This window comes from Pseudoalteromonas rubra, from assembly GCF_004212645.1.
Lineage (GTDB): Bacteria > Pseudomonadota > Gammaproteobacteria > Enterobacterales > Alteromonadaceae > Pseudoalteromonas > Pseudoalteromonas rubra_G.
On record NZ_PPUZ01000010.1, the window covers coordinates 1 to 115,343 of the forward strand.

Genomic DNA, 115,343 nt, shown 5'->3' on the forward strand with positions numbered 1-115,343 from the left:
CACCGCCAACAAAGAGTGCCCTCCGAGGGCAAAGAAATCGGCCTCAGTACTGAGCTGCGGCTCAGGTATATTCAGCATCTCACTCCAGATACCGACCAGCGCTTTCTCAAGCGACGTGACCGGTGCTACACAGACGCTTTCATCGAGCTGCACCTCAGGGGTGGGTAAAGCTCGCTTATCCAGTTTGCCATTGTGAGTCAGTGGCAGCGCTGGTAATAGCATGATCACAGAGGGGATCATGTAAGCGGGCAGGCTGTCGCGTAGCCGTTCACGGAGCTGTGCAATATAGTCATCGCTTTGTTCAGGCATCGCGACTGGCTGAACATAGGCCACCAGTTGCTTACCCTGGGCCAGCTCTTTAACCAGCACCACCGCCGACTCAACGGCGGGCAAACGCATCATTTGTTGTGCTATTTCCCCCAGCTCAATACGGAATCCACGTATTTTAACCTGTTCATCAACACGCCCTATAAATTCCAGCGCACCATCAGGTAAACGCCTGACCAGATCGCCAGTTTGATATAACCTGGCACTACTATGTGGTTGCTGCGCGTCGAAATAAGGGTTATCAATAAAGCGCTCAGCACTCAGCTCGGGCTGATTTAAATATCCACGAGCCAGCGTCGGGCCTCCAATATACAACTGAGCGATGACGCCAGTTGCGACAGGCTGTAAATCGTTATTGAGCACAAACACCTGAGTATCATTGATGGCACGGCCAATGGGCACGCGCCCAATGGGGTCAGAAAAGTGATGGGCACAGGCAAATACCGTTGTTTCAGTGGGCCCATAGGCGTTGGTAAAGCGAATATCCGGGTAACGCGTTAGTGCCTGTTGAACAGCTTCCGCCGATGCTTGCTCACCGCCCATCAGCACAGCCTTGATGGATGTCCCCCGAAATGTGTCATTGATCACCATCTGATTGAACAACGAAGTCGTAGCAAAAAATGCCTCAACCCTCAGTTCACACAACCGCTGGTTTAGTACTCTTTCATCGAGTATCTCGCTTTTATCGAGCAACACGAGCGTCTGTCCCCGCAAGAGCGGATAAAACATATCAAACACAAAGCCATCAAAGGCGTATGAAGAAAGGCTGGCCACACGTCGCGCAGAGGCCGATTCGATAAAAGAAGGTTGTGAGAGCAGCGCCATAACATTGCGATGTTCTACCATAACCCCTTTGGGCTGCCCGGTAGAACCTGAGGTATAGATCACATACGCCAAATGGTCTGGCGTTAACTCGTCGACAACCGGATTTGCCGGAGGATAGCTATCCGTATGCTCTGTTTGCTCATTCAGCAGCAGCGTCACTGTTGAGACGGCTAACTGAGTGAGGCTATCGAACATCTCAGCGCAGCTTAATACCAGCCGAGCCTGAGTATCTGCCACCATCAGTTCAATACGCTCTACGGGGAAATCGGGGGCGAGTGGCACGTAGCCGGCTCCAGCCTTCAACACCGCCAAAATCGCAACAATCAACTCTGGCGTTTTGGGGCTGCATATCCCAACCAAATCGCCGGCACGTACCTGATATTGCGTGATTAAAGTATGTGCCAGTCGGTTTGCTCTCGCATTTAATTGCGCATAACTCATGGCTCCGTCTGCCCAGCAGAGCGCTTCGTGCTCGGGGTTCAGATGTGCCTGCTGCTCGAACAGCTGATGTATCGTTGTCGCACTGCTGCGGCTGGGCTGGTATGCTGGTTTCGGGTGACAAAGCGCCTCAGCCGCCGACGGGCTGAGCATAGTATAAGTCGATAAACGCTGTTCAGGCTGTTGCCCCATCTGCGCCAGTAACACGCTCAACTGCTCCGCCAGCATGACAATTCTTTGCGTTGTGAACAGCCCGGTATTGTACTCAAACTTTAACTCAAATTGCTGATCCTGCTCTATCACATTGAGGATCAGATCGCAGACCACATTCGACTGTCCGTCATCACTTTGCGTAACGCTGAGTTCACTACCAGTCGCCTGCGATGATGTCGACTTGGTTGCATTCCCCTGCAACATATTCAACATGATCTGAAAGACCGGGTTATGGCTTTGACTACGCGGCGGATTGAGAACATCAACAACCTGGTCAAATGGAATATCCTGATGCTGTTGCGCCGCCAGATTGACGGCTTTCAGCGCTGCCACATACTCAGCCAGTGTAGCCGATTCATCGACCTCGGCACGCAACACCAACGTATTGACAAACAGTCCTATCAAACGCCCCAGCTGCGGGTGCGTGCGGCCCGCAACGGGCGTACCAATGACAATATCCTGCTCGTGACTATGACGCGCCAGGAGCAAGCTCCACGCCGCATGAAAAATAACAAAAGGCGTCGTATGAAAACGTTTTGCCAGGTCCGCAATGGCCGCTGCTACTTCGCGAGTAAGGGGTAAGCTGTAGTGGCTTCCCTGAGAAGTCAGCTTGGCAGGTCGCACAAAGTCCAGCGGCAGGCTGTGCACTGCCGGGATCCCTTTTAGCTGTTCAAGCCAGTAGTTTTGCTGCGCCTGCAGAGTCTGCTCATCCAGATAGCTTGCCTGCCAGATAGCATAGTCTGAATATTGCAGCTCAAGGGCTGGCAGGGCAGCTTGTGATGCCGAACTGAACTGCTGGTAATAGAAGTTAAATTCATCAAACAGCACCTCCATAGACCAGGCGTCTGCAGCAATATGGTGTAAATTCAGCAGCAAATAGCCCTGCTGAGTATCACTTTGCGACGCGCTACACTGGATCCAATAGACTCGCAGCAAAGGACTGCTGCTTAGCTCAAAAGGCCGCCTGGTCGTTTCTTGTATGACCGCTTCAACCTGTTGTTGCCTGTCCGACTCGGCCACAGAGCGCATATCAATGCTTTCGATTAAGCACTCTGGGACCGGGTTAAGACGCTGATAAACTTCGCCATTTTCTTCATGATAGCTGGTTCTCAACACCTCATGTCGAGCCATTATCTCAAGCAAAGCCCGTTCGGCATGTGCAACTGAGAAAGCACCTTTGATATTGAGCACCAATGGCATATTGTAACTGCTACTGAGTGGCTCCATTTGAGCAATAAACCACAGCCGTTGTTGCGCAACGGATAAAGGCCGACATGATTTTGGCTGATCACTGAGCGTAATTTCGGATTGTGTTGTCGTGGTTAACTGACCACCCAGATACGCTTTAATTTCCTCTTTGCGCCGAACTAACTCAGATTTTACCTCTGGGTTGATCTCTTTGGGCAGCGCGACCTTCAACGCCCCGTCATGAAATTTTATCTGTACGCCCTGGTTTCTTATTGTTGTTATAAACTCAGCGATACTCATAGTTCAAATACATCCATATCTGTTTCTTGTTGTAATTCTTTTGATGACCAATAGGCATTTTCCAGGTGCATAGCAAACTGTGCTAAATCAGCAGATTCAAACAAGGTACTCACCGCCAGATTCACGTCGTAGTGAGTGTGTACTTTGTCCAGGAACCTGACGACCAGTAAGGAGTGGCCGCCCAATGCGAAAAAGTTGTCATGGCGGCTGATTGACTCAACACCTATGCCAATCAGTTCAGCCCAGGTGTGAGCGACGAATTGCTCATACTCTCCCTCTGGCGGGGTCTCACTCTGCGCACCGCTCAACGTTTGTGGCACAGGTAATTGTGCCCTGTCGAGCTTGCCATTCAGAGTCTTTGGCAGCGCATCAAGCGCCACAAAGACACTTGGGATCATATACTCAGGCAAAGACTGTAGCAGTGCCTGACGCAGCAGCTGGGCCTGCTCAGAAGTCACCAAAGCATGTCCGGTCATGGCATCTTCAGGGACTACATAGGCCGACAACTGTTGTTCATTAAGGGTCACGACCGCCTGCTTGATCCCGTCGATAGCGCTAAGATGACGTTCAATTTCTTCCAGTTCAATGCGATAACCTCGCAGCTTGACTTGGTGGTCAACCCGGCCGCAATACTGCAACAGCCCAGCGTCGAGCTGCCGAACTTTATCGCCGGTACGATACACCCTTGTGGGTACACCATTGATATTTAGAGTGACAAATTTTTGTTTGGTTAACTTGTCCCGGCCATGATAACCAATCGCCAGTGCCGGACCACAGATCCCCAGTTCACCAATACTGCGAAGCGGCGCACACTGGAGCTGATTATCCAACACAATGTGGCCATAACCCGGTAAAGGTGAACCCAGGTGCTGTGCGGTATCGGCATCAGCCTGGCTCAGGGGCACCGTTCTGACCATTGACCACACCGTTGCTTCTGTTGGCCCGTAACAGTTGACTAACTTCGCCTGTTGCTGCCTGAACTGTTCAATCAATGCCGGAGGCAAAGCCTCTCCGCCACTGGCTGCAATCACCCCGGGATGCAATGCCAGACCCGCATCAAACAGCTGAGTCCAGCGCGAAGGTGTTGTTTGAATAAAACCATAACGGCGTGCGTTAAGCAGTTGTACCAGGGCACGAGGGTCTCGCAGTTGCTGATCATCCGCCAGGTAGCAGACTCCCCCACGGGTCAAACAGCCCAGCCATTCATACAAAGAAATATCAAAATTAATGCTGGTCAGCATCAGCCAGGGGAAGTCACAGGCACTGGACGGGATGGCCACATTCATCGCACTGACAAAGTGTCCGAGCGACTTATGTGATACCAGGATCCCTTTAGGCTTGCCAGTTGTGCCCGAGGTATACAACAGGTAAGCAGGTTGTTCCGGCTCAGGCCAGTCTAATGCTACAGGCGAGACAGACGTGTCTAATGTGCTGATATCAAGGCTGTGTGCCTGTATCCCCTCCGGCAAAGCCATCCCTTGGGTAAGGATCAAGCTAACCCCACTGTCCTGGACAACATGCGCCAGCCGCTGTGCCGGATAGCTGGTATCCAGAGGCAGCAGCACCGCGCCACTTTGCAGTACGGCATACATGCTCACCAGCATCTCTATGCTGCGCGGCATCATGATCCCAACCACCTGGCCGGGCATGACACCTTGCGCACGAATATGACCTGCCAGCTGCGCCGCTTGCTGTGCGAACTGCGCATAACTCAGGCTTTGCTCGTTACACACCACCGCGGTGCGCTCAGCAAAGCGCTGTTGTGCCAGTGCCATAGCCGGTAGCAGCGCCTCTCCTGTTTGAGCACATATCGGCTGCTCATTGACCAGTGTCGTCGCACTACACAACGGAAATTGCCAGATATTTCGCGCAGGCATCGCCACCACGGCTTTAACGGTTTCGGCAAATGCCTGTGATAATGCTATCAGCGTCTGTTCATCAAACAATGCCGTCGCATATGACCAGCAAAACGTCATTTGCTCCTCATTTGGCGTTGCGCTGACAGTCAATTCATACTGGGTCGTGCTGTTTTCCTGAGCCTGAGGCAGCACCTTCAGCTGCGGGGCAAACTGTTCAGTTTCTTGTTCAAAATCATCCACCCTGAATAACACTTGAAACACCGGACTGTGAGATGTTGAACGCTCAGGGTTCAACTTATCTACAATATACTCAAATGGCACATGTTGATGAGACAAGGCTCCGGTCATGGTGCTCTGATTGCGCTTCAGGACCGCATCAAAAGAATCGTCCTCAGCAAACTGGGTTCTCAGTGCCAGAGTGTTAATAAAGCACCCGACCTGGGTTTCGAGTTGCTGGTCGACGCGTCCTGATACAGGCGTCCCGATCACCACATCGGCACTCTGACTATAACGCGCCAATGTCAGTGCCAGGGCACTGTGCCAGAATACAAACTCGGTTACCTGGTATTGCTGACAGAGCGCTTTGGCTTGCTCACAGACCGTGCTCTCAAGGCTGCTAAAGTAATGGGCGCCTGCAAATGTTTGCACCTTAGGTCGGGCTCGATCGAGTGGCAAACTATGCACCTGAGGGGCACCTTGCAGTTCATCCAGCCAATAATCCAGCTCCTGTTCAAACTGTGCGGAGTCCAACCATTGCTGCTGCCACAAAGCATAATCGCCATAATCAATGGTATGTGTCGGCAATGAGGCGGGTGTTGAGAGCAGCGCACTTTGATATAACTGTGCCAGTTCGTTAAACAGGATAGACACCGACAGGCCATCGGCTGCAATGTGATGAACATTGAGTAGTACCGCGTGCACATTGGCAGACAGGCGGATCAATGTGACCCGAAGCATCAAGTCAGCACTCAGATCAAAACTTAAGCCGGCGTCCTGTGCTGCCAGCTTGTTCAGTGCCAGCTCTTTTTGCGCCGTCTCCAGATGTGACAGATCATGATAATTCGGGGTCAACTCGATGTCGTTCAATAGCTCAGCATATGGCTCTCCTGAGTGCTGGCGATACACAGTTCTTAAGGTCGTGTGACGCGCCAGCAACTGCGCCAGTGCCGCAATGAATGTCTCACGACACAAGGGCCCCTGAAGCCGAAAGGCACTGGGCATATTGTACTGTGCGCTACCCTGACCCAATTGATCAATAAACCAAATCCGACGCTGCGCAAAGGATAACGGCTGTCGAGACTGGGGACTTGTGGCCACCAGCGCAGGGAGTGCCCGCTTGGGTGCCAACTTCACTTGCTGTGCCAATGCAGCGATGGTTGGATTCTCAAAAATGCTCTTAACGCTCAGCTCGATATCGAATTGCTTGTTAAGTCGGGTCAAGAGTTGCATCGCCAGCAACGAATGCCCCCCTAGCCGGAAAAAATGAGCCTGCGGTCCGAGTTGTTCACATTGCAATAAGGTGCAAAACAATTGGGCAATCTGTCTTTGGGTCTCGTCGAGCGCAACCGCTGCGTCACTCAGTTGAGTAAGCTGCGCTTCATATACCTGCCGCAGCTGTTTCTCATCCACTTTACCATTGGCGTTGTAAGGCACCTGCTGCAGTTCACACAGTAAACCAGGCACCATGTAATAAGGAAGCTGAGCACGCATACGCTGTAAGATAGCCTGCTCATCTAAGCTACCATCAATACACACAAAGGCACACAGGGTCGCCTTATCTCCTTCTTTGAAGCAGCGCACAAAAGACAACTTCACCGCCTCTATATTACTGAGCACCCGCTCAATTTCACCAAGCTCAATTCGGTGGCCATTGATTTTTAGTTGTCTATCCCGTCGGCCCAGATATAGCAAGCGCTGCTGTGACAAGCGCTTAACCACATCTCCCGTTCTGAACATCTGCGCTCCGGGCACTGTCGTGAACGGATCGGGCAGGTAATTGGCTTGTGCTTGGGGGTTATTAACATAGCGCCCCTGGATAGCTGGCCCACCTATGTACAACTCTCCGTAAGCCTCTTCCATAACCGGGCGGCCAAATCTATCCAGTACATACAAATTAGTACCGGCAAACACATCCCCCATAGGTAATACGGACTGTTCAACCTCATCGCCTGCCTGCCAGCGATAGGTTGCATTGGTCACGGAGGTTTCTGACAATCCAAACACAGTCAGCACATCGACACCATAAGGTTGCCAGCGCTGTAACCAACGTTTATTAATGGTTTCGCAGCCCAGTAACACCGTTTGCAGAGAGTCTGGTAACTGAGTCTGCGACTGCTCCAGGTAAATGATAAGTTGTTTCCAAAGACTGACCGATAACTCCAGCGCACTAATTTGCTCGCGGGCAATCACCGCACAGATGGACTCTGGGTGCATGCGCTCCTGTTCATGACAAAAAACGACAGCAGCTCCGCTGCCCCACGCAGGCATACATTCTTCAATGATCACCGAAAAGCCCACTGAAGCCATTTGCAACATGCGCTTGCCTGGTGCCAGCGACAAAGCCGCTTGCATCCCCTCGCTCATGGTGTTAAGTCCGGCATGCGCCAACAACACAGCCTTAGGCTGACCCGTTGAGCCGGAAGTAAAGACCAGCAGTGCCCCATCATCCGCCCGACATGCTGCAACATCTTCATCTTGCGCAGCCCGATCATCCACTGACGTCATCATACTGAGCGGTGTGATTGCCAATTCGCTCTCGGGCAGGGTCTCGCCCAGCAAAAATCGACAATCGCACAGGCTAAGCATATCCAGTTTGCGCTGTATTGGTAAGGTAACATCAAGGGGCAAAGCGATTGCCCCTAACTTCATACAGGCTAACCAGGCAACCGAAAAATCACAGCCGCCGGGCACATGCAGTGCCACATACTCGCCCTTGCTCACTCCCTGCGCTGCGAAATGCGCACTCAAGGCACAGATCCGCTGCCACATTTGCCGGTAGCTAAGCTGCTCACCAGGGTCGATACAGGCAAGCGCATCAGGCGTTTTTTGCTGCTGAGCAACAAACCGCGTCAGCCAGTTGTGTGCCACAGGCAAAGTTGCGTTGTCAGCAAAACAATATGCTGGTGCACCCGGTAAAGCCAATGCCCGCCAACTTTGCTGTGGTGCACGCAAAATAGCATCCAATACCGCACGGTATGCGTTTGCTAATTGTTGCACCGATTGTGCGCTGAGCAGTCCCTGATCATACTCAATACTCAGCCCAGCCTGTGACTCATCCGTAGTCAGGGTAACAGATAGCTCAAACTGGCTATGTACCGACCCTGCTGCCCGGCTGGTAATGTTAAAGTCGGCATTCTCGCGTGTGCTGGCCTGTGTATTGTTATGGTAGGTGAAGACGATATTGAACAAAGGTGAGTGACTCAAATCACGCTCAGAGTCGACCAGCTGGGCTATCTGATCTAAGGTCATATCCTGGTTATCAAACAGGGTCAGTAATGCCTGATAATGTGCCTGCAACAGCTGTGCACTAGACTGCTCTCCATCCACTTGCAGACGCAGCGGCAGAACATTGGTGAAATAGCCTATCACCTGATCCAGTTGCTGAGTGGGCCGATTGACCAAAGGCGTGCCAATGGTCACGTCCAACTCATCGGTCAGGCAAGACAAGGTCAGGCCAAAAGCACACAAGTAAATACTGTAAGGGGTGATCTCTAGGGTATTGGCCAATTCAGCTACGGCCTTTGCAAGTGGCCATTGCGCCTGAATGTCTGCGGCAATACCCAATGCCGCAGGATTGTGATAAACATCTTTGTTCACTAAGCTGGTTTTGCTCGCACCAGCCAGGTATGACTGCCAGAATGTCGCTTGTTGCGCCTGTCGCTGTGTACTGAGTTGCTGGCATTGCCACTGAGCGAAGTCCAGGTACTGCACAGGTAACGGCGCCAGGGGGGCATCCTGCTGATAGGCGCTGATCAAATCATTCATCAAGATTTCAACAGACCACAGATCAATCACAATATGATGCATGCAGATTAACAGCACCGCCTGCTGCTGTGCCACCGAAAGCAAGGCCATCTGGCACAGTGGACCGCTCTGTAAATCAAAAGATTGTCCAATAAACTGGGCACAAAAGTTATCCAGCGCCTGCCGTGAACGCGAACTAAAATCCAGTTCAGTAAAGGTGCCTTCCTGAATATCAACCACCTGCTGATAGGGGGCCCCCTGGGCCATGCCGTAGCGACTGCGCAAGACCGTGTGCCGCTCAAGCACAGACAACCAGGCACGATGCAACCTCTGACCGTCAATCTCGCCGGAGATGTCAAACTCAAAGTGGCAATTGTAAGCACTGCTGTCAGGCTCTACCTGCATCAGAAACCAAATTCCTCGCTGATAACTCGACAAAGGCGCTGTATCACAACCTGAGGCGATGATCGGGGGTGTTTGCTGAGCCTGATGTTGCGACAACCAACTGACAATTTGTGTTTTATGAGCCTTAATTTCTGCAATCAATGTTGGCGTCAGACGCGCCTTTTCACCGCTGATTTTGAGCTGTCCGGAAGCAGTCAATGACAGTACAATTTGCAAAGAGCGTAACTCTGACAGTAGTGCCTGTAGCGCCTGATGGTTATTATTATTGGCTGGTATATTCATGTTCCTACTTCCTATTAAATCACGATATCAATCACGTCATCTCTTTCCATGGCCTCAGTCGGCGAACTCGACTGTTCTATCAGGTTGAGATAGGTTGCGAGCGCACTGAGTGTCGGGTTCTGGTAAATCACAGAGACAGAAACAGGCATGCCTAAGCGCTCTTCAATGGCATTACAAAATCGGATCGCGAGCAACGAATTGCCGCCCTGATTAAAGAAATTTTCCTCAACATCAAGGTTATCCACGCCCATGTCGGCCAAAATCCCCAGCAAGCTGGACAAAGTGTCGGTGCACTGTAGCGGCTCTGTCAGGGTCGACTGACTCTGGGCCAGTATTTTAGCGATGGCCTGACGGTCAAACTTACCGTTGGGGTTGAGCGGGAATTCTGGCAGCTGTAGGATCCGGCTCGGGATCATGTAATGGGGTAACTTCTCTCGCAAAGTTGCTTCGAGCTCAGTCATAATAAGTGTGTGCTCGCCAAGAACAGCAGCAGCCAACACTTTATTGGCACTGTCCGTGCCATTGACCACAACCACCGCGCTCTGCACCCCCTCTAGCTGGGTTAAGTTTGTCTCAATATCTAACAAGTCGACCCGATATCCATTCACTTTGATAAGGTTATCGGTGCGACCACAATAGTGCAGACAGCCAGCGCCATCCATGTAGACACGATCGCCTGTGGCGTAGAACCGACCAGCTAATCCCGCAACAGAGACAAACTTACTTTCGTTGAGCTGAGGATCATTGAGATATCCCAGCGCCAGGCCATATCCACCGACTAACAGCTCTCCGGTCTGGCCTTTTGTCAGTATCTGGCCCTGTTCGTCGACAACCACACAGCTTGAGCCCGTGACACACTGGCCAATCGCAATAGGTAAGCTCGGATCTATTTCTCGTTCAATTGCATAGGTAGTGGAAAATGTGGTGTTTTCTGTCGGCCCATAGCCATTGATGATCTGGATTTTCGGATCTTGCTGATAAACCGCCTGAACGGCGTTCGGGGCCACCACGTCGCCACCGACCAACAAATAGCGCAAGGCAGTCGGGCCGCTTAAGCGTTCACTCCAATATTTGAACAGGCCAGCGGTCATCCAACAGGTATTGATCTCATGTCGCGAAAGGAGCGCGTCAATCCCCTGCAAATAGTCCCCCAGCTCCTGATACAACACCAGGCTACCGCCATTGAGCAAGGGGCCAAAGACTTCAAAGGTCGCGGCATCAAATCCAAGCGAGGACATTTGCAACATACAGGTTTCTGTATTTAAGGGAACATAATCGCTGCCCACCACCAAACGCAGAATCGCGTTTTCCGGGATCAGTACACCTTTCGCCACCCCGGTTGTGCCGGAGGTGAACATGCAGGATACCGGGTGGTCATCAGCAGATTTACCTAAAGGCGTCACCGCATTGGCTGACGCACTGGGGCGCTGCGTCTGCACGCACCAGAATTGTCGCTCAACCAGAGTATCATTACGCACTTCCAGGTCTGGCTGAAACTGTGCTTTAACTTGCTGGAATCTGTGTTCAGGCCAGCTGGTATCAAGTGGCGCAAAAGTCACGCCCAGTGCAATACAGGCCAGCATCAGACAAATTCCCTGGTAACGATCGTCCACACTAAACAATAACCGCCCGCCTGCAACAAGCTGCTCGCCTGTCAGGTGGCCGGCCAATTGCATCACATCCTGGTGCAACTGAGCATAGCTTAGCGTTTGCCCTTTCTGAATAATGGCGGGACGCGTAGCATGGCGCTGTGCCATGTCACTGAAACGCTCAAACAAACCGCTAAAAGTCGGTCGAGCTGTGCGATCAACAATGGCTTTGGCATCAACTGACCATGGTTGCGTCAGTGCGCTCAGTGACTGCGATGCATTTGTTGACTGAGCAAAATACGCCAGAGCATCGAGCAAATGCGCATGCCATTGCTCAATCCGCTGAGCGTTGAAAATGTCCGTACTGAATTCCCATTTCAGCCAAAACGCCGCTGCTTCACCTTGCTGCTCAACCACTTCAAGGTTCAGGTCAAACTTTGCCGACTGCCAGGGCACTGCAACCCCCTCAATGCCCTGTTGAACAAAACCGTCGCTATCCGGGTTGACCACCTGATAAGAAAACAGCAGCTGAAATAGTGGGTGATAGCGCATCGAGCGCTCAATATGTAATTCGTCCAGTAACCAGTCAAACGGCACTTTTGTGCACTTAATGGCATCCAGAACCCGAGACTGTTGCTCCCTCAGCCATTGCTCAGCACTCACCTGCAACTCAGTATCGCAACACAGAGGCACTGAATTCACAAAGTAGCCCAGTGTATTTTGCAGCCCGGCGCGTTCACGATCGCTCGCCGGCATGCCAATCACCAAAGGCTGTGCACGATTCGCACTGCGCATCACCAGTGCGAACGCACTGTAAAATAGCTGCAACAGATTGCATTGATAGTGACTTGCAGTAATTTTAAGTTGTTTTGCCAGTGACGCCGGTAATGCTTTGAGCAATACCTGGCCACGGCCCGAAGGCTGCTCCGGCCGGGGTTTATCAAGTGGTAATGCATGGCAAGGGGCCAACTCACTGAGCCGAGTTTTCAATGTTGCCAGCGCGTCCAGCCAGCTTGCCTGATGCGCTTTATCGCGCTGCCAATAAGCATAATCATGATAGGCCAGATCTGCGTTTATCGGGTTCAGTGCACGTCCGTCACACACGTGCTGATAACCGTCAAACCACTGTTCACACATCGTCTGAATCGACCAGCCGTCACTGATGATATGATGCATATTTAGCAAAATCTGAGGTGCAGCTTGTGGAAGGTGATATACAGTAACCCTGAATAATGGCAGTGTATCTAGCGCAAATGGCGTGTTGATCTGCTGCGCCATGTGAGCCTCTAATTGTGCATCATTGTCTACCTGAAGGTGTTCAAAGTGTGCCGTATACTGCGCTGCTATCTTCTGTCTGGGGCCCTGCTCTTCCAGTTCAAAATACGTTCTTAACACTGGGTGCCTGTCAACCAGCCACTGGAAAGCTTGCGCTAATTTATCCAGATCCATCGTCTTTGGTATGCGAAACGCCACAGGCATGTTGTAAACACTACGTCGGATTAAGTGCTGATCCACAACCCATAAACGCTGCTGCGCATAGGAAAGCGGATAACTGTCAAGCTGAGGGGCCGGTTCAATGCGTTGCACATTACCTTGCTGGCGGTCTAACTGAGCTGCAATTGACCGGATAGTGCCGAGTTTCAGTAACACATCCAACCCCAGCAGCTGAGAAAACTGTTGCTCAATTTGGGCAGCCAGCCTGGTTGCCAGCAAGGAATGTCCGCCGACGGCAAAAAAGTTATCTTCACAGCCGACCTCCTCCAGCTCCAGCAATTGACACCAGATGGCATGTAGCTTCTGTTCACTGGGTGTTATCGGTGGGCACTGATCTTGGCGACGGGTACTGCTGCGCGGTAATGGCAATGCACGTTCATCCAACTTACCATTGTCTGTTAACGGCCATGCACCCAACGTTTGATAATAATGTGGCTGCATATAAGCGGGTAATGTCTTCGCCAGCGCCGCTTTGAGCTGCTCCGTCAACTGTTCATCACTTTGATCACCAGTACGTACCGGAATAATATACGCCACCAGCGCCTCATCCGCTTCCCGTTGCCAGAGCCTAACTTCTGCGTCTTGTACCCATTCATGGGCTCTGAGCTGAGTCGCAATTTCATCCAGCTCAATTCGAAATCCACGTAGTTGCACCTGGTTATCATTGCGCTGACAGTAGACCAGCCCCACCTCAGGGTCGTACATCATTAGGTCGCCACTGCGATAGAGGATCTTGGACTGGCAATATCCCGGCGCTGGCACAAACCGTTGCGCCGTTTTTTCTGGTTGGCCAAAATACCCCTGAGTTACGCCCCCACCGCCAATATAAGCTTCACCAACCGCATAGGGCGCAGCCGGCTGCCCTTGCACATCAAGCAACAGTATCTCAAGATCATTGAGTGCATAACCAATGGCGCTGGTTCCTTGTTCGATCAGCGCCTTGCTTACCTGCTGATAACTGACATGAACTGTGGTTTCTGTTATGCCGTACATATTATGAAATTGCACCTGACTGCCCGGGACTTTGTCGTACCACCCCTGCAACCACTGGGGATGCAGTTTTTCCCCCCCAAATATGACATGGCGCAGCGACAAAGCGCTTCCCTGTGTTGGCGTAAGCTGGTTGATCACTTGCCGGAATGCAGAGGGCGTCTGGTTGAGTACCGTCACCCCCCGTACCTGCAACAGAGCGATAAAGCGTGCACTGTCTTTCGCCACATCCGCGTCAACAATCTCCAGCCGGGCACCATAGCGCAAAGCACCGAAAATCTCCCAAACGGAGAAATCAAAGCCATAAGAATGAAACAAGCACCAAACATCTTGCTCAGAAAAATCATAATGCGCTTCACAAGCCGAGAACAGGCGAGCTACATTGCGGTGGCTGACCTGCACCCCTTTCGGCTGCCCGGTCGACCCGGAGGTATAGATGATATATGCCAGGTCATCTGGTGCCGGTGAGAACCTCGCCTGCAAAGGCATCTTCGCCTCTTGCTGGCGATGCTCTATCAAAATAGAGCGCACACCATTGAGGTCTTGTGGCTGAGTCTGTTCACTACAGATAATCGCCGCAGGTGATGTGTCCTCAAGTATATAATCTCGACGCTGTGCCGGGACGCTGGGATCAATAGGTACGTAGCAACAACCAATCCGCAACGTCGCCAGGATCGCCACTATCAAGTCACAACTGCGGGGCAGGCAAATGGCCACCCGCTGACCTGGCTGCACCTGACAATCAAGTAGCTGTTGCGCAAAGGCGTCAACCTGCTGCTGTAACTCAGCATAGGTCAATGTTTCATTGGCGTGCGAGTCAACCACAGCAAGACGTGCTGGAAACGTTTCGCAGGCCCGAGTAACAAAGCCAACAATTGTATCCGGTTGATGCTGATGCTGCGCCGCAAAATAGGTCTGCTGTGCATCATCCACCAAACTCAACTGCGTCAGGTCAGTATCCTGGGAAAGACATAGCGCGGATAAAATGCGCGTATAGCTGTCGCCCAGCTGAGCAATCTGTTGGGCGCTAAACAACTTATGGCTATATTCAATGACCAGAGACAGCGCCTCGCCTTTGGGATAAAAGGTAAACTGGATCGGAAAACGAAGCTGCTCAGCGGGATTAGGAAGCACCGTAAAATCACTGCCCTGAGCAGCGTAGTCGCGGTCATTGCCATTTTGATAGGCAATACAGACTTCAAATAAAGGGTTAGTCACTTGCCCGTTGGCAAGCCCACAACGATTAATAATTTCATCAAAGGGCGCGGCATGATGCTCAAATGCCTGAACAACCTGCGCCCGGACTGACTCAATCAGGCTATGACTATGGCTGTGCTGCGACATATCCAGACGCAACGGCAGCATGTTAACAAAAAAGCCCAGCGTCTGATCCAGTTGCCGTGAAGGTCGGTTGGCGTGGGCAGTACCAATCACTAAGTCCTGTTCACCAGAGTAACGGTGTAACAACACATACAGCGCAGCCAGGGTGATCATAAAAGGAGAAGCGTGGTGTTCAATGGCCTTGTCTTGCAAAGCTGCAAAGATCTCAGGGGCTATCTCAAGGCTATACTCACTGGCGTTTAACAACGCATCCGAGTCGCAAGGTGAAACCGAAAACCCAGCAGGTTTGGCGGCCACGCCCTGGAGTGTTTGCTGCCAAAAGTCCAGTTGATAGGTAAAAGTACCGGCTTCACGGTGATGGGCTTCCCAGCTGGCAAAGTCACTGTAAGGCAAAGTCTGGGGTAACTGAGGCATAGACTGATCTGCACGCAAACTAGTGTACAATTGTGCAAACTCACGCAGAAAAATATCAGCACTGACCCCATCAACCGCAATATGATGAAAGCTATATAATAACACCCGGCGACCGTGCTCATCCTGAACACACTGAACACGAAACGGTGGCTCTGCTTCTAATTTAAATGGGATCTGCCACTGCTGCGCAATGTGCTGCTGCAGTTCATCTGACGAAATTGCTTGCACCGTTATCTCAATTGCTGTCGCAGGCTGCACTCGCTGATAGCCTTGGCCATTGTGGTTGCACAATACGGTGCGTAACACCGGATGACGCGCCAGCAGCATAGAGATAGCCGTTTCAATATCACTCAGTGCTACACCCTCACCCAGTTGTACGGCATGACAGATATTATAACTGCAGCTAAGTGGATCACTTTGATAGGCAAACCATAAACGCTGCTGTGCCGCAGACAGTGGAATTTCTGCACCGCTATGGACTGTGCCCAACTGTTCGAGTGCGTCGTCGTATCGTGCTTTTTGCGTCAGGTAAGTGATGATCGCGGATTTATTACCACGGATGAATTCGGCGTCTTGTGCCGTGATTGCGCCTTGTCGCGCACTGGTTTTGAGTTTATCGTTATCCAGATATAAATGAATGCCACGCGCGTTCATCTGGTAGATACCCTGCATGATCCCCATCGTTTGCTTTCCTTATTATTATTGTCGCAACAAATGTGTTAGAAGTTGATTTGTTTACATATGCTGTTGAGCTGATCGGCACGGACACCAAAAGGCAACCGTCCTGTTATCGGAACACTCAGCTGCGTGTCTGGCTGAGTCGCAGTCATAACCTGTTTGATCCAAGGAACAAATGGCAAGACCCGAGTGTGGATATCCACCGCGCCATATTTTCCCGCAGGCTCAAACGGTTTCAGCGCTCTGGAGGCCAAACCCACTAATACTTGTTGGCCCTGCTGCTCAACCATCAGCGGTGTACCACTGTCACCGTCAGCCAGGCTGGCTTCCAGCGGCAATGCATGTGGCGTCGTTGGCTTGTCGAAGTCGGAATAGATAAGCAGCGGGTCAATGCGCGATATGCGGTTTTCGCCATAGCGTAAGCGACCCTGGTTTTCACCATTGTCGATAGTTTGTCCGGTCAGACCGTTGCCCGTACCGCCAATCCCCGCAAAGCGAATGATTTGACCTGCTTGGGCTGGATGATCGGGCAATGCCATATAGTCAGAAGAGGTTATGGGCGTAGCAAGTTCCAGTAGCGCAATGTCATGCGTCGCTTGTGGCTGGTAATCCGGGTGGTTGTGAATGCGTGCAACTGCCACCTTCTGACCGTCCACCTCAATGGCACGACCCGGGCGCAGGCAAAACGTCGCATGGGCGACAGTCACCACCCACTTAGGCGCGACCAGAACGCCATGTCCGCCATCACGGTAAATGGTCGCAAGCCCGGGAATGGGATTATCACGCTTACTGATAAGATGTTTGCTGTCCGCCACTGTATGCTGAATTACAATTGCAGAAGCTTTAAACGTCCAAGGGCATAGTAGAGCAATTACAAGTGCCAGAGGTTTAGATAAATTGAATATCCTTGTAGCTGTCATTATGAACCTGTTGCCAATTTTTATTCGCTGTCTCTGCTTTGAATTATTCTGTCAGGACAGGATTTTATTATAATAGTTGGATGGCCGGTTCATTCCATGACCGGCCTGCCTAAATTATACGCTGTACAAGATCAAATCAAGTCTACTTTTCAGAAACTCGGACCAGATTCAGCTCGTATTGTGTATCTGTCACTGCCAATGGCTGGTATTTACCCTGCAACCAGTTGTCATGACCATGGCGATAAAATGTCGACAAAAAGTGCCCTGACTGGCCGCCTGGCAGATTGAAGGTAGACTCTCCTTGCATGTCAAATACAACCCGTACCGCTGCCCCATAACCAAACACATGCGCGTCCAGCGTGAAAACATTGCCCGACTGAGGTGTTAGTGGTGCATCCAATAGATAAGAAAAGACCCCATTAATGAAGCCAAACGGGTGGAACATCTCGAGCCGGTTTCTGTCTCCCCAGGTGGCATTTTCATACGCACCAAAACTGCTCAGGTAATACGTATTCAGTTCAGTTGCCTTGGTGTGTAAAAAATCATTCCAGCTGGCATAGTCAGCGGGCAGTAAGTGCGCAGGTTGTTCTGTCAACACACGTCGCAGTACATTGTCCCAGCGATTGTTAACAGTCAAAAAATGGTAGTTCATATCGATTTGTGCATCAGGCGCCAGCCAGGCCTGTAAAAATGCCACACTCACTTCATAGCGAAAAGCAGCCAAAAATCGCATCGCGGCACTGTCGGCATCCGCCTTTTCATCCCACTCTCGTAACATCGTCTGAAGTGCCTGGTAGGCCGGATCACTGGCACTGCCCTGTTCGGCTAAGACCGTTAGCAACAGATCCCGCCAGAACAAGTGTAGTCTGTCAGTGCTGTCCATTTGCCATTGTTCAAAGTCAGTTCTGCTAAACTGATCCTGCCCCGACAGCTTATCTTTCAGAATCGCTCCGCGCACACCTTCAACAAACCCGCCGTCACCGATCTTTTCAATGAACTCATCTCCCAGTGGGCGGTTATTGGCATTCCACAGTTTACCTTCAGAATGCTGCACCCGGTGCGGCAGCTCGGTGAGTCGATGACGCCAGCTAATGTCAGCCTCCTGCCAGGGCCTGCCTCCCACACGGTTCGCACCTTCGCGATCAAATACAGGTCCGGTGACGGACCACCCGACGCTGCCCGCCTTATCAATCAAAAATAAATTGAGCGACGGTAAGCCAATCTGTCCTGCCAATGCCACGCCCTGCTCAACTGTGGTGGCCTGCTCGACGGATAATAATCCCATGCTCACCGCATCAGGTTGATAAGCGGTCCAGCGCAATACCAGCCCCTGCTCAGCGTCACGCTCAACCAAAGGGCCCCATTTGGTCATCTGAACGGTTAAGTGTTCATCCTCTCCGTTGGCATTGACAATGACCTGATAACTGGGCTCTAAAGCTTGCCAGCCCTGCTCTGTCAGGTAGTGCTGATCTTTCAATTCAACATGAATGTAATCAAACATTTTGCCGATGTTGTTTGAAAACCCCCAGGCAATATGTTGGTTTTTACCTATGCCCATGACCGGGATCCCGGGAATGGTAAATCCAGCCAGGGTTGCCGCTTTACCATTTTGGAAAAATTCGAACTGGGCCCGATACCAGACTCCCGGCATAAACAGATTCATATGAGGATCATTGGCTAGCAAAGCGCCTCCTGATGCGGATAAGTCACTGCTCACGCCCCAAATATTGGTGCCAGGCATCCCTTTACCCAGAGCTTCGTTACCCTGCAGTGCAAGGGCCGCTTTACCTACCACAGAGTGTGCCTCAGGAATAGGGCAATTCTCTCTTTGAGAACCATCCAGCGTACTGTCCCATTGAGTCTGTTCTGATAACAAAAAGCACACTGTCTGCTGTGGAACTAACTTGCGCAAGGAGACGAAAAAACGCTCTCTTTCAATCGAGCCTTCCTGCAAAGCCATGTACATACCGTAAATGACCATTAAGCTGTCTTCTGGCAACCATTTTTGTTGTTTGCCTGGTGCCAGCAGATACTCAGGTGCGTGCGCCTGTTGCTGAGAAATAGCCGCATTGACACCATTGGCATAAGCTATCAACAGCGCTTTCTGTTCATCCGGCAGATGGTTATAAGCTATCCGTGCCCTTGCTCTGAACAAGTGCTGGCGGGCCTTGCGATCATGTTCCAACATTGAGCTGCCCAGCAACTCTGCTAGTTCACCACCGCTTTGTCTGCGCGCCAGATCCATCTGAAAAAAACGATCCTGAGCATGAACGTATCCAGTACCAAAGGCGACATCCTCACGGTTCTGGGCTTTGATCAATACTGCTCCGTCATTATCTCGTTGCACTGACACATTCGCCGATATCCCTTTGACCATCATGTTGCCACTCAGGCTGGGCATCTGATCTATCAAATACCAGTAACCGAGACACAGCAAAAGTGCGAGTGTAAAAAGGCCAAAGAGAGAGAACTTAACCGTGGCCATCATGATTCGTTTACTCACTACACTAACTCCGCCAAAATCAAATAGTTTTCAGGAATGCTGGTGCTCACCGTTTCCCGGACTGCAAACCCTGCCTGCTCTAGCGTGGTCTGATAAGTACTGAGCGGGTAAAGCGATTGCCCCATCAAACGATGGACGAAAGTAAAGCCTTCAACCCAGTCCTGATTCGTGACGCGCACTTCAGGCGCACACATCTGATCCTGGATCACAAAATACGTCCCTTTGGGATAGTTTTGTCTGATAGAGGCCAGCATTTGCTCTGCACACCCCGGGATATTGAGCAAATCATGGAACATTGCAAAACACAAAATGAGATTTCGTCCATGCTCTGCCCGGGTTTCGGTGATGTTGTCTGACCAATCCTCAGCAGATGAGCAAACGATGTTAATTTGTTTTTCTATGCCGTGGCGGTGAATGTTCTCTCTTGCTAACTCACAACAGTCTTCACTGATGTCAATCCCGGACATAGTGACGTGCGGATAGTGCTGAGCCAGTTGCAGCAAACGCATGCCTGAACCACAGCCAATATCAATAGCATGATCAAATGACAGGCTGTCCAATAGTTTAAACATGAAACTATCGGTATTTTTCGCGGAAATTTGGGCCGTGGCAGAGGCCATTTTCTTGGCATTTCTGACAATGTCGACGCCATAACGCTGCTCACCAGTCAAAATAGGATGTGACTGCGCAACCACATTGCCATAGCCTTCCAGCAACCATGACAACATACCAAAGTTTTGTTCATATTCTTCCTTAAATGCCTCATCCAGCTGGTAGCCTTTCGGACCCCGCGTTAGGACCCGTTGAGAGGCAAGAAACCGCAACAAGTCACGCGCTCCGACCAAATCAAAGTCGTATTGCTCAATCAGATCAGCAGGCGTGATCACCTTGTTTGATTCAAATAATTGAAACAGTCCAACTTCGTTGACGGCGATAACGAGTTTGGCGGTCAGGTAGTGGTTAAACATTTGAGCTATCATAATTTGTCCTTATTATCTTTATACTTTTTATTATCTTTTTACTTGTTATTATTTTTCAGGTACGGGCGTTATCGCACGATAACCGTAAACTCGAGCTTGCAGTGATCTACGTTTTCCGCCTGCTCCAGTGGCGTCAGTCGCCACCCTTTGCGCAACCCATACTCTGTCATTTCTTTGATTTTATTGAGTTCAAAGGTAACGAAAGGGGCCTCCTGATAGTCGAGCTGGACACGCTTCCCCTGCAAAGTCCAGCGCCCTTCAAAACTGACCTCTTCGCTGGTGGTCTCTGAGTCAATGCCCATCTCCAGTGTGTACCGCTGCGGCTCCAGGGTTAAGTAAGCAAAACTGTAGCGGCCACACTGTACCCCGGTGTACTCCTGGTAGACTTCAAACTCCTGATCAACGGTCGCTGAGGGCTTGAGGCTGCCAAACACGTACAAGCCCAGATTGGTCTTGGTGAAGCGGTGTTTTCCAGATGCAAAGTACTGCACATCCAGATGCTTACCAGTACGAGACTGATACAGTGCCAGTAATCGCTCAGCTTCTCCTTTGTTACCCATATCAAGCGGAAACACCAACGTATCGCCCTCAATGTTGGCCGGGAAGTCATACCGATTCACTATCGCCTCATACCCGCCTTCAGTGATCCAGTCGACCGTTGCTGCTGCCTCTTGCTCGGTCATGTGCTTGGCAAAGACATGTACCTGAGGAACCGACGCACAGCCACTTAACAGGATCGCAAGTGGCCATATAAATTGAGTTAAAGGTTTTACCATTCCAGCTCCTCCACCGTTGCTTTTTGGTCTTCAAAATAGGTTGCCACGTCAGCCAAAGTACTCAGGGTTAGGAATTCAGCCATGCTCATATGCGTCGCAAAATGCGCATTCATGACACCGACGATTTTGGTCAGATGCAAAGAATTCCCTCCCAGATTGAAGAAGTTCGCTTCACTGTGGGCACTGTTCTCATCCAGCTCCAGCACGCCAGACCAGAGCTGCCAAACAGCCTGCTCTGTCGGTGTCAGTGTTCCAGAGCCAGAAACCTGCAGATGTTGTTCATCCTGTTGCAGTAATTTCTTTTTATCGAGCTTGCCATTCGGTGTGTATGGCAATTCTGTCACCAGCCAGATACGCCGTGGCTGCATATAGGCAGGCAGCTGCGTTTGTAACCATGCTGACAAGGCTTCGCTGGTTGTGGATTGGGCGTTATGCAGAACCACGAACGCGATGAGTTGCTTAGCCTCGTTTTGTGCTTCTTTAACCACGATATGGGCCGTCTGGACTGCATCATGGCGTGCCAGTACTGACTCCACCTCTTTTACTTCAATGCGTTGTCCATTGATTTTCAACTGCTCGTCATTGCGGCCGATAAACTGGATCTGGCCATTCCCCACCGCACGCGCCAGATCGCCACTGCAGAACATCTTTTGCGATCTATCATCCATGGTATTGCGCACAAAGCGCTGTGCACTGAGCTCTGGTTGATTGTGATAGCCCAAGGTCACGCCCATGCCCGTAATACAGATCTCTCCAATGGCTCCGTAAGGCAGCAACATGCGCGCATCATTCAATATGTAGAACGCCATGTTGCGCACTCTTCTGCCCAACCGAACCGCCTGTTGCGGTGCATCGTAACAGTCTATGGTGGTGCACAGGCTGCACTCAGAGGGCCCATACAAATTGAACACGGTGGTGTATTGCACTGCGTAATTCACCGTATCCAGCGGCAGCATTTCCCCGGCTGCCAGCAAAGACTTGATATGTGACAAGGTTTGCGGTGTTAACTGAGGGATAGCGGACGGGGTCATGGTCACTATGTTGATGTCATGAGCCTGGATCAGGGCATTCAGGTACTGCATATCTGCGCGCTGACCCAAAGTGAAGGTACAGCAACGGGCACCGCGGATCAGGGGCATATAGATATCGGCAATGGCACCTTCAAAATTGACCGAAGCATACTGTAGTACGCTGTCCCCTCGTTCAATATTGAACAGCTCACTTTGATAATCAACCGCATTGAGCAGCCCCAAATGGTGATTCAGGATCCCTTTGGGCCTGCCCGTCGAGCCTGAGGTGTAAATAATATAAGCCGGGGTCTGCGGCGAAACCTCATGCTCCAGGTTTTGGGTAGCCAGCGACCCACTGTGTGCCAGCAATTGTGCGCTTGAAACGGACTGACACGCAAACGGCCCACGGTGCTCTGCCTCATCACTCAGCAACAGTGCGGCCTGCGCATCTTCAATGACCATGCTCAGACGAGCGTCAGGCATCTCATGATCGGCCATAATCACCGTTGCACCGAGTTTGTGGAGCGCCAGCACACAACTGATAAAAGTCACCCCAGATGGTAAGTTGATCACCACCCGATCTTCTTGGGCAACGCCCAACCCGGTTAGTAACCTGGCAATCTGGTTTGCTTGCTGATTGAGCTGCTGATACGTCACACTGTGCGCGGATGTCCCCTCCTTGAGCGTCTGCGGGCTCAGCTCTGTGACCGCAATGGCTTCAGGCATAATGTCGGCACAGTGTTCAAACATGGCAACCAGACTATTAAACTCTGGGACGGCCGCGGTACTGTGGTTGTCTGTGATTACCAGCTGGCGATAGGTTTCATCGTCAACAACAGGCACATCACATAAGCGTTTGTCCGGCTGAGCGACCAGGCGTTCAGCCAGCAATACTAAAGTTTCAACCACACTGCGGATCAGGGTTTCACTGTACAGAGCACTGCGGTAATCAAAGTGCAGTGCCAGCGCATCTTGCTCTTCGACTAAGTTAACCGTCAGGTCAAATTTCGCTTTGTGCGTATCGGGTCGTTGATACTCAATCTCCAATCCGGCGACTGACAACTGCTGTACAACATTATCCGCTTGCTGATAATTAAACATAATTGGAATATCACGCAATTCACGCAGTACATGGTTGCCCGGCAGCATAGGTAACACCTCAGACAAAGGCAGACTATGCATCGCAAACTGGTCGCTCAGGTTGGCCTGTACCTGACGGGCCAGCTCAGTAAACGAGCTATGGTAATCCACCTCATGCTGGATCCATTGGGTCTGGATAAAGTATCCCTGTACAGACTGCCAGGCAGCATGATCACGCAAACTGGCCATATAGGCATAGTTGACCGTCCGCTCGCCCCAGAACAGGCTTAATGTGTAGCTAAATAGCGCCTGCATCAGTGCATTCATCGTCAGCTGATTGGCGCTGGCATAGGTGCGCAACCGAGCCAATGTCTCTGTACTTATCTGGCTACTGACTATTTTGCCCAGCTGAGGGTCCTGGCCGCTGTCGTGTTTATCCTGAGGCAGCTTACACAGCTGCTCAATGGCACTGAGTTTGTCACGCCAGCGCTGCATATCCGCCTGATAGTCAGGCGCCTGCTTGTCCCGTCGTGCTGCATTGACGATAAAGTCAAAATAGTTGTATTGCGCAGAGTCCTGCACGACGCCCTGACCTTCGCATAGTGACTGATAAGCAGACATCAGCTCTGCGTTGAGCAGATTCACCGACCATTCGTCAGTAATGATGTGATGAACATCAAAGATTAAGTAGTGCAATGTATCACTGACAGATAACGTATGCAGCTCAAGCATATTGCTGCTTTGCGCGCTGCGATGATAATTGTCAATCCATGCCCGAGCCTGCGCTGCGTCCGGGACTTGATGAACCTGCATCGCATGACTGTGCGGCTTTACCTGCTGGCATATTTTGCCGTCAATCTCGACCAGCTCACTGCGATAAATCGGGTTGTTTAGCACGACACTTTTATAAGCGGCGTCGAGGGCGATTAAATCTAATGGTCCATGCACTGCGAAATCCGCCACAATCCGATACAAGCGTTCATCCTGACTGGCCTGCTGCGCGAACCACAGAGTTTGCTGTGCCTCAGATAATGCAATAGGCTGGCTCAGATCTGCTCTGATCAAATCCTGCTGTTGTGTACACGTCTGGCTTTGCAACCATTGATACTGCGCTTCAAAGCTTTGTTTGTGAACCAATGTGGCTACCGGTACATCAGCAGCGAAAGTTTGCTGTAACAACATCGCCAGCTTGATCAACTCAATAGAGCTGCCACCGAGGGTAAAGAAACTGCTGTGGGGCTCAATTACGCACCCTTCTCCAAGGCACTGCTGCCAGGCTGCCAGTAACTTGCGCGCCACAGCGTCGTCCCCTATCAAAACCGTTTCTTGTGCTTCAGTGAGGTGCGCCTGCCAGTGTGCCTCCAGAGCTTTGCGGTCCACTTTACCATTGCGGTTAATGGGCATCTGCGGCAAGAAAAAATACTGCTGAGGCAACATGTACTGAGGTAATTGCTCAGCCAACCCCTGAGTCACCCGACTACGCTCGGCCTCATCCGCTACCATAAAGGCCACTAACTGAGGGCGCTTGTCACTGCGATGCAGCAACATCACCTGGGCTTCATCGACCTCTGCGAGCCCTCTGAGCACTTTTGCAATATGATTGGGTTCAATACTGAAGCCATTCAGTTTGACCTGAAACGCTTTACGGCCATAACAGTACAACTGTCCCTGCTCGTCATAGCTCACGACGTCGCCGGTACGAAAGGCGATGCTGCCATCGTTCTTGATGGGATCGGGCACAAAACGCTCGCTTTGCTGTTGTGGTGCATTCAGATAGCCCAGCCCAACGGCCGGACCCGCCATATATAATTCGCCGCGCTGTCCCGCCGGAACAGGCAACTGAGCATCATCCAGTACATACACCTCAGTGCTGCTAAAAGGCATACCTATGGGCGCAATTTCCAATCCTGGTTGGGCACTGAGCCGCGCCATAATATTGGATACAGCTGTTTCCGTAGATCCATAAATGTTATAAAGCGCACATTGCTGATGTGGCCAGCTCAGACACAACTCAGGGTCTACTGGCTCCCCCCCGACCAGCAAGGCATCCAGGCATTCGGGCACTCTGGCTCGACCTTCTTTTACCCCTGTGCTCCATTGATGCCAAAACGCGGTAGGCGTTTCCATGATATTGACTTGGTAGGTTTCAATGGCATCGCATAACTCATCAATGCCAATATTACTATGCTCAAATACCCAACAGCTCGCACCGCCAACCACCCAGCTCAGATACAGCTCTTCGAGTAACACGTCAAATCCGATCGAGCTGAACTGGAACACCTTCACATGCTCGCGCAGTGATAACGCATCGGCCATTTCAAGCATGGTTTTTATATAGGCCTGATGGTGGCACACAACGCCTTTTGGCACCCCGGTGGAGCCAGACGTGAAATAAATGGCCGCGGGAGTCTGAGGCTGCACCTCTACAGCCGAAAAAGGCTGTTCAGCCGGCGTTTGTAGATCCACACTCGATGCAAAGTCCACTGCCAGCGTTTCGTCTTCCAGCGGGGTATTGCCGGTGATCAACTTGACGTTTGCACAGCTCAGCATCTGTTTCTTATAGCTAAGTGGCATAGTGGTATCGATTGGTACAATCGCTGCTCCACACAGCCAGATCCCCCACATCGTAATCAATACATCCGGGCGGCGTTGACTGTGAATGGCCACGTTGTCACCCTGTTTGATCCCCCTCTGCTGCAAATGTGCTGCAACCCATTGAGCACATTGATAACTCTGCCGATAGGTAGCACTGCCGAAGCGCCCCTCATAAACGGGTAAATCGCCATAGCGCGCGATCAGCTCAGGCAGGTATTCAACAATGGAGTTTACATTGGGTAATGTCTGTTTGACGGGGTGGGGCTTAGGAAAGTGACAAGCTTGATGTTGCAACGGCAGCTGCGATAAGGGCGTTTGTTCGCCTGCATTGAGGCAAGTTGTAACAAATTCAGGCCACTGAGCCATCAGCTGCATGCGCAGATCATGAGAAAACAACACCGTATTGAATTCAAAATAACAGGTCAGTCCACTTGCGGTTTTCACCACATTCAGTGCCAACTCCATATCCGTTGCATCATGACTGACTTCCACCGGCACCATCGTTAGTCCGTCCAGTGATGGCATGGTAAAGTCTTCTTCCAGGAACGAGAACATAATCTGGATCAGCGGCGCATGACTGCTGTCGCGCACCAGGTGCAGATCGGACACCAATTCAGCTATCGGTACATGAACATGCTCCAATGCCGATTTAATAAGGGCCTGGCAATGTGACAACCAGCTGCCCATGGACTGACCCCCCGATAATCTAAAGCGCAGCGGCAACACATTGACAAAGTACCCAACCAATCCCTGCACATCAGGGTGCTGTCGCGTTGACAACGGAGTACCGATGATCACGTCCCGCTCCTGACTGCGCGTCAGCACAAACAGCGCAAACAAACTAAACATCAGCGCATACTGGCTCACACCAAGATGCTTAGCGCGCTCTGCCAGCTGCTCGCTCAACTCACCAGACAGGCACACCGGCGAGATGGCCCCGGCCTGCGTCAACACAGTTGGGCGTGGCTGGTCATGAATAACGCTGTGCAGCGTTGGCGCATCCTGCAACTGGTTGAGCCAGTATTGTCGTTGCTGTTCAATATCACCGCGCTGGCGGGCCCACTTTGCAAATTCTTTGTACTGACAAGGCAGGGCCGTCAGAGGCTTTGCCGGTTGACCGTAATACTGTGCAAACTCTTGCAGTATAATAGCCACAGAGCGTCCATCAGCGGCGACATGATGAATATTTACCGCCAAAATATGCTGGGTATCATGGCAACTCATCAATGCTACTCGGATCGGTAGTTCCTTTGACAACTCAAATGGCGTCGCAAACCAACGATTGGCCTGAGCAATTGCGGCGTTTTCATCGCTGACGTTAAACATGGCCATCTCGAACATTGCGGCACTTTCGATCCGGCAAACAAACTGGCCTGCCTGCAGCTCATATAAGGTGCGCAGAATTTCATGTCGGGCAATCACCTGCCTGAAAGCCTGAGCGACTTGCTGGGTGTCTAACGGACCACTTAGAGCGACCAGATGACGCAGGTTCTGACTGCTCTGTTGCGGGTTTTGCCAGTGCATTGTCAATGCCTGCTGCTGCGCATCTGAGAGCAATACGGGCTCATCGGGCGCCAATGTAGCAATCGCTGCCACGCGGCTTTGCTCAGCCTGCTTTTTTCTGAGCGCCTCAAACAGCTTACGCTTTTGAGGCGACAGCTTATCTAGCTGACTCTTTGCAATAAAATCCTTGTTTGTCATGTTGTTATTGCTCCATCATTGAATCGAGTAATGCTGACACTTGCTCTTCTGACATTGACTCAATGTCCTGAAGCATGTCTGTTAACTCTTTATTTTGTTGTTGTTTTTGATTGTCGATGTAGGTTGCAAGCGACTGAACATCCGGGTATTCCATGATCAGGTTGAGCGGCAATTTGAGCTCAAAATCAATCTCCAGTTGCTGTAATGCCCGAACGGCCAGTAATGAATTGCCACCCAGCGCAAAAAAGTTTGTTGTGCAGTCCAGCGTGCTCAGCCCGAGCACTTTCTGCCACTGCTGGCTAACCTGCTGTTCAGTCTGTGTTTGTGGTTCGACTGCCTGGTGCTGTTGTGTCAGCTGGGCTGGTGGCAGCTTACTTTCGTCAATTTTCCCGTGCTGATTGCAAGGCAATTGAGGTAGCTGAACAAATGCCGCCGGTATCATATAGGCTGGTAAGCATTGCATCAGTTCCGCTCTGACCTGTTCGCACAGCCCTGCCTGCTCCCCCGCCAGATAGGCCACCAACTGGTCTTCATTATTAAATTGTCTGATGCAAATGTGTGCCTGAGCCACGGCATCATGACGCATGCATGCACGCTCTATCTCACCAAGCTCAATGCGATAACCACGCACCTTGACCTGCCTATCCATGCGTCCGAGATAAAGCAGGCTGCCATTGTCGAGCATGACCACTTTGTCTTTACTGCGATAACTACGTGACAGTTCAGTATGGCTGGCGTGATCCGCAAATGCGCTGGCTCCTGAGGCGAGACCATGATATCCCTGCGCAACCAGCTCACCGCTGATCCACAGTTCACCAATGGCCCCCTTTGGTAACAATTGACCAAACTCATCCACCACAGCCAGTTCGGCGTTGACCACCGCATTACCGATATTGGTGTACGGTGCCTGAGTAACAACACTGTAACTGGCATTAATGGTGGTTTCAGTGGGTCCATAGGCATTCAGGCAGCGACTGGTCGTGCGCTCACAATACTCCTGTAATTGCTCCCAGAGCGCCTGATTCATCGCTTCTCCACCGAGGATCAGATGCAATGGCTGCTGCTGGTCGAGCTGCTGTTGCAAATGTTTGAATTGAGTGACGGTGCCATTATAGATAGGTATATGGAAACGCTTGATCAGGTCAGCCATGGACACCATATCCAGCGAGTCAACCTCCTGCGGGATCACCAATTCACAGCCCATTGCCAGGGTGATCATCCCCTTCAGGCTGGTATCAAAGCCAGGGGAGGCGTTCCAGAGCCAACGTGTTAAGCCGCCCCCGGTTAGCTCAGTCAGCTGCTCCATAAATGCCAGTTTGAAATTAAACAGCTGCTGATGTCCGACACACACTCCTTTTGGTTTACCGGTCGTCCCGGAGGTATAGAGTATATAGGCGCTGGCGCGCGCATCGCTTTGCGGCCTTGGCAAAAACATCTGCTTTTCGGGAACAACTGATTGCCAGTCCGTTACTGCCGCCACATTCGTTTCGCGGAACTGCTCGGCATCTTCACACAGCAATAACCGCGCCTGGGCATCTGCCACAATGTGCGCTACCCGTGTATTTGGATAGCGGCGATCTAACGGCACCACCGTTGCACCAAGCTGCCAGATAGCGAAATACAGGGCCGGCATCGTCAGGTGTTTATCCATATACAGAGCAATTTTGTCACCAGCCTTCACACCATGTGCCTGCAAGTAACTTTGGTAAGCGGATACCCAGTACCACAGCTGCGCAAAAGTGAGCTGCGCAGTTCGGGTCTGAATAGCCAGCTTATCGGGCGTATTGACGACGACATCATACAAACGGCTAGCCAAACCAAACTCTGCCGGCAATGGCTGAGTACAACCGCGGTCAATCGCCGCCTGAGCACTGAGACACATCGGCAATTTTGCTACCGGACGGTGCCAGTTGTCACCGCTGTGAACAATCAAATCCAGCAAACTGTCAGCCAGTTGGGCGACAAATGTCTCTTCGAACAACGCCGTTCTGAATTCCCAGTTGAGCTGCAACCCCTGGTGCTGTTCAATCGCATCCAATTTGAGTTCAAACTTGCAATCACTGACAGGAAAATCCAGTAACTGAGCACTGAGTTGTGGCAAACGTAACGTGTCACTCAAGAAGTTTTGCCACGACAGCAACACTTGTACGATCGGCATTGTATTGTTTAAGCGTGGCGGATTGTGCGCATCAACGATGGCATTAAAAGGATATTGCTGATGGCGCTCAAGCTGTTGTAAATTGTGTGTTTGTGCTGCGATAAAATCCGCCAGAGTCAGCTCAGCTTGTACCTTCGTTCGCACCGGAAGGGTATTGGTGAACATCCCCACCGTATCCTGAAAACGGCTGTCAACCCGGCCATTGTATAAAGTTCCAAATACGACATCTGATTCACCGCTGTAGCGGCTCAGTAGCAGCGCGAACAAACCATTCAAGAGGGTGTAAGGTGTAACCCCCTGGGATGCGGCACTTTGTTTGAATTGCTGATATTGCTCCGGTGTGAGCACACGACTCACACGTTGACCTGCCAGAGTAGGTGGCTGAATATGTGCGTCCGCTCTGAGGCACAAGCCATGGCGAAGTGGCGCTTCATGCAAATAATCCCGCCAAAACGCACGCGCGGCGCGGCCCGCTGAAGCATCCAGGTAGTCCTGTTGCCAGGCAATAAAGTGCCGATAACTCTGATCGCCTTTGACCCCGAACTCTTCCTCCTGAGCGTAGTACTGGGAGAATGATCGGATCAAACTGCTGGAAGAATAGCCATCTGAGGCAAGGTGGTGGACCACTATGCTCAGCACCCACTCTGTATCACTGAGCTGTACCAACGAAGCCCTGGCCAGAGGCCCGTGAGTAAAGTCAAACGCTTCGGTGGCATCCTGCGCTAAAGCCTGCTGCAGAGCATTGTGCTGCTCAGTGGCCGGAAGCTGGCGCAGATCCAACTGCCGTAACGGCCAGTGCTGATGTGTCTGAACCTGTAATTTGGCTGGCTGCTCTGTTTCCACCACTGCGCAGCGCAGCATAGTGTGCCTGAGTAACATGGTATCGAGCGTCTTTTGTAATCGCTCAACATCCAGCTGACCTTGCAGGCGCATCGCGAAGGGCATATTGTACAGCGCGGCAATACAGCGTGTTTTTATGTGCATCCAAATGCTATTTTGCTGCTCAGACATCGCAAACACATCCGTCTGCTCGACGTGTTCATCCATTGTGTTGGGCTGCTCACAAGCCGCCTCATCCACCAACATCAACAATGTATTCGCGTGCTCAGCCACTTGCTGACAACGCACTTCACAGTGGTTCTCATCCAATACCAGACACACAGTATTGCCATGCCTTTCACGCCAAATTCTTCCGCCAGCGATCACCACGGCCTGCCAGATTGCTAAGGCTTTGAGCACCTCATCATGACTCGGGTTAGCGCTGTGGCTGGACGGTGTTAAGCGAGTAACCGGACCCGTATGGGACTGCTGTCTGGACATCAAGTCGATGACCTGAGCCTGTAATTGCACACTTGGCAGTAAATAAAAATGACTGGCTGTCAGTGGCACCTGCCAGTGCTGCTGGATCTGATGCACCAGCTGGACAATTTTCATTGAATCTCCGCCTGCGACAAAGAAGTCGATGCTGATGTCCAGAAGCGGTTTATCCAGCCATTGATTCCACATCTCCAACAAGGCTATCTCAGTCTCACTGTGCGGTCTTTGTAGTGCCTTTGAGTCGGCACAGTCTTGCCCGGCCGCTCTGAGTGCCGCGGTATCCACCTTGCCGTTACTCCCCAGGGGTATGTGGGTCACAGTTAAACAGCGTCCCGGAATCATATAGTCGGGTAAGTAGTTATGACAAAACTGCTGGATTTCGTTGCTACTTAAGGCTGTGTGAGGCGCCGGAATATAATACAGCTCAAGTCCATTTTCCTCGCTCAGTAAAGCGACCGCAGCCTCAATGTTCGAGTGCTGGCGTACAATGCTTTCAATTTCTCCCAGCTCTATACGATAGCCTTTGTGATGCACCTGACGATCTATCCTTCCCAGGTAAATCAACTCCCCATTGTGGTTGCGATAAACCCTATCACCGGTCCGGTATGCCCGCACAGGTTGATTGGCTAACATCAAAGTGACAAAACGGTGTTGCTCAGGCGCTCCGTCCCGATAGCCTGCTGCCACAGAGTGGCCGAGGATCACGAGCTCCCCGGGCAAGCCATCCGCCAGTACCATCAAATCGGCGTTACAAACCAGCGCATGATTGCCCGACATGGCCTGACCAATCGCCGGGAAAACAGGCCAGCTGGCCGGCTCCGGGGGCAGATTTAACCCAGTCACGACATGCGTTTCAGTCGGGCCATAGTGGTTGACCAACCGACATTGGGGATGATCGCTGAAGAAGCGTCGTATCTCGGGTGTTATCTGCAGCGCTTCTGCGCTGCTGGTCACCACCTTCAGACTTGGCAAACGCCCTCCCTGGTGGCTGATGTGCGTAGCCAGCATTTGCAATAAAGAGTATGGCAGATTAAGCCATTGCAACTGGTGTGTTGTGATTGCATCAGCAAGCTTTTGCATATCTTTTCGACAGCCATCATCGAGCACCACGCAACAGCCGCCACTGGTCAGTGGCAACATAAAGTCTGTAAACGACATATCGAACCCTGTCGCTGCAATAAATGCCCCCTTCAGCGCGCCGCTCAATGCCGGTGTCATGGCTTTGACCGAGGCAATATGATTGGCCAATGCGCCATGCGTTTGTCGTACCCCTTTCGGCTTTCCTGTTGAACCGGAGGTATACAAAACATAGAGTTCAGTCGCCGCATCAGCCCAGGCGACAGGCACACTCTGAGCAGGATGACAGCGCAGGCTTGACGTTGTTATCTGAACACACTGCCCCAATGACGTATCCGGCTCGGCACAGATCATGACTTTGGGCTGGGCATCTTCCAGGATCATGGCATGCCTGGTCGCGGGCTGAGTCAGATCTAAAGGAACATACGCTGCGCCAAGACGCATACAGGCCAGCACAGCAACGACATAATCCACACTGCGTGGCAGGGCAATAGCGACTTTGTCTTTACTGCCCACGTGATGTGTATGCAAGCAGGCCACAGCGCGCTCAACCCGCTCAAACAAAGCCTGATAACTGAGTGTCTGAGTGCCATCTGTCAGAGCGGGGCTGTCTGCATGACGCTGCACCATATCGTGCCACAGAGGCATCAATGGTGCCGCAGGAGGCGGCAATACCGGCAATGAATCGATAGGCCGGGTCAACGAGAATGTGCTGAGTAAGCTGTCGGGTTGTGCACTGCACCACGCCTGTATCAGAGCTTCATAATTTGCCGCCATCTGAACTACGGTCTGCTTGTCATACAAATCCGTATTAAATTCCCAGCGTAAGCGCACAGCATCTTCAACGTGCACTTCCAGTTGTAAATCAAACAGGGCTGACTTGCGCCGCGTGTCTTCCAGCTCAACCGATAAATCATTTAGTGACAGCGCCACCTGACGGTTGTTCTGAAACACAAACAAAGACTGAAATAACGGATGCACACTCATGGAACGATCAGCGAGCTGTTCCACAATCCATTCAAATGGCGTTCGCTGATGCGCCATGTCCTGTGCATTTTGTAGCTGCAGCTGCTTAAGCCAGCTGCGTAAGCCTAGCTCAGGCTTAAGCTCGGTAAAAAAAGGTAACGTATTGACGAAGAAGCCCACAATCGGGTGCAACTGAGCACTTTCCCGGTTGGCCATAGGCACCCCGATGACTTGCTTCATCTCCCCTGAGTACAACCCTCGCAGCCATAAGAAAGCCCCCTGCCAGAACGCAAACTCGGATACGCCGCTGCGACGACAAAACTGTTGGACCTGCGCAGATAAAGGCACAGAAAGTGTTACAAAGACATTGTCGCCCGCATAACTGGCTTTCGCACCGCGAGCCCGATCTGTCGGTAATGCGGAGATCTGCGGTGCATCGTTCAGCCGCTGCTGCCAATAGGCCAGACTGGTCGCCAGGGCGTGCTTACTGTAATGTTGGTGCTGCCAGTAAGCAAAATCATGATACTCAAGCGCGTGCGGCTCGCACGCGTCATCCGGATTGTTATAAAAGTGATTGAGATCTGAGATTAACAGCGCAGTTGACCAGCCATCCGTCGCGATGTGATGAAACGTCAGCAGCAATTTATGGTGCTGTTCTGCCATTTTCACCAGCTCGGCACGCATTTTCAGTTCACTATCAAGTACAAAGGCACGATTGGCCTGAGCGATGGCAATCGCTTCAAAATCGGCCTGGGCGCTGGCACTTGTCGATAAATCCCTGAACTCCAGCTCGAATAATGCCGGATCTAAAGGCCGCTGAACAAAGTGCTCCCCTTGCAGTTCAATACCCATTGCCAGCTGGGTATGCTTACTCAGCAGAGCCTGTAACGCGCGTGTCAGACGCTCAATAGACAAAGTCCCGGTTAACCTGAGTACCGCTGGCACATTGTACTGATGTGAGCCTTGCTCTAGCTGATCGATCAACGCCAGTCGTTGCTGAGCAAAAGACAACGGATACGCCGGCAACACAGGAGCCTGGGCAATGTGTCGCAACACTGAGGGTTGGCGCTGCTGCTTCAGATAGTCTATCAAGGCTGCTTTGTTCTCTCGCAACTGCGCTCTGTCGGCCTGACTCAGCGTGCCTGCAGGCGCTTTGACCACCAGCTCATCACCATCCACTTTTAACAGAATGTTTTTACGCTGGAACTGCTTTAACAACGACTCCATAAGCGGCTAAATCCTTTCTTCTTCGTAGCTATCATCAGACGACTCAGAGTCGGCCTGATTGAGCCACTGATGGCGTTCGATCAGTTCCGCAAGCTTGGCAACCGTAGGGTGCTCTAACAGCTCAACTAAGGGGATCTCAACCCCAAACTCGTTAATCAAATCATTTGCCAGTGCAGCCGCAATCAAGGAGTGACCACCCAATTCAAAGAAATCATCATGAATACCTATCTCTCGGATCCCCAGCGCTTTTTGCCAGCTTTTCACCAGCGACAGATGCAACGGCTCTGTCGCCGGGACAAATGATGCATTGACGAACTGACGAGGATTGTCTCCCAGACTCGGCTGGGGCAGTTGGTCCGGCTCAGTGCTGACACAGGTTAGGCCAATCTCGGCATCGCTGTTGTTTTGATGTAGCGCACTGATCTGAGCCTGAGCTGTCTGCAATATATCCAGTATCGCGTCATTGTCGGCACCATCCTGGAGATCAATTTTCAGGGTCATGGCCGCCAGCGGGCCCGGCAGTGTCTGTCCGTTCAGAGCGCTTTGTGGGGGTACGATCACATCGGGTTGCGCCGCAGCCAACCCTCCTGGACGCTCGTCCACCCAGTAACTGTGACGCTCAAACGCATAGCCTGGTAATGTCACTCGCTGCGGCTGATTGGTATACAAGCATGACCACCTGGGTTCAACACCAGCCAGCCATAATCGGGCAATTGCCTGATTGAACTGAGCCCATCCATGCTCGGCCCGCCTGGCAACCGGATAACACGCGATGCAGCTGGTGCCCGGTGCCATATTCATACGTGCCATTTTGGCCAAAGCCTCGCCAGGTCCGACTTCAATCAGTAGCGGTCTGAATTCTTGCGCCACCGTATCCATGCCCGCAGCAAATTGAACGGGTTCGCGCAGGTGTCTGACCCAATAATGGGCATCAATTTCGCTGAGCAACTCACCACTGACGTTGCTGATCAAAGGGTAAATAGGTGGCTGGTATGTAATCGCTTCACAGCGAGCCTGAAACTGCGCCAGAAGCGGCTCCATCATGACACTGTGAAAGGCCTTTTCTGTCTGTAAGCGGGTCGATTGCACCTGCTCAGCCTGTAGCTGTGCCTCTAACAGCTCCACTTCTTCTTCAGGGCCGGAAACCACACACAGATTTGGGCCATTCACCGCAGCAATACTCAACGCTGGCGATAACCTGGCTTTGAGCGCTTGCTCACTCATTGCCACAGACAACATCGCACCGGGAGCGGCCTGATGCATAATGTCACCCCGGGCAATAACCAGCTGTAGTGCATCCTCAAGCGACATTACTTCGGCAATACAGGCTGCAACAAACTCACCCAGACTGTGGCCAATGAGCGCCGCGGGTTTACAGCCCAACGCCATAAGCTGCTTCGACATAGCGTATTCGTAAATAAATAGCAGTGGCTGGGCATAACGGGTTTCATTAGCCAGGACCGGATCAATACCGCTCTCACCGAATAACAAACCGCGTACTTGTTGCGGTAAACCAGGCACAGCCAGGCAGGCATCTACCGCCTCTGTATACGCTTGCATACGGCCATATAAGCCCTGCAGCGCGCCGCTATACTGACTGCCCTGACCTGAAAACATAAAGACATTGTCCAGGCTATTGTTTTTCGCCTGGGCAAAAAAGACCTCATCCAGTGCCTCACCGCTTAGTTTGGCAATGGCATCCTCCGTCGATTGCGCAACGACCACATGGCGATAATCAAAACTCGCACGTGCAGTCTGTAAGGTGTGTGCCACTGCCTGCAGATTGTGTGGCTGCACTTTGAGTTGTTGCGCCAGACGCTGGGCATTTTGCTCCAGTGACCAGGGGGATTTTGCCGAGACGGGCAAAATATAAGGCCCGGACTCCGCTTCAGGCGCTGGCGCCTGCTCCGCTCGCTGTGGTGCCTCTTCAATCACAAGGTGCACATTAGTCCCACCGATCCCAAATGAACTCAAACCGGCAATCCGCGGCTTTTGCTCCTCTACCAACCAAGGCTGAGTGCGCGAGGCAACCGTAAACGGAGAGTGGGCAAAGTCAATTTTAGGGTTCGGCTTGTCAAAGTTTAGGCTCTGCGGAATGGTTTTGTTTTGCATCGCCAGCACCGTTTTGATCAGGCTCGCAACCCCACCCGCCGTCACCAGGTGCCCGATGTTGGTTTTAACTGAGCCAATTGCACAGTATTGGTTTTTATCTGTAAAACGTCTGTATGCTTGTGTCAATCCGGCTATTTCAATGGGGTCGCCGAGCTGAGTCCCTGTACCGTGAGCTTCAACATAAGATACATCACCTGCATCTATATCTGCCATTTCCAGCGCTTCGGTGATCACCTCTGCCTGACCATCCACACTGGGAGCGGTGTAACTGCTTTTATCTGCACCGTCATTGTTGATGGCCCAGCCTCGGATCACGGCAAGAATATTGTCATCGTCTGCGAGCGCGTCTTCCAGACGCTTCAGGATCACCACGCCCAGTCCACTGCCACTGACCGTTCCGCTGGCCTTTTCATCAAATGCCCGACAATGTCCGTCAGCGGCACCGATATTCCCCTCCTGATAGAAGTAGGCCTCGTTACGCGTCAGCTGCAGTGATACGCCCCCCGCCAGCGCCACGTCATTTTGATAGTTCACCAGGCTGTCACATGCCATAGCGATGGCTGCGGCAGATGAAGAGCATAAAGTATTGACGTTTAAGCTCGCTCCCTTAAAACCGAATTTGTAAGAAACCCTGGTGGCCAGGAAGTCTTTGTCGTTGGCTAGCATGGTCTTGAAGGTCCCGACGCTTTCTATAAAGCCAGGATTCGACTTCAAATTTCTGAACATGTAGGCACTGAGTGCACTGCCCGCATAAACCCCAACCCGGCCAGGCACCTTGTTCGGCACATAGCCCGCATGCTCCAACGCATGCCAGCTGGACTCAAGAAACAATCTGTGTTGGGGATCTAACAGCTGTGCTTCGCGCGGGGAAAAGTCGAAAAATGGTGCGTCAAAGCGATCAACATCATCAAGGATCGCATCCGCTGCAACAAACCTCGGGTTGTCAATCAAATGCTCATCTATGCCCATTTCCAATAATTCTTCTTTGCTGAACCGACGCACGGACTCAACCCCATTGGCCAAGTTTTGCCAAAAAGCGTCCAGATCGTCACCGGCTCCAGGGAAACGACCGCTCATACCTATGATTGCAATACTATTTTCATCTTGATGCATAATTCTCTTGCTCTTATTCTTGTTGTAAGGAAATGCGCTCTGAGTCGCTGTTTAACTTAGACTGCACAATGGCCAGAAATCGGGCTCTGCTTTGATGGACAAAAAAGTGTTCGCCATCAATGGCATACGCCTGCACCTCGTGTTCGCAAATTTCTCGCCATGCCATCACATCCTGCAGCGCCACAGCCCTGTCGAACTTGCCTGCCAGTAAAGTGACCGGACACGAGATCTCCGGCCACTGCGCCAATGAGCAGCGTTGCAATAACTGAAAATCATGCTGCATCACTGGCAAATAGCTTTCGCTAAGCTGCTCGGATGAAAAAACAGCGTGTGCCGCCGAATCAAACTGGCTGAGATAGCTGAGCTGCGCATCTTGCTCAGAGGTGTCAAAGTCGAATTGGAATTGCTCCAGCCAAGGGGCCGGATAGGCTGCCAGGATCAGCTGGCGCACTGCTTTGTTCTGTTTGCGTAACTGCTGTTCAACCAGATAAGCACAAAGCGCGCCCATGCTATAACCCAGCAGTATCGTATTTGGGTGCCAGTAGCGCCCCAGCTGATCGCCTAAGTCCACCGCCAACTCAGTCATCGAGTCAGCTAACGCCGTGGCGCTGCGAACCCCATGACCTGGATATTCCACCAGCAGTACCTCGCAATGGGCCGTCAGCGGTAAACAGATCTGCTGCCATTGCTGAGCAAACCCACCGGCATGGGCAAATACGACCAGGCGCGACGGCGCCGAGTTTTCACCCCGATATGGCAACTGAAACAACGCAGAACAATCACGATATGCTTGCAATTTGCACCTCCAGAGGTGAGTCACTCCGTTCCACACTGTGCAACTGACCATCGCGCAACACCACCCGCTGATCGGCCAGGTTTTCATAGCGATCATCGTGACTTATCACAATCACGGTTTTCCCTTGCTGACGCAACATGGGCAGAATTTCGGTGTAAAAGTAATGTTTAAATTCAGGGTCCTGATCGGCTGCCCATTCATCAAACAGGTAAACCGGCTTATCCTGAAGCGTGCAGAGTAAGTAAGCGAGGCGTTTGCGTTGCCCGGTCGACAGATCCAGCTGCGACAAACGCCCGTTGTCATAACTCACTTTGTGATCCAGACGCATCTGTTCAAGCAGCGCTTGAACTTGTGGGTGTGACGCAAACTCGCCGCTGTGATCGATCACTTCTCTAAACAAATAAAAATCAGTAAAAATACAGCCAAATAAATCACGATACTCAGGTGTTTGGGTATCGACAGGGCCGTATGTATCAAATCGCACCTGGCCTTTTTGCACGCCGTATAATCCGGCTATTAATCTGAATAAGGTTGATTTACCACTACCATTGCCACCCACAATGAAAGTGACTTCGCCCCGGTTAAAGGTCAGTGACAGGGGACCTAAGGTAAAACTGTAGTCATCGTTGTCATACTGGTAACTTAGTTGCTCCAGATGCAGTGACTGCCAGTTACTCGGGGGCGGATTAGGGAGCGCCTTATTACTCGACACAGGCGCAGCCACATCCTCATTTACTTGCTGTAATCGCTGATAGCTAACATAGGCGCGGCTGAGCAAGGGCATACTGGAAAAGATGCTTAACAATGGTCCCATCAGGTATAGGATGATCAACACAAACAACACCAAATGCGTGGCGCTTGCGTACCCCGCATCCACCACCATGGCCATAATTCCGATGATGATAAAAGTCGCAGTTTGGCTGGCAACATTGTTAACAGACCACAAGTACTGTGACTTAAATTCGAAACGACGAACCTGCTCAAGCACCGGCAGGATGATTTTATGCTCGAAAAAATGACGGCGGGCATTGCTGGTGGCCAACTCCTTAGCACCAAATATCACGCCCCGGTAGCACTCATACATATCTTCCTCAGCATCTCTGAGCTGCTGATAGAACTGATTACCACGGGCAATGGCAGAGAGTTGAACCAGAATGAACACCCCACCCAAAAAGCCGATGAATGCATAAAACAGTGGCTCTGAAGTAAGCCACATAAAGGTCAAAAGAAAACTCACTATGATCAGGTTGTACAGTAAGTTAGGGATTACAGCGAGTGAGTCTGACAGCGCGTTGATATCTAAAGTCAGACGCGAATATAACTGCGAACTGCCAAGCTGTTCGAGTTTTTCAACGCGTGTTTTTAGCAGCTGTTTGAGCAGCTGCAAACGCAGTGAAGTCAGAAACTGGGTGGATAATCGCGCTACCAAATAATGGCTGGCGGCCAGGCTGATCCCACACAACACGGCGGCGAGGATAAACATCCATGCGCGCCCTTGTGCTTGCTGCGTCATCCCATCGCCCATCCAGATATTAACCCGATACAGTATGGTGGTCATGATCAGGCCGCTGATCACACTCAGTAACAGTGAGTAAGTGATCGTTCGCTTGTGCGCGCTTAGGATCTCCTTAACCATTTTCAGCTCCTTGCGTCGTACGTTTTTTATTGCGCCGTGCCTGACGTGCAGCACGTTGCTGCTGAGCCCGCTGTGCGACTTCATCCAGTGCGGTATCCGCCGCCTCCGTTTTCGGAGCCTTGATGAGGTTGACTATCTTGCTGACACTGGGGTGCTGAAAAAGGCTGGTCACATCGATGTCCAACTTCATTTCCTGCGACAAGAAACGATGGAACTGGGTTAATTGCAGAGAATTTCCCCCAAGCTCGAAGAAGTCATCCTCAAGACCGACTTGCTCAAACCCAAGTAGCGCTTCGAGGTAAGTAACTATCTGCTTTTCCATGCTTGTTTTCGCAGCCTTGTACGGAGTTAACAAGCTGGGGCGGGCAAATCTTTTACGCTGACTGTGTCCACTGAGCTTCGCCAGCGACAGGGCATCATCTTTAAGTGCAACCTGAATGTCCTTACGGCTCACAATCAAATCATGCAACTGCGGCTGTTGCAAAGCTGCCTCAATAAAGGGCCAGGCTTGCTCACTGTCAATCGCTTGCGCAAGTAATTGATCATGTTGCGCCTGTAACGATGATGTCTGAACCTTAGAAACCGAGACTTTACGCATCACGAAGCGCTCAGCACAAGCCAGACAGGCACCGTCCTGATCATACATAGTAACCTTGTAAATCAGTGAGTTATCATCTGATTGGGGCAACAACTCACAATGACTCCAGAACACCGACGGAAGTGCGCGATATACAGTCAGATTATGGTAAGCGACCGGTAAGAAAGCTTCCTTTGTATCCACTATGCGCATAAAAGCGGTTGCACAATCCAACAACGCCGGATGCATCACGGACGCCTCTAAGTCCTGAGTAAATGCCTCATCGAGTGCCAGGCGGGCAAGACCCTGGTTTTCCCACAGGTGTAATTCACTAAGCGTTTGCCAGCGCGGACCCAGTTCTATTGCGGTCGCAGCCTCACTGTCACCATGACCGAAATGCTCAGTAAGCATTTGGTACACTTCGTCTTTCTTGGGCGCCACAAACCGAGTTGTCGCTTGCGCCTTTAAGGTGCTCAGACACACAGGCGCGGGCACCGGCCCCGACACCTTGTGACTTAAGCGACCTTTACAATGCACCACCGCCTGCGCACCTTGTTGACTAGATTCAATGACGAATGACAGCGCTTGTGCATCTTGTGTTGAGGTTGGTTCGACTTTAAGCACCACATCAGCCTGGCTGCCATCTGGTACAGCCAGTGGTGCCAAAAAGTGCGCTTCATGAACGCAAGCGATGTCTTGCTGTGGCAAATTGGCTAAGTGTTGCAGCGCCAGCGACACATACGTCGCGCCCGGTAACGTGGCAACCCCATAGACCAAGTGCTCGGTCAATGCCCATATGGTGTTGGCCTGAAATGTACCCTGATATTCTTCAGCCGACGCTGAGGTACGCTGCAGCCATTGAGACTGCGCAATAGCTATATTGCGCGCCTTTGCCATCATGCCCACATCTCGCCAGGTATCCCAGTTTAGTGCCAGTACCGGAAATGCGTGACCACTTTGTGCTGCAACCTTATCCAGGTATTGATTTGCAATACAGTATTCATACTGTCCGGCACCACCGAGCCAGCTGGTGATAGAAGAAAAGAGCATCACAAAGTCGACAGGCTGTGTCTGACGTTTTGCCAGTGCCAGCACATTGTCTGTGCCTGCCACTTTTGCGGCAAATACCTTGTCGAGCTGTTCATCAGACTTATGGTGATGCAATCCACTGCCTGCGATCCCTGCCGCATGAAATAAACCATTCACTGTGGGCCATTGTTGTGCGACATAATCACCCAAAGCCGCTGCATCTTGCGGATCTGAGATGTTGCATGAACGTACTTCGACCGATGCCGCACTTTGCTGGATCTCACTAAATAATGGTTCTGACAGCAAAGACTGATAGTTATACTGAGTGCCCGCACTGCGACTGATCAGCAATAAATGGGCACGATATTGCGTTGCCAGGTAGTGAGCCAGTGCCAGACCAATACCGCCCACCCCACCGGTGATAATGTAGTAGCCACCCTCACGCAACGTACTGGTTGCGAACGCTGGTAGCTCAAAACGCGAAAATTCCGGCTGCCAAAGTTGCAAACCAGCTCGATACAAAATGTCTGCAGGCTGCAACCGGCTTAAGTCATTCAGCAGCAGTTGCGCGTCGATGTCTGCCGGGTCTTGCACATTTAACAATGAGCTCGACAGGCCCGCAACTTCCTGCCCCAGTACTTTGGCCGCACCGTACAAATAGGCCGTGTTAGGATCAACGTCACCGCCATGCAGTGAGTACATGTCTGTTCCAACCAATTGCCAGTGAACAGGCATAGCCAGGGTACTAAATAAGCCTTTGGCCATCGCCAGACAACGTTTTGCACCTGCTGCCAGTGCGGTTTTTTGCAACGGCCAGAGGTCGACTATACGCGTTACCGGATGCTGTGCCAGCTGTTCTGCCAGGCGCGCCCAGTCTGCCTGAGCCGTTGGGTTGACCGTATAAACACTGCCGCCATGATCCCGATACTCGTTGCCGCTGTGCACCAGGATCAGCTGGTTTGCATGTGCCTGTAAGCTTGCCTGCAAACGACTGCTAAGCGGATCAGCATTGGTCAGCACAACAATTGACTGCTCAGCGATAGTCTGTGGCACCTTCAGAAACGGGTTGACCTGCTGCCATTGCTGTAATGTGGCAGCGACCTCAGTTGATACAGTGGTGGTTCCCTGGGTATCACGCTTCACAACGCCAGGCTCAGGTCTAAACTCGTGTTCGTCAAACACATAAGCAGGTGTGCGTACAAAAGCCACATCGCGCCCCTGATATACCTGTTCCCAGTCTAGTTCAATACCCGCCACATACAGTCGCGCCAACAAATCTAACATGGCGTCAGGGTGTGCCAGGTTGTCCCGGTCCAGCAACGCAGCGGCATTAAAACGCAGTGGATCATAATCCGGGTGCTGGCGAATAAATTGCGTCAACGCTTTTGCTGGACCCACCTCTAAAAACAACGTTTTGTTCTTGCTGAAATGGCTAATCGCGGCCAAAAAGTTAACTGGCTGGCGTATTTGCTGTGCCCAGTAAGTGGCATCTGGCAGCGTTGTACCCGTAAATACAGCTTTGCTACAGCTGGATACCCAGGTGATAGTGGCCGGTGAAAACTGCACCTGAGCAACCCGTTTCTCAAAGTCGTTGAGCACGCCAGCCATGCTCTGAGTATGAAAAGCATGTCCGGTTTTCAATAGGGTATGGCTAACGTGCTGTTGCGCTAGTATGTCCATCAGTGTCTGGATGTCTGCCTCAGAGCCCCCCACCACCGTGCTGTGCTCAGCATTCAGGGCTGCGATTTCTACTCCATCAAATAAATAGGGCGCAAGGTCGTCTGACGACAAACTGACCGCCAACATTTTTCCGCCAGGCGCCGATTGCATAAGCTCTGCGCGCTGACAGACTAAATCGAGCGTTTGCTCCGGCGTCATCATGCCACTGAGGCATGCACAGCTATACTCGCCTAAACTATGGCCGACCATTGCATCGGGTTTAACTCCGGATGTCAGCAAAGTGGCCCCCAGTGCATACTCTACGCTGAAGATCAGCGGTTGAGCATGGATGGTTTCCAGCTCAACACTGTGCTGTTGAGGGTCCAGTAAGTAGGCGCGAAAATCAAAGTCACTGCGCGTTTCGAGATGGCGCAGACAGGTCTCAAGGTGCGCTCTAAAGTGTGCATTACTTTGAAACAGACCACAGGCCATACCCGGATAATGGCTACCCTGCCCGGGGAACACAAAGACCACTTTATCCTGAGCGATAGCACGCCCGGCATACATTAGATCGTTATTAGCGGTTTCCAGATGCTTTGTGGCACTCGGTGCATCAGCGGCTATCAATGCCCGGCGATAGCTAAAGTGCGGCTTGCGACAGGCAAGTGAATAAGCGCAATCAGCCAGGTTCTGATCACCCAAGAAACCGCTCAACCGCTCAGTGTAGGCGTTGACAGACAACTCGGAATTCCCAGACCAGACCAGTAATTCTGTTTGTGGTGCGCCGCTTTTGCGCTGTGTGTGTTGTGGCGCGTTTTCAATCACCGCATGGGCATTGGTGCCACCAATACCGAACGAGCTGATCGCTGCCCGGCGAGTTATCTCATGCCATGTTTGTAATTGCGTCTGTACCTTAAATGGCCCATCCGAAAAGGGGATCTCGGGATTAGGCGTATCATAATGCAGTGATGGCACAAGCATTTGGTGATGAATACTAAGCGCTGCTTTGATAAACCCGCTGATACCCGCAGCAGCATCCAGGTGCCCAATATTAGACTTAACCGAGCCTATGCTGATATGTTCCCGCGCCCCCTGGTATACCTGGTTGAGCGCCTGGACCTCAATCGGATCACCAAGGCGAGTGGCTGTGCCGTGGGCTTCGACCATGCCAATACTGGCCGGGTCTATTTCTGCAACATCCAGCACCTGGCGCAGCACTTTTGCCTGACCATTTACACTCGGAGCGGTAAAACCCGCTTTATCACTGCCATCGTTGTTGATCGAGGTCCCTTTTATCACCGCATAAATCAAATCATCATCCTGAAGGGCATCTTCCAGGCGCTTTAACGTCACCATCCCCATACCATCGCCGGGTACAGTGCCATCTCCTCGCGCATCAAAGGGTCTGCAATGACCGTCTGCGGACAGGATCATACCTGCCTGATACTGATATCCGCTGCGATCAGCGCTACTGGCATCACCGCCACTGTAAATCGCAACACCGCCGGCCAGTGCCAGGTCACACTCACCCGCCAGCAATGATTGCACCGCCTGATGCAGTGCCACTAACGACGTAGAACACGCAGTTTGTATTGTGACAGCCGGCCCGGTCAGACCTAACTTATAAGCACAGCGCGTGGCCAGAAACTCACGGCCATTCAGACTGCTGATCTCATAGTTCTGAGCAAAGTCAGTTGCCATACTGGCTAAATTGGGTGCCAGCCAGAACGGGTTGTTGCCAGCGCCTGCAAACAGGCCAACCTGAATATCACTGGTAGCCTGTGCATAGCCAGCATCATCCAGTGCCCAGTAGCTGAGCTGATGGATCTTGCGTAACTGAGGATCCATGATGTCCGCTTCTCTGGAAGAGTATCCAAAGAATTCATGATCGAAGTTATAACAGCCGTTAAACAGGCCCTTGCGTGCCACATAATGTTCCGATCCTCTGACACTTTTCGCTATCCCCGCGGCCTGCAACTGAGCATCGCTTAATGCTGTTATACCCTCTTTACCCTGTTGCAACATGGCCCAAAATTCATCAATGTTTGCCGCGCCGGGAAACTGTCCGGCCATACCGATTACTGCTATTTCAAGTCCCGTGTACTGTTCCATTTATTACATCCCCAGTTATTCTGCCGTTGCTCTGCTCTTACGTCGCGCACTCAGGCGTCGTCGGCCAGCTTGCAACGACTGCTTCTGACTTGCACTGTTACTAACCATGGTGCTCGCTGTTACATCACTGTGTGCCAGTTTGTGAGCCAGGCTTCTTACCGTTGGGTTAGCAAATACGTCTACAGTTAAAATGGCACGTTTTATTTGTGTGTTTATTTGTGCCGTAAAGTTAACTACATCTAACGATGACGCCCCCATATCAAAGAAGTTATCGTCTACAGAGAAGTCGTTTCTTCCCAGCATCTGCTGCCAGGTTTCCAGTAAAATTTGTTCTATTTGGTTATCTGAAACGACCGCTGGCCCAGTCGATTCCCAGCCAATGGCAGGGAACGCATTCACAGCCACTTTGCCGCTGTCATTTAGCGGGAAGGTGTCCAGGCACTCAAACCGTGTTGGGATCAGATAGGCAGGCAGTGATTGCTTAAGTTGCGCCACAGCCCGTGCTTCATTAAATATCGCTCGCGGCGTTTTAAGGTACGCAACCAGAACCTCATTGTGGGTATCCGCTCTGGTTACTAAAGTGACATACGCGTCCTCAACATTCTCAATGGCGCGCAGCTTAGACTCTATCTCCGCAAGCTCAACTCGCACGCCCCGAAACTTGATTTGCCTGTCGTTCCTGCCGACATAGATCAGTTGATTGTCGGCATTCAGATACGCCTGATCACCAGTGTGATAAACGCGCTGTGGATGGTGCCCGCCAAGTTCTAAGGTGGTAAACTTTTGCTTAGTCAGAGCTGGATTTTGCCAGTACCCCTGAGCCAGACAAGGGCCAGTAAGTACCAGCTCACCTGTAACCAGCGGTGGCATAAGCTGTCCCTGTGGATTAACCACATAGGCCTGACTATGTGTCAAAGGCCTGCCAATGCTCACTTCTGCGCCAGCTTGAAACTGCATGACCGTTGCCCAGATAGTGGCTTCTGTCGGGCCATAAAAGTTAAATAAACGATTACCCGATGTGCTCAGGGCAGCAGCCAGATCCGGGCCAAGCGCTTCGCCACCGCACAACAGGGTGAGATCCGCTCTGGGGGACCAGCCACTGTTCAGCAATACCCGCCAGGCTGTTGGAGTGGCCTGAATGGTGTTAATCCCGGTGTTACTGAGTAGCGCTTGCAAGTGCTCGGGACGCTGAAACAACCCCTCTTCACTCACGTACACGTCCTGACCATAGAGGATTGGATAAACCAGCTCCAGAATCGAGATATCAAACCCCACTGTGGTACTGGCCAGCCAGAATGCGCCTTGCGAGGTGCCGAGTGCGCCGTGCATCGCGCTCAAAAATGCCGCCAACGCGCGATGGCTGACCATCACGCCTTTAGGTGCGCCCGTTGTGCCTGAGGTATAGATAATGTACGCCAGGCTGTCAGGAGAGATAGACCAGCTCAGAGGCGCTGCATCGCTGAGCTGCACCTCATCTAATGCGGCACTGATGACCTGCACAGCGTGTTCACATTCGGCCTGTTGCTGATAGTCACTTACGATTACCTGCGGGTGACTATCATTAAGCACATATGACACTCTCTCATCAGGCCAGGCGCGTGATAACGGCACATACACCGCCTGCAATTGCCAGATTGCAAACAACCAGGCTGGCAGGTTTGCATCTCGTTTAAGGTTCAGAGCAACCCGATCACCCGCCTTAACGCCGTGTTGTTGCAACTTGATTGTCGCTTTGTGGACGGTATTTTTAAACTGCTCCCCACTTAAGCACATAGCATTGCAACGCACTTGCTGTGTAAAAGCGCTCTTCTGAGCCGTCAACTGAGCCAGGGAGTCGGGCACATACGTGTTATCAGGTTGCATATTGAAGCGCTCCCAGCCGCGCAGATCTGCTGCGCTTAATACTGGTGCAGCCATAATCGGTTGCTCAAAGTGCTCGACAAACCAGTCTATCAGGGTGATCAGGCGCAGTAAAAAAGCATCAGCTTGCTCAGCATCAGCAAACACATCGCTATGAAAATCCGCGTGCAGTTCCAGCCTCTGCTGCTCTCCGTAATCACATAAGGTAATGATAAGAGCAGACTTTTGATACTGAGAATGCCAAAAATGCGTTTCCCCATCGATGAGTTCGGCATCAATTTTGTACGATAACTTTTGGTAGTTGAGCTCAATATCATAAAGCAAAGAACGCTCGGCACGATCGTATGATGCCAATTGATTAAGCTCGGCAATAGGCAATTTCTGATGACGAAACTCTTTGCGCTTTTGTTCATGCAACCATTGAAACAGCTCGCTCACCTGCCAGTCTGGTTCAAGCTCGACTTTTGAAACGCCCATACTGAGAAAGTTACCATAACTGCGCTTTAACCCCGCAGTAGAGCGATTGTGCAGCGGCTGCCCCACCAGAAATTTGCTTTGCTGAGTGGTCTGAAAGAAATACACTGACAAAGCCGCCATCAGCATTGACTGTAAACTGACAGGGATAGTGTGACGATTTTCAGCACGCCAGTGCATCGCATGCTGCTGCGTAATATGGCGACTCACGCGATGGCTGCGATAATCTTGTGCCAGGTCACCACTGTGATGTTTGTTGCCAAACACCAAAGGAGGCAAAGTAGCCAGTTCATTTTGCCAGAACTGACGGGATTTGCTCAGGTCGCGACCCGCTTTTTGCGCCCCCAGCGCAGTTAGAAAATCGATCGACTCTATGGCGTCTAGCGCTTCAGCCCCACGCAACAAGTTACTGTAAATTCGACACACATCTTTGAGCCATAAAGTATAGCCCCACCCGTCCGTGATCAGGTGATGTGCCAGACAAACATACCAATATTCCTCGTTTGCCAGCTTAAACAAACAAGTTCGATAAAGTATGTCCTTATCCAGCTCGAAGCGTTTACTGTAGAGGCATTTCAAGCGTGCCAGCGCACTGGCGGTTGGATCTTCATCGGTGCTGAAATCAACAAACTCAATCTGTCCTCGAGTCTGTCTGATCTGTTGCGACAGCCCAGATTGCTGCTCACTAAAACTGAGTCCGAAAATATCAAACCGGTTTTCTAACACGGATTGCGCCTGACAAAAAACCTCAACATCGATCGCTTGTCTAAAAATCGCATAACCACCGATATTAAACATAGGCAAATCGTCAAAGATTTTCTGTTCGACAAAAATATCTTTCTGATTGGGAGCTAATCTATTCACCTGCACTCACCTTTTTTCAACATGCAAAAGCCGATTGGCTGCCCCCCACGGGCGCAGCCTCACTAAGCGCAATATCAACGCAGTGATCTTGCTATAAACAAATGCGTTTAAAGGATTGTATGAGAGCTTAAAGTGGCCCTTAACTCCGCAGAGCGACGAATATCTCGCGTCACGTTAATGCGTTTAAACCAGCGATCTGTGCCATCATATTTTGGCAAAAACTTACGTCTGCCATGCACCACCCGATAATTATCCATCAACAAGATCTCACCTGGGCGCAGCGCCAGCTCTTCTATTTTCTCGTCGATTAGAACGATTAGTTTTTTAAAAGCAGCTTGTGCGGCTGGGGTCTCTGGTTCGAGCATAAAATAGGGATCGATGCGGATGAATGGGTCTTTACGATTACCAAACAAAACACTAATTTTTGGCGGGTTTTCATCCCAACTTGTAATCCGTTTATAGGCGTGGCTTAACTGGATATCATTCTCGGCCAATCGCTGGCGTTGACGAAGTTGAGATTCATTTTTCTCTTTGTGGGACTCATCCGGCTTGATAGAGAACTGAGGCTTAAACAGCTCGTCAATTTCATCGTCGCTGAGTTGGGAAAAGTCAGGACTGCCGATAGTAGTGGGGATCATGTCATGGTTGCGTAAACAAAAGAAGGTGCAATAGTCACCGCGATACTCATGAAAAGCATCTTCAATGTGCCACTCTATCTCCTGTAAACTGCCAGTACCAAGCTGCTCATGCTCATCTTTTTTGATAGGCATTACATCATGAATGATTTTGCCGTCTTGCTGTGTAGACCAGGCAAATAGATCACCCAACACTGAGGAATACAAACAAGCTACAATACTTTGTTCGATACCACTTTGGGTGCTTTGATGTGTCCAGTCAGGTGGTGTTGGGCCTAACTGTTGATCGTCGATGTCCAGCCCTTCCACCACAAGGTATTTCACACCTTCAGGTTGGTACTTGAATTCATTTAGTTTCTTCAGCAGTGTGCGCGGAAGATCTTTGTTCCATTGATGCAACTTAATCAGAAAATTAATGTCCTGAAAACTTGTGAATTCCTTTTTAATCACACTCACAAGGGTTGCCAACTGGTCTTTTTCTGTAGAGCTTAATGTAATATGCAATGTCTTCTCCTTGAAGCATTCTTATAAATTATTATTATTCTTTCCAGTGCAGGCCCGATTGCTTATTTTTTTTATCTCGGGTCTATTTGCACAATTCATCTAACGCTTTGGACAGCGTGTCTAACCCCTTTTTGAGCGTCTGCTGTTCAGTACCAAAACCGATCCGAACGTGTCCTGGGCAGTCAAAACATTCGCCCGGCACCAACAGCAATGCATATTGCTCAAACAAAGTATCGCAAAGCGCCTGAGTAGACATTGCCCCTTTAAAACGCGGGAAACAGGTCACACCGCCCCCCAACTCATAAGACTGAAAATATGCCTGGTGGGCATCAAGCCATTGCTGCATTAACGCTCGGTTCTCGGCCGCTTCCTGATACCTGGGGCGATAAAATTTATCGATATTACGCAACACCACATTAGCGAACTTTTCAACAATCACTGACACATATAGGTTGGAGTAATCCTTGTAAATCTGAGCGTCTCTGAGTAGTTCATCTGGCATGATGCACCAGCCGTACCGCAACCCCGGAAAGCCGTAAGCTTTCGAAAAAGTACTGGTCAGAATGCACTTGTCATACAGGGCAATAGGTGTGGGTGTCTGATTGTCGAATTGCAAATCCTCAAACGCCCCATCCCACAATAAAAACGCATCCACACTGGCAACAATGTCGACCAATTCGCGCATTTGCGCCTCTGTGAGGTTTATGCCGGTCGGATTATGAGGAAAATTAACCACCACCATCTTAGTCTGCTGGTTAAGCAGCGCCTTTAGCTGAGTGAAGTCAGGCTGGAAATCGTGCTGCGCCTGAAGCGTCCAGTAAGATACCTTGCAGCCGATATGCTCCGCGATATTGGCATGGCAGTGATAAAAAGGCGACACAGATACGACTTCATCACCTGCCTGCAAAGTGGCATTCATAATCAAAGACAAAGCCTCATTCGAGCCATTACAGGTGATCACGCGCTCTGGGTCTCCAGTGCCCCAGCGCTGTGCGATGATGCGACGGTTTTCATAATCACCAAAAGTCGGGTTATCATGAAAAACGAGGTCATTCAGTTCCGTTGGCTCGAAGTCACTCAATGCCAATAGTTCACTAAAATTATAGTCATAAACACCACTACCACTGATGTCCGTCACATCTGCAAAATATCTGTCTCTATACCAATCTTCTAAATTCGCTGGCTTCATAATCTTACCTATATTTGGGTTAGTTTGATCTTCGGATCATTCATACATCATCCACAGATGCTGCTTATCTCCTCACTACAGAACCTTTATTTTTTGTCCATCCGCAAGGGTTTCAGCACCCTGTAGCACTACTTTGTCACCGGGTTTCAGTTCGGCTTTAATTTCTACCCGATTGCCCACACTCTTACCCAGCTCCACTTTAAACTCAGTGACCGAATTATCTTCATTCACCTTGAACAAGTAGTTGCCATTGGGGAAGATCAGCACGGAATCTTTATTGACCATTAAGGCAGGCTGAGCGTTGTGGCTCGGAATATTTAGCTCAACGCGACTCCCCACAAACAAGTGGCCGTTACACTGGGCACGAAACTCGCCCATACGCACGGTGTCATAACTCACAGGGATAACTTTATGGATAACACACTCATATTCGTTGTCACCATCGCGAACGAGTGTTTTCATTCCTTTGTTTATTTTCTCTAAATCACGAAATGCTATGCGCGTTGAGACTTCCGACAAGCTGGTATTCACAAACGCCATTACATCGGCTCCTTCCTCGGCATACTCCTGTTGCCAGAGAAATTTTTGCGCAACCGTGCCATCAAACGGTGCATAAACCCGCTTCTTCTCGTAGCGAACCTCAGCAATAGCAAGCTGAGATTCCAGTTCATTAATTCTGGCCACAGAGCGGGCTAGCTGATATTCAATTTCATCCAGTTCAGACTGAGAGATAGACTGCTCTTTTGCCAAGTCCAATAACCGATTGCGTTGCTTATTTAAAAACTCTGATTGCGCAATTTCCTGCTGCAACACAGCTTTAGCAACCGCAACCTGGTTTTGCTCAATGCGATCATCCAGTGCAATCAACAACTCACCTTTTTTAATAGCACTGCCCGGCTCTGCCACAAATAGCAGAGCGCCCGAGGATTCCGTCGCGATATGTGCAGCCTCAACAGGCATAACCGTGGCAATGGACCACTTTTGCTCTGATTGCTCAGACAGTTCAACGGTGTCCACAGTTACCGACTTGACCTCTTGTTGTTGTGACCATACAGCCGGACTGGAAAAACCGATCAGTAAAGATGCCACTATGGCGCTCAAATTGCTCAATTTGGTAATTGGGTTCATGCTTAGGACTCTTGTTTATTCAGTATTTTTATTGTTCTTGACTTGATTTGGCCAAACAATTGCAGTCGCAGTACAGCTGGAAGTAGCAATAAGGTAAAGGCACCCGAGAACAGCATTCCGCCGACGATGGCCGCCGCCAAACCACGATAAATTTCACTCCCTGTGCCGGGTAACAGGAGCAAAGGTAACATGCCAAAAACCGAGGTAATGGTGCTGAGGAGAATCGGTCTTAGCCTGGATTCGATAGATAACTCGACAGCCTGTGCTCTGCTTTTACCTTCGTTTTCATGCGCTCTGACACCATAGACCAGCAAGATCGCATTGTTTACCACCAGACCCAGCAGAATGATAAACCCTATCATGGTGATTATGTCTAACGGCTGATACACAAACACATTCAGCAGTTTCAACAGTCCAGCCCCGCCAACCGTTGCCAATGGCACGGTCAGCAATACAATCAGACTGGCTTTGATAGAACGGAATAATCCCGCCATGATTAAAAACAGTAAACAGACCGAAAAAACAAAGTAATCCAGCATCTGAGATTTAACCTTGCGAATGCTATCGGCACTGCCGCCATAATTGATTGCATAACCTTCCGGTAACGCGCGCTGAAGATTTGCAACCACATCACTTTGTAGCTTGGCTTGCAAATCCTCTAACGACATACCCGCAGGAGGCTCGACGGTTAGAATAAACGTTCTGTCTAAATTGACATGCTGGATAACAGCCGGTCCGAACGTTTGGGTAATCTCAACGAGTTCACCCAATGGCACCACCAGATCTTGTGAATTCATCACAGGATATGCTTTTAGTTGCTCGAAGTTTTCCCAGGGCTCGCCACGCAGTACAATGTTTCTTCTGCGGTTACCGTCAAAATATTCTTGAAGATATAAACCATTACCAAATGCCTGCGTTGCCTCTATGACTTCAGCACGGGTAAAACCCAGTTGTGACATACGTGCGGTGTTTGGAATTACAGATAATTCAATTTCTGTCGGCGAGAAGCTGGCCCCTGGATACACGGCTGCGGTTGGCATTTGCGCCTGAATAGCCTCCATAGCCTCTGCTGCACTTTTCGATAACAGTGCCATATCGCTGCCCTGAAAATAGAGCTCCAACGTATCCATTGCACGAAGGTTTTGAAATGCACTTGGCCGATTTACATAGGTCCAGAGATCCGGCATATCCGTGAATATTTCATCTCTTAATAGTTGCTCAAGCCGAACAGCATCTTCTGGGTTGAGCGGTTGGGCAGTAAAACTCATGGAGAATGAAGACTGCATCGAGACAGTATAATTTTTAATTGGCACGGTTGAGTCAGCCTTCAATAAATGACTGACACGCTTGTCGATGAGCGGAATGATGGTGTCGTTGACATACTTAGGATTGGTGCCAGATGGCAAATAAAACGACACGTTAACCTGGTTTTGCTTTAGTGCCGGCAAGTAGTCTGACGACGGCATGAGTACAGGCACCAATGCAACGCTCCCTCCAACCAGCACGGTCACGATAGTCCAGCATTTTAACTGGGTGTTAGTTAAGCGAGACAACATGGCAGCCCAACGCTGCCATAGCGCTTGCCAGGCATCGACTTTAAGTTCATGCACTAACTTAGTAGATAAGATTGGGATCAGCGTTATGGCAACCAGTAGTGAAATAACCACGGAAGCTGCGATAGTAAAGGCCAGATCGACAAAAATTTGTACTTCGCTCTCATTGATCAGTAATACTGGTGAAAATACCGAGACTGTCGTTATCGTTGACGCAATCAACGCCCACACCACTTTGTTTGTACCAACTTTGGCGGCTTTATCAGCATTATCCCCGGCATTGCGTCTGGCGATAATACTCTCAAGTACCACAATAGACGCGTCCAGCACCATGCCTGTCGCAAACGCCAGACCCGCTAGCGAAATCACGTTCAATGTACGCCCACCAACGGCCAGAATAATAAAGGTGATGATGATGGAGGCCGGTATCGCCACCGCGATGACCAGTGTGGTTCGTCCATTTCTAAAAAACAGCCAAACCGGCAAGATAGAAAGCAACAGACCAAAGCCAATATTCTGGATCACGAACTGAATTGCACTACCTATCATCTGTGAGGTGTCATAGGTATGACGTAGTTCCAGTCCCATACCACTGAGTGTCGTGTCATTGAGCTCATTTGCCGCCGCTTTCAGCGCGGCTATGGTATCTAAAGAGCTGGCACCTCTCTCTCGCTGGACATTAAGCGCCACCGCTCTTTTTCCATCAACATAAGTAATATCAGCTGCGTTTGGACGATCTATGCTGATCTGTGCAACGTCTCTCAAAAGTATCGGTGTATCTCGACGCCAGCCAACAATCAGCTCTGACATCTCGTCAACCGACACTTTTCCTACATAGCGCATGTTGTAGCGGCGACGGCTCAGATCAATAAACCCACCAGATATGTCAAACGAATTATCCAGAGCATCGGTCAGATCCCGCAGCTGTAGCTCGAAACGCGCCAAAGCAAAGGGGTCAAAAGTAACGTAGATTTCCTCTTCAGCACCCAGGCCACGTGCAGCATATACACGCGCCACACCGTCAAGAGATTCCAGTTTAGGTTGGACGACTTTCTCTACTACGCTTTGAATATCCAAATTTGGATCACTGCGCTCAGAGGTTTGCAGGTAAAAGGTCGTTAGCGTGGGCATTCCCCCGTATTCACCGCCAATCAGGATTTGAGGTGGCAGTGCTGTGCGAGGCATATTAGCAACGCGACCAATACGACCCACTACGTCTATCAAGGTTTCTTCCATGTTAACGCTGGAGTCAAATTCCAGGCTTAACCAACTGGTTCCTCGCGCCGCATAAGCATTGCTGCGCTTCAGACCTGCAATGCCATCCAGTACTTCTTCTTGAGGTTCTAAAATTTGAGACTCTACTTCCTGAGGGGTTGCAGACTGCCAGACAGTTAGCACATCTATGGAACGGTTGTTGACGTCAGGCATAAACTGCACAGGCAATCTAAATGCAGCGACAGCACCCAATAGTAAAAAAAACAGTAACCACAAAAAGTAAAGCTTACTATTTTGGATCAATATGCCCAGCATATTCATGTCAAACCCACCCTGCTTAATCTAAGCCATTTTTATAATTATTAGAGTTGGCTTACGGCGGGCACTGCACACCATACTGACCGTAAGTCAGATAAGTTTGTACGGAAGGGTGTTGGATACAATGAAGCCCATTGAGCAGCCAATTGCTGCCCTGAAGCGTCTTCTTTCCACAGTCCCAGTGAAAAACCGAAAAACTCACCTTGTCAACTGGATAAAAAATTACCACCCAAGAAAGCAAAAAGTCAACAAACCCAAATTATCGAAAGCAAAAAGATAATGAAAAAAACGAAACAGTTAACATTTTACATTCTGTTAACAAAAAGGCGGATTAGTGATAGCATATCAGCAACACCCCAAATGGCCTTGAAACTTGCTTGCCATTCGATAAAAACCGTTTTTATATCTAAATAAAATATACAGTTACCAACATTGCTAGCATCGACGAACAGGCTTCCACTAACCATATAAATATTTTCATATTAATTGATTCATCAGCGGTATACAGGGTATGGCCGCAACTCACCAATCGGTCAAAAATATTGCAATATTCAGAATAAAAAACAAACAACGCCAATTGAAGGACCTGTCATCTCGACTGCATCCACACTCTAGGTGTACAAATTAAGTTACAAAATCATACAGTTTCGTTAAGTCAGCTCCATTAGGGAGATAGTACACGTCATCCCGCGTGCAATTATGGACCCTCGTATAGCCCTTTGCAGTAGGTCGAGGTAAAATTGCCCCTTTAAACGCCACCCTAGGTTATTCATGTTAGTCAATTACACGCCCCCCACTGAGCCGTATCTTGATATTCTTTATCAGGATGAACAAATGCTGGTATTAAACAAACCCAGTGGCTTGCTGAGCGTACCGGGTAAAGACCCTAAACACTGGGACAGCGTGATCAGCCGGGTCAACCTCGTCTATCCGAATGCAAAAATTGTTCATCGTCTGGATATGGCCACATCTGGGGTACTGTGCCTGGCGATGCACAAAGCTGCACATCGCTTTCTCAGTATTCAGTTTCAGGATCGTCTGACCGCCAAACGCTATATTGCGCGGATCTATGGAAAGTTAGCGGAGTCATGTGGGTCGGTAGACCTGCCCCTGATCTGCGACTGGCCCAACCGCCCAAAACAGATGGTCTGCCACGAGACTGGCAAGCCCTCACTAACGCATTTTGAAGTGTTATCCTATGAGGCACACGCAACCCGGGTCAAGCTGACGCCCATCACTGGACGCTCACATCAGTTGCGTGTGCACATGCTATCTTTAGGTCACCCCATTTTGGGCGACCGACTTTATGCTCAGGACGAGGCACTGGCAGCGGCGTCCCGGCTGCAATTGCACGCCGAGATGTTGCAGATCCGCCACCCAATATCAGAGCAAATAATGACCTTTACAGCGCCGGTGCCGTTTTAAACAAGTCCAGCGCGCTGGCCGTCATCGCGCGCACCCCAGTTTTAATGGTCAGCGGATAATCTGGCGCAAACTTGCTCGAGTGCAGCGATGGCAAAGGCTCGCCCGAGAATTGAGCCTGTCGATATGCCTCAGGCTCAACGCCACCCAGCCAGAAGATGGTTGCCGGGATATTTTCCGGCGTGCGACCGTACAAGCCAAAATCTTCCCCCGCCATCACAGGCTCTGCTTTTACAACCTGCTCATCGCCCAGCTCGGCACGTATGCTTTTTTCTACCCGCACAGCCAGCTCAGGCGTATTGTAGGTTGACGGAATGCTCTCTTCTTCGTGTACATACACGATGGGAGCCAGTTCCGGCGGTAGCCCTGCGCTTTGTGCAATCCCCTTGGTCATGCGCTCCAGCGCCGCAATTTATTGTTCACGCACTGCGGGGTCGTAAGAGCGCAGTGTCAGCTGAAGTTTGACTTCGTTAGAAATGATGTTGTGCTTCGAGCCGCCGTAAATGGACCCCACTGTGATCACCGAAGGCTTAAGTGGTGAAATCTCCCGGCTGGTAATGGTTTGCGCCGCCAGTACAATGCGTGATGCCAGCACCACAGGGTCTACCGTGGTATGAGGATAGGCACCGTGACCGCCCTTGCCGCGAACTATGATGTCTACCGAGTCGACATTGGCCAGTGCATAGCCAGGTGCAATGGCCACCTGACCGGCTGGCAAAGAGGCACTGACATGCAGCCCAAGTACATGGTCGGGTTTGGCAAAGCGACTGAACAACCCCTCTTTGAGCATGGCTTTGGCGCCCGCGCCCACTTCTTCTGCCGGTTGCGCCACCATCATTAATGTGCCCTGCCACTGGTCACGGTTATTGGCCAGCTGCTGGGCGGTGCCGATAAAACTGGTCATGTGAATGTCATGGCCACAGCCATGCATTACCCCAACTTCATTATTGCTGGCATCTTTCACCCGCACTTTAGAGGCATAGGGTTTGCCGGTTTGCTCGACAATCGGCAGGCCATCGGTATCGGCGCGGATCATCACAGTTGGCCCCTCACCGTTGCGCAACAGTGCCACCACGCCATGACCACCAATCTGCTCGGTGACCTCAAAGCCCAGTTGTTTAAGCTCAGACGCCAGCCGCTTGGCCGTTTGCGCCTCCTGATAGGAAAGTTCGGGGTTCTGATGCAAGTGTAAATAGAGTGCTTCAAGCTCAGGTAAAGCCCGCGCAACTTCGGTATCCAGTTGATAAGCCAGCGCGCCATGGCTTGCCAGCACCAGTGATAATGCAGATAGTAGTGTTTTCATCATTGTTATTCTTACCGTTTTTTTGGAATAACCAGCTTGCGAAGAATTGGGGGGAATTGCAACCTCTTTGCGTTATCGCGGAGGTAATACAGCGGATAAAGATGGCGGATTATTCCTTTCTTTCTGCTTAAGCTTTGCTAAGCTTAAAGTCTGAACCACTATCTTGTAACGTCTGTGAAAACGATAACAATCAATGACTTAAAACCAGGCATGTTCGTTGTAGGCGTAACCCGACAAGCCGGTCATGTACGCGTCAAAAGTCAGGGCTGGGTACGTACGCAAGGCGCCATTGAGGCTTTGCAAAAAGCCGGCGTGCTGGAAGTCGAGATCGACCCGGACAAAGCCTTGCAGGCCAAGCAACAAACACAACCCGAACACAGCGAAGCTGCCCAGCAAGACAATGTCACAGTCCACGACCCCTGGCACAAAACCACCAGTGTTGATGCCGAGCTGGACCTGGCCACTGCCCTGTACGAAGAAGCCAAGGGCATTCAGGAAAAAGCCTTTGCGGATGTCAAAGCGGGTAAGGCCATCGCCGTCGAAGAATTTAAACAAACCGCATCCGGATTCATCGATTCGATATTTCGCAATCAGGACGCCCTGGCCTGTATTGCCCGGATCCGCGAAAAAGACAGCTACTTACTCGAACACTCTTTGAACGTCTCAATTTTAATGAGTATTTTTGCCAAACACCTTGGTCTGGAGCGCAATATCATAGAGCAGCTGGCCACAGGGGCGTTGCTACACGATATTGGCAAGATTCAAATCTCTAACGAGATCCTCAATAAACCCGGTAAGCTTAGTGACGATGAATATAATTTAATGAAGGATCACGCCAAATACAGCTATGACATTGTTGCCCAAAGCGGGCTCGGACAGATAGCCACCGAAATTGCCGGGTTTCACCATGAACGACTGGACGGCAGCGGTTACCCATTTGGCAAAAAAGCCGACGAGCTGTCTCAGTATGTTCGCATGGCGGCCATTGTCGATGTGTATGATGCGCTGACCGCCGAGCGGGTGTATAAGGTCGGCCTGACCCCAATCCGCGCCTTTCGCATTTTAAAAGAAGGCACGCCGGATCATTATGATGCAGATCTGCTGGCACACTTTATCAATTGCATTGGGGTCTACCCGGTGGGCACCCTGGTAAAACTCAAAAGTGAGCGCATTGGTATTGTCGCCTCAAGTAACCCAAGAGAGCCACTCAAGCCGGTGGTGAAAGTGTTTTATCACGCCAAAAACATGCTGTACACCGAAGTAAAAGACATCGACTTGGCCGACAAGCGTGTGACCGACGAGCTGGAAGCGGCGATAAAACCGGAAGAGTTCAGCATTGACCTGATCCGCTTTTTCCGCCACACCATGATGCCTTAAAAGGTGTTATTACTCACCTTCGGGCCAGTCCTGCATGGCCTGCAAGGTGAACTCGATACCATCAAAGTCAAACAGCGCCTGCTCGGGGGTGATCTCTACCAATTGCAGAGCGCCCATATTATCGCCCTCGTATAACTCTCGGTTGTTGAGTTTGATCCAGCGTTTCTCGGCGTCTGTGGCATAAATATGCGCCTGATAGCGCAACCTAGGCAAGCTCTCCTGAAGCTGTGGGGACAGTAACTCTACCGGTGTTGCCCGTGCAGATCCTTTGGTGCTGGAGAGCACCTCAGAGACAATGCGCTCCGACTTGGGCGCGGTTTTTTCCACTGCCTGTTCAAAGGCTTTTCTCAGCTCGTCTGGCACATCTGCCAGTGCCTCATCTTGTTGGCGCTGCGCTTCCTGTCGGGCGGCATTCGCGCGGGCTTGCTCAAGTGGCACGCCCAGCACCCGATAACCACTGAGGTCGTCAAGCGGTTGCTGAGCCACTTGTCCCTGATTGGCCGCAAAAACTGGGGCATTATTGGTCTGGTAGGCCGGTTGCGTAGCCGCATACTGAGCGCCTACAGGCTGCTGGATTATCTGGCCATTGGCAGACACTGGCACCAGCTGTTGCGAGTAAACGGGCTGCCCCTGGGAGTCAAACCCGACCTGAACCGACATCCACTGATAATGGATCTGACGCTGCGCACTGTGCATCACAGGATTGATTGCCGGATTAATGCCCTGATTTATAGGTTGATTTACAATTTGTCCGCCTTGTACCACTGCTGGATTGGTCGCCACGACCTGATTAACAGGCGCCGGGGCGGGTGTGTTTACCACCTGAGGCTGTGCGCTTTGCGGTGTCTCAGCCCGCTTATCACCAGCCACGGCAGTGACGTCAGAGCCTTTGTCTGCAACGCTTGCGATGACCTCTTCTTGTGGCTCCCCCTGAAAGGCTTCACCGACAAAGTAACCGGCTCCCAGCGCACACACGCTGATGAGTGCGCCTCCCAGAGTAAGGCTTAAACGGCGATAAAAGCGAACCTGTTGCTCATGACGTGATTGTTGGTAATCCTGCTCTGAGTCGATTTGTTGAGATTGTTTTAATGCATTGATTAGGTACGACATATCACACCACTAAAAAATATACGAAAGACCGAAGCCACACATAAACATGGCAGCTACCCAGCCTGAAACCAGCACCGGCATATTAACTTTTTTCTCGCCGGATTGCGGCACCAGATCCAGCGGCAGCGCTTCTTTGGCGGCCTGCATGGCAATGGTCTTAGTCACAACCTGTTGCTGTGCGGAATATGCCCCCAGTAAACACCGGTCGGCCAGCAAATTGATCAATCTGGGGATCCCGGCAGTCACCTGATGCATATAGGCAATGGCCTGAGGTTCAAACAAACTACTCTGGCAGCCTGCTTTATTAAGACGGTGCTTCACATAAGCAAAAACCTGCGACTCGGTCAGCGGCAGCAGATGATAACGCGCCGTAATGCGCTGTGCCAGCTGGCGCAGCTCATTGCGCTTGAGCAGCTGTTGCAACTCCGGCTGACCCACCAGCACTATCTGCAGCAGTTTTTTATGGTCGGTCTCCAGATTAGTAAGTAATCGCAACTGCTCCAGCACCTCTGCCGCCAAGTGTTGTGCTTCGTCGATGATCAACATAGTGTGACCACCGCGCTGATGATTATCCAGCAGCCGCGCCTTAATCACATCGGTCAGTGATTTCAGGGTTGCGTTTTGCGCATCATAGTCGATGTTCAGTTCATCGCAGATACTCGCAAGCAGCTCCATTTCCGACAACGCCGGATTGAGAATAAACGCCACCTGCGTGGACTCAGGTAGTTGCGCCAGCATGCTGCGGGTTACGGTGGTTTTACCCGTCCCCACTTCGCCGGTTAGCAGCACAAAGCCGCCGGCATCACCCAGGCCGTAAGTCAGATGAGCAAGCGCTTCCTTATGGCGTTCGCTTAAGAACAAAAACTCCGGGTTTGGTGCTATCGAAAACGGCTTTTCGGTCAGACCAAAATAACGTAAATACACGGCTCGTCTCTTTCTTGTTAGAATGGGGCCTATAATGGCAAAAAAACGGCACAAGTTAAAACCTTGTTTGCTTTTTCAATACGGAATTTACCATGAAAATTTACCTGGTCGGTGGCGCAGTACGTGATCAACTCCTTGGACGTCCTATTCTGGAGCGCGATTATGTGGTGGTCGGCGCAACCCCTGAGCAAATGCAACAGCTTGGTTATCAGCAGGTTGGCAAAGACTTCCCGGTCTTTTTACATCCCGAAAGTAAAGATGAACATGCACTGGCCCGCACCGAAAGAAAACAAGGACAGGGCTACACCGGGTTTATCTGTGATTTTGCCCCCAGCATTACTCTGGAAGAAGATTTAATGCGCCGCGACCTCACGGTTAATGCCATTGCCCAGGATGAGGACGGCACCCTCATCGACCCTTATCATGGCCAGCAAGACCTTAACGCCCGGGTGCTGCGCCATGTCAGCGACGCATTTGGTGAAGATCCCTTGCGGGTATTGCGGGTCGCCCGCTTTGCCGCTCGCTATCATCACCTTGGGTTTACCATCGCCCCCCAAACACAGGCCCTAATGCAACGCATGGTTGATAACGGTGAACTGGCAACGCTCACCAAAGAACGGGTATGGCAGGAAATTGAAAAATCCCTCAAAGATGGCGCTATCGAGGTTTTTTCCGAAGTACTGGCCAGTCTCAGCGCGCTTTCTTTAGTCATGCCATGGCAGGGTACCTGGACGAGCGACGACAGCCAGCGCCTTAAAACCTGCACCAGTAAGCTGGATAAGCAAGATGATGACTACCTGCTGACAAGCTTTACCCTATGGCAACATCGCGCGCAGCTCAATGGCTATCAACTGGAGCAGGACTTTAAAATCCCCAAGGCCTACTGCGAAGCACTACGCGACCTGCAAACGGCGTTACCTTTATTGCACAGTACTGACTGGCAGGCGCACACCGTGATGCAGCTTTTCAGCGCGCTGGATGCCTGGCGAAGACCACAACGCCTGACACAGATGTGCAAAGCCGCGAGGACCTTTAGCGATAAGCTGGCACAGCGCTGTGACCTGCTGGCACAAGCCCATCAGCTGGGTGCTAAAGTGAATGCCCGAGAGGTTATTGCGCTCGGTTTTAAGGGCCCGCAAATCAAAACCGAAATGGACAAGCTCAAAACGCAAGCCATCAGCGCCTTGTTTGAGGGTTAGGGCACTACTGCAATCAGCGAACTACCGCCTGCAACGATCCTGGCGTTATTGCGCTGATCATGACAGCTATTGCTATGCAAACTGACAGAGCAAAGCAATAGCTTTACCACCTTTCACTATGTCAGTATCCGCCAAAGACGCGTGCTCAGCCTGACGGAACACGCTCATACCGCCTGACCCCAGCCCCAAGCCGATTTGACATAAAATATAACCTTTTGAAAGTAATGCTTTTAATATCAAGATAAAAAATTCAGCCGAATATCAAGGAAACATCATGTGTTTTTCCGGCTGGCAATTACAGTGTCGTTATCCGCGGTGACAGGCTTGTTCACACCGTGACCTTCAACCACTGAGGAACGACCATGACACAAAGCATTATTATCTTGATTTTTGCACTGCTGTTGCCGATGAAGCTGCTGGCCGGCAACGAGTCTGTGCCCTATAAAATACCCCGCACCCAGGTTGTTCAGCTTACTCAGGCTGGCACCGAACGGACGTATGAGCTGGTTATTCAGCTGCCCGAGAGTTATTCGGCACAAAAGCAGCACCCTGTGCTGTATTACACCGATATGACCTGGCACATCGAAATGCTGGCCTCTGCCGCCTACTTTTTAATGGAAGAGGTGATCCTGGTCGGTATTTCCTGGCAAACCAATATGCCAGCACCTTTGCTCAAAGAAGAAGGCGTGCATGTCAGCCGCTACCGTGATTACTCCTTCGCCTCCTCAACCAAGCCCGAGAGTCAGGCAAAATATCAGTTTGGCGGGGCCAACGCCCATATCGACTTTATTCGCAATCAGGTCAAACCCTACATTGCACAGCACTATCGCGTTAAACCTGGCAGCGACAGTTACTTTGGCTACTCCCTGGGCGGGTTATTTGGCGCTTATACTTTACTGACCCAGCCCGATACCTTTAACAACTATCTGCTTGGCAGCCCGTCGGTGTGGCGGCTAACGCAGCTACTCGAAGTGACCAACCAGACAAACGCCAAAACAAAAACCCATGTCTATTTGTCGCACGGCAGCCTGGAAGACAAGCTGAGCCCGCATGTCAAAGGGCTGTTTAACTTTCTTAAATCAACAAACAATCCCCAACTAGATATTGAGCTGGCCGAGATAGACGGCACCCATCAAACCGCCGCCCCGCTGACGGGGGTGCATGCGATAAAATGGTTGTCAGAGCGCACAGCACAAGGAGCAGCACTATGAAGAAATCACTGGTACTTACGACCATTGCATTAAGCACCTTGCTCAGTGGCACGTTAGCGCAGGCAAAGGATGAGTTTGGCACCATCACCGGCCCACTGATGGGCCAAACCCCACCTGGCATGACCGCAGAGCCCTTTGCTCCAGGTATTGTTTCAAAGGCAGGCTGGGAACTGGAAGGCGTCTTTGCCCCCGGTATGCAGGAGTTTTACTTTACCCTTGACCGGGGTGTCTATGAAGGACCCAACAAAACCGGTTTTCGGCCAACTGTGATTGGCTTCAGACAGCAAAACAACACCTGGGTGAAGTTCACCGAGTTTTTACGCACCGGCGAAGTGAGCTTCTCGCCCGATGGTCAGCGCATGCATATGGCCGAAGGCTACCGGGACCGCCTGGGCAACGGCTGGACAGAGCGGCAAAGTCTGGGCCCCATGTTTGACCGCGAAGACTGGGGCATTATGCGCTTGTCTGCATCCAGCAAAGGCACTTATGTCTTTGATGATTATAAAAACGAAGTGGTGCGTATCTCCAAGCTCAAAGATGGCCAGCGACAAGCACCCAAGGTCATGAGTAAGGTGGTAAATTCAGGCGCCATGACCGCTCACCCCTTTATCGCCCCCGATGAAAGCTACCTGATCTGGGACAGCGAACGCGAAGACGGCTTTGGCGATTCCGATCTTTATATCAGTTTTAAACAGCAGGACGGCAGCTGGGGAAAAGCAATCAATATGGGCGCAGCCGTCAACTCAGATAAGTGGGATGCCTACGCCACAGTCACCCCCGATGGTAAATACCTGCTCTTTAACCGCGGTGTCAGTGACGACAACAAAAATGTTGATGTCTACTGGGTCGATGCCAGCATCATAGACATTCTGAGGGCTAAACAGTAAGTACTTGCCTACCGAATAAGCCCAAACGACACTCTGGACAAGGTGCTGCGGCATACGCTCAGCGTCAGGTAGGCACTCCAGTGCAATGGCTTGGCGCGTGCCACCGGATTGGCCAGTAGTCGCAACGCCTGGCCATATAAGCGATGCTTAATGTTGCGCTTGGCCAGGTCGCAGATGTGGGTCGCGACATATTTATAAGCCATCGCAGTGTGCGCCACCTCGCCGTTTTTAATGGCGCTGAGCAGGCGCTCGGCAAACGGACAGATCTGAGTGGGTGGTGCCTTATCACAGGCACTGCCCGGCGCGCCCAGAAAATAAAAGCTTTCAATGGCCGGAGAATACACGATGCGTGACTTCAGGGCAGCCTGCACATAGAAACTCTGATCTTCGCCCATCCATTCGCCCACAGGAAAACCGCCTAACTGCTTGAACGTGGTTTTGTCGACCACTAAACTCGACATGGTAAAGGGTAGATCACCATTCGCCGCCACCTCAAAGTAGTTGTCCATTTCATACCCTTCGGGTGCCCAGTTGGTCAGTGCGATTTTGGCGTCGATATATTCGCCATTATCCAGTACCTTTTGATAGCGCGACGCAAACAGGCCTGCCTGCGGAAAACGCTGGATCAATTCAGCCATACGTGCCAAAAAGAACGGGCTCCAGGTGTCATCGGCATCCAAAAATGCCACATAATCACTGCTTGCCGCTTTAACCCCTTTATTACGCGCAGCAGAGACACCCTGATTGGTCTGACGTACCAGACGTAAATTGGGCAAGCCCAGATCAATCACTTTTTGCGGGCTATCGTCGGTCGAGCCATCGTCAACGACTATGATTTCAGCGGCCTGATGGTGCTGTGCATGAACACTTTGCAGTGCCCGGACAATGCACTCGCTTTTATTGTACAGCGGAATAACGACTGTGAATTGGATGGTGTTCATAGTGTTCGCTCCAGTTAGAAAGGGATAAAGTAGTGGCTTGAGCTATGGCCAGACGCGGCGCGTCAAAGCCACGATCCAGACCCCGATACATCACCCGAAACAAGGTATCCGGGTTAAACTCATTGGCATCAAACGCGTACTGCTCGGGCAGACCAATTTGCTCACACCATTGCGTGCACTTGGCGTGATATTGCAGGCTGATAAAGGGCGTTTGCGTCATATAGGCATAAATTTGTGCATGTAATCGCATTCCAACGACCACCCTGAACATCGCCATACACTGCAAGATACTGGCTGGGTTCGGTACATAGCGGATCCGTTTAACCGTCACATAATCAGGCAGGCGCGCCTCAATTTCGTCGTGAATGGCCCGGTCGCTGCCCTGTGCCTGATCGTTCAGGTCAATCAGATAGATGTCTTCATTGGTAAAGCTCCACACCGTGGTGATCAGGTCCACCGCTTTGGCAATCCGGCGCAGCTCGTTGTGCTCATTAACCGCGCCAAATGCATCAATGGATTGCGGACAAAAGTTAAAGGCAATGCCCTGACGCGCCACCGGATTCAGTCTCCCTTTAAGGTGATGCAACAAAGAAGGTGCAAGGTCAAAGGTGTGCTTCAGATTGGCATGCGGAGCCAGCGCCTCTGCAATGTCGTAGCTTTGCTTATCACGCAGTGTGACCAGGCCACATTCGTAGAGAAACTTTTTGCATTGCAGTTCGTCATCCAGGGTTTTGAACGGCTCAATGCCCACGCCCAGCGCCATCGCCTGGTTGCGACCACTCAGTGCCATCATGTGACGCTTCAGTGCGATATCGCGGCTGCTGTGCAGCACAGAGCCACCACCAAAAATCACATGCTGTGCGCCATAGGCATGGCGATAGTGCCACAGTCGTTGATGACCCCGAAACAACAGGGGTTGTTGCCCACTGCAATTTAACTGGTTCACCAGAGGGTCGCCTGCTGGGGCACTGACCGTCACCTGCTCGCTGTTCAGAAAATGCCGGGCGCCCATCACCGATGCCAGCATGAGCGCATCATCACCGCTGTTACGCATGCCGTAGTAGCCAACAATATAAGCTTTGTTTTTTGCTGCCATTGTGCTGCCTCGTTAAGTTAAGATACTGAGTTATTGCAGCACTCATGCCAAAATTTACACCACTGTTTTTATTGAGTTTTTTGTGTTTTTCTCGTTTTTTGTCGGGACTAATTTGCAAAAGGCAACGCGTTATTTTTTCACAATTAGCAAAATAGAAATGACCCTGTTCAAAATAAAAAACCACCGGCTGAGCGGTGGTTTTATGGCAAAACACAAGTTAAGTGCAACATTATCACTCCCGTTGGGGTTAATAGGCTCCTTTGGCGCCCAGGACACAAGGAATGGTTTTAAGTAAAATCGATACATCGTTCAGCGCACTTTGCTCTACGATGTACTGTTTATCCAGCTGAACCTGCTGCGCAAACGTGGTATCGGCGCGACCTGTTACCTGCCACAGACCTGTCAAACCCTGCTCGCTGTTCAGACGTCCCAGCTCGTGAGGTTGATACGCATTGACTTCATTTTCCAGCGCCGGACGCGGACCGATTAACAGCATGTCGCCACGTGCCACGTTCATTAACTGAGGTAACTCATCAATGGAATATTTACGAATAAATGCGCCAATGCGGGTAATACGCGGATCGTTACGATACTTAGCACAGACCCCTTCGCGGTCGCTTTGCGCCGGATCCGGATTGCGAAATCGCGGATCGCTTGGCATATACATAGAGCGGAACTTATACATGGTAAAGCGACGGCCCAGCTTGCCTACCCGAACCTGCTTGTACACACACGGGCCCTGGCTCTCCAGCTTGATCAACACTATCACAAGCAGTAAAAACGGGCTGAGCAGTAATAATCCGCTGATCGCAGCCAGGCGTTGCAAGCAGGCCGGGATACCATGGTGACGACCGTCCAGTTTTGTCTGTTCAGAAACAGATGATGATACCGGGGTGAACTGAGTTGCTGTGGTTTTTTTGATGCTATACATGATTAAAGTCCTCGCAAAGCTTGTTGTAAAACGTAAACTCGAAAGAGAAAAACGGGGTTGCCGAGCACATAACGATGAAACTTGGCTCTAGGCTCCTGGATAAGACGCCACACCCATTCAAGGCCCAGCTCTCTCATCCACATTGGCGCACGCGCTATGTTGCCCGAGAAAAAGTCGAACAAGCCGCCAACCGCCAGCGCACACTGGGCGTGGAGCTTGTGTTTGTGACTGTCTATCCAGATCTCCTGGCGCGGCGAGCCCAGCGCGACCAGCACTATGTCGGCGCCACTTTGATTGATTTGATCAACAACGGCCTGGTCGTCATCGAAGTAGCCGTGCTGCACACCCGCAATGCGCAATCCCGGATAGGTATCGCATAGGTTATCAGCGGCCAGGCGTGCAACGCCTGGCTGTGCCCCCAACAGGAATAACGAACGTTGATGTGTTACGGCGGCGCGGCACAGTACAGGCAGCATATCGGTGCCATTGTTGTTATCAGCCAGGCTCATCCCCGCCTGACGCGCCGCGATCCGCATGCCCGAGCCGTCGATAAAGTTACGGTCGCTGGCTTGCAAAACCCGATACAACTGCGCGTTACCGGCTGACAGATTGACCGAGTTAACATTGATGTAATAGGCCGAGCGACATGTTTGCTGCTCGTTGTCCTGCACCACCCAGTCAACCGCGTTTTGCATCTGTGTGTTACTAAAGGGAATACCAAATAGGGTACTGTGCTGTGGCATGTTTGCAGACTTGCGATACAGGCACAGACACAACAGGGTTTTGCTGATCAGCAACACATCGGCAGCAGTACCCTGACGGCTTTGTTGCTGTAATAATGTCAGTGGTGTGTCGGTATTCAGCCCGGTCAGGCTGCGCAGCCACAAGCCATCAAATAACCCGGGCATGTGACAAGGTGAGCGCAGCCGCGTTACTTTAGGAATACTGACTCCGGCTCGTACTAAAGGATTGCCAACAAAGTGGATTGAGCCACTCAAGACATTGAACAGCGCCGCGCTGCATTTACACACGCCGACCTGCCAGCTGAGCAGACGCACGGGCCGCGCACTGATATCAATCCAGGTTTGGCGACGCAGCGGTGCTTTAAAACACAGCAGTGCCGCAGTCGTATTGACGATAAACAGCGGCAACAGGGCGATGATCAGTGACAGGGCTGCGCTAACACGCAGTGCTGTCTTAACGCTGGTATGGCCTGCCTGTGATGACTGAGTATTAAGATAGGGTGACATCGCATCCTCCGCTGTTTAGTGAATTACACTAAGGAGATAGCGAAGACCGTGCCAAACTTTAACCCATTGTTTTATAGAGACTATTTGAAGTTTATCGGGAACATGAAGCGCGTAAACTGCATTGCATTTTGAGAATTTTTTTATTTTGAAAAACCCTCAGCTCTTTTTTAAAAACCCTCCGCTCTTTTTAAAAACCCTCCGCTCTTTTTAAAAACCCTCAGCATTTCGCAAAGTAATGTGGATAAAGGGTTTGGATCTGTGCCAGAGCCCCTGGGACACGTGACTGGACCACAGCCAGTTTATCTGCCTGCTCTTCGGGCCGGGACAAACTATAGCCCAGCAGCAGGCGCGAGCATTTGAAGATGGCAGTATGAAAGCACTTATCCAGCAGCGAACACTTCAGGGGGCCATAGTTAAAGTGACGAATATAGTCATCCAGTTGTGCATCAAAGGTATTGTTCCAGTGCTTTTGCAGCTCGGCCACGCCTGCGCAGCCCGTGGCATAATGGATCACATGTCCGTTTTCGCCCCAGCCAATCCCCTGTGACTCGGCCACGGGCTCTGTCATAGAGGTGATGAGGGTATCCAGCCAGGCAATCGCCTGAGGACAGTTGCGCATTAACATGACACCTGAGTTAAACGCCCCGCTATACCCTCTGGCAAGATACAAAAACTTGTCTGGCTGATAGAGGGTATCCAGCGCCGGGCAGGCTGGCTGAATACAGGCATCGGCATCCACAAACAACACCTGCCGGTAACCGGCCTGTAACGCCGCTTTGAGCAAAAACAATTTAAGCCAGCAACACTCAGCGCCAAGCCGGTTCAGCCAGGGACGGGTCACCACCACATAATCGTATCCCATCCGCTTTGCGTATTCGCGCTGGCTGTTCAGATAACGACGGTAGCGCCACTGATAGCCATTCAGTGCCACAGAGAATATCAAAGTGTCTGATTGAGCAAAGTGCATACTTACCTCCTTTGTGCCTTATCCCTGTTAAGCAAGTATTGCACCGATCATTGAAAATATCCTGCGGCGCGCTACAGGCAGGCTGCTTTGGTTGTTTTACCGCCCTACCTGCGCGGTTTTTTGTTTGCAAAGCGCAATGCAGTGCAATTTGCGAAAAACCCGAGAACAACAAGAGAAAAAAACATAACCCATTGAAAATAAAAAGATTAAATTTTGGCACGCTTCATGAAATATCGAACTCAGATAGAAAAAACTGACTTTCAATCGGAGCGAATATGATGAATTTACCTAACACTCTTTATCCCTTGATGGCCACTGGCTTAATCGCCTCTGGGCTATTATCGTTTGCAGCTGGCGCCGTAGAGCAAATCGACGGTCAGTATGTCTGGCAATTCCAGTCTGGCCAGGCCTGGCCGTTTGGCTACAACCAGTCTACCGGCAAGCCAGATTCTATGGTGTATGCACGTGATGAATATAGCCGTGAATTTTTTCAGCGGATCCAAAACGCACTGCCCGAGGCTAAAATCAACGAGGCATTTATCACCGGTGATGCCGGCTCTACCATCCACCTGAGCGAAGATGCCGAGGTCTTCATTACCTTTATTCACGAAGGCGCGGGCTATAAAAACTCGTTTGGTTATTTTACCTTTGATCCGCAAAACCCACCGCAAACCCCTGAAGACGTGCAGGAAACCATCGTTTTCCCTAACCTCAGTTACCCTCACCTGACCAACGGGCACCGTGTCAGCATAGGTGAATTTGGGGCAGGCACCAGTATTGGCTTTTTTATCGCTGCCAATGGTTTTTGGTATGACACCGGGGTTAAGCCATTTAAAACACCCTACTACTACTCGCTGTCGAACCTGAACCCTGAAAGCAACGAGACGCTGCGTCAGCACTGTGTTTTGCTGCTGGATGAAGCCCAGCAGGAAGTGGTTATCGGCTTTGAAGACCTGCCACGCACCTGGGGCGACAACGATTTCAACGATGCCGTATTCAGCGTGAAAAGCTCACCGGCTTCTGCCATTTCTGCACTCAACCTGACCGTTATGCCCGAGCAAAACGACAGCGACGCCGATGGCATTGAGGATGAACTGGATGAATTCCCCAACGACTTTAACCGCGCTTACAGCCAGTATTTCCCCAGCGCACAAGGGGTAACCACTTTGGCCTTTGAAGATAACTGGCCTGCGCGGGGCGACCATGACCTCAACGACTTAGTGGTGAAGCAGCGTATTCGCATGACCTACAATGCCGATAACCAGATCAGCGGGTTTATCATCAATGGCTGGATCACTGCACGCGGCGCCGCCTATCAAAATGGCTTTGGTCTGCGATTGATGAACAGTGAGCCCGGGCTCATCAAACAAGCCAGCCTGACCATAGACGGGCAAAGCTTCGGCAAAACCGCTGAAAGCGGACAGAGCAACGCGGTTTTATCGCTGTGGAGTAACACCCATGTATTCACCACCACCGGGCAATCTGGCCAATGTCAGCACTTTAATACGGTGATGACCTGTGATTACTTTGAGCCGGTGCCTTACACCTTCGATGTGAGTTTCACACAAGGCCTGGATGCACTCAGCATCAGTGATTTTGATTTCTTCCTGTATCGTACCCAGGATCGCTCACTAGAGATCCACCTGGCGGACTACCCGCCAACAGACAAGTTTGATAGCAGTCGCTTTGGTACCGCCGATGACACCTCAAATGCGCAAGCCAACCGCTATTTCAGAACCGCCGAAAACCTGCCCTGGGCACTGATGATCAGTAACGACTGGCACTACCCCAGAGAGTATCTTGATGTTATCTGGGCCTACCCGGCCTATGAGACCTGGGTAGAAAGCAACGGCGAGCAGGCGCAGGACTGGTTTATGACCAACGAACGCACCACCCACACATTCAGCGCACACTAAGAGGACACAACCATGACAACATTTAACCAAGTTTCGACCCTGACCCTACTGTGTTTAACCTTGTGCGCCTGCGGTGGCGGTGGTGGTGAAGGCGGCTCATCCGGGCCTGCCAGCACCAGTCCGGCGAGTTCATCCAGTAGCACGGTTACAACACCGGCACCGACTGCGAACACGCAGCCACAGGCGCAAACGGATGACAGTAGCGCAACCCCGGCGCAACCCGCCGAGCCTGCGCCAAATTACGACCCGGATCCAGCGCGGCTGGACAGTGCGGCCGAAACGTCCAACGACTTGCACGTCAAAGCCGATTTTAACTTCAGCACCAGTAAATCCGTGACCCTGGACTTGGGCGGACAGGATGTTTTTGGCGACTCTCTGGCCAATAAAATGGTCAAAATCTACGCCCTGCATGAGGTGGTTGAAAGCTATGAAGATCAAGCGCTGGCCGATAAAGCGCTGCTGGCAACCACGCGCTTTAACAGTGCAGGCCAGCTCACGCTGACACTGGATGTACCGGTCAATTACCAGACCCTGTTGATTAGCGTTGATGGCATGCTGCAAAGCAATCATTTGCTGAGCGAACTGACGATGCAGGCAACCACAGTAGCACACCAGTTTAACTGAGCCGTTTAATCGCTTCCTCGCCAAACCGCTGGTCAGTGACTACTGAGCAGCGGTTTTCTCATTGTGCCGTTGCTTGTTTATTAATGCTTCAATTTGTCTAAGACTGTGTAATACTTCTATTAACACGCGTTAACTCAGGCAGGATTACATGGACCCGGTTACTAACATCACCTTGCTGTTCGTCGACGACGAGCCCCTTATTTTACGTTCACTTACGCGGGCGCTAAAACACGAGCCCTACACTGTGTATACCGCGCAAAGTGGCGAGGAAGGCCTGGCCTTGTTAGAACAACACCCCATCGATGTGGTGGTGTCGGATAAAATGATGCCCAATATGTCGGGGATAGAATTTCTCGCTCAGGTTGCCGAGCGCTTTCCGGATACCATTCGCATGATGCTCACCGCCTTTACCGAGGTTGAAGATCTCATTGATGCCATTAACCAGGGCAAGGTCTGGGGCTATATGCAAAAGCCCTTCGAGATGAGCAATATCAAACTCACGCTCGAGCAGGCCGTGCAAACCAAAATGCTGGTGGCCGAACGCAATATGTTACGTGCCAGCCTGCAGCGTTATCGCAGCTCGCTCAAATCGCAATTTTACCGCTTTGTGGGTGACTCCATCGCCATGCAAATGGTCTACAAGGCGATTGAAAAAGCCGGTCCCAGCCAGGCCAATGTGTTTATCACCGGGCCCAGTGGTACCGGTAAGGAATTGGCCGCCGACGCCATTCACCGCGCCAGCACCCGCAAAGATAAACCATTGGTGTGTATTAACTGCGCCGCCATCCCCAGCGAGCTGATGGAGTCTGAAATCTTCGGCCATATCAAGGGCGCCTTCTCGGGGGCGGTTACCAACCGCGACGGGGCTGCGACTCAGGCCGATGGCGGCACCCTGTTTCTCGATGAAATTGGCGAAATGGATATGAACCTGCAAGCCAAGATCTTACGCTTTGTGCAGTCTGGCACCTTTCAGAAGGTCGGCAGCGGTAAAGAGGAAAAGGTCGATGTACGATTTATCTGTGCCACCAACCGCGAGCCGCACCAGGCGATTGCGGATCAGCGTTTACGGGAAGACTTATTTTATCGCTTGAATGTGATTGCCATTGATTTGCCGGCGCTGCATGAGCGAGATCACGATGCGCTGCAAATTGCACAGCATTTTTTGAGTAAGTTCAGCGAAGTTGAAAACAAAGTGTTTGTGGGCTTCTCACCCGCCGCCGAGCAGCTGATCTTACGCTACGACTGGCCGGGCAACGTACGCCAGCTCGAAAACCTCATCCACAGCTGTGTGGTGATGTCCGACGGGCCACTGATCACCGAAGACACGTTGCAAATGCAGCTTAAACTTAAACCCAGCGATGCCCAGGCACTGCTCAATGGTCAATCAGGCGCGATGCGCAGCAGCCCACCGCAGCCATCACAGAGCGTGCAGCAAAGCGGTTATGCACCATCTCAACAGGCTGCCGAGATCCCATCTGAAAGTCAGATCTGCTCGCTTGCCGAAGTCGAACGTATCGCCATTGAAAAAGCCATTGCCGCGTGCGACGACAACGTGGTGAAAGCCGCCAGCTTGCTGGAAGTCAGCCCCTCAACCTTGTACCGCAAAATACAGCAATGGGGTGATAAAAATACGGGTGCCTGATTTTATCGGGCGCTCTCCCATTCGCAGATCGCAAATTGCAAAACCCCAGTCGCAAAATGCGATCTGCATACCTTAAGTTTTACCTAAACACCTTCTGCATACACCCCTCGCTATCAAATCAGGCAATCTAAATTACAAATAAAGTATATAAAAAACAGATAGCTAATCAGCTTTCTTGAATTCTTTTACAACCTCAGCTCGCCTTGGTACGGATTTTGGTTAGTAAAGGTATCTGATAACAAGAGAGCAATGCCATGACACACCCAACCAGCACCATGCGGACCCTGCTCAGCAATACCTCTTACCTGATCGGTGCCGAGGTGGTTGCCAAGGCCTCGCGGCTGATCAGCATCATGGCGATGGCAGCCTGTTTGTCTGCCACTGAGTATGGCACGGCCATGCTGGCGCTGACCGTGCACGAAGTGCTGAGGCTACTACTGCGCTCTGGTGCTGGCGCACAGGTGATCCGGGCCAGCGATGACGAATTACCCGCTTTTTTGAAAAACGGCCGGTTATTACAGTGGCTGCTGTGTGTTGCCTTATGTCTGGTGCAAATTCTGGTGGCACTGGCCAGCAGCTGGTTGTTTCCAGGTCAGGACATGACTGTGCTGATTGCCTTGATGGCGCTGACCTACCTGGTCTTTCCACTGGTCTGTAATCAGGTTTTCCTGATGCAACGGCGCAACCAAATGGGCCTGTTCGGCCTGATCAGCAGCGTCTGCATTATCACCGAAAACTTAGCCCTGGCTGCTGCGCTGTATCTCGACGCTGGATTACTGGCCGTGGTGATTGGCAAATGGGCCTTCACCTTGCTGTGGCTTGGCTGCTTTGCCTTTGTCCCCACTTCGGCCATGACAGGTCAGTTCAGCAAAGTCGTATTTACCCGATTACTTAAAGCATCCACCCAGCTCGCTGGCAGCGAAATTCTGCGCTCGCTGCGTGTCAATATGGACATGTTTGTCGCCGCACGCTTGCTGAGCCCAGAACTGTTCGGCCTGTACAGCTTTGCCAAAAGCGTGGGAGTTGGACTGGCGATATCGGTTGCTCAGGCTTACACCACTGCCCTCTACCCCTTTGTTTGCAAACTGAAAAACGCAGGCAATTTTGCTAGCAGACACAGCCAGCTGCTGCTCGCCATTACGGCGGCTGTGTCTGCCATTTTTATTGTTCAGGCGTTGCTGGTGCCCTGGTATGTGCCAGTGCTTTTCAGTGAACACTGGCAGGGCAGCTTTACCACCAGCGCACTGCTGTGCCTGATAGCCACCAGCACAGTGTGGACCGACAACTACGCCGTGATGCAACGTGCCAATGGCCGCTTTGCCCGAGAGTGCCAACTGAATGCTTATTGCTTACTGATTTCACTGGCCGGGCTGTTAATGCTACAGCCTGACCAACCCGTTTTACTTGCCGCAGTACTGGTGAGTTGCAGCGCACTGTGGCTGCTCTTCCCTTTGGCAGACTTTGCGCTGAGACGCTGTGATGTCGGCGCAGCAAAATCTTCCTCATGATCCGGAGCCCATTATGACTAACTATGTGATTAACTCGAAACCCGTTGTCAGTATCGTCATCCCTATGTACAACGTTGAAAAATATATTGATAAATGCATCTGCTCGGTGCTCAACCAGACCTATCACAACTTTGAAGTGATCTGCGTTGATGACGGCTGTAGCGATAACACACTCAACTACCTGAGAGACTATAAAGATCACCGGATCCATATTATTCGTCAGCAAAACCGCGGCCTGTCCGGAGCACGTAATACCGGGATCCGCAACGCCCGCGGGGTTTATATTGCTTTGCTGGACGCCGACGACTACTGGGCCGTCGATAAGCTCGAAAAACATATTGCCCACCTGAATCGCAACCCTCATGTTGACGTCAGCTACTGTCCATCCTTGTTTGTTGACGATGACAATAAACAACTGGGGATTGGTCAGTTTCCAAAATTAGACAATATAGACGCCAAAACCATTTTTTGCCGTAACCCGGTAGGCAATGGCTCCGCACCGGTCATACGTGCAGCCGCGCTGGAAAAGGTCGCCTTTCACGACGAAACCCGCAGCTGGCGACAGTATTTTGATGAAAACCTCAGACAGTCTGAAGACATTGAGATGTGGCTGCGCCTGGCGCTGAACAGCGGTGCCGTTTTTGCCGGGATCCCTGAGCCGCTGACCTTTTATCGCGTCAATGCCAGTGGCTTATCCGCCAATTTGCAAAAGCAATATCAGAGCTGGGAAAGTGCGGTTAAAAAACATAAACGCAGCCACGCAAAGTTTTTTGAACAATGTGGTTCGCTCGCGCGTGCTTATCAGCTCAGATATCTGAGCCGTCGTGCCGTGCAATCCCGCAATACCGCAGCGGCACTTAAACTTATCCATAAAGCGCTGTTTACCGACATTCGGATTTTACTGGAAGAACCCGGCCGCACCGCATTGACCTGGTGCTGTGCCCTGACCAGTCTGCTGCCAAAATCCTTGTACGACCGTGCAGAGAAGCTGGCCATGCGCACCCTTGGTCAGGCGAACAAGCACCCAACCAGCTAACCCTTCGCTCCCGGGCCTGCACCGTTATCAGGCAACTGATAACGCACCTCGCATCAATGGCCCTTAGCCAGCATTTGCTGGCTTTTTTCATTTTGAAATTGCTTTGCAAAATACAAAAAAACACCGTGCAAAACGCCTTCAAAAACCCACAAAACATTGTTTAATAAGGAATAATAAAATTGGCTTAGATTATGCTCCTGTCATGCTAAGAACACTGAGTAAGACTACTGCCAAGGAGCAAACCATGACACAAGCGACTTCAACAACCACCCTGATGACCCGCATCTCTGCGCTTGTACTGTGTATGCTTGGCACTGGCTGCACACTCAGCCCCGATTACGACGAGGACGATTTCTATGGCATGCCACACGCCACAGGCACTCAGTTCAACCAGTCACACTCGGTGTTTGCATCACGTTTAAGCTGCACCGATGCCGACAACTTTGCAGCGGCGGCTAACTTTCGGGTTGACCAGCCTATTCCACTGGCAGCGCCGGGCCTGAGCCCTAATGAATCAAGCTACCGAGGCGCGTTCGGTGCAGCACCGTTAAGCCCGGGCGACCTTATTCAGGTCAGAATGGAATACGGCGAAGGCTTTAACGGCGACTATGTGCTGGACAGCTCAGGCGCACTGACACTACCTGTGATTGAACCCATCTACGCCGCAGGTTTAACCACCAAGGCCCTGGCGCAAAAAGTGGAGCTGGCGCTTATTCGTGCCAAAATCTTCCGTGCTCAGACGCTGGATGTCACTGTTAAAGTGAAAACCTGGGCCGCCATAGAGGTGCCTGTCTCAGGCGCGGTCTTTTCGCCGGGCCGTGTCACCATCAATGCCAAGTTACCGGAACAGCTGCTAGATCAGCAGGTGGCGGCGTCGGGCGACCATTCAAAACAGCGCCTGCTGTCAGAGGCCATTCGGGCTGCGGCCGGTGTCCGCCCCGATGCCAAACTGGACCAGGTGATCCTGGTTCGCCAGGGCTGGCGCATCGAAGCGGATCTGACCGGTATTATGACCGGCCAGCCGGTCAAAGATCATGTCCTCATTGCCGGCGATCAGGTAATAGTACCCAGCACCGGCTGTTTTCAGCCCAACCTGGTGAAGCCGTCACAGATCACGCCAAAAGGCTTCCGGGTCTTTATGTCTAACCTGATTGACTCTTCAATGAGTAATGCCAATGCCGCCATCGGCCGCTTCTCTAGCAACCTGCCTTACGGCACCCGGCTGTTGCAGGCCGCTATTTCTGCCAACTGTGTGGGTGGTAAAGAATATACCAATGCACCGCGTCGCATTGTGCTGGTCAGCAACCACCCGCTGACCGGCAAAACCCAGGTGATAGAGCGCTCGGTAGAAGAGCTGATGCGTAAGTCTTATCGTGACCACATTAACCCTTATGTAATGCCGAACGATGCCATCGCCTGCTATGATTCAGATATCACCAATCTACGTGATATCGCCCGGACGCTGTTAGATATCGTTTCACCCTTCTCTTTGCTGAGTAAGGAGGACTCATGAACACGCAACTTCAGGTAACCACGCCCTATTCACGCTTCAGGGCCACGATTTACCGTACCCTGCGCAAGCCCTACCTGGTCACTTGCCTGGTCAGCTACGCGATTATTTTACTGCTGGTGTTTGCCTACCTGCAACAGCCAGCTAAATACCGTAGCGACCTGGATATGGTGTTGCCCGGCACCGGCGCCAACAGCAATGTCTCGCTTGATGAGGTGGGCCAGGTGGTGTCATCCACCAGTGCACCGTTTGGCAAAGGGTATAACCCCAGAGTCAATTACAAAGAAATGCTGATGAGTAAAAACCTCATCGACAATGCAGCAAGTTCAATGGGTCTGTCGGCTAAAGAATTTGGCCGCCCTAAAGTGCGCCTGACTGAGCAAACCTCAATTTTAAATATTGAGATCACCGGTGCCAGCCCGCGTATTGCCGAGAAAAAAGCCTGGGCGCTTTATAACGCATTGCAGGACCAGCTGGACCACCTGCGTGCCGACGAAGTACAGCGTCGCGATGCCAGCATCAAATCTGTGCTGGACCAGTACCGAGAACGCCTTAATCTGACCCGCAGTAACATCACAGACTTTCAGCAGCGCTCTTTGCTGATCAGCCGCGACCAGCTTGATCAGCAAATGCGCACCCTGTCTAACCTTAAAGAGCAGGTGGCCATCGTTAAAGCCGAAATTGGCCGCGCTGAGTATTTTGTTAGCCAGCTCAGTGTTGACTTAGGGGTATCGCCCTCCATGGCGGGCCAGGCCTTTGTGCTGCAATCGGACGGAGAATTCAGAGCTTACCTGTCTGAGCTGGACAAAAGCGCCGCCCAGCTGAGCGAATACCGGTCTCGCTGGGATGATGGTCATCCTATGGTAAAAGCCGAGCTGGCGCGCTTTGAGCAGTCGAAAATGGCGCTCAGAACCCGCTCAGAAGGCCTGGTTGGGATCAACGCCGCCCATGCGTTTCACACCACAGATCTTGCCTCTAACCCCAATCGCGCGCAATTGTTTGCCGATCTGATCAGCGCCTTTGCGGCTAAAAAAGGCTCAGAAGCAAAATTGGTTGAGCTGGAAAACGAAGTACAGCTGCTGAATGAAAAGCTGAAAGTCTACGCCAGAGAAGCGGCGGAGCTGGAACGTCTGGAGCGTGAGTTTGATTTGGCCAAAGCCGTATTCACCTCAGCCGTGGCACGCCTCGAGGCTGGTAAAGCGGATATTTTTGCCTCTTATCCGGTGATCCAGTTAATGTCGCCACCGTCTTTGCCCACCAACTCGTTCACTCCGAAAAAGTCCATTGCCGTTGCCGCAGCACTGGCCGCGATGATCTTCTTATCAATGGGCGTGTTAATGATCAACAAACGTCGGGTGATCATCTCGGTGGTGATGAAACAACCTGACTAGCGGAGGCCGGCATGCTATTCACCGCCTATCTACCCTTTAAGGACAAGCGCTTTATCAGCACGGAAGAAAAGCTGGTCTGGGCAGGTCTGGTGCTTACCTACCCCACTTTTATGCTGGGCATGTTGTATGTGATGGGTTCCATCATTGGCTGGCTGATTTTTATGGTGGTCTTGATGCGCTGCTACCTGGACTTAAATGCCAAGCCCCGGCCGCTGTCGCCGATGATCTGGATGTGGATAGTCGCCATGTTACTGATGCTGGTGGCTTTGCTGATCGCCCACAGCGACTGGTCTTTGGGCGTTGGGCAAACCATTAAGTCGACCATCGGCTGGATGAAAGGCTGGGCGCTGCTGGCAATTTTCCCTGTGATTGCCGCTTTGGCAAAAATTCGCAAAGAAGTCGTGATCCGCGGAGTCTGCATTATTGCCATTCACACGCTGATCTTCTCACTGATCTCCGTCGCGTTTTATGTGGTTAAGCTACCGGGTGATATCTTCCTGTCGCCGCTGAAAGTGATTGGGGGACCAGGGGAGAGCTTTTTTATGGTCAGTTTTTACGGCATCAATCCCGAAACAGGCGCCGGACGCTGGCGCTTCTTTACCCCCTGGGCACCGGCTGCCGGCTTTATGGCCTGCATCTACCTGGTGTTTTGTTTGCAAGAAAAAAACGCCCAGGTTCGCCGCTGGGCAATCGCGGGCTGCTGGGCCATGCTGATCTTGTCACAATCGCGCGCCGGTATCGCGATTTTCATTATGATGTTTCCGCTGGTACTGTTCAGCGATAAGTTTAAGGAGCCCTGGATGTTGCTGCTGCTCGGGATCACCATCCCGCTGATTTTACTGCTGGGCGAGCCCATTTATAATGCAGTGATGGACTCCTACGAGGCGGTAAAACAACAACGCCCGGGCTCTACCCGAGTGCGCAAAGCGCTGGCCAATATTGCCATTCAGCGCTGGCAAGCCGAAGCGCCCATCTGGGGGCACGGGATTGTTGAGCGTGGCCCTAAAATGGTGGAATTTATGCCCATCGGCTCGCACCACAGCTGGTACGGACTATTGTTTGTCAAAGGCCTTGTCGGGGCAGTAGCGCTGGCCATTCCTATGCTGGTATCGAGTGTTTATTTACTGTGGGCGTCGCAGGATTCTAAAACTGCACAGACCGCTTTGTGCCTGATGGCGGTGCTGATCTGCTACAGTTTCTTTGAGAATTTAGAGATTTTATCGTATCTCTACTGGCCGGCTTTATTGTGGTTTGGCTTTGCATTTAGCAATAAGCGCTCGTCAATGGCTATGTAACGGGTGGCCGCGCGCTTGAGCGAGTTGGCAGTCAGCTGGGGCACTCCGTACACCTCGACCTCACAGTTATGGCGGCTTTGAATACGCTCGGCCAGCAAGTCAAAGTCACCATCTCCAGTCAGTAACACCACCACATCGCAATGAGGTGCGCACTCCATGGCATCCAGGGTGATCCCCACATCCCAGTCACACTTGGCGGAGCCATCCGCTCTTTGAATATAGGGTTTTTGTTTGACCTCAAAGCCGATGGCTCTGAGAATATTCTGGAACTGTTGCTGCTTGGGCGCATTGGGCTCGCTGGAATACGCCAAAGCCCGGTACAAAGTGCGGTCTTTAAGCACTTGCTGCCAAAAGCCGTTGTAATCAAAGCTTCTGCCATAGGCCTGGCGGATGGTGTAGTAAATATTCTGGACATCGACCAGAATAGCGATTTTTTTCATGGTATTACGGACCTTTTAATTTGTTTGTGGAGAAGGCCGCGTACCACACAGAGTGTGAATGAACGCATGGATGCCCTGGTGGTAAAAGTGGCTGTCACTATATCACAGAACCCAGACGATGCGGGTCATAAATAAGACGTTAAAAATTCACACCGTTTACACTTTTAATACACCTGTTCCCCGGATAATCCCGCATTTCGTTCAAATACCAAGGAAACCAACATGACATTGAATCTGCGGGTACTGTCGCTCAGTGTGTTACTGGCGGCAGGTCAGGCGCACGCCCACACCGAAGGGCTGGCAGTCCACCCCTATTTGCAATCAGCCACCCCCACCAGCATCTGGATCAAATGGGAAACCAGCAGTGGTGATGAGTCCATTGTTGAATGGGGCACCACGGCACAGCTGGGCCAGCAAGCCAGCGGCTCCAGCGAAACGGGTTATCTGCTGAGCCGCATTCACGAAGTTCAGCTCACTAACCTGGCACCCGATACTGTGTATTTCTACCGGGTGAGAACGGGTGATACCTACAGCCATGTTCATAAATTCAGAACCCCGCCGCTGGCCTCTGCCGAGAAGCGCAGTCGCATTCTGGCAATCAGTGATATGCAACGCGACTCCAGCAATCCGGGTAAGTTCAGCGAAATCATTAATCAGGGCGTGTTACCTTATGTGCAACAGGCACTGGGGCTCGAATTACACGATGGTTTGAATATGACGCTGATCCCTGGCGACTTAGTCGACAATGGCCAGGATTACAACAGCTGGCGCACCAGCTTCTTTTCACCCATTGCGGCGCTGGCCAGCTCAGTGCCTCTGTACCCGGCTCCTGGCAACCATGAGCGCGATACGCCCACTTACTTTAAATACTTCCGGCTGCCGGAAAACGGCACGCCGGGCTATGAAGAACACTGGTGGTATCAGGATCATTCCAATATCCGAGTGCTGTCGCTCGACACCAATACCAATTACCGCATTGATGAACAGCTCGTCTGGCTGGACAAAGTACTAGCCGAAACCTGCCTGCGTGCGCAAACCGATTTTGTCTTTGCCCAGATGCACCACCCGCATAAATCAGAAATGTGGATAGCCGGTGAGACCGACTACAGCGGTAAAATTGTTGAACGCCTCGAGGCCTTTTCAACGCGCTGCAACAAACCGAGTATTCACTTTTTTGGTCACACACATGCCTATTCTCGCGGCACCAGCCGGGATCACAATCACACTATGGTGAATGTGGCCTCCGCCGGGGGCAACCTGGATTATTTTGGTGAATTTGCCCAGCGCGACTATACCGAGTTCTCGGTCAGTGAAGACGAATACGGCTTTGTGGTGGTCGATGTTACCGCAGGTGACGACCCGGCCTTTGAGCTCAAGCGCATTTCAATGGGGGATGAGCAGGTGCCACTGAACAGCCAAGTTAAGGACACTCTGACGGTAAGATTAAACAACACTGCACCGTTTACGCCTGAAATATTGGCCCCCACAGGACAAGTCCCGGCCAGTTGTGCCAACGCAGTCGCCACCTTATTTGCCGATCCCGACAAAGACCTGTTTGGCGCTGCTCACTGGCAACTCAGTAACCACTGTGACGATTTCAGCCAACCGCTGCTGGATACCTGGTATCAGCACGAAAATATCTGGGACGGCGTTGATACGCGAGCCGGGCTGGCGCCAAACCGCTTTGCACTCGGTCAGCTGGCACCCGGCGCTCAATACTGCGTGCGCATGCGTATGCGGGACCGCTCACTGGCCTGGAGTGACTGGTCACAGCCACACCCGTTTACCACTACAGACAGCACACACCTGACCGATAACCTGCTGCAAAACCCCGGTGCAGAGCTGGGCACCGACAGCTGGCAAGGTGAAGGACCGCTGGAAAGCCTGACAGATAAAGCCTGTGGCTCAGTGTCACCCCATCAGGGTGAACATTTCTTTGCCGTCGGGGGCGTATGTGACAATGAAAGCAACAGTGGCCGCGCATATCAGCGTGTTGATGTCAGCAACTGGGCGGCCAGCATAGACAATGGCACACTCAAGGCCCTGTACGCAGGCTGGCTGCGCAGCTGGGGTGGCAGCGATATTCCTGCTTTTGCGCTCGAATTTCGCGATGCGGATCTGGCGCTGCTGAGCACCACCACCGAGGTCAGAGGCGCTACGGCCAGCTGGCAACGCTATGCTAAGGAAACTGCGCTGCCTGCTAATACCCGTTATATTGATTTTGTGCTGACGGGCCTGCGCACCAGCGGCACCGACAACGACAGCTATTTTGACAATTTAGCACTTAGGCTTGCCGAGCAAAGCGACTGTGCCACAGTCTCAGACAGAGGGCCTGATGGCGTGGCGGACGACTTCATTACGCAGCAACCGGGCAATTCAGGCAATCTACTGCAAAACCCGGGCGCAGAAGCCGGTATTCAGGGCTGGAGCGGCCCCGGTCCGGTGGAGTCTTTAACAAATAAACAATGTGACTCAATTCCCCCGGCAACTGGTGAGCGGTTTTTCGCCGTTGGTGGTGTCTGCAATGGAGAATCGGCTCAGGGTCAGGTAAGCCAAACAATCTCGGTGCAGCACTACAGCCGTTTAATTGCAGCAGGCCGGGTTAGCGCCCGTTATGGTGGCCAATTACGTAACTACAGCGGCAAAGATATCCCCGCACTACAACTGCGCTACCAGGATAACCGTGGTCAGCTGCTGGGTGAAAGTGAAAAACTCAGCACCGTAGCGGCACAATGGACAGCGCTATCCGGGCAAACACAACTACCCAAAGACACGGCCTACATCGAGTTTGTTCTGCTGGGAACACGTAATCACGGCAGCGATAACGACAGCTATTTTGATGACTTGATATTGCAAATACTGGTGGATTAACCAGAGCGCCGCCGAGTCTATCGGCGGCTTCTTGCATTTTTCGCACTGGCATATCTCAGGTTCAAAGTCTTTTATCTTGCCATGTTTGATAACGCTGATCCGCAACACGAAGACGTAAAAGACGGTTGTTATGTGGTCCATATCAGGCAGCATTTTACCTTCGAATATCATCACATCTGTTGATGTGCGGATGAAATACCTGTACGTATATGCTGGGGATGTCTAAGTATTACAGTGTACTAACGAGCATTCGGTTTACAACACGCTGCCAAAGCCAATTAAAACGTATAAGAGCCATCCTTTACATTAAGCTACAAATCTTTGCAAAACAATTTATTTACTAACCTCCTCTAAAATGCAAACATGCATGGGCATTTAATGCACAAATAAAAATAAGGAAATAGTAATGAAACTTAAAATATCTAAAAAGAAACTTAAAAGTTTATCGAAAGACCTGACAACCATCCCGGCAACAAAAACTGCTGAAATCGGTGGTGGTGATAAGTGGTCACACTATGGTCACTGTGAGCCCACACGCGTTGTATACTGTGGTTCGTTCGACTGTCCGTCAGACCCGAATGACACCAACTGTGGCACGTATACCTGCCACTAAGTTTAAAGCAATGATGCGACTACGTCGCATCATTTTAGTTCTCTTTTCACCGCTTACCTGCCTACAAAAAACACCAGCCGGTATAGTGTTTTCATACTAAATCCACACCATTTACTATCGTGCCTGAGCCATATAATCCAGCGTAAACTCGGTCAGCGCTCGCGTGCCCAATTTAAACGCCGATTCATCAGCAATAAAATAGGGAGAATGGTTGCTAGCCGCCTCTCTTGGGTCGGTTCCTTTGGCTGTGCCACCTAAAAACACGAATAACCCGGGCACTTCCATGGCGTAAAACGAGAAATCTTCAGCCCCCGTCACCTTAGGCATTTCAATCATGCCCTGTGCGCCGAATACCTTCTCCAGGGTGGGCAACATTTGCGCGGTCAGAGCCGGGTCGTTCACCGTCACCGGATAACCCTCAATGATCTTTACATCAGCCTTGTTGCCGGAAGCCAGTGCAATATGCTCGGCGGTATGGGTGATCTTCTCAAAGATCTGCGCGCGGTTGTCCATATCAAAATTACGTATGGTGCCGACCATATTTACCTCTTCGGGAATGATATTGTTGCGCACCCCCCCGGCAATTTTGCCGAACGAAACTATCGCCGGCTCTTTGGTAATATTGATCTGACGACTAACAATGTGGTTTACCCCGGACACTATCTGCGCCGCAGCGGCAATTGGGTCGGCGCCGGCCCAGGGGGTAGAACCATGAGTTTGTTCTCCTTTCACACTGATCTCGAAGCGATCAGCACTGGCCATGGTCGGCCCACTGCGATATCCCAGCTGACCCACATTGAGCTTAGAGGTAATGTGCAAACCAAACGCTACATCGGGCTGGTACTTTTTAAAGATCCCTTCTTTGAGCATTAACTCTGCGCCGCCCTCTTCCCCTTCTGGTGCCCCCTCTTCGGCAGGTTGAAAGACAAACATTACATTGCCTGCGAGCTCATCACGCATGCCCGCCAGCACCTCAGCCGCGCCCATCAACATGGCCACATGGGTATCATGACCACAGGCATGCATAATGCCCACATCTACCCCCCGGTAATTGGTGGTTTTGGTGGATTTAAACGGCAGGTCATTCTTCTCGGTCACCGGTAGCGCATCCATATCGGCACGCAGCATCACGGTTGGCCCGGGCTTAGCCCCTTTGAGCATGCCCACCACACCGGTGTAAGCAATCCCGGTTTCTACTTCCATCCCCAGCGCTTTAAGGTGTTTAGCCACCTTAGCCGCGGTGCGCACCTCACGATTTCCCAGCTCAGGATTTTGGTGAATATCCCGGCGCCACTCAATCACTTTAGGCTCCACCTGCTTAAGCAAACTGGCATGATCCGCCGCCTGAGCCCCCATAGTCACGGCCCCCATAATCGACGCCAAACTCAGACTCAGTATAGATTTTTTCATACCCCTTCCTTTTATATTTGTTATTAGTCGGCAAATAAAATAACAGACAAAGTTATTAGATAAAGGGATTTGCGACAGGGCCGGGATGGCTGCGGTGAGCTAAACTGAACAGGCTGGATAGTAATCGCTCCTTGGCTCAATTAACGACATAGGAGCAGATACCATCAAGGCTATTCGGACTATTTTGACCACACCTTAGACTCCAAGATGACAAAAATTTTATAGCCGCAAACTTTGACAATAAATTCATTGTTAACAATCAGGATCTGGATGAGCCTGCGTAGTCATGGAGTTCAGGAGCCGAGGTTTAAACCAATATTAGTGACCTGCTCAGTCATACCCGCCTTGAGCCGGTATCTACTCTCGGACTAAAAGGAGGAGCGCTTGAGCCTTTGTAGCCAAATACAAGGCTCAAATATACGTTTTCAATAAGCAGTAGCCACTTACAACTTAAACAAAGGCTTGCCCTTGCCCCGATAAAGTCCGATGGGCGTCAGGCTGGTTTTGCCTTCAGTCACACTGAGCTGGTAATAATTCTGTGTGCATTCAAGCGAAAACGCGTTGTTAGCTCTGGCGATGAGTTTGCGTTTTTCGCTATTTCCTTTTTGCCCGTACAGAACGCCATCTTCATAGGTTACATGCAGGCGCGGCTGTCCGGCTGACTGGTACTCGCCGACTAAGGTTTTGGCATAGTCAGGGCTCAGTGACGGAATGTATTTTCCCAGCGGATCCTGTATTGACAGCTTTTTTCTGTCAGCCAGTTGCAAAATGGCCGCGGCCGTAAATTGCTTGGTGATAGAGCCAATCTGAAAAACCTGCTCGGTATTGAGTGGCAATTTGCGCTTGATATCAGCCAGACCCGCAGCCTTGCTGTAAATCAGCTTATTGCCCTGCTCCAGCCGCACGGCTATGCCAGGTTGCTGTGCTTGTGTATAGCACGCCAGCGTGGCGTCGAAATCTTGATTGCCTGCCTGTACACCTGTGCTCAATGCACATAAAACGATGCCTGCCTGAAGCGGTTTAACCGTCATAACAAATTCCTTGTGGTTGTTTTTATTTTTGGTCCAAACTAACACTAACAAAGTGACTGAATGGTGACAATGTGCACTGAGTTAATTACCAGCTCCTTATGTGTACGGTTTTTGCTTCGTATATCTAAGTAAAAGTGCAACCTAGCACTTAAGGAAATGAGAGATGAAAGTAGACGGTTTTAATACCACATACGCCCTGCCTGCAAAGCAAAGCGCTACTATGGAGGCGACAAACGGCAACACGTTGCCACAGAGCACAACACTCAGTGAAGCCAGATCCGTAGACATGAATCGTTTTGGTCTGAACGAGCTCAATGCACTGATCCAGTCAACAGGAGATGAGCGGCTGCTCTTCAGACTGCCCCATGATACGTTTAAATTGGTTGATGGTGAGCTTCAGGGTTCACAAAGCACAGGTTTGTTATCGCAAATTGCGCGAGAGATTGCCTTTGAGCGCAGTATAGGCAATGATACTCAGGAGTTAGAGAGTTTTTTGGATGTGTTAAAAGGCTATCAGGGCTGCCCTTTGCAACCCGGCATCGACACAAGTGCGTGATGCTTGGTATATATCCGTTACAAAAAACCCGGCCTATTTAAGCCGGGTTTTTCAGTTCAATAAGAAGTGTGAATTACTTCTTCTTTACTGCCTTTTTGTTCGGCAGATCAGTGATTGAACCTTCGAAGATCTCAGCCGCCAGGCCGATTGACTCGTTCAGCGTTGGGTGAGCGTGGATAGTCAGTGCCACGTCTTCTGCGTCTGCCCCCATCTCTACTGCCAGGCCGATCTCGCCCAGCATTTCACCAGCGTTGATACCAACCATAGCACCACCGATCACGCGACCAGTCTCTTTGTCGAAGATCATCTTAGTCTGACCTTCAGTACGTGCAGAAGCAATTGCACGGCCAGAAGCTGCCCACGGGAATACCGCAGTTTCAATGCTCAGACCTTGCTCTTTCGCTTCTTTCTCAGTCACACCCACCCATGCGATTTCTGGATCTGTGTACGCGATTGAAGGAATGCACTTAGGATCGAAGTAGTGTTTCTTACCAGAAATCACTTCTGCCGCAACGTGCGCTTCGTGAACCGCTTTGTGCGCAAGCATAGGCTGACCTACGATGTCACCAATCGCGTAGATGTGGTTTACGTTAGTCTTCATTTGCTTGTCAGTGTTGATGAAGCCACGCTCGTCAACCGCAACACCTGCTTTGTCTGCGTCAAGCAGTTTACCGTTAGGCGTACGACCAACCGCAACCAATACTTTGTCGTAACGTACCTGGCCTTCTGGTGCTTGCTTGCCTTCGAATGAAACGTAGATACCGTCTTCTTTCGCTTCAACCGCAACAACCTTAGTAGACAGCATCACGTTGAACTTGTCTTTCACGTACTTCTGGTAAATCTTGATAACGTCTTTGTCAGCCGCAGGAACCAGCTGGTCTGCAAACTCAACCACGTCGATTTGCGAGCCCAGTGCACGGTACACAGTACCCATCTCAAGGCCGATGATACCACCACCCAGAACAAGTAGTTTTTCTGGTACGTCTTTGAGCTCAAGTGCGCCAGTTGAATCAATGATACGCTCATCTTCTGGAATGAAAGGCAGGTTTACAGGCTGAGAGCCTGCTGCGATGATGGCGTTGTCGAAGTTGACAGTCGTTGTGCCGTCAGCACCTTCAACCGCGATAGAGTTAGAGCCGGTGAATTTACCGTAACCACTAACTACTTTCACTTTACGCATTTTCGCCATGCCAGACAGACCGCCTGTCAGCTGACCAATTACAGACTCTTTCCAGCTACGGATTTTGTCCAGGTCGATTTGAGGAGCACCGAAAGTTACACCGTGTGAAGCCATTTCAGCTGCGTCGTCGATTACCTTAGCCACGTGTAAAAGTGCTTTTGAAGGAATACAACCTACGTTCAAGCACACACCACCCAGGGTATCGCGAGATTCGATCAATGTAACTTCTAAACCTAGGTCTGCTGCACGGAATGCTGCAGAGTAACCACCAGGACCACCGCCTAGTACAACAACTTGAGTTTTGATTTCGTTGCTCATGTTATTACCTTAACTATTATTCGAACGGGACTCTACTCGAGTGAGTATCCGCACCCAATGTGCCTGATCATCGGCAAGCGCTGCCACCAACAACCAGAGAGAGTTTTTTGTTGCGCGAAAGTGTATCATTCGCACCCACAGATGTCCCGCCCAAATATCAGACAGGACAGTAAAAATATGACAAAACCGCACAACCTGGGGTCATGCGGTTTTGCTTTGGCTTACATTACCAGCTGACGAATGTCGCTCAGGTAATTGGCCAGGGTCACAGTAAAGCGGGCTGCCAGCGCACCGTCAATAACACGGTGGTCGTATGAGCAGCTCAGCGGCACCATCAGGCGCGGCTCAAACTCTTTACCATTCCACTTCGGCTTCATCTCAGACTTAGAGACACCTAAGATAGCCACTTCCGGTGCATTCACGATTGGCGTAAATGCCGTACCGCCGATGCCACCCAGGCTTGAGATAGTGAAACAACCGCCCTGCATGTCAGCCGCAGTCAGCTTGCCTTCACGAGCCTTCTTAGACACGTCCATCAGCTCGCGAGACAGCTCGATGATGCCTTTCTTGTTGACGTCTTTGAAGACAGGCACAACCAGGCCATTTGGCGTATCTACCGCCACACCTATGTTCACATACTTCTTCAGGATCAGGCTTTCACCGTCTTCTGAAAGTGATGAGTTAAAGGTTGGGAACTCTTCCAGTGCTTTGGCCGCTGCTTTCATCACGAATACCAATGGAGTGATCTTCACGCCCATTTTCTTCTTCTCAGCCAGCACATTCTGCTCTTTACGGAATGCTTCCAGCGTGGTGATGTCGGCTTCGTCAAACTGAGTCACGTGTGGGATCTGAACCCAGTTACGGTGCAGGTTAGCGCCAGAGATCTTCTGGATACGAGAGAGTTTCTTCTCTTCTACTTCACCGAACTTGCTGAAGTCGACTTTCGGCCAAGGGATCAGACCCAGCTCGCCGCCACCTGTGCTGCCGCCTTTGCTGATCTCGCCAGACTCAACCTTACGAACCAGTTCTTTCACATAGTTCTGGACGTCTTCTTTCAGTACACGGTTCTTACGACCCGTGCCTTTAACGCGTGCCAGGTTAACACCAAACTCGCGCGCCAGACGACGTACCACAGGCGAGGCATGGGCATAATCATCATTGGCCACAAACTCGTCTTTGGCTGCACTTGGTGCAGGCGCTGCTGCCGGAGCCGCTTTTGCCGCTGGAGCTGGAGCTGGAGCCGGTGCAGGAGCAGACGCAGCAGGTGCTGATGCAGCCTGGGCCGGCGCTGCCGCCGCAACGGTTTCGAATACAAAGATCAGTGAACCGGTTGATACTTTGTCGCCAGCCGCCACTTTGATTTCTTTGACGGTACCGGCAAATGGCGCTGGTACTTCCATTGACGCTTTGTCGCCTTCAACGGTGATCAAAGACTGCTCTTCTTCAACGCTGTCGCCGACTGCTACCATGATTTCAGTGACTTCAACTTCGTCACCACCGATATCCGGTACCTGTACTTCCTGCAGTGAAGGCGTTGCTTCAACCGGGGCTGCCGCTGGCGCAGTTTCTGCTGCAGCCGGTGCTGCTGCACCCGCTGTTTCAAAGACAAAAACTAAGCTGCCGGTGGCCACTTTGCCGCCAATCTCAACTTTGATTTCTTTCACTGTACCGGCAAATGGTGCTGGTACTTCCATTGATGCCTTGTCGCCTTCAACCGTGATCAAAGACTGCTCGGCTTCAACGCTGTCGCCAACCGCAACTAGGATTTCAGTGACTTCAACTTCGTCGCCGCCAATGTCTGGTACGTGGACTTCTTTCACTTCCGCAGTTGCCGGGGCAGGCGCCGCTGCAGCCGGAGCTGGTGCTGCCTCAGCAGCAGGCGCATCGCCCGCCGCTTCGAAGACCATGATCAGTGAGCCGGTCGACACTTTGTCGCCTTCACTGATTTTGATTTCTTTAACCGTACCCGCTTGAGAAGCAGGCACTTCCATTGACGCTTTGTCGCCTTCAACGGTGATCAGCGACTGCTCTTCTTCTACCGTGTCGCCAACGCTGACCAAAATCTCGGTTACTTCAACCTCATCGGCGCCAATATCTGGTACATGAATTTCGATTGCCATCACTTAGCCTCTTATGCGTAAAGTGGGTTGGTTTTGGTTGTGTCGATATCAAATTTCTTGATAGCGTCTGTTACTACTGATTTTTCAACTTTGCCTTGCTTAACCAGCTCGCTCAGTGCAGCAACAACCACGTAGCCTGCATTTACTTCAAAGTGACGACGCAGGTTTTCACGGCTGTCTGAACGACCGTAACCGTCGGTGCCTAGCACTTTGTAAGAAACGCTTGGCATGAAGGCACGTACCTGATCGGCATAGCTCTTCATGTAGTCAGTGGCCGCAATTGCCGGGGCTTCGCCCAGTACCGTGCTGATATAAGATACTTTTTGTTCTGCATCCGGGTTCAGCATGTTGAAACGCTCAGCGTCCTGACCGTCACGTGCCAGTTCATTGAATGACGTGACAGAGAATACGTCTGACGCAATGCCGTAATCGTCGCTCAGGATCTGCGCCGCTTTACGTACTTCGTTCAGAATAGTACCTGAACCCATCAGCTGTACCTGAGCCTTATCACCGGTGTAGCTTTCCAGCTTGTAGATACCCTTACGGATACCCTCTTCGGCGCCTTCTGGCATAGCAGGCATGTGATAGTTTTCGTTCATCAGCGTCAGGTAGTAGAACACGTTTTCCTGATCAGGACCGTACATACGACGGATACCGTCTTGCAGAATAACCGCGACTTCAAACGCGAACGTTGGGTCGTAAGAAATACAGTTAGGGATCGTGCCCGCCTGAATGTGCGAGTGACCATCTTCGTGCTGCAGACCTTCACCGTTCAGTGTTGTACGACCTGCAGTTGCACCGAGCAAGAAGCCACGCGCCTGCTGGTCGCCCGCCATCCACGCCATGTCGCCAACACGTTGGAAACCGAACATAGAGTAGTAGATGTAGAACGGGATCATTGGCAGGTCATTGGTGCTGTAAGACGTTGCCGCCGCCACCCATGAAGACATTGCACCCAGCTCGTTGATACCTTCTTGCAGTACCTGACCAGACGTCGCTTCTTTATAGTAAGAAACAATGTCGCGGTCCTGAGGTGTGTAGTTCTGACCGTGTGGGTTGTAAATACCAATCTGACGGAACAGGCCTTCCATACCGAACGTACGCGCTTCATCGGCAATGATAGGCACGATGTTTTTACCTACGCCTTTGTCCTTCAGTAGGATGTTCAACGCACGAACATAGGCCATAGTCGTTGAAATATCACGCTTTTGCTCTTCCAGCAGCGGCTTGAATGCATCCAGTTCAGGCAGCGTCAGCGCTTCTGTGAAGTTAGGCAAACGCTGCGGCGTGTAACCGTGCAGTGCTTTACGACGGGCGTGCAGGTATTCGTACTCTGCTGAGCCTTCTTCCAGCGTCAGGTAAGGCAGGTCTTTGATTTGCTCGTCAGATACCAGGTCTTCCAGGCCCAGACGTGAACGCAAGTGCTCAACGTGCGTCATGTCCATTTTCTTCACCTGGTGAGCGATGTTTTTACCTTCTGCCGCTTCACCCATGCCGTAACCTTTTACAGTCTTAGCCAGGATCACAGTAGGGCGACCTTTAGTCTCTTGTGCCGCTTTAAACGCTGCGAACAGTTTAGACGGCTCATGACCACCACGTTTCAGTGCGAAGATCTCTTCGTCAGTCATGTCCGCAACCAGTGCCGCTGTCTCCGGGTAACGACCGAAGAAGTGCTCACGTACATACGCGCCATCTTTGGCTTTATACGTCTGGTAGTCTCCGTCGATGGTTTCATTCATCAGCTGTAGCAGCTTACCTGTGGTGTCTTTCGCCAGTAGCTTGTCCCAGCCTGAACCCCAGACAACTTTAATAACGTTCCAGCCAGCACCTTTAAACAGACCTTCCAGTTCCTGGATGATCTTACCATTACCCATTACAGGGCCATCCAGACGCTGCAGGTTACAGTTGATCAGGTAACACAGGTTATCCAGCTTTTCACGGGCCGCGAAAGAAATCGCACCGCGAGATTCTGGCTCATCCATTTCACCGTCGCCCAGGAAAGCGTATACACGCTGCTCGGCAGTGTCTTTCAGACCACGACCGTCAAGGTATTTGAGGAAACGTGCCTGATAGATAGACGCGATTGGACCCAGACCCATAGATACAGTCGGGAACTGCCAGAATTCAGGCATCAGTTTAGGGTGCGGGTAAGAAGACAAACCTTTACCGTCTACTTCCTGACGGAAGTTGTCCAGCTGCTCAGCAGTTAAACGACCTTCAACGAATGCACGAGCATAGATGCCCGGTGAAATGTGGCCCTGATAATAAACCAGGTCGCCGCCGTCTTTTTCATTTGGTGCGCGGAAGAAATGGTTAAAACACATTTCATAAAACGCTGCAGACGACTGGTACGACGCCATATGTCCGCCCAGCTCCAGATCTTTCTTGGAAGCGCGCAGTACGATCATGATCGCATTCCAGCGGATGATAGAGCGAATACGACGCTCCAGATTCACATCCCCCGGATAGGCAGGTTCCTGATCTGCCGGGATAGTGTTGACATAGTTGGTCGTAATACCGGTTGGCATATCAACGCCATCCAGACGCGCCTGCTCAAGTACCTGCTCAAGCAGGAATTGCGCGCGCTCTACGCCTTCTTCTTTTACAACCGACTCAAGCGCCTGCAACCACTCTTGGGTTTCTAGCGCGTCTACGTCAAATTTATTGACTTCAGACATATGGAGTGTTCCTTATGTTTAAAATACGAATTTATTCTATAGCGTTAGCTTATGGCTCTGTTTGTGTACTACTGTGCTTTGGTGCGACGCAAGCTGCGCTCAATGCGCGACCGCTCTCGCCCGGCTTCCAGCAACGCCTCTTCGATAAAGGCTAAGTGCGCGTTACTGGCCAGTCTTGCCTGCTCAGGTTTACCTTCGATCACGGCGTTTTTTAACACCTCGCGATGATGGGCAAGCTGTGCGCTGGCATCTGGCTTTTGCACTAACACCGTTAAGTTCTGCAATACATTTTGTTCCAGTAAAGACTGCATGCCCCGCATCAGATGCAGCAACACCACATTGTGTGAGGCTTCTGCTACGGTAAAATGGAAGGTATTGATGGCTCTGGCCTTTTGCACCAAATCATCGCCAACTCTGGCGATGTCATCAAAGCTTTGTTCCACTTTATCGAGATCCGTTTGCGTGCCACGCATGGCGGCGTAGTACGCTGCAATGCCCTCCAGGGCATGACGAAACTCCAGCAAATCAAACTGCGACTCGGGGTGTTTACTGATCAACTCGAATAAGGGATCAGTCAGACCCTCTTCAAGCTGATTTTTCACATAGGTACCGCCACCCTGACGTCGGGTAACCAGCCCTTTGGCTTCAAGCTTTTGAATCGCTTCGCGCAGCGATGGCCGCGACACTTCAAATTGCTTGGCCAGTTCACGCTCCGGCGGCAGCTTTTCCCCTGGCATCAACGACCCTTCTAGGATCATATTTTCCAGTTGTTCCAGAATGACATCTGATAGTTTCGCTGCTTTTATCTTTAAAGACATTGATTAAACGCCGAGTTTATAGGTGAAACCCCAAGTCAGCTGTCTCAAACACCAGCGGTAAACACACCGGCAAGATGCTGATCCAGCTCACTCTTTACTTAAACAGATCCGGTAAGGCCAACCCTAAAGGTAAATTGGTCATACCAAATTTGTGCATTACGTTATCAAAATCAAGCGCAACTGTCAAAAATCGGCGCTTTGCGGCTAAAAGTAATACAAAAAAAGCCATCACAAAGTGTCTAAACTTTATACAAGTTAAATGATTTAAAAAAGGAAAATAAAATGGTCAGACCAGATGGAAAAGCCAAGCACTGATTTACGTCATACTCACTTTGCTAACACATCTGTGAACTGCTGCAGATAAGTAGTTAAGAGACTCGCGATGGGAAGTAAAGCCAGAGTGCTACATGCATTTTGCTAACGAGCGGGTAAAGTATTGCGTCAATGGTTGCCTGATAAATGTCGACGTCCCCTTATGCTGAGAACGTCGACACATCAACTGGCTTATAAATAAGCTTAAGGAAAAGTTACTTTCAGCGGTGCCAGTTTAAACGCGCCCTGTTTTGCCTCATCCAGGCCTGTCAGGGCGATAAAGCTGGCCTGGGCGTGACGCTGATATGCTTCCTCAGTAAACCCAAGCTGCTTTGCCTGCTCAGGGCTTCCAAGCGGGTTATGTTCAAACGCAAAGCTCATCAGCCAGTAAGTTTCATAATCGCGGGCATAGGTATTGCGATTAAGAAAAGCCCCATACTGCGAAGGAATATCCCAGGCAATTTTGGTCTGGATCTGCTCTGAGCCGGGCACGCTTTGATAGCTTAAGGTAAAAAACGGTGTCAAAAAGGCTTTGGCATTGCCACGCAGCGCCCCCAATTCGTAAACCGGGTTATTCCAATTCCAGACGCCAAAATCGGTTGCTGCGACGCTCAGTTCGCCTTGTTCCACGTCTTCTTTAAACAGCAAGCGGGAGATATATCCATCCAGTACTATCTCCCCCTTGATGGGCAAGATCAGATGAACAGGTTCATGGTAGCCTGGGTGGCTGTAGTCGCATTCCCCAAACCGTGAGTTGAGACAATACACAATGTCATTGTCGGCCGAGGCTTGATTAAGGTCGCTGGGATGCTGCATTCTCAGAGCATAAGGCAGGCGTGTTGCATCATGATGTTGTAATAACTTCAATAGTGCAGTTCGGCTATAAGATAACTCGGTTGAAAAATTTTGCGATTTACCGTCAACCTCGCGCTCGCTACTTATCCATATGCCCAGCATATTACTGTCCTGTAGCCGTGCCAGTGCCTCACGCACAGGCAGATCTGCTGCCCAGGCCTGTCTGTTACCTTGCTGACGCTCGGGTGCAAAGAACCCACAATGCAAGTAGCTATGCTCTGTATAGACATCAAAATAGGCAAACCCCAACTGGCTTGCAGCAAAGCGCGCTCGCAGATGTGGTTCGCCCTGTTTGTCTATAATATCGAAACCAAGAAATCGTACCGAAGGGTCGGCTTTTAAATCGGCTTGACTGACGAAGTGTGCACTTTGTAAGACGTGCTGTTCACCCAACGCGTTACTGCAGGCGTTATCCACCAGTTGCGTGCTTGCCAGGCTTATCTGGCTATATGAGAGTGCCGTAAAAAAGAAAAAACGTGATAAAAATGTCATGATCTAGTCTTTGAATTGATCTAATGTTTTTGAGCAGCCACAGACTGCACCTGTTATTGCAGCACTGTGTTACTACCCGGCTGAGATTAAACAGCACCACACACAACAACAAATTAACATTCAACCATACAGTTTAACAATGAATATTATCAACATTTTATACGTCATTGACATTTGTACAGCTGTGAATTCAACGGTGCTGAGTTCATAACTTATCAGCAGATTAGTGCGCATGAACAAACCAAGAGCTGCATAAGTGAAACTCTGACAAGTTAGCGCCTAAGCCAGCAGGGTTAAATTTCGATACAGATACACCAATTTAAAATTGGCCAAAGAAGCACACAAACAAAGAAAAAAGCGCTGCATGTGGGGGCACACAGCCCCCTGAGTGTTTTTGATTAGATTAAAAGTCCAGATACTTTAAGCGATTCAACTCATCGGCGCGGAACTTAAGCGGATCCTGAATACGGCACGCTTCACTTTGCCTGACATACGCCTTAATCTTGTCTGTATCTTCGGGTTTAGCCGGACATAAAGAGGGCACCATTTGCGCTTTGATGAATGCCGGAGAAAAAGCCCAGTTCTCATCCTGCTGTTGTTGCACACTTTGTAAATACACGGCATAAGAGGTTGCCACGGGCGCAGCCCAGGATGAATGCAGCTCCCATTCGTGAGCATAACGCATACCAAACACGTCAGATTGCATTTTGGGTGTACTATTAGTCACATCCGGATTAAGCCACCCTTCGATACCAAAATTAATAAACAGATCAATAAAATCATGTCCTTCAAACTGCTCAGCATAATCATTAAACACACTGCGCCAGTTAGCCTGTCCTGTTAAATCAAGTGGCGTATCCTGCTCTACACTGGTATAGGAATATACGGTAGCACGATGAGGATAGGAAAGCGCATCTAATGCATTCGAGTGCTCATTTGCCCCTTGTATTTTACGGATGCCTGACTGCACGCCTAGTGTATTCGGTGCCGCAAACATGGCATCATAAATTGGCTTTACGGCCAACAGCAATGCTTTGCCCTCTTGTTCTGTGAGCTGTCCTTCACAATGCTTATTGAAAATATTACGCACATGCCCTTGCGTATACCCACCTGAAAAGTTGATAAACTCGACGCCGTGCTGCTGGATCACGTCACTTGTCAATGAATCCGCGGCAGTTTGCATCTTGGCCAGCAAAGCATTCGCGGCTTTGTCGCACACCAAATCTTTATGCAATGCAAAGGGTAAAAATTGTGCCGTATCCAGTAATACAAATTCTGCTTCTGGGTTGTGCTCTGCCAGGTATCCCAACACCATAGTACCGTGCGAAACATGAGGTATCTGAGATTCATAGTCCACCGCATCACCAGGTACTTTACTGGTATAGACCTTAGCCAAATCAGCAAGCCAGGCTGCGGGAATAAAGCCCGGACGCGGCTCAGTTTGCTCTGGTGCTGTAAACATAAACTGATCTAATTCGCTCAGCAGCTTTTTTCCAATCCCTGAGATTGTAATACTCGGATCACCCTCAACGAACCGCTGAGCTTGCGCGTCGTAACGATATGTAGCCCGGATCCTGCTGCGGTAGCGCAATACACTTTGCAGCTCCATCCCTGAGTCCAGCACCAGAATCGTTTGTCTGGAGTCAACCCGAGGTGCTGAAAAGTGTCCGTCTGAGAACTTAACCTGCACAGGTTCGCACAGCGCATGCCTTTGTTCATTCTCGACAGTACAATCAAGTTGTTGATCTGTAAACCATTGGGTGGTGTTGTCAATATAGTGCTCAACTTGTTGGTGCAGCGCTGTCATTTCTGATACTGGTTTCACCGCAGGAGGGGGCTCAACAACAACGGGAGGTGGCTCAACAACCACAGGAGGATCAACCACATCGGGTTTGTCTGAAACAGGAGGAGCAACTGACTCTGAACTGGAACCACAGCCCGACAATGAAATAACGATCAGGGCACACACCCCATAAACAGATGAACACTTTTGATAGTCCATTTAAACACCATCCTTTGATTTAAAAAATCATGATATAGTCATTTTTATCAGACTATATCATGACATGGCGAACAACTTTTGACCACAAACAATGATGTTTTTAGTTGCCCAGATAGCCTTGTGAATTTAGCTGGTCGGCCCGGTATTTCAGAGGATCTTGGATCCGGCAGGTGTTGTCTCCTGCACGCATAAAATCATAGATCCCACTGACCCACCAGTATCCAGCTACCCTGTCACATGACTTTGGCAACAAATGTGATTTCAGCAAACCTGGGTCAAACGCAACCTGACGCGTCTCATTATATAGCTTGGTTTGTGTATCAATAGCCAATGACGTCGCAACCGGGGCTGCCCAGGAAGACGCTAATAAAGCCCAGTCTGCCGCATATTGCATGCCAAACACATCCGAAGTCATTTTCGGTGTACTATTTTGGTTAAAATAGTTTACCCGGCCATAGCCAAAGTTAACGTACATATCGATATGGGTATGCCCGGCAAACTCGGCTTTAAAATCCGCATAAACAGCTTGCCAGCCAGTTTCTCCCGTACGCGCAATATCAGTGTTGACTGCCTCTGTTGTATACGGCTGTACACGAATGCGGTTAGCATAGCCTTTTACATCTAAGGCATCTTCACCATTCGTGGCGTTTCGTTTGCCCGACTGGATCCCTAACACATTAGGGGAGTCAAACAGCTGTTGATAAACAGGATCTAACGTGTTGAGTAAAGATTTTGCCTGCGCATTAGAAAGCGAACCTTCACACTCATTGTTGCTCCAGGCTTGGTGGACATGGGAACGCGTAAACCCACCTGAATAATTGACATACTCAACCTCATAGCGATCAATCACGTCTTGCTTGAGTGAGCCTGCCGCAACCTTCATGTACTCATTGAGTGTTGCGCTATCCTGAGCACAGATGGCTTCTTTATGCTGTAAAAATGGCAAAAAGCTAGCTGTGTCAATTAAGACAAACTCAGCATCCGGGTTGTGCTGTGTCAGGTAACCCAATACTTTAGAGCCATGACTAAAATGACTGACCTGAGTATGATGATCCTGCATATCTCCCGGGGCGGCGCTACCATAAGCTAGCGCTAGATCCCTAAGCCAGGCCGAGGGCAAAAACGCTGGCTGCTGAGTATTCGGATCGACAAAGGTATCCAATTCGCTCAAAAGCTTTTGCCCTAGTCTGGAAATCGCCACTTCTGGGTCACTTTCAACAAATGTGTTTGATTGCGGGTCATATACCAGATGTGCCTTTATACGGCTACGATAACGCAATACACTATGCAGATTCATGCCTGAATCCAACACCAGCACTGTTTGCCTCGGATCCGTACGTTCCCGCTCGAAAGCTCCGTCACTAAACTTGACAGTCACAGTGTCACACAACGGGTGGAATGCGTCTGCGCCGCACCGAACCCCTTCATTTTCAATCCAGCTCACCGTTTCTGATACATACTGATCACTGGCAAACTTAAGCGGATGTTGCTCTGCGTTCACTGACAGACTGGCTATCCCGCTCAGCATAGCGATCACGATAAGTGTTTTATCCATTGCTGGCTCCTTGTTTGTTAAACAGCGCCTGGACGCGTGCTATTGACTCATCAATGGTTGCGTGACGCATAAACACTGAGCCAAACATGTTTGCGTAGATCTTGCGTACTTTCTCATGCTGGTCGTCAAAGTATCCAAGCTCACTCATCACTGTATGAGGTTGGTCAATGATTTGCTGCTCATCAAACGTGCCAAGAGAAGCATGGACCAGCTCTTCTAAATCCAAATCTTGCCTTTTCTTAAATTCAATATTTTGGTTTGCTTGTTCGTTTAATGTTTGTGCCAGTCTGGCGGTGGTGTCATGCAAAGGGCCTGCATCACCCAATGTAGCCAATTCATTTAACAACTTGATGGAGTACACACGGGCCAGGGCCTGCTCGTCTCCAAACTCTGCTATGGCACCGTCAAGGTCAAGCAAAGTTGCCTGAGCCACCTCAACGGTTTGCGGATTATGAAGCAGCTCTCTTAGCTCAGCTTTAACAAAGCTCGAAGAATTAAATTTACCGACCGTTGACTGCATCCGCTGAAATGAAATAAGCATACGTTCTTTGGTCGTCACTTCGCCATCACGGGGCAGTGGCTGTTGCTGATTGATCTGCGCCGTCAATTCATCACTGAGTTTTTTTAATTCGTTGATCTGCCCATTCTCATTATCAACAAGCTGCTGCACAACGACTTTCTGGGGTTGCTCCTGCTCACTGCTATACAAGTAGGCACCACCAACCAGTGCAGCAACTAGGACTACACCGACTAAACTGGAGGTTTTCTTATTGATCATATTTATGCTCCTCTTACGGTTTTCAATCGGGATAAAGGGAAGCTGTGCTTCCCTTAACCTAGAGGATTATTGGCGTACAACCACTTTACCCAGATCAGCATGCAGCTGATTCTGCCAGCTTAGGTCACCGACAAAAATGCCGTTGGCAACGATAATGTGATTAGTTACAGAATCACCGTCTGTTTCAAAGTTATATACGTTTGCATCTGTAAACTCACGCGTGATTGAAGTCACAGCCAGCTCAGTACCTTGTGCGTTGTACATAGTGCTACCAGATTTCACGTCTTTTGCCGACACCATGCTACCGTCTCCCAACAGCATACCGTGGTGTTGAGTCACTTTTAGCTCAGTGCCATCTTCAAAAGTGAAAACGTAAAGCGCAGGAGTCTCAGGGCCCTTAGTACGGAACTTCATTTCAAACGACTCAGTTGCCATATTGTTCAACGTCGCTTCGCCATTCAGTGCAACCAGGCTATCTTGTTTACCTAAGTCTTTAGCACGGATGTCCTGAATTTTGCCGTCTCTTACAGCGCGGATCAGCGTGTCTTGCTCAAAACAACCACATTTACACACAGCAGCAATGTTCTGGCTGAACATATCGATGATAGGGTAGAAGCCATTTGCTTTACCCCAATCACCAGCACGGCGAGTAATTTTGCCGTTATTTACAGCCCAATCGATACGCATGTGACATTCACTTTGGCCAATCGGTTGGTAAACACAGCGACCAGCAACACCTGCATCCACTTCTGCACGATTAGAGTAAGTTGCCAGATCCATTGTTGCAGATGCCTGGAACGTCAATAAAGCAGTTAAAATACTGAGCAAAAAAGTTAGTGCTTTCATTACATTATTTCCTTTATATTAATGAGTTGAATTCAATGTTTATCAGTGGTTTGCGCGTAGTGTTACATTGCTGAATGCAGAGTAGCCATACGCCGACAGATACCAGGTGCCCGCAGCCGGATTGGTGATAGTACAAGTTTCAGTCGATGTGCCAGGGTTTTCAGAAGCGCAGTCGCTGTCCATCGGCCATGGCTCAGCACCATGCTTGATGTACAGATCCGCATCTCCCGTTCCGCCAGATAGGGTCACAGTCAGACGAGATGCACCGGCAGGTACGTTATAAGTAAAGACTTTGGTCTCGTTCTTCGCGCCGCTAACGACTTTTTCAAATCCGCCACCATTGCCCGCTTTCGCATAAACCAGCTTGTTTGGTGAGCCTTTCACATCGCTCAACTCATTGCTGGTCGCGCTGCTAGTTAAAGCACCTACAACTTGCGCTGGAGAATGCGTTGGGTTGTCCTTAAGGTATAATGCAGCTACCCCTGCAACATGTGGCGATGCCATAGAAGTACCACTGATGGTTCTGGTGGCTGAGTTAGAGCCAATCCAGGCAGACTTAATAGAGGAACCCGGGCCGAAGACGTCGATACACTTACCCCAGTTTGAGAACCCAGAGCGGCCATCTGATGAAGTTGATGACGCAACGGTAATTGCCGCAGGTGTGCTCGCCGGAGAACGCGTACAGGCATCTGAGTTCTCGTTGCCCGCAGCAACTACAAAAGAAATGCCTTTATTGACCGCGTTGGTTACGGCGTTATTGACAGCCTGAGACTTACCACCACCTAAACTCATGTTGGCAACTGACGGGCCAGATGCATTATCTGCAACCCAATCAATACCCGCAATAACGCCCGCATAAGTGCCCGAGCCCTGACAATTCAGTACTCTCACACCAACGATATCGACCCCCTTTGCCACACCATAAGTGTTACCACCGATAGTACCGGCAACGTGAGTACCGTGACCGTTACAGTCAGACGCATCGTTGTCGTTATCAACAAAGTCATACCCGCTCGTTGCACGTCCACCAAACTCGTTGTGGCTGTTTTGTACACCGGTATCAATAACATACGCAGTTACGCCTGAGCCAGAATTGGGCGCTTGATATTGATTGTCCAACGGTAGTTTTCTTTGGTCAATACGGTCCAAACCCCATACCGGGTTGTTTTGCAATATCGAAAAGTCCGCTTTCACGGGCTGGACAGATACCACAGCATTTTGCTCAACAAAATCAACATCAGGGTGTGACAGTAATTTCAACAGTTGCTGTGCATTAGCATTGACCGCAACCCCAGACAAACTGCTTGAATATTGACGGGTTACTTCAACCCCGACTTCTGTCGCCAGCTTGTTAGTGATCTGCGTGGTATAGAGCATTTTCGCTTGATTGTCAGCAGAGGCAACATCATGCGGTACGTTGTATACAACGATATAGCTATCTTCAACCGCTTTAGTTCCCGCAGCATTGCTGTAAAACTCAGCTGCCTGTGATGAGACAGAGGTGCCAATAAGCAAACTCATTGCTATTGGACTGAGTTTCCATTTATTCATAAGTTATCCTTAAAATGTGTTTGTAAATATTGTTTTTGAGACATCTCATAAAAAGAGTCCGTTTTGCTCTACAACAAACATCAGATACGCATCCAGACTCCCTCAATGGATGCACCCAAAATACTCACACACAAAAAACACAAAATAAACAAATGTAAACATGAATTAATTTCATGTTTACATAAACAAAATTGAAAGGAACAAAAAACAAAACCACAAAACACTGTTAAATAAAGATAAATAGTAAGTTGCGCTCAATAAAAACTCTAATTCAATAAAGCACCAACAAATGATACAAAACAAAAAATTCACAAAGGTTAATAAAGTTACTTTTAAAGCATTCCTTGTTTAGTCAGCAGATGTGCGCGCATTCGCACATAACGGGCAGAACACACAACGGCCAAAAAAGACAATAAAACAAAGAGTTAAAAATGCATGGAAAGATAGCTAGAAATTGGCAGCAAAATTCGTAGAAAGTTTGGCACAACTGTTCAGCATGACGCCCATCAGTGCGAAAACGAAAATCGACCCCAGGCAGCGCAGTGCCCTTGATGTTCAAATCAGGCTTTTGCTTGCAAAAACTTGATGGCAGTAAGCCCTGACACCATTTTTTGGCGGGATTATCACCTCTATGTCGTAGCAAAATGGCTTTTACTCCTCCAACCTCTCCCCCTTCTCCATTATGTTTTCATAATTATGTATTACGGTTCAGTGTAATTATCATACTCGGGCATTGACTCTTGACTCACACACTCTCAGGCGGCACCAGCCCAAACCAGTTTCCAGCCATTTCAGCGCAACAGCTGGGCGCCGCATCGTTTCGGCGCGACTATGGCGTTAAGTATGCTTATGCCAGCGGCGGCATGTACCGGGGCATTGCCTCGGCAAAGCTGGTTATCGCCATGGCACAGGCCGGCTTACTGAGCTTTTTTGGCTCAGGCGGCTTGTCTGTCGATGTCGTTGACCAGGCTCTGAATGAAATACAAAACACGCTCACAGAGAAGCAAAACTTTGGCCTGAATCTGGTCTGCAATCTGACCCAACCTGAGCAGGAAATGGCGCTGATTGAGCTGTGCCTGAAACGCCAGGTTCGTTGCCTTGAGGCCGCGGCTTTTATTCGTATTACCCCGGCGCTGGTGCTGTATCGCCTGCGCGGCCTGGTGCGAGATGAGCTGGGCCAGGTAGTGTCGACCAATAAGCTGATGGCCAAAGTGTCACGCCCGGAAGTAGCCAGTGCGTTTTTAAGCCCGGCACCGGACAATATCGTTGCCCAATTGCTGGCTGACAAACAAATCTCTTTAGAGCAGGCCGAACTGAGTAAGCAGATTGCCATGTGTGACGACCTGTGTGTGGAGGCTGACTCCGGCGGTCATACCGATCAGGGTATGCCGGCCGTACTGCTGCCTGCCATGCAACTGCTGCGCGACACCCTCAGTGCGCAGTATCAATTCAAACATGCGCCCCGCGTCGGCCTGGCCGGGGGCATTGGCACGCCTGCCTCGGCGGCGGCCGCGTTTATGATGGGCGCAGACTTTATCCTGACCGGTTCAATTAACCAATGCACGGTCGAAGCCGACACCTCAGCAGCAGTGAAAACCCTGTTGCAGGACATCAATGTGCAGGACACCGACTACGCTCCAGCCGGAGACATGTTTGAACTGGGTGCCAAAGTACAGGTGCTGAAAAAAGGCGTGTTTTTTCCTGCCCGGGCGCAAAAGCTCTACCAGCTTTATCAGCACTATCCGTCACTGGATGCCATCCCCGCGGCGCAACGTGCGCAACTGGAAGACAAAGTATTTAAAAAGACCTTTGCTGAGATCTGGCAGGAGACCTCTCAGTACTTACATCAGCAAGGGCGCAGCGAGGACGTCATGCGTGCAGAGCAGGACCCTAAGTACAAGATGGCCCGCGTGTTTCGCTGGTACTTTGCCCACTCGATGAAACTGGCGTTTGCCGGAGCAACTCAGGAGCGGGTCAATTTTCAGGTGCATACCGGACCTGCACTGGGGGCGTTTAATCAATGGGTGAAAGGCACGGAACTGGAACCGTGGCAACAGCGCCATGTGGCCAATATTGCTCAGCTGCTGATGACAGAGACCGCCACCGTGCTGACAACCCGAACCCGGCACTGGCTGGCGCCAGCACACGTCGATTAACCACAGGCGAGGCTACAATGAAAAGCTATTTATTTCCCGGACAGGGTGCGCAATACGTTGGCATGGGCAAGGCCTGGTTTGAGTTGTTTCCCGAGCAAACTCAAACAGCCAGCGACATGCTGGGTTACTGCATTAAAACCTTGTGTCTAGACAACCCACATAACCAGCTGAACCAGACCGAGTACACCCAGCCTGCCCTGTATGTGGTCAGTGCGCTGGCATTTTTGGCACACCAGCAGCGCGACCCGGTGCCGGCAGATTTTATGGCCGGGCACAGCCTGGGAGAATACACCGCGCTGTTTGCCACCGGTGCGCTGTCTTTTGAAGATGGCCTGCGACTGGTGCAACAGCGTGGCGCTCTGATGAGCCAGGTCCGTGGCGGTGCGATGGCCGCAGTCTTGGCGTTAGACGAAGCTGCGATAAGAACGACTCTGGCAGAGCACCAGCTGGATACGCTAGACATTGCCAATCTGAACAGCCCACAGCAAAGCGTGATCTCAGGCCTGAGTGACGACATCGGGCGCGCTCAGCAAGCTATAGAGCAGGCCGGTGGGCGGTTTATCCGGCTTAACACCAGCGGCGCATTCCATTCCCGCTATATGGCCGATGTGCAGGCAGACTTTGCACGCTGCGTGGCAGAGGTTGAATTCAAAGCCCCCGCAGTCCCTGTGATTGCCAACGTCAGCGCGCTGCCCCACCAGAGTAATACTATCCAGTCACAGCTGGTCGCACAGCTGACCCACTCAGTACGCTGGACCGAAACAATTACCTACCTGCTGGCGCAGGGTGACATGACATTTGTCGAGCTGGGCCCGAAGAAGGTTCTCACTAAATTAGTGGCGGAGATCAAACAACACGCAGCTGAGCACGCACACAGCGATACCCAAACGCTGGCACAGCAGGTTGAACAGTGGAATCAAACGCATGGCGTCGGCACAACAATCAAAGTCGCCCATATTAGCGAGCCAATGCGCACCCGTACCCCAGCCATGCTGCTGTTTGGCCACCGACCCGCGGTGTATGTGGAAGGCGCGCAAGGCTATATCGCATTAGACGAAGCCACAGCGCTGTAACAGAGAAAGAGTTTGCCCCGGCCCAGGCCGGACACAGAATAATGACCCAACTTTTGGACTGAAACGATGAAATATTATATTGGCCTTGCCACTTCCTTTCATGATCCTGCCATTGCGATTGTCAATCAGCAGGGTGACGTGATTTTTGCCGAAGACGCCGAGCGTTTTCTGGGCTACAAACGGGGCCTGTACTGCCTGCCGGATAACCCCTATTACATCGAGGAAGTCCTCAAGACCTATTGCAGCGACTGCACTGAACTGGTGATAGCCAAAACCTGGAGTAAAGGCCGGGAAAAGAGCACCAACATCCTCGAAAACGTGGTGCTGAGCATTCTCGAAACCTTCTCGTTTAATATCGACGTGAACACCCGCGACATCAAAGATCAGTTCTACTTTGCCAGAGCCTCACAGGCCGCTGCAGGGCGCACCCTGTCGCGCTTTTTTGAAGCCTCATGCCGCAACTTTATCGTGGGTAACTACCGCAATAAAAAGCCCACTGAAGTACGCTATTTTGACCACCACCTTACGCATGCCGCCAATGCCTGTTTTAACAGCCCATTCAGCGAAGCGTCCTGTCTGGTGGTAGACGGTATGGGTGAGAAAAGCAGTATCGACTACTTCACTTATAAAGACGGTAAGATCACCCCGGCACCTATCAAAGTAAAGCGCTCATTTAAAAGTCTGGGCCTGTTTTACACCATTATTTGTGAAAACCTGGGCTTTGATCCGCTCAAGGGCGAAGAATGGAAAGTCATGGGCCTGGCACCTTATGGTAAAAAAGACCAGAAAATCTACGACCTGCTGCGCGCCTCTTTGCAGGTGAAAAACGGCAACTTCGTGGTACCGAAAAACCTCAATGCCATCATGAAAGAGATCAAAGCCATGGCGCGCGAGCCGGGCGAATCCATCGAAGCCTACAAAGATTTTGCCTACACCGGACAACTGGTATTCAGTGAAATCTTTATGGATCTGATCGATGCCATCTACGAGCATGCCCCCTCTAAAAACCTCGCCATTTCCGGCGGCTGTGCACTGAATTCTTCCTTTATGGGCACCGCGCTGGCGAAATCCAAATTTGACAACATCTTTGTACCCTCAGCCCCGGCAGATGATGGCAATGCCATTGGTGCCGCCTTGTTGTGCTACCAGCAGGATAATCCAAGCTGGCAGCCTTCTACGCAAATTCAAAGCCCCTATACCGGCTCTGAGGTGAAGCAAAAATCACTGGATAAACTGCACCGCTACAGCCACCTTAAAGCTACCGATTATGGCGAAGACGTCTATAAGAAAACCGCAGAGTTTCTGGCTGAAGGTAAAATCATCGGCTGGGCACAGGGCCGTGCTGAGTTTGGTCCGCGCTCGTTGGGCAACCGCTCAATCCTCGCCAACCCGTGTCTGGTCGACATCAAAGACACAGTGAACGCCCGGGTTAAGTTCCGCGAAGAATTCCGTCCGTTTGCGCCGTCTATCCTGCATGAATATGGTGACGAGTATTTTGAGGACTATCAGGAATCCCCCTACATGGAGCGTACTTTGGTGTTTAAAGAAGCGGTGCGCGACAAGGTCCCGGGCGTGGTGCATGTCGACAACACCGGGCGTCTGCAAAGCGTGAAGAAAGAGTGGAACGCGCCCTACTATAAGCTGATCGACAGCTTCCGTGAAATCACCGGTGTGCCGGTGCTGCTGAACACCAGCTTTAACATTATGGGTAAGCCCATTGTCCACTCGGTTGAGGACATGCTGGCGGTGTTTTTGATGTCTGGCATTGATGTGCTGGTGATCAACAACACCATTTACGAGAAGTAACCCTGTGGCAGTCACTGTATTGATGTGGCTGCCCGATTGAGAAAGACCCGCGCGACGCATAGACAACAGCGTCCGCGCAGCCCGACTAGACGTTTATCGAGACAGATCATGACAAGCAAACACAACCCGCAGACTCCCTCTTTGCCAGACAAGACACCGGATATTGCCATCGTCGGCCTGTCTCTGCGTTTTCCGGGCGCCGATAACAAACATCAGTTTTGGCACAACCTCAGTCAAAAAATCAGCAGCATCAGCGAAGTGCCCGTTGAGCGCTGGGACTGGAAAAAACACTACGACCCAAAGCCCGATAAACAGGCGCAAAAGTCCATCAGCAAATGGGGTGGCTTTATTGGCGATATCGCCGGGTTTGATGCCGGCTTTTTTGCCATCTCCCCCAAAGAGGCGCAGAGCATGGATCCCCAGCAGCGCCTGAGCATGGAGCTGGCCTGGGCCTGCTTTGAAGATGCGGGGCTCGCACCATCGCAGTTTAAAAATACCGCCACCGGCGTCTATCTGGGGTGCAGTAATACCGACTATCAGGAGTTTTCGACCGGTAATATCGACCCGCACTTTCTGACCGGCATGTCGACTGGGGTGTTTGCTAACCGCATCTCGCACTATTTTAATTTTCAGGGGCCCAGTGAAACCGTCGATACCGCCTGCTCTTCGTCTCTGGTGGCTATTCACAAGGCCATGAATGACTTTCGCTCAGGCGAGATCAGCGCCGCGCTGGTTGGTGGCGTTAACCTGCTGATCACCAAAAACCGCTATGTCAGCTTTAGTAAGCTGGGCGTACTCTCGCCGCAGGGGCGCTGTAAAACCCTGGATGCCGAAGCCGATGGCTATGTCCGTGGCGAAGGCGTTGGCATGGTGTTGTTGCTGCCGGTAGAGACCGCCAAAGCGCTGAATGCCACCATTTATGGCATCATCAAGGGCAGCGCTGTGGGGCACTCAGGTAAAACCAATACCCTGACCTCACCGAGCCCGTTTTCGCAGTCGCGGGTGATCCAGCAAGCCATCGACAATGCGCAGGTAGGCTCTGATCAGATTGGCTTTGTCGAATTACATGGCACCGGCACCGTGCTTGGCGACCCACTGGAGATCCAGGGCCTGAAACGCGCGTTTCGTGCCAGTAAACAGCAAACGCCCGATGCGCCTTGCTATCTCAGTACCGTGAAAACCAATATCGGCCATTTAGAGTCGGCCGCCGGTATTGCCGGGGTGATCAAAACCTTGCTGGCCTTTGAGCATGAGCAGGTGCCGCCGCTGCAAAACTTCGAGACGCTGAATCCGAAAATTTCTCTGGTGAAATCGCCGTTTAAATTAGCCACCGAATGTGTGCCCTGGGCGGGCGAGCAGCGTCTTGCCGGGATATCCTCCTTCGGCTTTGCCGGGGTAAACGCCCATGTGATCTTAGAATCACCACAACACCTCAACCCAGAGCGCCCAGCGTTAGACACCGCCCTGCCTATACTGCTGTCGGCGAGAACCCGGACCGCGCTCACGCAGCGTGCCGCAGATTTGCTTGCTTACCTTGAGTCGGATAACCCGATTGAGCTACGGGATTTAAGTTATACGCTCACGGTGGGCCGGGAGTCGATGAAACACCGGATGGGGTTTGCGGCAAACTCGCTGGCCTCTGTCAAAGCACAACTGAGCAAGTTTGTCTCTGGTGAGGCTGGCGACTGGCACTATAGTAAAGTTGCCGCCACTGCAGAGCAGAGCGAGACCACTCACGAAACACTCGCTGCGCGCATAACCGGCTGGGTACAGGGCGATATCATCGACTGGCAAACCTGCTATGGCGAGCTCTGCCCACAACGTATTAGCTTGCCTGCCTATCCGTTTGAACATAAACCTTACTGGCTCGATATAGATGACGAAGCGCAGCCCTCATACCTGCACCCGCTGCTGCATCGCAGTATACCGGCTCTGGATGAGCTGATCTTTGCCAGTGACTTTACAGGCAATGAGTACTTTTTACGTGACCATCAGGTACAGGGCCTGGCTATGCTGCCCGGCGTCTGTACACTTGAAATGGTCCATGCCGCCATGACCTTGTCGGGCCAGCTAGAGGATAGTCAGTCACTGCGCCTGAGTCAGGTGAACTGGCGCAGACCGGTGGCCGTCGACGCGCAGAGCGGCCCGGTTTATTTGTCGCTAAAACAAACCGGTGATCGGGTAACATTTGAGTTATACCGTGAAGCACACGATACGCGCCAGGTGTATGCCAGCGGTCAGGCCGAGGTCACAGAGCACAGCGTCACAACGCGCGCCATCGAAGCACTGTCTGACGCCCGCACAGTCGTAGCCACTGAGTTATATCAGCAATTTAGCGCCGCAGGTGTTGACTACGGCCCGGCTTTTCAGCGCATCACTACATTATCTGTGGCAGACCAACAGGCACAGGGCGAACTCAACCCGGTTATTGCCCCCGACTTTGCCTTTGCCCCCGAACTACTCGACAGCGCCCTGCATACCCTGCTGGGTTTTACACAAGATGCCCGCCCGGGATTGCCCTTTGCACTGGAACAGGCTGAATTACTCACGCCGCTGCCATCGGGTAAAACACTGATAGCCTGTGCGACCCAAACCACCCATGCTGATGCCAGCAGCCAGAAATTTGATGTCGATATCTGCGATGAACAGGGTGTAGTGTATGTGCGTCTGCGTGGATTTTCGACCCGCTCAATGGCGCACGATACCGATGAGACTCAGCTGTTTACGGTACTACCTGGCTGGCAGCACCTGACAACACTGCCACCTGCTGAAACGACTCAATACCGCTTTGATTATCAGGGGCCCGCGTCGCTCAAACCAGCCTGGTGTGCAGACTCGGCAGAGCCTGCTGATCACCTGTTGTGGGTCGCCAAAGACGAGTACGCAGATCCACTTAGGCTATTTACTCACCTAAAAACCTTACTAGAACAAGGTAAAGGCACAAAGCCGCTGGCCATCACTTTGCTCACCTTCCAGACCCAGCAAGTGCATGACGAAGCGGTTGAGGCACACGGCGCCGGGCTGATTGGATTGCTGCAAAGCGTGGCTCAGGAAACCCCGCGCTGGCACGTGCGCATTGTCGACTTGAGTGCTGAATGCAAAGAAGAGACAAGCCACTGGCAACAGGCGACTCGCTTGCCAGCGGGCTTTTATGCTCATCGCAGCGACATTTGGCATACCTTCAGCGCCTGCGAGCACACCTTCCTGGACTCAGGAGAGTCAGCCTATCGCCAGGATGGCGTCTACCTGGTGCTGGGCGGCGCAGGCGGCCTAGGTCAGGTCTGGAGTGAATGGATGATCCGCCAGTATCAGGCACAAGTTGTCTGGGTTGGCCGCCGTGCGCTGAATGAAGACATTGAGCAGGCCATCAGCCGATTGAGCGAATTGGGCCCTGCACCGCAGTATATTCAGGCCGATGCCTGCGATGAGGCAGCCATGCGTGCCGTAATGCACACCATTGAGCAAGACTATGGGCAGCTCCATGGCGTGGTACATTCTGTGTTACATCTGGAAGATCAGAGCCTGGCCAACATGGACGATGCTCAGTTTCTGAGAGCTTACCAAGCTAAGCAGGTCAGCGGCGAAACCTTACTGAGTGTGTGTAAAGACCAGTCGCTCGACTTCGTCCTGCTGTTCTCTTCAATGCAGTCTTTCTCGCCTGCCCCAGGCCAGAGTAACTATGCTGCGGGCTGTCAGTATCTGGACAGTCTGGCCCGCTCCGCCAGTACTGAACTGCCTATCAAAGTGGTTAACTGGGGTTACTGGGGCGACGTTGGCCGGGTCAGTGACCCGTATTATCAGCGTAAAATGCGCCAGGCCGGGATTGGCTCTGTCGACGCGCAATCAGGCATGGCGGCGCTGGCAAAGTTCATGTCCTCTTCGCTGACTCAGGTGGGCGTGGTGAAAATGACACCAGAGCGGGCACAGGTGGCGCTGGTGCGCAGCAGCTATTCATCAGAGTGCAGCTATAACGTATTTCAGTCTGAGCAAGCTGCTCCTGCGCTGGCACTCGATAGCCAACCTGCTGACACCGAGATCTTTTATGCGTTGTGCCATGCACTTATCAGTGCAGGCTGGCAGCATCCGGCTGAGCGCACCGAGGCGCTATCAGCCTTGCCAGATTACTTTGAATTATGGTGGCAGGAAACCGCCCGCTACCTGAGCGAGGCGGGATTACTGCAAGACGACGAGCTGACTCTGCCCGAGCCACCAGCCAATCTGACCGTACTGGAACAGGACGACTATGCGCTGCTCAACGCGGCGCTGGCGGCACTGCCCGAAATTTTATCCGGCCAGCGTAAAGCCACTGATGTGCTGTTTCCCGGCGGCTCACTGGCGCTGGTTGAATCTGTATATCGGGATAACCCGGTGGCCATGCACGCCAATCAGGCGCTGGTTACTCAGCTTACCGACTATCTGGCAAGTTTAGATGCGCAGCCCATTAAGATCCTGGAAGTTGGCGCAGGCACAGGTGGCACCACGCGTACTGTACTGCCCGAATTGCGCGATTTTAATGTCACTGAATACGCTTACACCGACTTGTCGCAGGCCTTTTTCAGCCATGCCAAAGCACAGTTTCAGCCAGACTACCCCTTTGTGCAGACTGCCTATTTTGACGTCAGCAAGCCACTTGCGGAGCAGCATATTGACTTAGCCAGCTATGACGTGGTGATTGCCACCAATGTGCTGCACGCCACCGCAGACATGCTGAGCACACTGAACAACGCCAAGGCCTGCCTGAAGCGCGGTGGTCTGTTATTAATCAACGAAGTGACTCAGCCGTCGCTGTTTACTCAGCTGACCTTCGGCCTGCTCGAAGGCTGGTGGCTGAGCAAAGACACCACGCTGCGCCTGCCAGGCTCACCTTTATTGTCGCAGCAGCGCTGGCAACAGTTACTGAGCAGCAATGGCTTCGCGCTGACAACGTCTGCCACAGACGCTCAATCACCACAGCAAGTGCTGTGCGCGCAAAGCAATGGCCGTTTGGTGCAACAACGCGCAAAACCGACTCAAAAAACAACACCAATTTCAAACCACAATACAGCCATGCAACAACCCGAACGGACACAGACCGACTCGCAGCTTGCAACAGACAGTGCAACCCTGAGCAATTTCGTCGCCCAAACCCTCGCGGGGATCGCCAGCCAGGCGCTGAGCATGACGGCGGATGAATTAGACCCGGATGACTCGTTTGCCGATTACGGCGTGGATTCGATCCTGGCCATTCAGATCCTCGATGAGATCAACGCTCGCTTTACCCTGAGCCTGCCGCCCACTTTGTTATTCGATTTTCCGTCCATCGCGACGCTGAGCGCGCACATAGTGGCTGAGCACCGCGATAAGGCAATGGCTCTCATGCACAAAGCGCAGCCAGCGATGGCGACTACACAACAGGCTGCGCCAAAGTCGATTCAACCCGCTACAGATGAAGTAAAACCGGCTCACAAAGCCAGCCATAACAACGCAGACAAAATTGCCATTGTGGGCATGAGTGGTCAGTTTGGTGATGCCAGCAATGTCGACGAGTTCTGGGAGATGCTGAGCAACAAGCGTACCTCGGTGCGTGCGCAGCAACGCTGGGATTTAAGCGACTTATCATCCGAGGCACAAAACTGGTGTCGCTACGCCAGCTTGCTGGATGACATTGCCAGCTTTGACGCGCCGTTTTTCTCCATCACACCACAAGAAGCGGAGGTGATGGATCCGCAGCAGCGACTGTTTTTGCAAGAAGCCTACCGGGCGCTTGAAGACGCTAACATGATCACCCGCGCTGCCGGCAGCAATACCGGCGTTTATCTGGGCTGCGCGCAGGGCGATTATGCCTCGCTGGCCCCCCAGGATGCTCCGGCGCAGTTGTTCTGGGGCAATGCTGGCTCGGTGATCCCGGCACGGGTTTCTTATTACCTGAACCTCAAGGGGCCGGCGCTGGCCATAGACACTGCCTGCTCGTCGTCATTGGTGGCCATGCACAGTGCCTGTCAGGCGCTGAAAAATGGCGAAATAGACGCAGCACTGGCCGGGGGCGTTGCCACCTTATGCACGCCGCAGTTCTCGCAACATGCCGGTAAGGCAGGCATGCTCAGTGCCGATGGCACCTGCTATACCTTTGACGACAGAGCCAATGGTTTTGTGCCCGGCGAAGGTGTCGGTGTGGTGGTGTTAAAACGCCTGAGTGATGCCGAGCGTGATGGCGATCATATTCTCGGGGTTATTTTAGCCTCAGCCACCAATCAGGACGGCACCACCAGCGGGATCACGGCGCCCAGTTCAGTCTCTCAGCAACAGTTACATAGCCGCATTTATGAGCAGTTTGATATTGCCCCGGACTCACTGAGTCTGATTGAAGCCCATGGCACCGGGACCAAGCTCGGAGACCCCATTGAATTTCAGGCCCTGACCCGGGCATTTCGTGCGGAAACCCAGCGCAGCCAGTTCTGTGCTCTGGGATCGGTCAAAACCAATATCGGCCACTGCCTGACCGCCGCAGGCGTCGCCGGTGTGATCAAAACCGTGCTGGCCATGCAGCACAAAATCATTCCGGCTTCGCTGCATTATCAGCAGGGCAACAGCCATATCGACTGGCAGGATACGCCGTTTTATGTCGCCCAGGAAACGCAACCCTGGAGCGTGCCGGATGGCCAGCCACGGCGCGCCGGTGTCAGTTCGTTTGGTTTCAGTGGCACCAATGCACACCTGATCCTCGAAGAATATCAGCCGACAAAAACCACAGCGCAAGCAGGCAGCGCTAAGCCGGTGATCATCGCTCTGTCAGCCAAATCCCCGGAGGTGCTGCGCGACAAAGCCCGTAAACTAGCGGACTGGCTCGCTCAAGCTCAACTGGATGACAGCGCACTGGAAGCGCTGGCGTATACGCTGCAAAGCGCGCGCGAAGCCATGGACTGTCGGATGGCCTTTGTTGCCGACAACCTGGCCCAGGTGCACACCCAGCTGA

General features: G+C 51.2%; 58 protein-coding genes and 1 pseudogene (1 of these 59 running past the window's edge). 20 read left to right on the forward strand and 39 right to left on the reverse strand.

What is annotated here, in order from left to right; all coding sequences use genetic code 11:
• The 18 genes from C3B51_RS03985 to C3B51_RS04070 form a co-directional block, all read right to left on the reverse strand.
• The coding region (locus C3B51_RS03985) for a non-ribosomal peptide synthetase (RefSeq protein ID WP_130244246.1) at window positions 1–3,291 on the reverse strand (3,291 nt) is incomplete at its 3' end.
• Complete coding sequence (locus C3B51_RS03990; protein ID WP_130244247.1) at window positions 3,288–9,800, reverse strand: non-ribosomal peptide synthetase; 6,513 nt, start codon at window positions 9,798–9,800, stop codon at window positions 3,288–3,290. The genes C3B51_RS03990 and C3B51_RS03985, both read right to left, overlap by 4 nt.
• Before the next feature lie 14 nt (window positions 9,801–9,814).
• The gene (locus tag C3B51_RS03995; RefSeq protein ID WP_130244248.1) at window positions 9,815–16,309 is read right to left on the reverse strand and encodes a non-ribosomal peptide synthetase; all 6,495 of its coding nucleotides are present in this window, start codon (window positions 16,307–16,309) and stop codon (window positions 9,815–9,817) included.
• Window positions 16,310–16,347: 38 nt separating this feature from the next.
• A complete protein-coding gene (locus C3B51_RS04000; protein ID WP_164519284.1) occupies window positions 16,348–17,121 on the reverse strand; it encodes a S1 family peptidase in 774 nt (257 codons plus the stop codon).
• 247 nt (window positions 17,122–17,368) lie between these two features.
• Window positions 17,369–19,729 (reverse strand): penicillin acylase family protein, encoded by a 2,361-nt coding sequence (locus C3B51_RS04005; protein WP_125720577.1) that lies wholly within the window; start codon window positions 19,727–19,729, stop codon window positions 17,369–17,371.
• Complete coding sequence (locus C3B51_RS04010; protein WP_125720579.1) at window positions 19,729–20,709, reverse strand: class I SAM-dependent methyltransferase; 981 nt, start codon at window positions 20,707–20,709, stop codon at window positions 19,729–19,731. Before C3B51_RS04010 ends, C3B51_RS04005 begins: the two co-directional genes overlap by 1 nt.
• 68 nt (window positions 20,710–20,777) lie before the next feature.
• Window positions 20,778–21,485 (reverse strand): hypothetical protein, encoded by a 708-nt coding sequence (locus C3B51_RS04015; protein ID WP_130244249.1) that lies wholly within the window; start codon window positions 21,483–21,485, stop codon window positions 20,778–20,780.
• Entirely contained in the window at window positions 21,479–27,871 is a 6,393-nt protein-coding gene (locus tag C3B51_RS04020; protein WP_130244250.1) for a non-ribosomal peptide synthetase, read from the reverse strand. Before C3B51_RS04020 ends, C3B51_RS04015 begins: the two co-directional genes overlap by 7 nt.
• Window positions 27,872–27,875: 4 nt before the next feature.
• Window positions 27,876–34,616 (reverse strand): non-ribosomal peptide synthetase, encoded by a 6,741-nt coding sequence (locus C3B51_RS04025; RefSeq protein ID WP_130244251.1) that lies wholly within the window; start codon window positions 34,614–34,616, stop codon window positions 27,876–27,878.
• 6 nt (window positions 34,617–34,622) lie between these two features.
• Window positions 34,623–37,841, reverse strand: a complete 3,219-nt coding sequence (locus tag C3B51_RS04030; protein ID WP_130244252.1) for a type I polyketide synthase — start codon at window positions 37,839–37,841, stop codon at window positions 34,623–34,625.
• Window positions 37,842–37,854: 13 nt separating this feature from the next.
• A complete protein-coding gene (locus C3B51_RS04035; protein WP_165389110.1) occupies window positions 37,855–38,637 on the reverse strand; it encodes a thioesterase II family protein in 783 nt (260 codons plus the stop codon).
• Window positions 38,621–40,273 carry a cyclic peptide export ABC transporter gene (locus C3B51_RS04040; protein ID WP_165389111.1) on the reverse strand — a complete coding sequence of 551 codons (1,653 nt, stop codon included), beginning with the start codon at window positions 40,271–40,273 and terminating at the stop codon, window positions 38,621–38,623. The genes C3B51_RS04035 and C3B51_RS04040 overlap by 17 nt, the downstream gene beginning before the upstream one ends.
• Window positions 40,266–45,650, reverse strand: coding sequence for a type I polyketide synthase (locus tag C3B51_RS04045; protein ID WP_130244255.1), 5,385 nt, complete (start codon window positions 45,648–45,650; stop codon window positions 40,266–40,268). Before C3B51_RS04045 ends, C3B51_RS04040 begins: the two co-directional genes overlap by 8 nt.
• Window positions 45,651–45,665: 15 nt before the next feature.
• Window positions 45,666–48,848 carry a non-ribosomal peptide synthetase gene (locus C3B51_RS04050; protein WP_165389112.1) on the reverse strand — a complete coding sequence of 1,061 codons (3,183 nt, stop codon included), beginning with the start codon at window positions 48,846–48,848 and terminating at the stop codon, window positions 45,666–45,668.
• Between the two features lie 107 nt (window positions 48,849–48,955).
• Window positions 48,956–49,987 (reverse strand): guanitoxin biosynthesis L-enduracididine beta-hydroxylase GntD, encoded by a 1,032-nt coding sequence (gntD, locus tag C3B51_RS04055; protein ID WP_130244257.1) that lies wholly within the window; start codon window positions 49,985–49,987, stop codon window positions 48,956–48,958.
• Window positions 49,988–50,069: 82 nt separating this feature from the next.
• Window positions 50,070–51,176 (reverse strand): capreomycidine synthase, encoded by a 1,107-nt coding sequence (gene vioD, locus C3B51_RS04060; protein WP_130244258.1) that lies wholly within the window; start codon window positions 51,174–51,176, stop codon window positions 50,070–50,072.
• A gap of 75 nt (window positions 51,177–51,251) precedes the next feature.
• Window positions 51,252–52,304 (reverse strand): efflux RND transporter periplasmic adaptor subunit, encoded by a 1,053-nt coding sequence (locus C3B51_RS04065; protein ID WP_125720601.1) that lies wholly within the window; start codon window positions 52,302–52,304, stop codon window positions 51,252–51,254.
• A gap of 2 nt (window positions 52,305–52,306) precedes the next feature.
• Window positions 52,307–55,393 (reverse strand): efflux RND transporter permease subunit, encoded by a 3,087-nt coding sequence (locus C3B51_RS04070; RefSeq protein ID WP_125720603.1) that lies wholly within the window; start codon window positions 55,391–55,393, stop codon window positions 52,307–52,309.
• A 768-nt stretch (window positions 55,394–56,161) separates the two neighbouring features.
• On the opposite strand from C3B51_RS04070, the gene rluA reads away from it, so the two are divergent.
• On the forward strand, window positions 56,162–56,815 hold the full coding sequence (rluA, locus tag C3B51_RS04075; RefSeq protein ID WP_130244259.1) for a bifunctional tRNA pseudouridine(32) synthase/23S rRNA pseudouridine(746) synthase RluA: 654 nt from the start codon (window positions 56,162–56,164) through the stop codon (window positions 56,813–56,815).
• Here the strand turns inward: rluA and C3B51_RS04080 are convergent.
• Window positions 56,793–58,118, reverse strand: a pseudogene (locus C3B51_RS04080) (M20 metallopeptidase family protein). The gene rluA and the pseudogene C3B51_RS04080 sit on opposite strands and share 23 nt — an antisense overlap.
• Window positions 58,119–58,289: 171 nt before the next feature.
• On the opposite strand from C3B51_RS04080, the gene C3B51_RS04085 reads away from it, so the two are divergent.
• Complete coding sequence (locus tag C3B51_RS04085; protein WP_125720607.1) at window positions 58,290–59,492, forward strand: HD-GYP domain-containing protein; 1,203 nt, start codon at window positions 58,290–58,292, stop codon at window positions 59,490–59,492.
• A gap of 9 nt (window positions 59,493–59,501) precedes the next feature.
• Here C3B51_RS04085 and C3B51_RS04090 read toward each other — a convergent pair whose 3' ends face one another.
• Window positions 59,502–60,602, reverse strand: coding sequence for a general secretion pathway protein GspB (locus tag C3B51_RS04090; RefSeq protein WP_130244260.1), 1,101 nt, complete (start codon window positions 60,600–60,602; stop codon window positions 59,502–59,504).
• Window positions 60,603–60,611: 9 nt separating this feature from the next.
• A complete protein-coding gene (locus C3B51_RS04095) occupies window positions 60,612–61,526 on the reverse strand; it encodes an ExeA family protein (protein ID WP_046003605.1) in 915 nt (304 codons plus the stop codon).
• A gap of 92 nt (window positions 61,527–61,618) precedes the next feature.
• Between C3B51_RS04095 and C3B51_RS04100 the strand changes: the two genes are divergently transcribed.
• The 3 genes from C3B51_RS04100 to C3B51_RS04110 all read left to right on the forward strand — a co-directional run bounded on the left by C3B51_RS04100 (window position 61,619) and on the right by C3B51_RS04110 (window position 64,823).
• Window positions 61,619–62,725, forward strand: coding sequence for a tRNA nucleotidyltransferase (locus C3B51_RS04100; protein WP_130244261.1), 1,107 nt, complete (start codon window positions 61,619–61,621; stop codon window positions 62,723–62,725).
• Between the two features lie 362 nt (window positions 62,726–63,087).
• Window positions 63,088–63,936, forward strand: a complete 849-nt coding sequence (locus C3B51_RS04105) for an alpha/beta hydrolase (RefSeq protein ID WP_130244262.1) — start codon at window positions 63,088–63,090, stop codon at window positions 63,934–63,936.
• Complete coding sequence (locus tag C3B51_RS04110; RefSeq protein ID WP_130244263.1) at window positions 63,933–64,823, forward strand: TolB family protein; 891 nt, start codon at window positions 63,933–63,935, stop codon at window positions 64,821–64,823. Before C3B51_RS04105 ends, C3B51_RS04110 begins: the two co-directional genes overlap by 4 nt.
• An 8-nt stretch (window positions 64,824–64,831) precedes the next feature.
• Here the strand turns inward: C3B51_RS04110 and C3B51_RS04115 are convergent, their stop codons facing one another.
• The 5 genes from C3B51_RS04115 to C3B51_RS04135 form a co-directional block, all read right to left on the reverse strand.
• The gene (locus tag C3B51_RS04115; protein ID WP_130244264.1) at window positions 64,832–65,764 is read right to left on the reverse strand and encodes a glycosyltransferase family 2 protein; all 933 of its coding nucleotides are present in this window, start codon (window positions 65,762–65,764) and stop codon (window positions 64,832–64,834) included.
• On the reverse strand, window positions 65,721–66,860 hold the full coding sequence (locus C3B51_RS04120; RefSeq protein WP_130244265.1) for a polysaccharide pyruvyl transferase family protein: 1,140 nt from the start codon (window positions 66,858–66,860) through the stop codon (window positions 65,721–65,723). Before C3B51_RS04120 ends, C3B51_RS04115 begins: the two co-directional genes overlap by 44 nt.
• A 247-nt stretch (window positions 66,861–67,107) precedes the next feature.
• Window positions 67,108–67,791 (reverse strand): sugar transferase, encoded by a 684-nt coding sequence (locus C3B51_RS04125; RefSeq protein WP_130244266.1) that lies wholly within the window; start codon window positions 67,789–67,791, stop codon window positions 67,108–67,110.
• A gap of 2 nt (window positions 67,792–67,793) precedes the next feature.
• Window positions 67,794–69,041 carry a WecB/TagA/CpsF family glycosyltransferase gene (locus C3B51_RS04130; RefSeq protein WP_130244267.1) on the reverse strand — a complete coding sequence of 416 codons (1,248 nt, stop codon included), beginning with the start codon at window positions 69,039–69,041 and terminating at the stop codon, window positions 67,794–67,796.
• Window positions 69,042–69,258: 217 nt separating this feature from the next.
• Window positions 69,259–70,008, reverse strand: a complete 750-nt coding sequence (locus C3B51_RS04135; protein ID WP_125779531.1) for a hypothetical protein — start codon at window positions 70,006–70,008, stop codon at window positions 69,259–69,261.
• Between the two features lie 275 nt (window positions 70,009–70,283).
• Between C3B51_RS04135 and C3B51_RS04140 the strand changes: the two genes are divergently transcribed.
• The 8 genes from C3B51_RS04140 (at window position 70,284) to C3B51_RS04175 (ending at window position 80,930) form a co-directional block, all read left to right on the forward strand.
• Window positions 70,284–71,924 (forward strand): LruC domain-containing protein, encoded by a 1,641-nt coding sequence (locus C3B51_RS04140; protein ID WP_240701848.1) that lies wholly within the window; start codon window positions 70,284–70,286, stop codon window positions 71,922–71,924.
• 12 nt (window positions 71,925–71,936) lie between these two features.
• Window positions 71,937–72,548, forward strand: a complete 612-nt coding sequence (locus C3B51_RS04145; protein ID WP_130244268.1) for a hypothetical protein — start codon at window positions 71,937–71,939, stop codon at window positions 72,546–72,548.
• A 148-nt stretch (window positions 72,549–72,696) separates the two neighbouring features.
• On the forward strand, window positions 72,697–74,190 hold the full coding sequence (locus C3B51_RS04150; RefSeq protein ID WP_130244269.1) for a sigma-54-dependent transcriptional regulator: 1,494 nt from the start codon (window positions 72,697–72,699) through the stop codon (window positions 74,188–74,190).
• A 254-nt stretch (window positions 74,191–74,444) separates the two neighbouring features.
• On the forward strand, window positions 74,445–75,698 hold the full coding sequence (locus C3B51_RS04155; protein WP_130244270.1) for an oligosaccharide flippase family protein: 1,254 nt from the start codon (window positions 74,445–74,447) through the stop codon (window positions 75,696–75,698).
• Between the two features lie 13 nt (window positions 75,699–75,711).
• Complete coding sequence (locus tag C3B51_RS04160; RefSeq protein WP_130244271.1) at window positions 75,712–76,734, forward strand: glycosyltransferase family 2 protein; 1,023 nt, start codon at window positions 75,712–75,714, stop codon at window positions 76,732–76,734.
• Window positions 76,735–76,978: 244 nt separating this feature from the next.
• A complete protein-coding gene (locus C3B51_RS04165; protein WP_130244272.1) occupies window positions 76,979–78,247 on the forward strand; it encodes a polysaccharide biosynthesis/export family protein in 1,269 nt (422 codons plus the stop codon).
• The gene (locus C3B51_RS04170; RefSeq protein ID WP_130244273.1) at window positions 78,244–79,635 is read left to right on the forward strand and encodes a GumC family protein; all 1,392 of its coding nucleotides are present in this window, start codon (window positions 78,244–78,246) and stop codon (window positions 79,633–79,635) included. Before C3B51_RS04165 ends, C3B51_RS04170 begins: the two co-directional genes overlap by 4 nt.
• Window positions 79,636–79,646: 11 nt before the next feature.
• Window positions 79,647–80,930 carry an O-antigen ligase family protein gene (locus tag C3B51_RS04175; RefSeq protein WP_130244274.1) on the forward strand — a complete coding sequence of 428 codons (1,284 nt, stop codon included), beginning with the start codon at window positions 79,647–79,649 and terminating at the stop codon, window positions 80,928–80,930.
• Here the strand turns inward: C3B51_RS04175 and C3B51_RS04180 are convergent.
• Window positions 80,864–81,370, reverse strand: coding sequence for an NYN domain-containing protein (locus tag C3B51_RS04180; protein ID WP_130244275.1), 507 nt, complete (start codon window positions 81,368–81,370; stop codon window positions 80,864–80,866). The two genes, C3B51_RS04175 and C3B51_RS04180, sit on opposite strands and share 67 nt — an antisense overlap.
• A gap of 222 nt (window positions 81,371–81,592) precedes the next feature.
• Between C3B51_RS04180 and C3B51_RS04185 the strand changes: the two genes are divergently transcribed.
• The gene (locus tag C3B51_RS04185; protein WP_130244276.1) at window positions 81,593–84,241 is read left to right on the forward strand and encodes a purple acid phosphatase family protein; all 2,649 of its coding nucleotides are present in this window, start codon (window positions 81,593–81,595) and stop codon (window positions 84,239–84,241) included.
• 406 nt (window positions 84,242–84,647) lie between these two features.
• The gene (locus C3B51_RS04190; protein ID WP_130244277.1) at window positions 84,648–84,854 is read left to right on the forward strand and encodes a hypothetical protein; all 207 of its coding nucleotides are present in this window, start codon (window positions 84,648–84,650) and stop codon (window positions 84,852–84,854) included.
• Window positions 84,855–84,968: 114 nt separating this feature from the next.
• On the opposite strand, the gene C3B51_RS04195 is transcribed toward C3B51_RS04190, so the two are convergent.
• Together C3B51_RS04195 and C3B51_RS04200 are read right to left on the reverse strand one after the other, a co-directional pair.
• A complete protein-coding gene (locus C3B51_RS04195; RefSeq protein WP_430929832.1) occupies window positions 84,969–86,225 on the reverse strand; it encodes an amidohydrolase in 1,257 nt (418 codons plus the stop codon).
• 482 nt (window positions 86,226–86,707) lie between these two features.
• Window positions 86,708–87,295 (reverse strand): serine hydrolase domain-containing protein, encoded by a 588-nt coding sequence (locus C3B51_RS04200; protein ID WP_130244279.1) that lies wholly within the window; start codon window positions 87,293–87,295, stop codon window positions 86,708–86,710.
• A gap of 163 nt (window positions 87,296–87,458) precedes the next feature.
• Between C3B51_RS04200 and C3B51_RS04205 the strand changes: the two genes are divergently transcribed.
• Complete coding sequence (locus C3B51_RS04205) at window positions 87,459–87,851, forward strand: hypothetical protein (RefSeq protein ID WP_130244280.1); 393 nt, start codon at window positions 87,459–87,461, stop codon at window positions 87,849–87,851.
• Between the two features lie 73 nt (window positions 87,852–87,924).
• Here the strand turns inward: C3B51_RS04205 and lpdA are convergent, their stop codons facing one another.
• The 10 genes from lpdA to C3B51_RS04255 all read right to left on the reverse strand — a co-directional run bounded on the left by lpdA (window position 87,925) and on the right by C3B51_RS04255 (window position 103,356).
• Window positions 87,925–89,349 (reverse strand): dihydrolipoyl dehydrogenase, encoded by a 1,425-nt coding sequence (gene lpdA, locus C3B51_RS04210; RefSeq protein ID WP_046003627.1) that lies wholly within the window; start codon window positions 89,347–89,349, stop codon window positions 87,925–87,927.
• A 221-nt stretch (window positions 89,350–89,570) separates the two neighbouring features.
• Window positions 89,571–91,469: a pyruvate dehydrogenase complex dihydrolipoyllysine-residue acetyltransferase gene (gene aceF, locus C3B51_RS04215; RefSeq protein ID WP_130244281.1), complete on the reverse strand. Its 1,899-nt coding sequence runs from the start codon at window positions 91,467–91,469 to the stop codon at window positions 89,571–89,573.
• A gap of 11 nt (window positions 91,470–91,480) precedes the next feature.
• A complete protein-coding gene (gene aceE / locus C3B51_RS04220) occupies window positions 91,481–94,147 on the reverse strand; it encodes a pyruvate dehydrogenase (acetyl-transferring), homodimeric type (RefSeq protein WP_130244282.1) in 2,667 nt (888 codons plus the stop codon).
• Between the two features lie 68 nt (window positions 94,148–94,215).
• Window positions 94,216–94,965, reverse strand: a complete 750-nt coding sequence (gene pdhR / locus C3B51_RS04225) for a pyruvate dehydrogenase complex transcriptional repressor PdhR (protein ID WP_130244283.1) — start codon at window positions 94,963–94,965, stop codon at window positions 94,216–94,218.
• Between the two features lie 516 nt (window positions 94,966–95,481).
• Entirely contained in the window at window positions 95,482–96,624 is a 1,143-nt protein-coding gene (locus tag C3B51_RS04230; protein WP_130244284.1) for a hypothetical protein, read from the reverse strand.
• A gap of 403 nt (window positions 96,625–97,027) precedes the next feature.
• On the reverse strand, window positions 97,028–98,626 hold the full coding sequence (locus C3B51_RS04235; RefSeq protein ID WP_130244285.1) for a hypothetical protein: 1,599 nt from the start codon (window positions 98,624–98,626) through the stop codon (window positions 97,028–97,030).
• A 100-nt stretch (window positions 98,627–98,726) separates the two neighbouring features.
• Complete coding sequence (locus C3B51_RS04240) at window positions 98,727–100,181, reverse strand: hypothetical protein (RefSeq protein ID WP_125720671.1); 1,455 nt, start codon at window positions 100,179–100,181, stop codon at window positions 98,727–98,729.
• The gene (locus tag C3B51_RS04245; protein WP_125720673.1) at window positions 100,174–100,959 is read right to left on the reverse strand and encodes a hypothetical protein; all 786 of its coding nucleotides are present in this window, start codon (window positions 100,957–100,959) and stop codon (window positions 100,174–100,176) included. Before C3B51_RS04245 ends, C3B51_RS04240 begins: the two co-directional genes overlap by 8 nt.
• Before the next feature lie 66 nt (window positions 100,960–101,025).
• Window positions 101,026–101,805: a Hint domain-containing protein gene (locus C3B51_RS04250; RefSeq protein WP_125720675.1), complete on the reverse strand. Its 780-nt coding sequence runs from the start codon at window positions 101,803–101,805 to the stop codon at window positions 101,026–101,028.
• Window positions 101,806–101,847: 42 nt separating this feature from the next.
• Window positions 101,848–103,356 (reverse strand): S8 family peptidase, encoded by a 1,509-nt coding sequence (locus C3B51_RS04255; protein ID WP_130244286.1) that lies wholly within the window; start codon window positions 103,354–103,356, stop codon window positions 101,848–101,850.
• 740 nt (window positions 103,357–104,096) lie between these two features.
• Between C3B51_RS04255 and C3B51_RS04260 the strand changes: the two genes are divergently transcribed.
• From C3B51_RS04260 to C3B51_RS04275, 4 genes are all read left to right on the forward strand, one after another.
• Window positions 104,097–105,512 carry a PfaD family polyunsaturated fatty acid/polyketide biosynthesis protein gene (locus C3B51_RS04260; RefSeq protein ID WP_130244287.1) on the forward strand — a complete coding sequence of 472 codons (1,416 nt, stop codon included), beginning with the start codon at window positions 104,097–104,099 and terminating at the stop codon, window positions 105,510–105,512.
• 17 nt (window positions 105,513–105,529) lie between these two features.
• Entirely contained in the window at window positions 105,530–106,585 is a 1,056-nt protein-coding gene (gene fabD, locus C3B51_RS04265; protein WP_130244288.1) for an ACP S-malonyltransferase, read from the forward strand.
• Between the two features lie 66 nt (window positions 106,586–106,651).
• Window positions 106,652–108,391 (forward strand): carbamoyltransferase family protein, encoded by a 1,740-nt coding sequence (locus tag C3B51_RS04270; protein WP_046003637.1) that lies wholly within the window; start codon window positions 106,652–106,654, stop codon window positions 108,389–108,391.
• A 108-nt stretch (window positions 108,392–108,499) separates the two neighbouring features.
• Window positions 108,500–115,343: the beginning of a non-ribosomal peptide synthetase gene (locus C3B51_RS04275; protein WP_130244289.1), read on the forward strand. The gene runs 12,914 nt beyond the window's last position; only the first 6,844 of its 19,758 coding nucleotides appear in the window; the start codon lies at window positions 108,500–108,502; its stop codon lies off the right edge, out of view.

What these genes read in the sequence shown, in the direction of transcription:
- C3B51_RS03990 (WP_130244247.1), bottom strand. Translation starts at nt 9,800, where the DNA reads ATGAATATACCAGCCAATAATAATAACCATCAGGCGCTACAGGCACTA.
- C3B51_RS03995 (WP_130244248.1), bottom strand. Translation starts at nt 16,309, where the DNA reads ATGGGGATCATGCAGGGTATCTACCAGATGAACGCGCGTGGCATTCAT.
- C3B51_RS04010 (WP_125720579.1), bottom strand. Translation starts at nt 20,709, where the DNA reads ATGATAGCTCAAATGTTTAACCACTACCTGACCGCCAAACTCGTTATC.
- C3B51_RS04015 (WP_130244249.1), bottom strand. Translation starts at nt 21,485, where the DNA reads ATGGTAAAACCTTTAACTCAATTTATATGGCCACTTGCGATCCTGTTA.
- C3B51_RS04020 (WP_130244250.1), bottom strand. Translation starts at nt 27,871, where the DNA reads ATGACAAACAAGGATTTTATTGCAAAGAGTCAGCTAGATAAGCTGTCG.
- C3B51_RS04025 (WP_130244251.1), bottom strand. Translation starts at nt 34,616, where the DNA reads ATGGAGTCGTTGTTAAAGCAGTTCCAGCGTAAAAACATTCTGTTAAAA.
- C3B51_RS04030 (WP_130244252.1), bottom strand. Translation starts at nt 37,841, where the DNA reads ATGCATCAAGATGAAAATAGTATTGCAATCATAGGTATGAGCGGTCGT.
- C3B51_RS04040 (WP_165389111.1), bottom strand. Translation starts at nt 40,273, where the DNA reads ATGGTTAAGGAGATCCTAAGCGCGCACAAGCGAACGATCACTTACTCA.
- C3B51_RS04045 (WP_130244255.1), bottom strand. Translation starts at nt 45,650, where the DNA reads ATGGAACAGTACACGGGACTTGAAATAGCAGTAATCGGTATGGCCGGA.
- vioD (WP_130244258.1), bottom strand. Translation starts at nt 51,176, where the DNA reads ATGAAGCCAGCGAATTTAGAAGATTGGTATAGAGACAGATATTTTGCA.
- C3B51_RS04065 (WP_125720601.1), bottom strand. Translation starts at nt 52,304, where the DNA reads ATGAACCCAATTACCAAATTGAGCAATTTGAGCGCCATAGTGGCATCT.
- C3B51_RS04070 (WP_125720603.1), bottom strand. Translation starts at nt 55,393, where the DNA reads ATGAATATGCTGGGCATATTGATCCAAAATAGTAAGCTTTACTTTTTG.
- rluA (WP_130244259.1), top strand. Translation starts at nt 56,162, where the DNA reads ATGTTAGTCAATTACACGCCCCCCACTGAGCCGTATCTTGATATTCTT.
- C3B51_RS04090 (WP_130244260.1), bottom strand. Translation starts at nt 60,602, where the DNA reads ATGTCGTACCTAATCAATGCATTAAAACAATCTCAACAAATCGACTCA.
- C3B51_RS04100 (WP_130244261.1), top strand. Translation starts at nt 61,619, where the DNA reads ATGAAAATTTACCTGGTCGGTGGCGCAGTACGTGATCAACTCCTTGGA.
- C3B51_RS04105 (WP_130244262.1), top strand. Translation starts at nt 63,088, where the DNA reads ATGACACAAAGCATTATTATCTTGATTTTTGCACTGCTGTTGCCGATG.
- C3B51_RS04110 (WP_130244263.1), top strand. Translation starts at nt 63,933, where the DNA reads ATGAAGAAATCACTGGTACTTACGACCATTGCATTAAGCACCTTGCTC.
- C3B51_RS04115 (WP_130244264.1), bottom strand. Translation starts at nt 65,764, where the DNA reads ATGAACACCATCCAATTCACAGTCGTTATTCCGCTGTACAATAAAAGC.
- C3B51_RS04120 (WP_130244265.1), bottom strand. Translation starts at nt 66,860, where the DNA reads ATGGCAGCAAAAAACAAAGCTTATATTGTTGGCTACTACGGCATGCGT.
- C3B51_RS04125 (WP_130244266.1), bottom strand. Translation starts at nt 67,791, where the DNA reads ATGTATAGCATCAAAAAAACCACAGCAACTCAGTTCACCCCGGTATCA.
- C3B51_RS04130 (WP_130244267.1), bottom strand. Translation starts at nt 69,041, where the DNA reads ATGTCACCCTATCTTAATACTCAGTCATCACAGGCAGGCCATACCAGC.
- C3B51_RS04135 (WP_125779531.1), bottom strand. Translation starts at nt 70,008, where the DNA reads ATGCACTTTGCTCAATCAGACACTTTGATATTCTCTGTGGCACTGAAT.
- C3B51_RS04140 (WP_240701848.1), top strand. Translation starts at nt 70,284, where the DNA reads ATGATGAATTTACCTAACACTCTTTATCCCTTGATGGCCACTGGCTTA.
- C3B51_RS04145 (WP_130244268.1), top strand. Translation starts at nt 71,937, where the DNA reads ATGACAACATTTAACCAAGTTTCGACCCTGACCCTACTGTGTTTAACC.
- C3B51_RS04150 (WP_130244269.1), top strand. Translation starts at nt 72,697, where the DNA reads ATGGACCCGGTTACTAACATCACCTTGCTGTTCGTCGACGACGAGCCC.
- C3B51_RS04155 (WP_130244270.1), top strand. Translation starts at nt 74,445, where the DNA reads ATGACACACCCAACCAGCACCATGCGGACCCTGCTCAGCAATACCTCT.
- C3B51_RS04160 (WP_130244271.1), top strand. Translation starts at nt 75,712, where the DNA reads ATGACTAACTATGTGATTAACTCGAAACCCGTTGTCAGTATCGTCATC.
- C3B51_RS04165 (WP_130244272.1), top strand. Translation starts at nt 76,979, where the DNA reads ATGACACAAGCGACTTCAACAACCACCCTGATGACCCGCATCTCTGCG.
- C3B51_RS04170 (WP_130244273.1), top strand. Translation starts at nt 78,244, where the DNA reads ATGAACACGCAACTTCAGGTAACCACGCCCTATTCACGCTTCAGGGCC.
- C3B51_RS04175 (WP_130244274.1), top strand. Translation starts at nt 79,647, where the DNA reads ATGCTATTCACCGCCTATCTACCCTTTAAGGACAAGCGCTTTATCAGC.
- C3B51_RS04180 (WP_130244275.1), bottom strand. Translation starts at nt 81,370, where the DNA reads ATGAAAAAAATCGCTATTCTGGTCGATGTCCAGAATATTTACTACACC.
- C3B51_RS04185 (WP_130244276.1), top strand. Translation starts at nt 81,593, where the DNA reads ATGACATTGAATCTGCGGGTACTGTCGCTCAGTGTGTTACTGGCGGCA.
- C3B51_RS04190 (WP_130244277.1), top strand. Translation starts at nt 84,648, where the DNA reads ATGAAACTTAAAATATCTAAAAAGAAACTTAAAAGTTTATCGAAAGAC.
- C3B51_RS04195 (WP_430929832.1), bottom strand. Translation starts at nt 86,225, where the DNA reads ATGGGGGCCGTGACTATGGGGGCTCAGGCGGCGGATCATGCCAGTTTG.
- C3B51_RS04200 (WP_130244279.1), bottom strand. Translation starts at nt 87,295, where the DNA reads ATGACGGTTAAACCGCTTCAGGCAGGCATCGTTTTATGTGCATTGAGC.
- C3B51_RS04205 (WP_130244280.1), top strand. Translation starts at nt 87,459, where the DNA reads ATGAAAGTAGACGGTTTTAATACCACATACGCCCTGCCTGCAAAGCAA.
- lpdA (WP_046003627.1), bottom strand. Translation starts at nt 89,349, where the DNA reads ATGAGCAACGAAATCAAAACTCAAGTTGTTGTACTAGGCGGTGGTCCT.
- aceF (WP_130244281.1), bottom strand. Translation starts at nt 91,469, where the DNA reads ATGGCAATCGAAATTCATGTACCAGATATTGGCGCCGATGAGGTTGAA.
- aceE (WP_130244282.1), bottom strand. Translation starts at nt 94,147, where the DNA reads ATGTCTGAAGTCAATAAATTTGACGTAGACGCGCTAGAAACCCAAGAG.
- pdhR (WP_130244283.1), bottom strand. Translation starts at nt 94,965, where the DNA reads ATGTCTTTAAAGATAAAAGCAGCGAAACTATCAGATGTCATTCTGGAA.
- C3B51_RS04230 (WP_130244284.1), bottom strand. Translation starts at nt 96,624, where the DNA reads ATGACATTTTTATCACGTTTTTTCTTTTTTACGGCACTCTCATATAGC.
- C3B51_RS04235 (WP_130244285.1), bottom strand. Translation starts at nt 98,626, where the DNA reads ATGGACTATCAAAAGTGTTCATCTGTTTATGGGGTGTGTGCCCTGATC.
- C3B51_RS04240 (WP_125720671.1), bottom strand. Translation starts at nt 100,181, where the DNA reads ATGGATAAAACACTTATCGTGATCGCTATGCTGAGCGGGATAGCCAGT.
- C3B51_RS04245 (WP_125720673.1), bottom strand. Translation starts at nt 100,959, where the DNA reads ATGATCAATAAGAAAACCTCCAGTTTAGTCGGTGTAGTCCTAGTTGCT.
- C3B51_RS04250 (WP_125720675.1), bottom strand. Translation starts at nt 101,805, where the DNA reads ATGAAAGCACTAACTTTTTTGCTCAGTATTTTAACTGCTTTATTGACG.
- C3B51_RS04255 (WP_130244286.1), bottom strand. Translation starts at nt 103,356, where the DNA reads ATGAATAAATGGAAACTCAGTCCAATAGCAATGAGTTTGCTTATTGGC.
- fabD (WP_130244288.1), top strand. Translation starts at nt 105,530, where the DNA reads ATGAAAAGCTATTTATTTCCCGGACAGGGTGCGCAATACGTTGGCATG.
- C3B51_RS04270 (WP_046003637.1), top strand. Translation starts at nt 106,652, where the DNA reads ATGAAATATTATATTGGCCTTGCCACTTCCTTTCATGATCCTGCCATT.